This is a genomic window from Thalassobacillus sp. C254, assembly GCF_001310615.1.
The window spans coordinates 1-90,767 of sequence record NZ_BAXQ01000016.1; the positions used below are offsets into that span (position 1 = coordinate 1).

66 protein-coding genes, 1 other RNA gene and 29 pseudogenes are annotated in these 90,767 nt (G+C 43.7%); 88 read left to right on the plus strand and 8 right to left on the minus strand.

Annotated features, from left to right (window positions below):
- The 19 genes and pseudogenes from JCM19033_RS24335 to JCM19033_RS14505 form a co-directional block, all read left to right on the plus strand.
- A partial coding sequence (locus tag JCM19033_RS24335; RefSeq protein ID WP_054636804.1) for a hypothetical protein occupies nucleotides 1-205 on the plus strand: 205 nt, incomplete at its 5' end.
- Between the two features lie 190 nt (nucleotides 206-395).
- On the plus strand, nucleotides 396-959 hold the full coding sequence (gene hpf, locus JCM19033_RS14420) for a ribosome hibernation-promoting factor, HPF/YfiA family (protein WP_054636857.1): 564 nt from the start codon (nucleotides 396-398) through the stop codon (nucleotides 957-959).
- 349 nt (nucleotides 960-1,308) lie between these two features.
- Nucleotides 1,309-3,841: pseudogene (gene secA / locus JCM19033_RS14425) on the plus strand (preprotein translocase subunit SecA).
- Nucleotides 3,842-4,218: 377 nt separating this feature from the next.
- Nucleotides 4,219-5,284: pseudogene (prfB, locus tag JCM19033_RS14430) on the plus strand (peptide chain release factor 2).
- A gap of 148 nt (nucleotides 5,285-5,432) precedes the next feature.
- Nucleotides 5,433-6,254 carry a transporter substrate-binding domain-containing protein gene (locus JCM19033_RS14435; RefSeq protein WP_054636805.1) on the plus strand — a complete coding sequence of 274 codons (822 nt, stop codon included), beginning with the start codon at nucleotides 5,433-5,435 and terminating at the stop codon, nucleotides 6,252-6,254.
- On the plus strand, nucleotides 6,218-6,601 hold the full coding sequence (locus tag JCM19033_RS14440; RefSeq protein ID WP_198153525.1) for a PAS domain-containing protein: 384 nt from the start codon (nucleotides 6,218-6,220) through the stop codon (nucleotides 6,599-6,601). The genes JCM19033_RS14435 and JCM19033_RS14440 overlap by 37 nt, the downstream gene beginning before the upstream one ends.
- Before the next feature lie 56 nt (nucleotides 6,602-6,657).
- A complete protein-coding gene (locus tag JCM19033_RS14445; RefSeq protein ID WP_054636807.1) occupies nucleotides 6,658-6,978 on the plus strand; it encodes a histidine kinase dimerization/phospho-acceptor domain-containing protein in 321 nt (106 codons plus the stop codon).
- Between the two features lie 136 nt (nucleotides 6,979-7,114).
- Nucleotides 7,115-7,453 carry an ATP-binding protein gene (locus JCM19033_RS14450; RefSeq protein WP_198153526.1) on the plus strand — a complete coding sequence of 113 codons (339 nt, stop codon included), beginning with the start codon at nucleotides 7,115-7,117 and terminating at the stop codon, nucleotides 7,451-7,453.
- A 21-nt stretch (nucleotides 7,454-7,474) separates the two neighbouring features.
- Complete coding sequence (locus JCM19033_RS27580; RefSeq protein WP_306301362.1) at nucleotides 7,475-7,738, plus strand: response regulator; 264 nt, start codon at nucleotides 7,475-7,477, stop codon at nucleotides 7,736-7,738.
- Between the two features lie 176 nt (nucleotides 7,739-7,914).
- Complete coding sequence (locus tag JCM19033_RS14455; protein WP_306301363.1) at nucleotides 7,915-8,835, plus strand: sigma-54-dependent Fis family transcriptional regulator; 921 nt, start codon at nucleotides 7,915-7,917, stop codon at nucleotides 8,833-8,835.
- Between the two features lie 171 nt (nucleotides 8,836-9,006).
- Nucleotides 9,007-10,024, plus strand: a pseudogene (locus JCM19033_RS14460) (TAXI family TRAP transporter solute-binding subunit).
- A 229-nt stretch (nucleotides 10,025-10,253) separates the two neighbouring features.
- Entirely contained in the window at nucleotides 10,254-10,553 is a 300-nt protein-coding gene (locus JCM19033_RS14470; protein ID WP_269758252.1) for a DUF1850 domain-containing protein, read from the plus strand.
- Between the two features lie 5 nt (nucleotides 10,554-10,558).
- Nucleotides 10,559-12,530 (plus strand): annotated as a pseudogene (locus tag JCM19033_RS14475) (TRAP transporter permease).
- Nucleotides 12,531-12,566: 36 nt separating this feature from the next.
- Nucleotides 12,567-13,352: an SDR family oxidoreductase gene (locus tag JCM19033_RS14480; protein WP_054636811.1), complete on the plus strand. Its 786-nt coding sequence runs from the start codon at nucleotides 12,567-12,569 to the stop codon at nucleotides 13,350-13,352.
- A gap of 286 nt (nucleotides 13,353-13,638) precedes the next feature.
- Nucleotides 13,639-14,480: pseudogene (locus tag JCM19033_RS14485) on the plus strand (YitT family protein).
- A gap of 36 nt (nucleotides 14,481-14,516) precedes the next feature.
- Entirely contained in the window at nucleotides 14,517-14,852 is a 336-nt protein-coding gene (locus tag JCM19033_RS14490; protein ID WP_054636812.1) for a cytochrome c, read from the plus strand.
- Between the two features lie 608 nt (nucleotides 14,853-15,460).
- A pseudogene (gene ftsE, locus JCM19033_RS14495) lies at nucleotides 15,461-16,146 on the plus strand (cell division ATP-binding protein FtsE).
- On the plus strand, nucleotides 16,136-17,029 hold the full coding sequence (gene ftsX, locus JCM19033_RS14500) for a permease-like cell division protein FtsX (protein WP_054636813.1): 894 nt from the start codon (nucleotides 16,136-16,138) through the stop codon (nucleotides 17,027-17,029). Before ftsE ends, ftsX begins: the two are co-directional and overlap by 11 nt.
- Nucleotides 17,030-17,112: 83 nt before the next feature.
- The gene (locus JCM19033_RS14505) at nucleotides 17,113-18,639 is read left to right on the plus strand and encodes a murein hydrolase activator EnvC (RefSeq protein ID WP_054636814.1); all 1,527 of its coding nucleotides are present in this window, start codon (nucleotides 17,113-17,115) and stop codon (nucleotides 18,637-18,639) included.
- Between the two features lie 49 nt (nucleotides 18,640-18,688).
- Here the strand turns inward: JCM19033_RS14505 and JCM19033_RS14510 are convergent, their stop codons facing one another.
- The 3 genes from JCM19033_RS14510 to JCM19033_RS14520 form a co-directional block, all read right to left on the minus strand.
- Complete coding sequence (locus JCM19033_RS14510; protein ID WP_269758253.1) at nucleotides 18,689-19,324, minus strand: STAS domain-containing protein; 636 nt, start codon at nucleotides 19,322-19,324, stop codon at nucleotides 18,689-18,691.
- A 6-nt stretch (nucleotides 19,325-19,330) separates the two neighbouring features.
- The gene (locus tag JCM19033_RS14515) at nucleotides 19,331-19,525 is read right to left on the minus strand and encodes a hypothetical protein (RefSeq protein WP_054636816.1); all 195 of its coding nucleotides are present in this window, start codon (nucleotides 19,523-19,525) and stop codon (nucleotides 19,331-19,333) included.
- Between the two features lie 501 nt (nucleotides 19,526-20,026).
- Complete coding sequence (locus JCM19033_RS14520; RefSeq protein WP_269758241.1) at nucleotides 20,027-20,518, minus strand: hypothetical protein; 492 nt, start codon at nucleotides 20,516-20,518, stop codon at nucleotides 20,027-20,029.
- Between the two features lie 370 nt (nucleotides 20,519-20,888).
- Between JCM19033_RS14520 and JCM19033_RS14525 the strand changes: the two are divergent.
- From JCM19033_RS14525 to JCM19033_RS14690, 36 genes and pseudogenes are all read left to right on the plus strand, one after another.
- Nucleotides 20,889-21,725: pseudogene (locus tag JCM19033_RS14525) on the plus strand (manganese catalase family protein); the annotation flags it as partial.
- A 248-nt stretch (nucleotides 21,726-21,973) separates the two neighbouring features.
- Nucleotides 21,974-23,220, plus strand: a pseudogene (locus tag JCM19033_RS14530) (pyridoxal phosphate-dependent aminotransferase).
- 61 nt (nucleotides 23,221-23,281) lie between these two features.
- Nucleotides 23,282-23,733, plus strand: a pseudogene (locus tag JCM19033_RS26025) (ATP-binding cassette domain-containing protein); the annotation flags it as partial.
- Between the two features lie 312 nt (nucleotides 23,734-24,045).
- Nucleotides 24,046-24,312 carry an NIL domain-containing protein gene (locus JCM19033_RS26030; protein ID WP_269758254.1) on the plus strand — a complete coding sequence of 89 codons (267 nt, stop codon included), beginning with the start codon at nucleotides 24,046-24,048 and terminating at the stop codon, nucleotides 24,310-24,312.
- The gene (locus JCM19033_RS14545; RefSeq protein WP_054636820.1) at nucleotides 24,302-24,979 is read left to right on the plus strand and encodes an ABC transporter permease subunit; all 678 of its coding nucleotides are present in this window, start codon (nucleotides 24,302-24,304) and stop codon (nucleotides 24,977-24,979) included. Before JCM19033_RS26030 ends, JCM19033_RS14545 begins: the two co-directional genes overlap by 11 nt.
- Nucleotides 24,980-25,350: 371 nt before the next feature.
- Nucleotides 25,351-25,500, plus strand: a complete 150-nt coding sequence (locus JCM19033_RS26035; RefSeq protein ID WP_269758242.1) for a hypothetical protein — start codon at nucleotides 25,351-25,353, stop codon at nucleotides 25,498-25,500.
- 2 nt (nucleotides 25,501-25,502) lie between these two features.
- A complete protein-coding gene (locus JCM19033_RS14550; RefSeq protein ID WP_269758243.1) occupies nucleotides 25,503-26,855 on the plus strand; it encodes a S41 family peptidase in 1,353 nt (450 codons plus the stop codon).
- 410 nt (nucleotides 26,856-27,265) lie between these two features.
- Entirely contained in the window at nucleotides 27,266-28,456 is a 1,191-nt protein-coding gene (locus JCM19033_RS14555) for a PDZ domain-containing protein (RefSeq protein ID WP_054636821.1), read from the plus strand.
- A gap of 219 nt (nucleotides 28,457-28,675) precedes the next feature.
- Nucleotides 28,676-28,903, plus strand: coding sequence for a DUF2198 family protein (locus JCM19033_RS14560; protein WP_054636822.1), 228 nt, complete (start codon nucleotides 28,676-28,678; stop codon nucleotides 28,901-28,903).
- A gap of 161 nt (nucleotides 28,904-29,064) precedes the next feature.
- Nucleotides 29,065-31,040, plus strand: a pseudogene (uvrB, locus tag JCM19033_RS14565) (excinuclease ABC subunit UvrB).
- 7 nt (nucleotides 31,041-31,047) lie between these two features.
- A complete protein-coding gene (locus JCM19033_RS26040) occupies nucleotides 31,048-31,656 on the plus strand; it encodes a hypothetical protein (RefSeq protein WP_083465478.1) in 609 nt (202 codons plus the stop codon).
- Nucleotides 31,592-33,925, plus strand: coding sequence for an excinuclease ABC subunit UvrA (gene uvrA, locus JCM19033_RS14570; protein WP_083465479.1), 2,334 nt, complete (start codon nucleotides 31,592-31,594; stop codon nucleotides 33,923-33,925). The genes JCM19033_RS26040 and uvrA overlap by 65 nt, the downstream gene beginning before the upstream one ends.
- 342 nt (nucleotides 33,926-34,267) lie before the next feature.
- Nucleotides 34,268-35,446 (plus strand): DUF4097 domain-containing protein, encoded by a 1,179-nt coding sequence (locus JCM19033_RS14575; RefSeq protein ID WP_054636823.1) that lies wholly within the window; start codon nucleotides 34,268-34,270, stop codon nucleotides 35,444-35,446.
- 15 nt (nucleotides 35,447-35,461) lie between these two features.
- Nucleotides 35,462-35,662: a PspC domain-containing protein gene (locus JCM19033_RS14580; protein ID WP_054636824.1), complete on the plus strand. Its 201-nt coding sequence runs from the start codon at nucleotides 35,462-35,464 to the stop codon at nucleotides 35,660-35,662.
- Nucleotides 35,662-36,021 (plus strand): phage holin family protein, encoded by a 360-nt coding sequence (locus JCM19033_RS14585; RefSeq protein ID WP_054636825.1) that lies wholly within the window; start codon nucleotides 35,662-35,664, stop codon nucleotides 36,019-36,021. The genes JCM19033_RS14580 and JCM19033_RS14585 overlap by 1 nt, the downstream gene beginning before the upstream one ends.
- Before the next feature lie 256 nt (nucleotides 36,022-36,277).
- A pseudogene (gene hprK, locus JCM19033_RS14590) lies at nucleotides 36,278-37,209 on the plus strand (HPr(Ser) kinase/phosphatase).
- A 165-nt stretch (nucleotides 37,210-37,374) separates the two neighbouring features.
- Nucleotides 37,375-38,265: a prolipoprotein diacylglyceryl transferase gene (gene lgt, locus JCM19033_RS14595; protein ID WP_054636826.1), complete on the plus strand. Its 891-nt coding sequence runs from the start codon at nucleotides 37,375-37,377 to the stop codon at nucleotides 38,263-38,265.
- Between the two features lie 49 nt (nucleotides 38,266-38,314).
- Nucleotides 38,315-39,273: pseudogene (locus JCM19033_RS14600) on the plus strand (nucleoside recognition domain-containing protein).
- Nucleotides 39,263-39,908, plus strand: a pseudogene (gene ppaX, locus JCM19033_RS14605) (pyrophosphatase PpaX). The pseudogenes JCM19033_RS14600 and ppaX overlap by 11 nt, the downstream one beginning before the upstream one ends.
- Nucleotides 39,905-40,419: pseudogene (locus JCM19033_RS14610) on the plus strand (DapH/DapD/GlmU-related protein). Before ppaX ends, JCM19033_RS14610 begins: the two co-directional pseudogenes overlap by 4 nt.
- A 520-nt stretch (nucleotides 40,420-40,939) precedes the next feature.
- Nucleotides 40,940-41,980: an ATP phosphoribosyltransferase regulatory subunit gene (locus JCM19033_RS14615; protein WP_269758244.1), complete on the plus strand. Its 1,041-nt coding sequence runs from the start codon at nucleotides 40,940-40,942 to the stop codon at nucleotides 41,978-41,980.
- Nucleotides 41,899-42,126 carry a hypothetical protein gene (locus JCM19033_RS28305; RefSeq protein ID WP_374701252.1) on the plus strand — a complete coding sequence of 76 codons (228 nt, stop codon included), beginning with the start codon at nucleotides 41,899-41,901 and terminating at the stop codon, nucleotides 42,124-42,126. The genes JCM19033_RS14615 and JCM19033_RS28305 overlap by 82 nt, the downstream gene beginning before the upstream one ends.
- On the plus strand, nucleotides 42,119-42,757 hold the full coding sequence (hisG, locus tag JCM19033_RS14620; protein WP_054636827.1) for an ATP phosphoribosyltransferase: 639 nt from the start codon (nucleotides 42,119-42,121) through the stop codon (nucleotides 42,755-42,757). Before JCM19033_RS28305 ends, hisG begins: the two co-directional genes overlap by 8 nt.
- Nucleotides 42,754-44,033 (plus strand): annotated as a pseudogene (hisD, locus tag JCM19033_RS14625) (histidinol dehydrogenase). The gene hisG and the pseudogene hisD overlap by 4 nt, the downstream one beginning before the upstream one ends.
- A gap of 13 nt (nucleotides 44,034-44,046) precedes the next feature.
- Nucleotides 44,047-44,615, plus strand: a pseudogene (gene hisB, locus JCM19033_RS14630) (imidazoleglycerol-phosphate dehydratase HisB).
- 70 nt (nucleotides 44,616-44,685) lie between these two features.
- A pseudogene (hisH, locus tag JCM19033_RS14635) lies at nucleotides 44,686-45,329 on the plus strand (imidazole glycerol phosphate synthase subunit HisH).
- Nucleotides 45,322-46,055, plus strand: a pseudogene (hisA, locus tag JCM19033_RS14640) (1-(5-phosphoribosyl)-5-[(5-phosphoribosylamino)methylideneamino]imidazole-4-carboxamide isomerase). The pseudogenes hisH and hisA overlap by 8 nt, the downstream one beginning before the upstream one ends.
- Nucleotides 46,055-46,813, plus strand: coding sequence for an imidazole glycerol phosphate synthase subunit HisF (gene hisF / locus JCM19033_RS14645; RefSeq protein ID WP_054636828.1), 759 nt, complete (start codon nucleotides 46,055-46,057; stop codon nucleotides 46,811-46,813). The pseudogene hisA and the gene hisF overlap by 1 nt, the downstream one beginning before the upstream one ends.
- Nucleotides 46,810-47,436 (plus strand): bifunctional phosphoribosyl-AMP cyclohydrolase/phosphoribosyl-ATP diphosphatase HisIE, encoded by a 627-nt coding sequence (hisIE, locus tag JCM19033_RS14650; protein WP_054636829.1) that lies wholly within the window; start codon nucleotides 46,810-46,812, stop codon nucleotides 47,434-47,436. Before hisF ends, hisIE begins: the two co-directional genes overlap by 4 nt.
- A gap of 281 nt (nucleotides 47,437-47,717) precedes the next feature.
- A complete protein-coding gene (locus JCM19033_RS14655) occupies nucleotides 47,718-48,656 on the plus strand; it encodes a tetratricopeptide repeat protein (protein WP_198153528.1) in 939 nt (312 codons plus the stop codon).
- Between the two features lie 124 nt (nucleotides 48,657-48,780).
- Nucleotides 48,781-49,727: pseudogene (trxB, locus tag JCM19033_RS14660) on the plus strand (thioredoxin-disulfide reductase).
- A 640-nt stretch (nucleotides 49,728-50,367) separates the two neighbouring features.
- A pseudogene (locus JCM19033_RS14670) lies at nucleotides 50,368-50,849 on the plus strand (NUDIX domain-containing protein).
- A gap of 60 nt (nucleotides 50,850-50,909) precedes the next feature.
- Nucleotides 50,910-51,779, plus strand: a complete 870-nt coding sequence (rapZ, locus tag JCM19033_RS14675) for an RNase adapter RapZ (RefSeq protein WP_269758255.1) — start codon at nucleotides 50,910-50,912, stop codon at nucleotides 51,777-51,779.
- Nucleotides 51,776-52,720 (plus strand): YvcK family protein, encoded by a 945-nt coding sequence (yvcK, locus tag JCM19033_RS14680; protein ID WP_054636833.1) that lies wholly within the window; start codon nucleotides 51,776-51,778, stop codon nucleotides 52,718-52,720. The genes rapZ and yvcK overlap by 4 nt, the downstream gene beginning before the upstream one ends.
- A gap of 77 nt (nucleotides 52,721-52,797) precedes the next feature.
- The gene (whiA, locus tag JCM19033_RS14685) at nucleotides 52,798-53,754 is read left to right on the plus strand and encodes a DNA-binding protein WhiA (protein ID WP_054636834.1); all 957 of its coding nucleotides are present in this window, start codon (nucleotides 52,798-52,800) and stop codon (nucleotides 53,752-53,754) included.
- A gap of 81 nt (nucleotides 53,755-53,835) precedes the next feature.
- Nucleotides 53,836-54,093 (plus strand): HPr family phosphocarrier protein, encoded by a 258-nt coding sequence (locus JCM19033_RS14690; protein ID WP_054636835.1) that lies wholly within the window; start codon nucleotides 53,836-53,838, stop codon nucleotides 54,091-54,093.
- A gap of 326 nt (nucleotides 54,094-54,419) precedes the next feature.
- On the opposite strand, the gene clpP is transcribed toward JCM19033_RS14690, so the two are convergent.
- Complete coding sequence (gene clpP, locus JCM19033_RS14700) at nucleotides 54,420-55,007, minus strand: ATP-dependent Clp endopeptidase proteolytic subunit ClpP (RefSeq protein WP_054636837.1); 588 nt, start codon at nucleotides 55,005-55,007, stop codon at nucleotides 54,420-54,422.
- 400 nt (nucleotides 55,008-55,407) lie between these two features.
- Between clpP and JCM19033_RS14705 the strand changes: the two genes are divergently transcribed.
- The 25 genes and pseudogenes from JCM19033_RS14705 to JCM19033_RS14815 all read left to right on the plus strand — a co-directional run bounded on the left by JCM19033_RS14705 (nucleotide 55,408) and on the right by JCM19033_RS14815 (nucleotide 79,855).
- Nucleotides 55,408-55,689: an amphi-Trp domain-containing protein gene (locus JCM19033_RS14705; RefSeq protein WP_054636838.1), complete on the plus strand. Its 282-nt coding sequence runs from the start codon at nucleotides 55,408-55,410 to the stop codon at nucleotides 55,687-55,689.
- 310 nt (nucleotides 55,690-55,999) lie between these two features.
- On the plus strand, nucleotides 56,000-57,352 hold the full coding sequence (rpoN, locus tag JCM19033_RS14710) for an RNA polymerase factor sigma-54 (RefSeq protein ID WP_157049903.1): 1,353 nt from the start codon (nucleotides 56,000-56,002) through the stop codon (nucleotides 57,350-57,352).
- A gap of 299 nt (nucleotides 57,353-57,651) precedes the next feature.
- Complete coding sequence (locus tag JCM19033_RS14715) at nucleotides 57,652-58,716, plus strand: sugar-binding transcriptional regulator (RefSeq protein ID WP_054636839.1); 1,065 nt, start codon at nucleotides 57,652-57,654, stop codon at nucleotides 58,714-58,716.
- Between the two features lie 84 nt (nucleotides 58,717-58,800).
- A complete protein-coding gene (gene gap, locus JCM19033_RS14720) occupies nucleotides 58,801-59,805 on the plus strand; it encodes a type I glyceraldehyde-3-phosphate dehydrogenase (RefSeq protein ID WP_054636840.1) in 1,005 nt (334 codons plus the stop codon).
- A gap of 210 nt (nucleotides 59,806-60,015) precedes the next feature.
- Nucleotides 60,016-60,246: a hypothetical protein gene (locus JCM19033_RS14725; RefSeq protein WP_054636841.1), complete on the plus strand. Its 231-nt coding sequence runs from the start codon at nucleotides 60,016-60,018 to the stop codon at nucleotides 60,244-60,246.
- Nucleotides 60,243-61,426, plus strand: a pseudogene (gene pgk, locus JCM19033_RS14730) (phosphoglycerate kinase). The gene JCM19033_RS14725 and the pseudogene pgk overlap by 4 nt, the downstream one beginning before the upstream one ends.
- 151 nt (nucleotides 61,427-61,577) lie before the next feature.
- Nucleotides 61,578-62,334: pseudogene (tpiA, locus tag JCM19033_RS14735) on the plus strand (triose-phosphate isomerase).
- A pseudogene (gpmI, locus tag JCM19033_RS14740) lies at nucleotides 62,331-63,865 on the plus strand (2,3-bisphosphoglycerate-independent phosphoglycerate mutase). Before tpiA ends, gpmI begins: the two co-directional pseudogenes overlap by 4 nt.
- 215 nt (nucleotides 63,866-64,080) lie before the next feature.
- A complete protein-coding gene (gene eno, locus JCM19033_RS14745) occupies nucleotides 64,081-65,364 on the plus strand; it encodes a phosphopyruvate hydratase (protein ID WP_054636842.1) in 1,284 nt (427 codons plus the stop codon).
- A 145-nt stretch (nucleotides 65,365-65,509) separates the two neighbouring features.
- Nucleotides 65,510-65,740 (plus strand): preprotein translocase subunit SecG, encoded by a 231-nt coding sequence (gene secG / locus JCM19033_RS14750; RefSeq protein WP_054636843.1) that lies wholly within the window; start codon nucleotides 65,510-65,512, stop codon nucleotides 65,738-65,740.
- Nucleotides 65,741-65,967: 227 nt separating this feature from the next.
- Nucleotides 65,968-66,381: a carboxylesterase gene (locus tag JCM19033_RS26045; protein ID WP_269758245.1), complete on the plus strand. Its 414-nt coding sequence runs from the start codon at nucleotides 65,968-65,970 to the stop codon at nucleotides 66,379-66,381.
- 28 nt (nucleotides 66,382-66,409) lie between these two features.
- Entirely contained in the window at nucleotides 66,410-66,691 is a 282-nt protein-coding gene (locus tag JCM19033_RS26050; RefSeq protein ID WP_269758246.1) for a carboxylesterase, read from the plus strand.
- The gene (locus JCM19033_RS14760; RefSeq protein ID WP_054636844.1) at nucleotides 66,688-67,443 is read left to right on the plus strand and encodes a carboxylesterase; all 756 of its coding nucleotides are present in this window, start codon (nucleotides 66,688-66,690) and stop codon (nucleotides 67,441-67,443) included. Before JCM19033_RS26050 ends, JCM19033_RS14760 begins: the two co-directional genes overlap by 4 nt.
- A 59-nt stretch (nucleotides 67,444-67,502) precedes the next feature.
- Complete coding sequence (gene rnr / locus JCM19033_RS14765; protein ID WP_054636860.1) at nucleotides 67,503-69,794, plus strand: ribonuclease R; 2,292 nt, start codon at nucleotides 67,503-67,505, stop codon at nucleotides 69,792-69,794.
- A gap of 199 nt (nucleotides 69,795-69,993) precedes the next feature.
- Nucleotides 69,994-70,473: an SsrA-binding protein SmpB gene (smpB, locus tag JCM19033_RS14770; RefSeq protein WP_054636845.1), complete on the plus strand. Its 480-nt coding sequence runs from the start codon at nucleotides 69,994-69,996 to the stop codon at nucleotides 70,471-70,473.
- Nucleotides 70,474-70,851: 378 nt separating this feature from the next.
- Nucleotides 70,852-71,216: a transfer-messenger RNA gene (gene ssrA, locus JCM19033_RS22440) on the plus strand.
- Between the two features lie 356 nt (nucleotides 71,217-71,572).
- Nucleotides 71,573-72,532: a nuclease-related domain-containing protein gene (locus tag JCM19033_RS14780; RefSeq protein WP_054636847.1), complete on the plus strand. Its 960-nt coding sequence runs from the start codon at nucleotides 71,573-71,575 to the stop codon at nucleotides 72,530-72,532.
- Between the two features lie 66 nt (nucleotides 72,533-72,598).
- A complete protein-coding gene (locus JCM19033_RS24340) occupies nucleotides 72,599-72,808 on the plus strand; it encodes a hypothetical protein (protein ID WP_198153529.1) in 210 nt (69 codons plus the stop codon).
- 313 nt (nucleotides 72,809-73,121) lie between these two features.
- A pseudogene (locus tag JCM19033_RS14785) lies at nucleotides 73,122-73,500 on the plus strand (DUF2294 domain-containing protein).
- 223 nt (nucleotides 73,501-73,723) lie between these two features.
- Nucleotides 73,724-74,732 (plus strand): annotated as a pseudogene (locus tag JCM19033_RS14790) (sodium-dependent bicarbonate transport family permease).
- 178 nt (nucleotides 74,733-74,910) lie between these two features.
- Nucleotides 74,911-75,099, plus strand: coding sequence for a hypothetical protein (locus JCM19033_RS14795; RefSeq protein WP_054636848.1), 189 nt, complete (start codon nucleotides 74,911-74,913; stop codon nucleotides 75,097-75,099).
- A 151-nt stretch (nucleotides 75,100-75,250) separates the two neighbouring features.
- The gene (locus JCM19033_RS14800) at nucleotides 75,251-75,955 is read left to right on the plus strand and encodes a response regulator transcription factor (RefSeq protein ID WP_054636849.1); all 705 of its coding nucleotides are present in this window, start codon (nucleotides 75,251-75,253) and stop codon (nucleotides 75,953-75,955) included.
- Nucleotides 75,952-77,355 (plus strand): HAMP domain-containing sensor histidine kinase, encoded by a 1,404-nt coding sequence (locus tag JCM19033_RS14805; RefSeq protein ID WP_054636850.1) that lies wholly within the window; start codon nucleotides 75,952-75,954, stop codon nucleotides 77,353-77,355. Before JCM19033_RS14800 ends, JCM19033_RS14805 begins: the two co-directional genes overlap by 4 nt.
- 16 nt (nucleotides 77,356-77,371) lie before the next feature.
- Nucleotides 77,372-78,283, plus strand: coding sequence for a F510_1955 family glycosylhydrolase (locus JCM19033_RS14810; protein ID WP_054636851.1), 912 nt, complete (start codon nucleotides 77,372-77,374; stop codon nucleotides 78,281-78,283).
- 234 nt (nucleotides 78,284-78,517) lie between these two features.
- Complete coding sequence (locus JCM19033_RS14815; protein WP_083465482.1) at nucleotides 78,518-79,855, plus strand: hypothetical protein; 1,338 nt, start codon at nucleotides 78,518-78,520, stop codon at nucleotides 79,853-79,855.
- A gap of 165 nt (nucleotides 79,856-80,020) precedes the next feature.
- Here the strand turns inward: JCM19033_RS14815 and JCM19033_RS14820 are convergent.
- From JCM19033_RS14820 to purT, 3 pseudogenes are all read right to left on the minus strand, one after another.
- A pseudogene (locus JCM19033_RS14820) lies at nucleotides 80,021-81,221 on the minus strand (ornithine--oxo-acid transaminase).
- A gap of 52 nt (nucleotides 81,222-81,273) precedes the next feature.
- Nucleotides 81,274-82,184: pseudogene (gene rocF / locus JCM19033_RS14825) on the minus strand (arginase).
- Nucleotides 82,185-82,491: 307 nt separating this feature from the next.
- Nucleotides 82,492-83,664 (minus strand): annotated as a pseudogene (gene purT / locus JCM19033_RS14830) (formate-dependent phosphoribosylglycinamide formyltransferase).
- Nucleotides 83,665-84,079: 415 nt separating this feature from the next.
- On the opposite strand from purT, the gene JCM19033_RS26055 reads away from it, so the two are divergent.
- Genes JCM19033_RS26055 through JCM19033_RS26065 form a run of 3 tightly spaced genes read left to right on the plus strand, consistent with a single transcriptional unit; the run spans nucleotide 84,080 to nucleotide 86,129 of the window.
- On the plus strand, nucleotides 84,080-84,766 hold the full coding sequence (locus JCM19033_RS26055; protein ID WP_269758247.1) for a hypothetical protein: 687 nt from the start codon (nucleotides 84,080-84,082) through the stop codon (nucleotides 84,764-84,766).
- Entirely contained in the window at nucleotides 84,703-85,620 is a 918-nt protein-coding gene (locus tag JCM19033_RS26060; RefSeq protein WP_269758248.1) for a penicillin-binding transpeptidase domain-containing protein, read from the plus strand. Before JCM19033_RS26055 ends, JCM19033_RS26060 begins: the two co-directional genes overlap by 64 nt.
- Before the next feature lie 5 nt (nucleotides 85,621-85,625).
- A complete protein-coding gene (locus JCM19033_RS26065) occupies nucleotides 85,626-86,129 on the plus strand; it encodes a penicillin-binding transpeptidase domain-containing protein (RefSeq protein ID WP_269758256.1) in 504 nt (167 codons plus the stop codon).
- Between the two features lie 43 nt (nucleotides 86,130-86,172).
- Here JCM19033_RS26065 and JCM19033_RS14840 read toward each other — a convergent pair whose 3' ends face one another.
- Nucleotides 86,173-87,021 carry a hypothetical protein gene (locus tag JCM19033_RS14840; RefSeq protein WP_054636852.1) on the minus strand — a complete coding sequence of 283 codons (849 nt, stop codon included), beginning with the start codon at nucleotides 87,019-87,021 and terminating at the stop codon, nucleotides 86,173-86,175.
- A 274-nt stretch (nucleotides 87,022-87,295) separates the two neighbouring features.
- Here JCM19033_RS14840 and JCM19033_RS14850 point away from each other — a divergent pair, with 274 nt between their 5' ends.
- The 5 genes and pseudogenes from JCM19033_RS14850 to JCM19033_RS14865 form a co-directional block, all read left to right on the plus strand.
- Nucleotides 87,296-87,670 carry a Na-translocating system protein MpsC family protein gene (locus tag JCM19033_RS14850; RefSeq protein WP_054636854.1) on the plus strand — a complete coding sequence of 125 codons (375 nt, stop codon included), beginning with the start codon at nucleotides 87,296-87,298 and terminating at the stop codon, nucleotides 87,668-87,670.
- Between the two features lie 300 nt (nucleotides 87,671-87,970).
- A complete protein-coding gene (locus tag JCM19033_RS14855) occupies nucleotides 87,971-88,993 on the plus strand; it encodes a Nif3-like dinuclear metal center hexameric protein (RefSeq protein ID WP_054636855.1) in 1,023 nt (340 codons plus the stop codon).
- A gap of 11 nt (nucleotides 88,994-89,004) precedes the next feature.
- Nucleotides 89,005-89,826, plus strand: a complete 822-nt coding sequence (locus JCM19033_RS14860) for a hypothetical protein (RefSeq protein ID WP_269758249.1) — start codon at nucleotides 89,005-89,007, stop codon at nucleotides 89,824-89,826.
- Nucleotides 89,795-90,148 (plus strand): hypothetical protein, encoded by a 354-nt coding sequence (locus JCM19033_RS26070; RefSeq protein ID WP_269758250.1) that lies wholly within the window; start codon nucleotides 89,795-89,797, stop codon nucleotides 90,146-90,148. The genes JCM19033_RS14860 and JCM19033_RS26070 overlap by 32 nt, the downstream gene beginning before the upstream one ends.
- A gap of 289 nt (nucleotides 90,149-90,437) precedes the next feature.
- Nucleotides 90,438-90,743 (plus strand): annotated as a pseudogene (locus tag JCM19033_RS14865) (acyltransferase family protein); the annotation flags it as partial.
- Between the last annotated feature and the right edge of the window lie 24 nt (nucleotides 90,744-90,767).

The window sequence follows — 90,767 nt, forward strand, 5'->3', positions numbered from 1 at the left end:
ATGTGGTGCCAGGCACCCGAATGAGGTGCAGTGTGTAGAAAAGGGTGCGGTCCGCGTGAAGCAGTCGTTTGGCCGGCGAGTCATGTTACAGGGATGTGACAACTTGATGTGGTGCCAGGCACCCGAATGGGGCGCGGTGGGTAGAAAAGGGAGAGAGCCGCGTGAAGCAGTCGTTTGGCCGGCGAGTCGTGTTACAGGGATGTGACAACTTGATGTGGTGCCAGGCACCCCCAAAAGGCACCCCCAAAGGCACTCCCCGAAAAGCACCCAAAAAAAACCGAAAAAAGCACCTGAAATTGGGTGTCGAAAAGAAATCTTTGGTTATTTGTCGTTTTAGAAGGGAATGGATGAAGGAATATAGAATTAAAGAGGTACTGAAAGGAGGAGTTCATTTGATGAACTACAACATTCGTGGCGAAAACATTGATGTAACTCCAGCATTAAGAAAGTATGTAGAAAAGAAAGTCGGTAAGCTAGAAAGGTATTTTGACACTACCCCAGTAGCAGATGTCCACGTGAATATGCAGGTTCTAAACAGTCAAAACATCATTGAAATTACAATTCCAATGCCTCAACTCCTTTTAAGAGCAGAAGAACGACACACGGACATGTACGCTGCTATTGATCTTGTTACGGAAAAGCTGGAAAGGCAGATCCGTAAGCATAAAACGAAAGTAAACCGTAAGTTCCGCCAAGATGGAAGCGTAAAGTACATGTTCAAAAATGAACTGGAAGAACTCACAGAAGCTAACGGTGAAGCTGTTCTGGAAGATGATGACGAGTTGGAAATTGTCCGTAACAAACGGTTTAACTTAAAGCCGATGGATGCGGAGGAAGCCATCCTGCAAATGGATATGCTCGGTCATAACTTCTTTGTTTTTGCAGATGCAGTAAGTGGTTCCACGAATGTGGTGTACCGTCGCAAAGATGGACGCTACGGATTGATTGAGCCAGAATAAAAGCGACAAAGAGGTCATTTAAAAAAAACTACAGAATGAGAGGGCGCAACTGTCACTAGACGGTTGTGCCTTTTAACGCTTTAAAGCTATATTGGCGCAAACCCGTGAAAGGAACAGGCTGTCACTTGGAAGGTGGATATTCAAGATCAGTCCATTCGATTGTTACAATAACATTACATCTACAAAAGGTGCCAGGCACCCCTTAGAGGGGTCTTTCATATAATGACTTCTTCTTCCTTTCTTCACGGTTTCTCCCCCGTTGTAACGAATAAGACAAACTGATAAAATGAAGCATAAGTGCGAGACTTATTTTCATCTGCAGATGAAAGAGAGGACGATGATTTAAATTATGATGGGCTTGCTAAAAAAAGTCATTGGAGATACAAACCAGCGTCAAGTGAAGAAGTTGGAAAAAGCAGTGGTCCAGGTAGAATCACTGGCTGATGATATGAAGAAGCTGTCGGATGACGGTCTCCGCCAGAAGACAGAAGAGTTCAAAGAGCGTTACCAAAATGGTGAGTCTCTTGATAAGCTTCTTCCGGAAGCCTTTGCGGTTGTTCGTGAAGCAGCAGGACGAGTGCTGAACATGACTCCGTTTAGAGTCCAGATTATGGGTGCTCTTGTGCTTCATGACGGAGATATCGCTGAAATGAAGACAGGTGAAGGAAAAACGTTGGTTGCCACCATGCCGGTATATCTGAACGCGATTACTGGTAAAGGAGTGCACGTGATTACGGTCAACGATTATCTTGCCCGTCGTGACAGTGAACAAATGGGTGATTTATATAGATTTTTAGGATTAACTGTAGGTTTGAACGAAAAAGGAATGACAAAAGACGAAAAGCGTGAAGCGTATAGCTGCGATATCACGTACGGGACCAATAATGAGTATGGTTTTGATTATTTGCGTGACAACATGGTTCTCTACAAGGAGCAAATGGTGCAGCGGCCACTCAATTTTGCGGTAGTCGATGAAGTCGACTCTATTTTAATTGATGAAGCTCGTACACCTTTGATCATTTCCGGTTCAGTAGAACAGACAACCCAAATGTATGCCGAAGCGGATGCATTTGTACGCTTTTTAAATAAAGAAGAAGATTTTACTTTTGATGAAAAAACAAAGAATGTACAGCTGACCGAAGAGGGCGTTAATAAAGCAGAGCGTCACTTTAACATTGAGAACCTTTTTGACGCGAAAAATGTTTCCATTACCCACCATATTAATCAGGCTCTTAAAGCCCATGTTGCCATGGTAAAAGACTCGGATTACGTGGTTGATGACGGTGAGGCGGTCATTGTTGACCAATTTACAGGTCGTTTAATGAAGGGACGCCGTTACAGTGACGGCCTTCATCAAGCCATTGAAGTAAAAGAAGGCCTTCAAGTTCAAAAAGAAAGCATGACTTTGGCGTCCATTACGTTCCAGAACTATTTCCGTATGTACCAAAAGCTTGCAGGGATGACGGGAACGGCAAAGACCGAGGAAGAAGAATTCCAAAATATTTATGGGATGAATGTAACTTCTATTCCTACGAATAAGCCGATTGCCCGTGAGGACAACGCCGATTTAATTTACAAGTCTAAAGACGGAAAGTTTAAAGCGGTGGTTGAAAAGATAGAAGAGCTTTATAAAACAGGACAGCCGGTGCTTGTTGGTACTGTAAGTGTAGAAACCTCTGAACACGTTTCGAAGCTATTGAAAAAGCGTCGTGTTCCACATAATGTCCTTAACGCAAAAAATCAATGAAAATGAAGCCAAAATTATTGAAAATGCCGGCCAGAAAGGTGCGGTTACAATTGCAACGAACATGGCAGGACGAGGAACAGATATTAAGCTTGGCGAGGGTGTAAGAGAGCTTGGAGGCCTGTATGTGATAGGTACAGAGCGTCACGAAAGCCGTCGTATTGATAACCAGCTCCGGGGACGTTCCGGTCGTCAAGGAGATCCTGGTGTATCTCAGTTTTATCTTTCTATGGATGATGAATTAATGCGCCGTTTCGGCTCGGACAACATGCGTGGCATGATGGAAAAGCTGGGCATGGAAGAAGATCAGCCTATTGAAAGCAGACTAGTCAGCCGTGCAGTAGAAACAGCTCAAAAACGAGTAGAAGGCTCCAACTTTGATACTCGTAAGCAAATCCTTCAATATGACGATGTGATGCGTGAACAGCGTGATATTGTATACGCTCAGCGAATGGAAGTTCTCGAGTCAGAGAATCTGAGTGAAATTGTCATGAAAATGATCAATTCTACCGTTGAACGAGGGGTTAGGGCGCATACACCTGAAGAGGAAGTTCCTGAGGATTGGGATCTTGATGCTATTGTGAACTACCTGAATGGCGTGGCCTTTTCAGAGTACGAAATGACTACAAAAGAAATCTGGGGCAAGGAGCCTGAAGAAATCATTGACCTTGTCATGGAAAAGGTGAAAGAAGAGTACAAGCAAAAAGAAGACGAGGTCGGCGAAGAGCATATGCGTGAGTTTGAGAAAGTCGTCATGCTCCGCGCTGTGGATCGCAAATGGATGAATCACATCGATCAGATGGATCAGCTTCGTCAGGGTATTCACTTGCGTGCATACGGGCAGAATGACCCTCTTCGTGAATATAAGTTTGAAGGCTTTAACATGTTTGAAGAGATGGTAGCCTCTATTGAAGAGGAAGTAACAACTCATGTGATGAAAACCAAGATTGAGTCTAATAATTTAGAGCGTGAGCCTGTTGCTCAGGGGAAAGCAGTTCATGGCAACAATACGGAACGAAATGAAAAGAAGCGCCAGCCAGTCCGGAAAGCACAGGAAATAGGTCGTAACGCGTCTTGCCCTTGCGGCAGCGGGAAAAAGTACAAAAACTGCTGCGGCGTGGCAAAGGCAAAGGCATAAATCAAGGTGCCAGGCACCGGCGATGGTGCGTAATATAAAAAGTGCCGCAATGCCTGGTGCAAAGGGATTTCCTGAAAAAGGAATGTTACAACCGGTCGTGGTGCCAGGCACCCCAAATGGGTTGTAATATAAAAAGTGCCGCAATGCCTGGTGCAAAGGGATTTCCTGAAAAAGGAATGTTACAACGAGTCGTGGTGCCAGGCACCCTAAATGGGTTGTAATATAAAAAGTCTCGCGGTGCCTGGTGCAAAGGGATTTCCTGAAAAAAGAATGTTACAACGGGTCGTGGTGCCAGGCACCCCAAAAGGCACCGCGGTCCAAAATAATATGAGGTGACAATTGTGGATTTTGCAGATATAAAGAATGAACTTTCAACTATGGCTAAACGTTTAGCGGACTTCCGGGGGTCTCTTTGACCTCGCTGAAAAGGAAGAACGAATCGCTGAATTAGAAGAAAAAATGACTGAGCCTGGCTTTTGGGACGATCCCGACAAATCTAAGAAAGTCATCGATGAATCTAACGTTCTCAAAGAAACGGCAAATGGCTTTAAGAGCCTTGCTGACAAGTACGAGAATCTTGAAGTAACATACGAGCTCGTCAAAGAGGAAGAGGATGAAGGGCTGTACGAAGAGCTTGAAGAAGGAGTAAAGGAGCTTAACAAAGAGCTGAATGACTTTGAACTCCAGCTTCTCTTAAGTGAGCCGTATGATAAGAAAAACGCCATCCTTGAGCTCCACCCAGGAGCAGGCGGCACGGAGTCCCAGGACTGCGTCCATGCTTTTGCGGATGTACACACGCTGGGCCGAAAAAAGAGGGTTCCAAGTGGAAACACTTGATTACCTTCCAGGCGATGAAGCAGGAGTGAAAAGCGTAACCTTATTGATCAAAGGCCATAACGCTTATGGCTACCTGAAGGCTGAAAAGGGAGTTCACCGTCTTGTCCGGATTTCTCCATTTGATTCCTCGGGACGCCGCCATACATCTTTTGTTTCCTGTGAGGTTATGCCGGAAATGGATGAGGATGTTGAAATTGAGGTGCGGACTGAGGACCTTAAAGTTGATACGTACCGGGCGAGCGGCGCAGGCGGGCAGCATGTCAACACGACAGATTCGGCTGTCCGGATTACACACCTGCCAACCAACACGGTGGTAACCTGCCAAAATGAGCGCTCTCAGCTGAAAAACCGCGAGCAGCTATGAAAATGCTAAAAGCGAAGCTGTATCAGCGCCAAATTGAAGAACAGCAAAAAGAACTCGATGAAATCCGCGGTGAACAAAAGGAAATTGGCTGGGGAAGCCAGATTCGATCCTATGTGTTCCATCCATACAACATGGTAAAGGATCATCGTACAAACCATGAGGTTGGAAACACAGCTTCAGTCATGGACGGCGGCCTTGATGCTTTTATTGATGAGTATTTACGTTCAACGATGAAAACTTGATCACGCTGAATCCTTATACCCTCTGAACTTCTGGAGACAGAAGAGCAGGGGGTTTCTTCTTTTTCATTTCTATTTCCTTCTGCTTCCTATGGTTTCTCTTACTTAAAACGATTACACTGAATATAGGAAAAAAGGAGGTGGGTGAGCGATGTGGAAAGCTGTGTCTATGCTATTGCTGGCGTTAGGTTTAGCGTTCAGCTTTTCGTATGTAAAAGCAGAAGAAGATCTCCATCATATACCGGTAACAGAACAGGAATTCATCGTGGCTTATGACCCTGACCTGCCCCCTCTCCATTTGGAAAACGAAAACCTCGATGGGTTTTCTATTGAAATATTTAATGAAGTGGCTGAAAGAACTGGCTTACGTATTCAATACATCCCTATGTCAAAGGAGGAATCTCTAGAGGCCATCCGGGAAAGGGAAATTGATATGATTCTCAGTATTAATTTTTCAGAACAGGATGCGGAGTTTATGGAGTTCAGTGAATCCATTCTATCAAGCTCTGTCGGGCTGGTGGTGCCTGCCGAGGAGGAAAACATAGAAGGCATTACAAGTCTTAGCGGGCAGGTCACGGCTTTGCAGAGGGAAACCATTGAATACGGCTTTTTACGAAATGTTCAAGGAATCAGATATCAAGCCACAAGTAATCAGGTGACAGGGCTGGAGCTTCTTGTCAGCGGAAGAGCAGACGCTTTTGTTGGAAACGTTCTCACAGCAGAACACTTTTTTGAGGAACGGGACCTGATTGAAAATTACCAGGTGGTGAATAACTATGTTCTTCCCGTTGAATTTTCTGTTGGAGTCCAGGGAGAGCACTATCAGCTGCTACATACAATTAACAGGGGCATCCGTGAGGTGAAAAGCGACGGAACCTATACTCAAATTTATGAAAACTGGTTTGTGGATGAAGAAGAACAATTAATAAGTCAGCTTTGGCGGGCTCTGCAAATCACAGGGGTGCTTTTTTAGCCATTATTATTTTGCTGCTTCTTGGTGTCCGCTGGAACAGGCAGTTAAAGCGAGAGGTTGATAAAAAAACAAGGGTGCTGAACCGGTTGAATCAGTCTCTTCAATACCAGGTTGAGCAGACAAAAAACAGTACCGAGTTTCAAAGGCAGATCTTAAACTCAAGCCCCCGGGGCATCATTACGATTAATGACAACAGAGAAGTAACTACGATTAACCCGAAAGCGATACACCTTTTAGAAGCAGAGGAGGACATAAAGGGAAAAAGATTCGAAGAGCATCCTCTTCTTAAGAAGCTGCTGGAAGGAAAGTATGCACAGGTCATGAAAGGGAGGGAAGACAGTTTCTAGGGCAGGAAACGATATGGACAAACTCTCAAAATGAAAGCTTATACCTTCGCTATTATGTGTATCCTCTTTATAATTTTGCAAGTGAGATTACTGGAATTATATTTGCCATCGAGGACAATACTGCTGAACAGATGGTGAGGCAGCAAATGTTTGAACAGGAAAAAAATCAGGCTTTAAGCCGGGTTGTGGCAGGGATTGCTCATGAAATCAGAAACCCCCTTTCATCCATTAAAACCTTTGTTGAGCTGATTCCGAAAAAATTTCAGAGTGAACGGTTCCAAAAACAAATAACTACCCACGTCCCCCGGGAAATAGACAGGCTCAATCAATTAATAGAAGCTGATAGATTATGCACGGCCGAAAACTCAAAGTGTTGAAGTAGTTAATCTTATTTCCATAGTAAAAGATTGTGCAATACTATTTGAAAGAACTGTAAACAATAAAGGTTTTATTCTGGAAACAGATTGGCCGGAACAGGTTTGTGTAAAAGCAGATCCTGACCAGCTCAAACAGGTGATCATCAACTTAATGATAAATGGACTGGATGCTATGGAAGAAAGAAAAGACGACAATTCCCTTTCTTTACAGCTTACAGTAAAAAAAGGACCTTCATCCGTGTTTGTTATTGTGAAAGACGAAGGACCGGGAATTACTGAGGAGGCAAAGAAAAAGGTATTCGAACCTTTTTACACCACAAAAGCAAAGGGCACAGGCCTTGGCTTGTCTATTGCTCAGCAATACGTGAAAGAAAACCATGGAAAATTAAGAATTGATGGAGTAAAGGATAAAGGAACGAAAGTTGAGCTCGAATTTCCGATTGTTCCTTGCAGAGGAGAAGCTTCAAAGGAATAAGACAGGAGGGAGAGATAAGGCATGAAAAGAATACTGATAATAGATGATGAACCGTCTATATGTGCTTCATTGGAATTTGCACTGGAGGACGAATACGAGGTTGAAAGCACAACTGACCCGGATCAGGGAGTTCAATTAATCAAGGAAAGTCATTATCACCTCTGTCTTCTTGACCTGAAAATAGGAAACAGGGACGGTCTGGACGTTTTGCAGGAAATAAAACAAGAAAAGCCTGGCATGATCGTAATTATGATTACGCCTACGGCACGATTGAATCGTCAGTAAATGCCCTGCACCTGGGCGCTTATTCATACCTTACCAAACCTGTTAACACAGAAGAGCTTACCTCGGTCATACGCCGAGCTCTCCACTACAATGAACTAAATCATCAGGTTGAGTACTTAACTCAAGAGCTTGAAAAGAAATACAGCAAAGATGGGATGATCGGAAGCAGCCAATCCATGGCCAAGGTTTACCAAATGATTGACAAAGTAAAAGAGGTAGATACCAACGTGCTCATTACGGGGGAAAGCGGAACGGGCAAAGAGCTTGTGGCCCGGGCCGTTCATTTTTCCGGAAAGCGGAAGAGGGAGCATTTTGAGGTTGTCAATTGTGCAGCCATCCCGGAGCACCTCCTTGAAAGTGAATTATTTGGCTATGAAAAAGGAGCATTTACAGGAGCAACAGCCAGTAAGCAAGGGAAATTTCAGCTGGCTAATAAGGGGACGATGTTTTTAGATGAAATTGGTGATATGTCACTGGCTTTGCAGGCAAAGTTACTGCGGGTTTTACAATTGAAGGAAGTCACTCCCCTCGGTTCAAATCGGACGGAAAAATTGGATGTCAGAGTGATTGCTGCGACCAATAAGGATTTAAGCAAAGCGGTAGCTAACGGTGAATTTAGAGAGGACCTCTATTTTCGGATGAATGTTATTCAAATCGAACTCCCGCCTCTAAGAGAAAGAAAAGAAGATTTACCCTATTTGATCCGGCATTTTTTAAATATTTACAATGAAGAATTAGGGAAGGGCATCAAAGGCCTGACAAAGCCTGCTGAGACTAGCCTGCTTCAGCACAGCTATCCGGGAAATATCAGGGAACTGGCAAACATTGTCGAAGCTTCAATGGTTATTGCGGAAGGGGATATGATTGAGATTGATGACCTTCCCCCTTATTTGAACGAAGGAAAAACGTTGGAAGTTTCACGGGAACAAGCGGCTGAAGCTTTTGTCGGGTTAACAATGAAAGAGGTAGAAAAAGAGGTAATCCAGGCAACCTTGAAGAAAATGAAAGGGAGCAGAAAAAATACGGCTTCCATGCTTGGGATCAGTGAGCGGGGTCTTCGAGATAAGATAAAACAGTACAATCTTTCCGGTTCATAACCGGCAAAATATGCAGGACCGGCAGAAAATGCCGGTTTTTTTGTCGTATATGTGTAAGCGTTTCCTTGTTTTGAAAGCGTTTTAAAGAGTTTAAAAACTTGGCACGCTTTTTGCAATATATAATAAGCAGAAATGATTTTAATTTACTATTTTTATAAGGGAGAGATTTATATGAAAAAGAGATGGATATTTGCCTTTTCTACACTGCTGGTTCTTTCTGCATGTGGAGATAATGGAGACGAAGAAACGGCTGCGGATGAAAACGGTGGAAACGGAGGAGACGATGGGGAAGTAGAAACAGGAGACATGGACGCTGATTTCATTACTATTGCCACCGGGGGAACCTCAGGGGTGTACTATCCAATTGGAGGAGCGATTTCTAATCTTCTAGAAGGAGAGCTTGGTGCAGACAGCTCTGTGCAATCCACGGGAGCGTCTGTTGAAAATATTAATCTATTGGATACTGATCGTGCCGAATTAGCTATCGTTATGGGAGATGCAGTGTCTCAGGCCACTGAAGGAACAGGTCCGTTTGAGGAGGAAGGTGCAAAGGACGACTTAACAGCTATTGCTTCCTTATACCTAACTTTGTACAGGTGGTAACAACAGAGGGTTCCGGAATTGAATCTATTGATGATCTAGCTGGTCATGATGTTGGTGTTGGGGACGCGAACTCAGGTGTGGAGCTAAATGCACGCATGATTTTGGAAGCTCATGATATGTCCTATGACGATATAAATGAAGACTACCTTTCTTACAGTGAAGCTATCGACCAGATCCAAAACGGCATGATTGACGCTGCCTTTGTTACAAGCGGACTTCCGAACGCAACTGTAATTGATCTCTCCACCACAAACGACGCGAAAATCATTCCGATTGAAGGTGAAGGACTTGAGAACTTACAGGAACTGTATCCGTTCTTCTCTGAAGGAACCATTCCTGCAGGTACCTATGACAATGAAGAAGATATTACAACAGCGACAATTGAGAACCTTCTTATTGTAAATAACGAGCTTTCTGAAGATGCAGTGTACGACATTACAAGCACAATTTTGAAAACATTGAAACGATTCAAGGCTCTCACAATGCTGCAGAAGAAATTACCCTGGATACAGTAGAAGAAGGGCTGCCGATTCCATTCCACCCTGGAGCGGAAAGGTACTTTGAAGAGCAGGGTGTTCTTGACTAATTTTGCAAGGGAGGCAGGAGAGAGGCATCCGTCGTGATGCTTTCTCTCTGCTCTATATGAAAAAAGGCTTTCTATTTACCATGATGATCCTGCTGTCAGCTGCTGTAATGTTTCCTGTTTCAGCTTATTATTCGTCCTCCGGATGGGAGCTTATTATAAGCAGTCAGGAGACAGATAAAGTGACAAAAGTCAGGAAGCAGAGCCAGGGGATGAGCTTGTCCTGTCGTGGATTCATTCTGTGGAGAAGTCTCCATGGTCTGAGCTGTACAAAGTAACAGAGGAAGGAAGCTTGCTGTTGGACGAAACAGTATTTCAATCCTTCGGGGCAGGTGTTCCGCATCAAAAAGGAGACATGTCGGTAGAAAACGGTGAAGTGGTCATAAGGAATATAAATGAAGAGCATGAGGCCCTGAGGTGGATTCATTCACAAAATGTGGAGTTCACACTGTATTTAAACGGCAAAGAGGTTTTTGATGCCGAAGAACTGCCCCATCATGAAAAAATGGAAATGAAGATTGAAAAGAGGTGAAGGAGATGGAAACCAGACAGCAATTGGACCATCAGCAAAACTTAGATGAGAATCAAAGAGAAACCCTGGAAAAGTACGATAATGAATCGAGGTTCCGTGTCTTTGACAACCGGAAAATTGCTCTCGTTGTCGCTGGTATTGCTATTATTTTATCTATCTATCATTTATATACATCATACTTTGGCACTCCTCCAACGCTGGTGCACAGATCATTTCACGTCGCTATCGTGCTGGCCTTAATCTTTATGCTTTATCCGCCGCTGAAAAAGGCAAAACGAAACACCCTTCCGTGGTATGACGCTATATTAGCGTTGCTTGCTCTTTCCACGTCTGTTTATATTTTTATGGAATATGATTCGATTGTTAACCGAGGCGGGCTTCCCAATACATGGGATCTTGTTTTCGGAGCCATTCTTGTACTCCTTGTATTAGAGGGAGCCAGACGGGTAACAGGCTGGGGGCTGCCGACCCTTGCGATATTATTCCTCCTTTACGGGCTGTTTGGCCGGGAAATGGCCGGAATCTTCCGCCACAGGGGCTATGAATGGCAGGATATTGTAAACTTCATGTATGTAACAAATGAAGGGGTTTACGGAACAGCAATTGGTGTTTCTGCCACCTACATTTTCTTGTTCATTCTCTTTGGAGCTTTTCTCCAGAAATCAGGCATGGGTCAGTTTTTTAATGATATGGCTCTTGCGATTGCAGGACAGACAAGAGGCGGGCCGGCAAAGGTATCTGTTATTGCGTCCGGATTTTTAGGAAGCATTAACGGGGCTGCCGTAGCCAATGTTGTCACCACTGGTTCATTTACCATACCTTTGATGAAAAAAATAGGCTATAAGAAAAAACTTTGCTGGAGCCGTTGAAGCCTCAGCTTCCGTAGGTGGACAGATTCTGCCGCCAATCATGGGTGCTGCCGCTTTTATTATGGCTGAAATTCTTGGAATTCCGTACAGCCAGATCGCGCTTGCGGCCCTTCTTCCGGCACTCCTTTTCTATCTGGGAGTTATCGTTCAGATTCACCTGCGTGCTTCCAAGGAAGGGTTAAAAGGGATCTCCAAAGATAATCTTCCTGCGGTAAAGCAGGTTATGAAAGAACGGGGCCACCTGCTGATTCCACTGTTATTTTTAATGTATATGCTTTTCTTCAGCGGCCGGACCATCATCTATTCTGCCCTGTTGACTATTATCGTGACAGTTATTATTGCCATGATTCGCAAGACAACGAGAATGTCTTTGCGTGACATTTTAGAAGCACTGGAAAATGGTGCGCGTACAGCTCTTGGAGTGGCGATTGCGTGTGCCGCAGTTGGTCTGATTGTAGGTGTGGCAACGCTGACTGGCTTTGGTCTTAGCCTTGCCAATGCAATTGTTACCCTTGGCGGGGAAAGCCTGCTCCTTACCTTAATGTTTACGATGGTGGCATGTATTGTTCTGGGAATGGGGCTTCCGAGTATCCCAACCTACATCATTACTGCCACGATGGCGGCTCCGGCTCTTGTACAGCTAGGCATTGAGCCGCTTGTGGCCCACTTGTTCGTCTTTTACTTCGGTATTTTTGCAAATATTACACCGCCGGTTGCCCTGGCATCCTTTGCTGCTGCGGGGATTTCGGGAGGAAACGCAATGAGGACAGGGTTTGTTTCTATGAAGCTTGCCATTGCAGGGTTTATCGTTCCTTACTTGTTTGTATATAACGATTCTCTCCTCCTGACAAATACAACCTTCGGTGAAGGGGTACTCGTTGTATTTACCTCTGTGCTCGGAGTAATGATGCTGGGTACTGCAGCAGAAGGATATTTCATGACTCATATCAACCCTGTGCTGAGGATCCTGCTGTTCGGTGGAGCTTTACTCTTTATGAATCCAAATCTAATGCAGGATGTGATCGGGTTCTCCATCATCGCTGTCGTTATTTTCTTCCAATGGATTCGTGCGAAAAAAGAGGGTGTGGCATCTTTACGTGCAATATAAATAAAGAGACTTTTTTTGAAAGGGAGAGAAAAGAGTATGGATTTAGGACTTAAAGACAAGGGAGTCGTGGTTCTTGCTTCAAGCAAAGGTTTGGGCAAGGCCTCGGCCAGGCAATTTTCCTTAGAGGGTGCTTCTGTCATGCTGTCTGGAAGACATGAAGAAACACTTCAGAAAGCAGCAGAAGAAATAAGCAGTGAAACAGGAAACAAGGTGTATTGGAAAGTGTGCGATCTTCATAAGGAAGATGACATCCACAGTTTAATTTCTGAAGCGAAAGAAAAGCTGGGCCGTCTCGATGTTCTTGTAAATAACAGCGGAGGACCGACAGCTGGAACCTTTGAATCACTTTCGGATGAAGATTGGAAGAGTGCTTTTGAGCTCACGCTGTTAAGCTTTACTAGAGCGATTCGCAGTGCTCTTCCTCATCTGAAAGAAAACGGCGGACGCATAGTAAATATTGCTTCTTCCTCTGTTAAACAGCCGATTGAAAACTTGATGCTTTCCAATACGTACCGGCTGGGTGTGATGGGAATGGCCAAAACCCTATCAAAGGAGCTGGCCGGTGATGGTATTTTAATAAATACTGTCGGACCTGGGAGAATTGCAACAGACCGGACGGAAGAACTGGACAAGAAAAAGGCTGAGAAAAGGGGCCTGGACGTCAGTGAGGTACGATCGGAAAGTGAAGGAAACATTCCACTCGGCCGCTATGGTGATCCCGAAGAGTTTGCGAAAGTCATCGCCTTTCTTGGTTCGGGAGCAAACAGCTATGTAACGGGCCAGACAATCGTAGTAGATGGCGGCATGACGCAAGCCTTCTAAGAAAAAGAGCTTCTGCTTGAATAAAGCAGAAGCTCTTTTTTTGATAGGGGGTGCCTGGCACCAAAAAGACCGAATTGGAGAAATCGGAGCAGTGACGGGGTTTAGCATTACATTTATGTTACATTTCTTTTGGTGCCAGGCACCGTAATCGGGAGCGCGTTTACACCAGGGTTTTCCAGTGCTATACTACTGTGAATACAAGGAAGAACGTTAGTAGGAAGGTGTGGCCTGGATGGCTGTAACAAAGAAAGGAAACAGAAAGCGTCAGCCTGTAAACCCCAAAGCTATGTTTGCGTTGAATATGACGATGATTTTCGCTGGTTCTGCTATTGTAGCGATCGCGTATAACCTTTTTCTTCTCCCTAATCGTATTGCTTCAGGAGGAGTCAGCGGATTTGCCACTATCGTTTATGATGTGTTTGGCATCGAGCCCGCTATTACTCTCTGGGCTTTTAATATCCCTCTGTTTTTGGCAGGTGTCCTCCTTCTTGGAGCTTTAAATATGGTGCCAAAACAATTATTGGAACAGCCTTTCTGCCATTGGTTGTGTTACTGACCAGTGAACTGCCGCCAGCAACACAGGATCCCTTGCTCGGCGCTTTATTTGGAGGCATCGGGGTAGGTCTTGGTCTTGGCCTTGTGTTTCGGGCTCAAGCTTCAACTGGCGGAACAGATCTTGCTGCCCAAATACTCAATAAATACACTGGTGTTTCACTAGGCGCGAGTGTGGTCTTTTTTGACGGCCTAATTGTCTTTACTTCAGCGCTTGTATTTAACCTGGAGCTTGCCCTTTATGCATTGATCGGCCTGTATATTACAGGAAAAACGATTGATATTGTCCAAACTGGGGTAGGCTATGCAAAGGTAGCATTAATTATCACTAATGATGAAACACAAGTCCGCCAGGATATTCTTCAGAAGGTGGACAGAGGGGTAACCAGGCTTGAAGGATACGGCGGGTATACTGACAAAAAGCGACCTGTTTTAATGTGTGTCGTTAATAGAAACGAAGTCACAAAATTGAAACAAGTTGTTCAAGCTGCTGACCCGCACGCATTTGTAATTGTGACAAATGCCACAGAAGTACTTGGAGAGGGTTTCAAAAAGAAAGAAGTAGGGTATAATTGAGCCGTACTGTTTCTATTAAAGGAGGTTGGAAATATTATGAAGAAGTATTTAATGGCAATTGGCGGAAGCCTTGTACTTATTCTTGGTGCCTGTGGGGCTGAGGAAGAAGAACCGGTAGACGAAGAAGCACCACAAGAAGCTCCAGAGGAGGAAGAGCAAGCTGGAGAAACTCATGAGGGTGCCGGAGAAGATATTTATCAAGGAAACTGTGCCAGCTGTCATGGCGGCGACCTTGAAGGCGGATCTGGACCTGCACTAGCAGGTGAAGGATTTAGCGAGGACGAAGTTCTTGACGCCATTGAAAATGGCCGACCTGGTATGCCTGCTGACATCGTTGAAGGTGAAGAAGCAGAGCAGGTATCAGCTGGGTAGCTCAGCAGTAATAGATCACCAGTAAGGATGCTCTTTATGCCTTACATGATTGCAAAGGAAAAGGCATCTGCCAAAAAAGACCGGACAAGTTCCGGTCTGCTTACCTCTTAAACATCCCCCTTTGAAACCACGTCATCCTTCTATGAACACCTCTTCTTACTCATTTAAATTACCTCCTGTATGAATTACACCTGTCAGACCTCCCTCACCGTTTGTACATTTTCACTGTGTTACATCCTCGCTGAACCCATGATTTCACTCTTGTTTCCCTATGTACGTGAAATAAAAATGTAATACAAAGGTAAGCCTATTGCCACGATGAAGGTGATATAATGTGGAAGGATATCGAATTATGTTGAAAATATAGATAAGAGAATGAAGCGTGGTTTGTAATGACAAAATGGGCTTAATGCCGTTTCTCAAGGAAATCATTCCTTGGACAAGTGTATTTTCCGCTGAACTGTCTCATGGCAGAATAGATCAGGGAAAAACAAGAACGGTCAGCTTGTGCAATCTGTAAAAGAAAGACCTTCCCCGGTACAATTACTCTCCATAGCTGTTTTGACCTGTCCGAAATTCCATCCATTCAGATTCAGGAAGTGATCATTTTGATTGAAATGAAAGATGTTGAAAAAAGGTACCCTAATGGTGTCCGTGCGTTGAACGGGATTGATATCACCATTAAGAAAGGCGAGTTTGTCTATGTCGTAGGTCCCAGTGGTGCAGGAAAATCTACTTTTATTAAGATGATGTACAGAGAAGAAAAGCCATCCAGCGGGACAATCACGATTAATGGAACAAGGTTAGCTGACTTAAAAGAGAAACACGTCCCTCATTTAAGAAGAAATATTGGGGTGGTTTTCCAGGACTTTAAGCTTCTCCCTACGCTGACGGTTTTTGAAAATGTTGCATTTGCCTTAGAAGTTCTTGAGGAAAAAAGAACAGTTATAAAAAAAGAGTCATGGAAACCCTGGGTTTTGTCGGCCTGAAAAATAAGGCAAGATTCCTTCCGGATGAGCTTTCCGGCGGTGAACAACAAAGGATATCCATTGCCCGGGCGATTATTAATAATCCCAGCGTGCTGATTGCTGATGAACCCACGGGGAATTTAGATCCTGACACAGCGTGGGAGATCATGGACATACTTGAAGAGATCAACAGTCAAGGAACCACAATTGTGATGGCAACTCACAATAAAGACATTGTGAACACTATCAAAAAAAGAGTGATAGCTGTGGAGAATGGCCGAATTGCCAGGGATGAACGCAGAGGGGGATATGGATATGAAAGGTAGCACCCTCTTAAGGCACGGCAGAGAAGGCTTGAAAAATCTGGGACGTAATGGCTGGATGACATTCGCTTCAATCAGCTCTGTGACGATCATGCTTTTTGTCGTTGGTGTCTTTTTGCTTTTACTATTAAATATTAATGAATTTATGAGTTCTGTAGAAGATGATGTAGAAATCAGGGCTTATGTAGAATTGACTGCCTCTGCAGAAGAGCAGGAGGAGCTCTACGAAGAACTGCAGGATATTCACCATGTAGAAGGTGTTACATATTTGGATCGTGACCAGGGGCTGGAGGATTTAATCGAAAGCCTCGGGGATCAAGGAGAAAGCTTTGAAAGTCTCCGGGACGAAAACCCCCTGAATGATTTGTTTGTTATCTCTGCTGAAGAACCTCAACAGACAGGAGCAGTGGCAGAGGAAGTGGAGGGGCTTCAGAATGTTGAAAGAGTAGATTACGGGCAGCAGGTAGTGGACCAGCTGTTTACATTTACAAATATACTGCGTATTGCTGGTTTGGTTCTTGTTCTCGGACTCATGTTTACCGCGATGTTCTTAATCTCCAATACTATTAAATTAACGATTATTGCTAGAAGAAAAGAAATACAGATTATGAAGCTGGTAGGAGCAACCAACGGTTTTATCCGCTGGCCGTTTTTCGTAGAAGGGATCCTTCATGGAATGATTGGGGCCATTTTGCCTATTGTTGTATTGGTTACAGGCTATACTTATTTTTATGACTTTTTTAATGATAGATTTCAGCTGGCGTTTATTGAGTTACTCAGTGTTTATCCATTGACCATCATCGTTGCGGTCATACTGGCGGGGATTGGTGTCTTCGTAGGCATGTGGGGAAGCATGATGTCTATGAGAAAGTTTTTAAAAGTTTAGCAGGATGGCTGGCAAAAAGGCTCCATGCCCTTACTTGTCAGTACTGAAAATAGCAATATCCAAAACAAGGAGGAGACGGAATTGTGAAACAAACACTGGCTCTAAGCATTCTGGCTTTTATGCTCATTTTTTCCGGCTTCTTTCCATCTCCACATTCCAAGGCTGTTTATGCTAATGAAGAGTTAGAAGGGAAAATAGAAGAAATAGAGGGACAGCGCGAGGAAAATCAAGCAGAAGCAGAGAAAACGGAAGAAGAGATAGAGGAAGTTAAAGAAAATATTACCGAGGTAGAGATTGAGATTCGAGAGCTTGACGAGGGTATTGTCGAAGCTAACCAAAAGGTGGAAGAAAAGAAAGCTAGCATTGAAGCTACTAGTAATAGAATTGATGAGTTGAACGAAGAAATTAATAAGCTGCAAGTACGGATCGAGGAAAGGGACGATATTTTAAAAGAACGTGTCCGGGCTATGTACCAAAACGGCGGCTCTGTGAATTACCTGGAGGTGCTTCTTGGAGCGCAAGGCTTTGGAGATCTCCTCGATCGTATAACGGCTCTCACAACCATTGCAGATCAAGACCGATCCATTCTTGAAGCACATAAAGAGGATCATGATCAGCTTGAGGCGGCCCAAAGTGAAGTTGAGGGCCAGCTTTCTTCACTTGAATCCCAGCTTGAAGAGTTAGAGCGTTTAATGGTGGAGCTTGAAAACAAGCGTGGGGAAAAAGACGAGCTGATTAATAATTTAGAGGATGAAGAAATAGAGCTTCTTGAACAGCTTGAGGGAATTGAAAATGAAGAGGAAGTATTAGCAAGGCAAAAGGCAGCGGCGGAACAGGAATTAGCCGAGTGGCAACGTCAGGAAGAGCTTCGTGAGAAAAGAGAAGAGGAAGAACGAGCTGAGCGTGAGGAGGCAGAAAGAAAACGAGAAGAAGAGCAAACCCGGCAGAGTGAACAAGAGCAGCAGGAAAGAAGTGAGAATGCAGTGGCAGCCTCTGCTTCTGCTGCAGAAGCCAATACAGAAGCCAGTGCAGAAGAAAGTGAAGATGGCAGCTCTTCTGAGGAAGAGTCCTCAGGTAATAATGCTGAAAGCTCCGCGAGTGCTTCAGAAACGAGCGCCGCACCGGCAGACAGCGGAACCCGCTTGCACAATCCGGCAACGGGAAGAAGAACGTCGGAATACGGCCCGCGCTGGGGACGAATGCACCACGGTCTTGATATTGGCCAGGGTGGAAGATCTAATGTACCTATCATGGCAGCAGAGTCAGGGACAGTTATTGAGGCTCGTTATATGAACGGGTATGGAAACACGATAATGATTACTCACAATGTAAACGGTCAGACCTTGACGACTCTTTATGCCCATCTCGATTCCATAGGGGTCTCCTCAGGAGAGCGTGTGAGTCGTGGCCAGCAAATAGGCATTATGGGTAACACCGGCCGCTCCACAGGGCCTCACCTTCATTTTGAAGTACATGAAGCGGCTGGAACAGCGCCAAGTCTAATTCGGTTAACCCAAGAAAATATATTGATTAAAAAAGCATGGTTGAAGGGGCTAAGAGGCTGCCTTCATCCATGCTTTTTTATGATTCCATTTCCATCAACTGAATAGGTGAATCACGCCTTACTGGGTGGCTCTGCTTTCAAGACTTTGAGAAGGGTTATTTATTTTTTTGCAGAGTAAAGCCCAGAGCTTTCAAAGCGTCGGCAAGGTTCGATTTTACTGTCACCTCTTTAAAATCCGTATCCTGTTTGATGGCTTCCATCGCAAGGTCAGGGCGTACACCTGTTAGGACAGGTTCGGAGCCGATAAGCCGTAACGATTGTATAATTTTAAATAAATATACAGCAGATGAACTGTCAAATTGATGTAAGCCAGACAGATCAAGGATAAAATAATCCAGAGAGGAGTCGTGAGCTTCTGCCAGCGCCACTTCTAAAATTCTTTCAGCGCGGAGCTGGTCAAATTCTCCTATGATTGGCAGAACCACTACTCCTGGAAATATGGGGACAATAGGAACGGAAAGGGATTGGACTCGCTCGTTTGCGCTGTCTAAATCAATCACATATCCAAGAAGATCAGCCATGGTTGTGAGCAGTTCAATGTCCTTGTCCGTAAAGGTAACAGGTCTGGTGTCCAGGGCACAAAGCGTGCCATAATTCTCCCCGTTGTTTCGCATGATAGGGACGCCGGCCAGGGACCCTCCCCCAAGGTTTTTTGTTACTGCCATATCCTTTGTTACCTCGTCCAGTTCTAAGTGTGAAATGATAAACGGTTCCCGACCGTTTTGAACAATAAATTGTCAGTAGGACTCTTCATATTCTGTTTCGAATCCAGCTTCGATAATGACCCGGTCCCGGTTAAAAGATTTTACGATTTCTACATCTTGTTCATCGTTTTTAGCAATAAACAAAGTGTTTACTTCCATTAGACCGCTAACCATCTTTAGTACATTTTCGGCTGCATGGTCGAATGACGTGAAGGAATAAGGAGTCATGTACTCCCTCCTTTCGATTAAGTATAAGAATGTATTTTAAAATGTTCTGTTTACCTAAAGAAATACGACTAGCGTCCTGTGTCACATCTACTAGGGTAACATTAATACATTCGTTTTATAAACTACTTTTCCCATAAAACAAAAATAGAAAAGAAGAGAGAGGCTCAGGGAAGCAAGAAGAGGAAAGGCTAAAAAGAGTGCTGCAACGGAAGGGGAAAACGGGGGTGGAAGTCTTACCATCCCGTAAACTACAGCTTTTTGCCCTGGTAAGTTTGATAAAATTCTTGTCTTTGTTCGGGGGTCAGTCGTGGGCATTTATAACAGTAAGGTTGTTTTGTCCGCTTGTAATTTAAACAGCAGACAGGCTTCGTGTATGTTGTGGAGTTGTCCACAGGATTGAGTATAGGGCGGATATGAAAGTGGAGAGGAGATTGCTTTTCTAAAAAAACTCTCCTGGAGCATCGTTTTTTATGTAATTCCAATCCTTCTCCAAAAGGTGTTTCACTTCGTCAGATTCACGAGCGGAAGCGAGCTCCAGAAAGTGAGGCACCTGATAGTATAATTGCCCCCAAAGCTCTCGGCTTGGCAATCCAGCAATAGCGGACCATTGTTGAAAGACAGGCGAAAGAACCTTTTGATAAAAATATTGGATATGAGACAGACGTGCCTGGTGAGAAGAGTCGTGAAAGGTCTCAAAGTCAGGAACGTGATAGGTGAAAATTGGCTCTCTTTTTCGGTAGCTGGCAGCGGAGAGAAAACGCTTTGAAAGTCACAGGAATGTCCTGAAGCTGCGGCCCAGTGGACAAAAGCAGCAAAGCGGCTGATACGGCTGGCTAAAAAGACAGCTGTTACGTCATTTCCGGGTGCGTATATTAATGGCTTGTACCATTCAAATAAGGCGGAAGAATCCTCTTTCCGTGTTAATTCCAGCAGCTTATGGCGATACGTACCAATCGCATGTTTGCTTTTGGTGACGGAAAAGACCTTTAACATGTTTTCATTCATACAACCAGACCTTTATGTAGTATTGTGGTGCAATTTTTCTTCTAGGGTGCCTGGCACCCTGAGGAAATGTAATTCAATTGTAATAGAAAATAAAGCAGAAACAGTGGTATATAGGGAAACCCTGCATTTCCATGTTCTAGGGTGCCAGGCACCAGCCAAACGGTGATAATGATTATCATTTAAAAGTGTAAAGGATTCAGAATAAATGGTCAATACAAATCACTGGCTGAAAAACTAGAAAAGAGAGTAAGCAGATAAATCCCTGCTCCGCTTGTGCCTCTCTAAGAATGAAATAGAAGGAATAAGACGGGCTGACTTATATATATAGTGAAGAGGAGGAATGAAAGGAGGGGGCAAGTTGTTTTATCACGTAAAGGAATTGCAGTACCACGCTAAGCCCGACAGGCCGGACCCTATTTTTGCTAAAAAACTGCAGGAAGTCTTAGGCGGTCAGTTTGGAGAAATCTCAGTAGCACTTCAATATTTGTTTCAGGGCTGGAATACAAGAGGAGATGGAAAATACCGGGACTTATTAATGGATACAGGAACAGAAGAGCTGGCACATGTGGAAATGCTTTGTACAATGATTGCCCGTTTGCTTGATGGTGCCCCTGTTGGAGATTTGGAGGAAGCGGCCAAGGACCCGGTGCTCGGCGCTATTCTTGGCGGAATGAATCCTCAGCATGCGATTGTCTCCGGGCTTGGAGCTATGCCTGCGGACAGTGTGGGAAATCCTTGGACGGCAGCCTATATTAACGCAAGCGGAAATCTTCTTGCTGACTTTCGTATGAATTTAACCTATGAATCTCAAGGCCGTTTGCAAGTATGCCGGTTATATGAAATGACAAATGACAGGGGAGTAAAAGATATGCTTTCCTGGCTCATTGCCCGTGATACGATGCATCAAAATATGTGGTATGCTGCAATTTGTGAATTAGAAGAGCAGGAAAATATTGTTGTGCCTTCCACATTCCCCAGGAAGCTGGAAAAACAAGAGGTGGCTTATACCTATTTTGACCTGTCGAGAGGGACAGAGAGCAGTAAAGGAAGGTGGGCCTCAGGGCCGAGCATGGATAGCTTAGGGGAGTTCACCTATGTTGAAAATCCTCCGCCGTTTGGAGAGAAGCCATTCATTCGCCCAGCTCCCCCGTACATGTTTAATACGCCACCCCACGTATTGAAACATATCCCTCCCCATCGGGCTGAGGCAAGCAAGAAAGCTTTGAAAAGTGATGAATCTCTTATACAAGTAAAACAGGTGACGGTAATCATTCACATAAATATTTTTCCTGTTGAGGTTCAGAGATAGAGGAGACCAGCTATTGACCAGATAAGGGTCAATAGCTTTTTTTACTGGGAAAAAAGAGATAGAATTGACTATTACCAGGATATCTATGAAGATAAAATTAAGAAAACAGCCATTTAAGTGAAAGGTGATTACATATGGACTTTAAGCGCTCAGAAATTATGGATCAACTGCCTAAGCAATACTTCGCACATTTAGTGAAAACCGTTAACGAATTAAAGAATACTGGAGCCGACATTATAAATTTAGGACAAGGCAATCCGGACCAGCCTACGCCTTCTCACATTGTCGATAGTATGAAAAGTGCTGTGGAAAAATACGAGAATCATAGATATCCTCCGTTTCGAGGACATTCCTATGTAAAAGAAGCAGCCGCCTCTTTTTATCAACAGCAGTTTGGAGTAGAACTCGACCCTGAAAAAGAAGTGTGTGTGCTGTTTGGAGGGAAAGGAGGCCTGGTGGAAGTAAGCCAGTGCCTGCTGAATAAAGGAGACACGGCCCTCGTGCCAGACCCTGGATATCCTGACTACTGGTCGGGGGTGGCTTTGGCCGGCGGAAAGATGGAGATGATGCCGCTGATAAAAGAAAATCATTTCTTGCCGGATTTCACTGAGGTTTCTGCAGAATCCTTGAAAAAAGGAAAACTGATGTTTTTAAACTACCCGAACAATCCTACAGGGGCGGCAGCAATAAAGAGTTTTTTGAAGAAACAGTCAAGGTTGCCAGGGAGCATGACCTGTGTGTGGTACATGATTTTGCCTATGGAAGTATAGGTTTTGATAACAAAAAGCCACTCAGCTTTTTAGAGACAGAAGGAGCAAAGGAAACGGGAATTGAGATTTTTACTTTGTCAAAGACCTATAATATGGCTGGCTGGAGAATTGCTTTTGCTGTAGGGAACGCCTCTGTGATTGAAATGCTTAATTTATACCAGGATCATATGTATGTCAGTATTTTTGGAGCGGTTCAGGAAGCAGCTGCGACTGCATTGACTGGCTCCCAAGATTGTGTGGAGGAGCTTGTGCAGATGTATGAGGAACGCAGGAACACATTGATCAAAGGGCTTCATTCTATCGGGTGGCAAGTGGAAGCACCGGCAGGATCATTTTTTGCCTGGCTTCCGTGTCCTGATGGGATGACATCCGATGAAACCGCGGAATTGCTGCTTCACGAGGCCCATGTGGCCGTTGCCCCTGGACGAGGGTTTGGTGAGCACGGAGAAGGGTATGTCAGGGTAGCGTTGACTGAGGAGAAAGAGCGATTAGAAGAAGCGGTGGAACGAATCAAACGCTGCTTGGTGATCACGGTGCCCACAGCAGTGCCTGGCACCATTCTCAACCGTAACCTAATTGTAATCTATAATCATGGAAACCCTTATCGGTAAAGGGTTTTCCAGTTATCTACCATTTTGGTGCCAGGCACCCTATGTAAAAAGGAATGATCTGATGATTAGTCTTAATGAAGTTGTGAAGAATTTTCCGGGGCGAGATAAAAGAGGAAAGTCTGTTTCTGCTTTGCGGGACGTCACGCTTAACGTGGAAAAAGGAGAGATCTTTGGAGTAACCGGCGCGAGAGGATCTGGAAAGAGCACGTTGCTTCGTTCTGTGAATGTACTGGATCGGCCGACAAAGGGAGGGTCGTTGTACAAGACAATAATATGGTGAAGCTCTCTGCCGAAAGCCTGAGGAAAGCCAGGCAAAATATTGGCATGGTGACCAGGGAAGCTCATTTGCTTGAATGCTCATCAGTCTATGAAAATATTGCCCTTCCGTTAAAGCTCACAGGAGTTTCATCCTCTGAAATAAAAAGGAGAACGGAGACATACCTTGCGTTTACCGGCCTGGAGACTAAACAATCTGCTTATCCGCAGGAACTTACTGAATTGGAAAAACAGAAGACGGCTTTAACAAGGACTCTTGCCCTGGAACCGGAAATTCTATTGTGTGACGAAGTGACAGACCTTCTTGATAGGGAAGGGGCAGCTTCACTCATTTCTCTTTTGTTAAACGTAAATAAAGAGTTTCATACAACGATGCTTGTGAGCACTAGAAACATAGAAATCATTTGCAAGCTTTGCGACAGGGCTGCAGTTATGGCTTCTGGAAAAATAGTTGAACAAGCTCCGGTTATTGATTTACTCTCAAACCCGCAAAGTGAAGAAGCTAAGGCTCTTATATCCCGTTTGTTTCCTGTCTGGGCCCCGGAGGAAATGAAGCCTGTGGTTACCCAGGCTGGACAGGCCGTCACTCTGACCTATGCCGGAAGAGCCACGATAAAGCCTGCGTACGCCCTTGCAGCAAAAAAATATAATGTATTTATGAATATATTGACTGCCACCGTTTTACAGTTGAAGAATGAACCCTTTAGTAGAATGGTTGTCCATATCCAGGGAAGTGATAAAGATATATCCTCCTCCTTAGAATTTTTAAAAGGGGAAGGGATAGGTATCGAAAGGTTGGATCCTGATGATTTTTAATATGAACGGACCATTAAACGAATGGGAAGCCAATCTATCGGAAGCTGCCCTGCAGACACTTGCTGCGATAGGAGTCATCTTTTTAACTTCCTTGCTTCTAGGAATCGTGCTGGGGCTGTTCCTTGTAACCATGCGTTCAGGGGAGGGCAGCGGAAAAAAAGCAGTCTATCACGGAGTCAAAGTCTTACTTGCTGTGTTTTATACCATTCCATTTATTTTGCTGCTGCTTGTTATCCTGCCTGGTGTGCAATTTATACCAACTCCTTTTGGCTGGTGGGAAGTCAATCTGTTACTTATTCTTATTTTCACTTCTTACATAGGAAGAGCACTAGAGTCGTGTTACGCCGCTGATAACGGAATTACAGAAGCCTATGAGGCATTGGGAGTTTCCAAAAAAGATATTCTGCTAAAGGTGCTGTGGAGAGAAAAGCGGCCTATGATCATTCGCAGCGTCACAACAGCTGCCATAGCTGTGACAGGAGCAGTGGTTATTGCTGAAATCATTGGAGGCGGGGGACTTGGCGGCCTATCCTATCATGTCGGATACGCAGAAGAGGAATTGGGCCTCTTATATACGATTGTCAGCCTGCTTATTTTACTGGTGCTGCTTCTTAAAGTCGTTGGTCTTGGGCTGGCTGCGACTGGTCCTGGCCGCCGGCGCAGATAAAGGTGCCTGGCACCACTTCAGAATGTCATGGATTTGTAACAGAAAATGGGTCTAGTCCTGATTTTAAAGGGATATTTAGGATAAAATGAAATATGGTGCCAGGCACCAATTGTTTTCGCTTCTTTTGTGTGATTTAATGAGTAGAGACAAGTTCATAACATAATGATTGATTGTTTTCATATATATGGTGGCAAGCACTTCGTTGCAAAGCTTACTGCTGAGAGCTCTTCCTCCGCGTTATGTGAAGGTAGGAATTGAGAGTAGAAACGATAGATAAGACAATGGGATTCTAAATAATTAAATGGCAGTGATAAAGCATTACACAGCGAAGTGTGTAATGCTTTTTCTTCCAGTGTAATGAGGTGAAAGGGATGGACATAAGCAGCAAAGCAATGGGACTCATTGCTGCAGTAGCAATTGTGGCTGGAGGGGGAGGCTTATACGCAGGTCCAACTTTTTGGGCGACAACGAGGATAGGGGCCAGGAGCCTGCTGATGAAGCCGCGACTGAGGCTTCTGTAAATTTGGCAGAGGAACTTAATCCCGGTGGACAAACATCTGACGGGGATTTTGAAAAGGTACATCATGCCTTTGAAATTATCAGTCAGCAATATGTAGAAGAAGTAGATGAAGACCTGTTAATTGAAGGTGCCATTGAGGGAATGGTTGAAAAACTGGAGGATCCCCATTCTGTATACATGGACCAGGAAACGGCAACCCAGTTTACCGAGTCTCTCGATTCTCATTTTGAAGGGATCGGGGCGGAAGTCAGCATGACCGATGGATACGTTACGATTGTAGCACCTTTCAGGGATTCACCGGCAGAAGAAGCGGGACTTCAGCCGAATGACCAGGTAGTGGAAATTGATGGAGAAAGCACTGAAGGGTTATCGCTGTATGAAGCAGTACTGGAGATCCGCGGTGAAAAAGGGACAGTAGTCAACCTTACAATAAGCCGCCCAGGGAATTCAGATTCATTTACTGTTGAGGTGGAACGGGATGAAATCCCTGTAGAAACCGTTCGCAGTGAAACATATGAGCATAAAGGACAAACAGTAGGAGTTCTTGAAATTACATCTTTTTCAGAGAACACCTCTCACGAATTTACAGAACATCTTGAAAACCTGGAGAGCGAAGATATTGATGGTCTTATCGTTGATGTGCGCGGAAATCCTGGAGGATATTTAAACAGCGTAGAGGAAATAGGCGACCAGATTATTCCTCAAGGAGAGTCCATTGTACAAATCGAATCTCGTGAGGGTGAGGTGGCCAGTTACGTTTCATCCCTTGAAGAAGAAAAAGACTATCCTGTAGTCGGTGTGATTGACCGGGGAAGCGTTTCTGCTTCTGAAATTCTTGCGGGTGCGTTAAAGGAAGCAGGAGACTACGACCTTGTTGGAGAGACAACCTATGGAAAAGGGACGGTTCAGCAGCCAATTCAGCTCGGCGACGGAAGTGAATTGAAATTGTCTCTCTTTAAATGGCTGACTTCTGATGGAAATGACATCAATGAAGTCGGGGTTGAGCCGACAGTGGAAGTCCAGCAGCCCGAGTATTTTTACCTGGCAGCCCTTGCTGTCGACGATGAAGAACCTCTTGAAAAGGATTCAATGGGGGATCAGATCCGGGCAGCCCAGGAAATGCTGACAGGCCTGGGGTATGAAACAGGTCGGACAGATGGCTATTTTGATGCACAGACAGAGCGAGCAGTGCAGGCTTTTCAAAATTCCAGCGATATAGAGGCTACAGGAATCATTGATGAAGAGACAGCAAACGCGATGCACCAGGAATTAGTTGAGCTGGTCCGCGACCCTGATAATGATGAACAGTTAAAAACAGCCATCGAATTGGTTGTAGAACAGAGTGGTGCTGAATAACAGCAGACAGGCTGGGATGTATTCCCTGCCTGTTTTTTATCGGCATGGAGGAAAGGAGAGAAGGAGTGTCGAAATATAAGGAGAATTGTATGAAAAAGATGATATCATGAAAGGGACCGAACGGATTTTCTATATTGATAAATGCATGGTTCTCATGGCTAAATAAGGGTAGGGCATGTCACATACATGCGTAAGAAAAGTGATTTTTTAAGAAACCTACATAATAAACACACAAAAATGTATCATCCATGTAAAAAACAGCTGGATGAGGGGGCCTGCAGCTCACGGGTAAGCAGAGAGGTACACTGGATACTAATGGGGCAGGCAAGTTTATTTTAATAGACACTACAACTACACCGTTGCAACCAACTTACACCTAAGCTGCACGGCATAGAAAAGGGGCATCTTTTATGGGAGCGATCGGATGGGAACTACTCATAGCAATTGGACGTTTTTTTGCACATCCATTAACCTACATTTTTTTAATAGCAATGATCCTTCTAGGATACAGACGGGTAAAAAAAGAAAGAGCTGATTTTCATACGAGAGTACAGGATACCCTCGATGACTTGCTTACACCAATGGTTCCGGGGCTCCTGGCAGGGGCTGCTGTTTCTATAGCTATTCTCTTAGCAGGGGCTTCTGTTCCGTGGTCATTTTTATTGCTGGTCGGCCTGCTGTACGTTGTATTTCTTCTGACAGGAAGAGCATGGCTGTTATCTCCTTCCTATGTCCTCGGTCTGGCTGTTCTCATTGCATATTTTATCCCTTCACAGCTTGAAACAGGCAATATGACTGTGGATGGGTGGCTGCAGACGTTAGCAGAAGCGAATTTAATGCCTGCTGTTCTTCTTCTTGCTTTGTTCATGCTGGCAGAAGGAATATTAATACTGAAAAATGGTCAGAAGCATACATCTCCACTCCTGAAGAAGAGTACAAGAGGAAAATGGATTGGCGCCCATAAGCTGCAAAGACTATGGTTTGTTCCACTGTTTGTATTTGTCCCTGGAGGAGAAATCGAAGGGATGGGATGGTGGCCGGTCCTGCCAATAGGTGACGGCGGCCTCGCTCTCTGGCTGGTGCCGATGGCGATTGGAACTTCCTTTACCATTTATCACACGCTCCCATGGAAAGCAGCCAGTCTTCATGGCCAGAGAGTCATTGGGGCAGGAATTCTTGCTCTGGGAGGAGCTGTTGCTGCCTATTTCTATCCGGTATTTGTGCTCGTTACAGCAATCATGGCTATTGTCCTTAGAATTGCTGCTTCTATTGTTGGAAAAATACAGGAAGACTCTAATCCTCCATTTTTTACAATGCAGACCAAAGGGGTAAAGGTACTGGGAGTGATCCCTGGTTCACCGGCTGAGAAAATGGAGCTCAAGCCAGGTGAGATCATTATGAGAGTAAACGGCATCCCTGTAAACGGGGAAAAGGATTTCTATAAAGCGCTGCAGAGAAATTCGGCGTACTGTAAGCTTGATATAGCTGATTTAAACGGAGAAATCCGTTTTGCTCAGTCAACTGTTTTTCATGGTGCTCATCATCATGTTGGTGTATTATTAGTGAAGAGAAAAGAAGCGCCTGAGGAAGAAACCGGATAACATGGGAGGGCCAGATAGGCCCTCCTTTTTTACGAAGGCTTTGAATCGTGTGATGGATGACACCAGACACTAAGGATAAGAAAGTTTGACTGTAGCAGAAAAGTACCGTTGGCAGGTCTTGCTCTGCTGTGGCAGCATCCTTGAATACTGTTTTCCCAGGAGTCAGCCTGCTGTACCAAGCAGGATGGAAGTGCTTTGAAAGTGAGAGGAGTATGGTAGTTGTTTATAGAATTACTTGCAGCTTTGGCTTTGCCTTTTTTTCTATTGTTTTTTATGGCCCGTGTCACACATAGTTTTATAGGAACAGTCGCGGTCACTCTCATGGTCCTTCTTGCTTTAGAGCCGTGGTCCCGGTCGATTTGGGTGATGCTCTTAGGTCTGGCCTCATTTCTTGCAGGGACGTACCTTGTGTACAGAAAAATACAAAGTCAAAAAACCGGCCCTTAAGCCGGTTTTTTGGTGCCTGGCACCTGGAAGAAATGTAATCATAATGTAATGAACGAATGTATGTTCGTTTATTCGTTTGATTTTCACTTTTTTGTGGTATAATGTTAGATATTAGTGTGTGTTAAGGTCCGTGTAATTGTCTAATAAAGTGAGGGATAAATATGAACGAAACTTTTGACCTCGTTTCTAAATACGAGCCCGGCGGTGACCAGCCGAAGGCCATTGAAGAGCTTGTAAAAGGGGTACATGAAGGAAAAGAGCATCAGACTCTTCTCGGGGCGACAGGAACAGGGAAAACATTTACCATATCCAATGTTGTAAAAGAGGTAAATAAGCCGACTCTTGTTATGGCTCACAATAAAACACTTGCTGGCCAGCTCTACAGCGAGTTTAAGGATTTTTTTCCAAACAATGCAGTAGAGTACTTTGTCAGCTACTATGATTATTACCAGCCTGAGGCGTATGTCCCTCAATCTGATACATTTATCGAGAAAGATGCAAGCATAAATGAAGAAATAGATAAACTCAGACACTCAGCTACCAGTGCTCTTTTTGAGCGGAATGATGTAATCATTGTGGCGAGTGTTTCTTGTATTTACGGCTTAGGTTCTCCAGAAGAATACCGTGAAATGGTCGTTTCTCTCCGCACAGGAATGGAAAAAGAAAGAGACCAGCTGTTACGGGATCTGGTGGATATTCAATATGAAAGAAATGATATCAATTTTGTTCGCGGTACGTTTCGGGTTCGCGGTGATGTTGTTGAAATTTTCCCCGCATCACGGGATGAGCAATGCATCCGGGTTGAGTTTTTCGGGGATGAAATAGACCGGATGACTGAAGTTGACGCGTTAACAGGAGAGATAAAAGGGGAAAGAAACCATGTAGCCATCTTTCCGGCCTCTCACTTTGTGACCCGTGAAAATAAACTGCTCAGAGCGATCAAAAATATTGAAAAAGAATTAGAAGAGCGCTTAAAGGAGCTCAGGGACAATGGAAAAGAGCTTGAGGCTCAGCGCCTGGAACAGCGAACCAACTATGATATTGAAATGATGAAGGAAATGGGTTTTTGCTCAGGAATCGAAAACTATTCCCGCCATTTAACATTCCGTCAGCCGGGAGACACACCGTACACTCTTATCGATTTCTTCCCGGATGACTTTCTGTTAGTGGTAGATGAGTCCCATGTGACGCTTCCTCAGGTCAATGGGATGTACAAAGGCGACCGGGCCAGAAAGCAGACCCTGGTGGACCATGGTTTCAGGCTTCCGTCTGCGATGGATAACCGGCCGCTGAAGTTTGAGGAGTTTGAAAAGAAAACACCTCAATCCATTTTCGTGTCCGCTACTCCAGGACCTTATGAAATTGAAAAAACTCCTGAAATGATTGAACAGATTATCCGTCCCACCGGCTCCTTGACCCGACAATTGATGTCCGGCCGATTGAAGGACAGATTGATGACTTAATTGGTGAGATCAATGAAAGAAAAGAAGTAAACGAACGAGTGCTCGTTACGACCTTAACAAAGAAAATGGCTGAGGATTTAACGGATTACTTAAAGGAAGTAGGGATCCGGGTAAAGTATCTTCACTCTGATATAAAAACGTTAGAGAGAATTGAAATCGTCCGCCAGCTCAGGATGGGACAATTCGATGTTCTCGTAGGGATTAACCTTTTAAGAGAAGGGCTGGATATTCCTGAGGTTTCCCTGGTCGCTATCTTAGATGCTGACAAAGAAGGATTTCTCCGTGCAGAGCGTTCGCTGATCCAGACGATGGGGCGGGCAGCCCGTCACGCAAATGGCCATGTCATTATGTATGCTGATAAAATTACAAAATCCATGGACATTGCGATTAGTGAGACGAAACGGCGCCGTTCCCTGCAGGAAGAGTTTAATGAAAAACACAATATTACGCCGCAGACGATCCAAAAAGAAATCCCTCAGCTCATCCAGGCAACAGTGGTGAATGAGGAAGATGATGGTCTTGATAAGCCGGCACTTGCAAAAATGAGCAAGAAAGAAAAAGAAAAAGTGATTGCAGAAATGGAAAGTGAAATGAAGCAGGCAGCAAGAGATCTTCACTTTGAACGAGCTGCTGAGCTGAGAGATATGATTTTAGAGCTTAAAGCGGAAGGATGACGAAGGCATGGCACTTGAAAAACTGCAAGTCAAAGGTGCGCGTTCTCATAATTTAAAAGATATAGATGTGACGATTCCGCGAGATAAACTGGTTGTATTTACAGGTATCTCGGGATCGGGTAAATCTTCTCTCGCCTTTGACACCATATATGCGGAAGGGCAGAGAAGGTATGTAGAGTCTTTGTCTGCCTATGCCCGCCAGTTTCTCGGACAAATGGATAAGCCCGATGTTGATGCCATTGAAGGTCTGTCGCCGGCTATTTCCATTGACCAGAAAACGACAAGCCGCAATCCCCGCTCGACGGTGGGGACGGTAACAGAAATCTATGATTACCTCCGTTTGCTTTTTGCCCGTATTGGCAAGCCGGTCTGCCCAAAGCATGGAACTGAAATTTCCTCCCAGACGGTTCAGCAAATGGTAGACCAGGTTTTGGAGTTTGAAGAGCGAACCAAGCTGCAGATTCTGGCTCCTCTTGTTTCCGGACGAAAAGGTGAGCACGTAAAGGTACTTGAAGACCTCAAGAAAAGAGGGTTTGTCCGCGTGCGTGTGGATGGGGAAATTCGTGAGGTTTCCGAAGACATTACACTTGAAAAAAATAAAAAAGCACAATATTGAAGCAGTAGTGGACCGTATTGTAGTAAAAGAAGGTATAGAAACAAGGCTGACGGATTCCATGGAAACGGCGTTAGAGCTGGGAGAAGGGCGCGTTCTCATTGATATTATCGATGGGGATGAACTTCTCTTCAGCCAGCACCATGCCTGTCCCATTTGCGGATTTTCCATTGAAGAGCTTGAGCCCAGAATATTCTCCTTTAACAGTCCATATGGTGCTTGCCCGACGTGTGACGGACTGGGCAGCCAGCTTGAAGTCGATAAAGACCTTGTTGTCCCTGACTGGGACCGGACGTTAAAGGGTCATGCCATTGCGGCGTGGGAGCCTACAAGCTCACAGTACTACCCCCAGCTTCTGGAATCTGTCTGTCATCATTACGGGATTGACATGGAAACCCCCGTCAAAAACCTTCCAGAGGATCAAATGAATGTCATTCTTTATGGAAGCAATAAGGAGCGTGTAAAGTTCCGATATGAAAATGACCGGGGCCAGGTGAGGGAAAGAAATATTTATTTTGAGGGTGTCCTTAAGAATATTTCCCGCCGTTATCATGAGACCTCCTCTGATTATATCCGTGATCAGATGGAGCAATATATGATTCACAAAGCATGCGGCACATGCAAAGGCCACCGTCTGCGCAAGGAGAGCTTGTCTGTCCTTGTAAATGAGAAGCATATCGGCCATGTAACAGATATGTCGGTAAAAGACGCCAAGAGTTTCTTTGAGGGCCTTTCTTTAAATGAAAAAGAACTGGCAATTGCCCGGATGATCCTAAGAGAAATTGAGGAACGCCTTGGCTTTCTGGTCAATGTCGGACTTGATTATTTAAACCTCAGCCGCTCAGCCGGAACCCTTTCTGGTGGAGAGGCTCAGCGGATCCGGCTGGCCACCCAGATCGGTTCGTCTCTTATGGGAGTATTGTACATTCTTGATGAGCCATCAATTGGCCTTCACCAGCGAGACAACGATAGACTGATCAGCACCCTTGAGCATATGCGTGACCTGGGCAATACGCTGATTGTTGTAGAGCACGATGAAGATACAATGCTTGCAGCTGATCACATAGTGGACATTGGGCCCGGAGCCGGCATGCACGGGGGCTACATTACCTCTCAGGGAAGCCCTGATGAAATAATGGAAGACCCTGAATCCTTGACCGGACAATATTTATCGGGGAAAAAGTTTATTCCTCTCCCCCCTGAACGAAGAAAAGCAGGAGACCGAAAGCTGACCATTAAAGGAGCAAAGGAAAACAACCTTAAAAATACAACGGTGGATATCCCCCTTGGTCTCTTTACAGCAGTAACAGGGGTGTCCGGTTCAGGGAAAAGTACACTTATTAACGATATTTTGCATAAGTCGCTGGCTCTTAAGCTCCACCGGGCTAAGGACAAGCCGGGGGCCCATAAAGGAATCGAAGGAATTGATCATATTGATAAAGTGATCGATATTGATCAGTCACCTATCGGACGGACGCCCCGTTCCAACCCCGCAACGTATACCGGCGTTTTTGACGATATCCGTGATGTCTTTGCCATGACAAATGAAGCAAAAATGCGCGGGTACAAAAAGGGGCGCTTCAGTTTTAATGTCCGTGGCGGCCGCTGCGAAGCCTGTAAGGGTGATGGGATTATAAAAATTGAAATGCACTTTCTTCCTGACGTTTACGTTCCATGTGAACAATGTAAAGGAAAACGTTATAACCGGGACACCTTAGAAATCCGGTACAAAGGGAAAAACATTGCAGATGTACTGGCTATGACTGTGGAAGAAGGTTTGGATTTCTTTGAAAATATTCCAAAGATCAAGCGCAAGATTCAGACCTTATATGACGTGGGGCTTGGTTACATTAAATTAGGACAGCCTGCGACCACACTCTCTGGCGGGGAAGCACAGCGGGTAAAATTAGCTTCCCAGCTTCACCGCCGGCCAACAGGCCGATCCTTCTATATTCTCGATGAACCAACGACAGGGCTTCACGTAGATGACATTGACCGTTTGTTAAAGGTGCTTCAACGGTTAGTTGATAACGGGGACAGCGTGCTTGTGATTGAGCATAACCTTGATGTTATCAAGACGGTAGACCATATCATCGACCTTGGCCCTGAAGGCGGTGACGGTGGAGGGAAATTGGTAGCTTGCGGGACACCTGAGAAGGTGGCAGAAGCAAAGGAATCATATACAGGAAGATATTTAAAACCTATATTAGAAAGAGAGCAGAAAAGGATGAAGGAACGGCTGGCGTATGCAGAGAAAGTAGCCGAATCATAAAGAAGCCTCCCTGCTCCGCGAAGGATCAAAAAGGGAGAAGGAGAGTGTGCTTCTCCCTCTTTTTTGATATACGATCCGGTTTTATGTACCTGCTTGGATGCTGAGACCGGTTTGTTTTCAGGAAAGTAATTGACTGGCTGGCAGAGCTTGAAAGATATTGCTCAGGAACTTCAGCGAAGGTATCATGAAAAAGAGAAAATTATTATATTCTATTTTGAAAACTGAAACATTCTTGGGCGATGATGCGTATGAATGGGTAGACTACTGCATAAAAGAAAAACAGGTTGAAGAAGGATCTGTTGTCGGCTTGGCCTAAATAGCAAGGAAGGGCAGGGATCAATCATGGAAGAAGAACGCAAGATGATATTGAAGATGGTTGAAAGCGGAAAGATTTCCGCGGAAGAAGGGGCAAAACTACTGCAAGCCTTAAATCAGGAAGAGAAGAAGCCGGAAAGCAGCACAACTAATGAAGAAAACGTAACTTCTGCTACCGAAAAGGAGAAAGTAAAATCTATTACTGATCACCTGTCAGACCTCTCGACGAAAGTAGATTGGGGAGAGGGCAATAAAAGGTATAATCAGTGGCAGAAGGATAAGGATAAAGATAAGACAGAACCAGGCATGAAAAAGTTCTCGGATTTTATTGAGAACACACTGCAAAAAATAAAAGAGCTGGATCTTGATTTCAATTTTGGTTCTTATATAGAGGTTAATCATATTTTCCAGCATCAAAATATGTTTCAGTCAAAAATAGACGTTTCCCTGGAAAATGGGTCCTTAAATATTGAATCATGGGATGAACCTCATGTACGGCTTGAGACAAAGGCAAAGGTTTATAAAGCAAAAAATCCTGACGAGGCAAGAGAAGAGTTTTTGAAGGAAACAGACTTTGAAGTAGCCGGAGAGGAGCTTCATTTTCATACGAAAACAAAAGCTATTAAAGTAAACGGGACTTTGTATTTGCCGAAAAAGGACTACGCCAGCCTGCAGTTTTACACGTTTAACGGCCATTTTAAAGGGGAAAAATTGAAGGCGCAGTCGCTGACAGCAAAGGTCGTTAACGGCAGCATGATTTTTAATGATGTCCACGCTCAAGCGTTTAAAGGGGAAACCGTCAGCGGCCCGGTTACCATTTCAGGAGGCACAATTGACCAGTGTGATGTCCAGACCATGCATGGGACCATTGAGCTTGAAGCGTTGATGAAGGACGTTGAAGCCGAGTCACTTAATGGGACGATTAGTGCACGCTTGAATATTGCTGAAGATACGAGAGCTAATTTGGCGGCTACAACGGGAAGTGTCTTTGTGACTGTCCCATCCACGATCCGCACCGACGGCATTTTAAAAACAAACATCGGGAATTATAATTGGACGATGCCAAACGTAGAGGTCATTGAGGAGAAGAAGGATTTTGTTCAAAAATCCATTACCTTTGTATCCAATCAAAGCGGATCACCTCGGTTAAGGCTTGAGGCAAGTACAAAAACAGGGTCGATCTCCCTTAAAAACATGGAAGGGTAAAAGGAGGGCATTCCTATGAAAAAGTTGTACCGAACGAGAGAAGATCGGAAAATTGCAGGGGTCTGCGGGGGGCTGGCTGCTTACTTTGGTATTGACGCCACGATTGTCCGTGTACTTACTGTCGTTTTAGCTATTGTGACTTCAGGGGTACCGTTTCTTCTAGGTTACTTGCTGCTTGTATTTCTTATGCCAAATGAAGAGGATGCCACCTTTTAATGGGGTGTCTTGTATACCTGCTTGTCAATACGGTTGTCCTGATGACGGTAGCCGGGTTCTTTGGCGAGTATTTTCATCTCTCTGGAATAGGGGCAGCTATTGTTGCCAGCTTGATCCTGTCGATAATTAACACATTCATCAGGCCGCTGTTAGTCATCCTGACACTTCCAATTACCTTTATTACGTTAGGGATTTTCTTGTTTATCATTAACGCTGGGTTGTTAATGCTGACAGCCGCAATAATGGGAGAGGCTTTTGTCATTTCAAGCTTTTGGATGGCGCTTTTAGCAGCAATTATTATTGCCATATTAAATGCTCTGATTAATTCCTTTGTGGTAGATCCTCTGCGAAAAAAATAGCAGCAAAGCGTGAAGGCCGGGTAAAGCTTTCACGCTTTTTTGATAGAAAGCCGATGCTGGGACATGTGATCCACTTGTGGAGGAGGTAGCAGATGAAGCCTCCGGTCCTTCTATGAAAGGCGGCTTGAACGTTTCAAACAAACGTTCAATTAAAACGGGGCGCCCTTTTCGTTCTTATTACATTTTCAATATTTCATGCTACAATGGAAAAAGTGAAAAATCCTATATTGCAAGATACAGCTTGGAGGGATGGGAAATGCCTAAGGTAACAGCCAATGACTTGATCGAGCATTTCAATTTAACGTTATTAAGTGGCGAAGACGGGCTATACAGGCTATTACGACGAGTGATATATCAAGGCCGGGAATGGAGATGGCCGGTTACTTTACATACTATCCGGCGAAAAGGCTTCAGCTGATTGGGCGGACCGAGCTCTCATTTTTCCAGCAGCTGACGCAGCAGGAGAAGCAGGAACGAATGGAAAAGCTTTGTACATATGACACACCAGGGATCGTTATTTCCCGAGGGATTGAAGCACCTGATGAATTACTTGCAGCTTCACAAAGGACGGGAGTTCCGATAATGAGCTCCGCAACCACTACGACAAGGCTGAGCAGTCAGATTACCAACTTCCTCGAAGCGAGGCTTGCCAAGTCTACTGCTATTCATGGGGTCCTTGTGGATATATACGGGATCGGGGTATTACTAACAGGAGCAAGTGGAGTAGGTAAAAGTGAAACGGCTCTTGACCTTGTCCGCAGAGGACACCGCCTGGTAGCTGATGATTCAGTGGAAATTCGTCAGGAGCATGGAACAACCTTAATAGGAAGAGCACCTGAATTAATTCAGCATTTACTTGAAATTCGAGGACTGGGCATTATTGATGTAATGACTCTGTTTGGCGCGGGGGCCGTTCGGCCATTTAAGCGTGTAGCGTTGGTGATTAACCTGGAGCTCTGGGATCAGACCAAGGCTTATGACCGGCTAGGGATAGAAGAAAACACCATGAAAATTATTGATACTGAAGTACCTATCTATACCATTCCTGTGCGGCCAGGACGAAACCTTGCTGTTATCGTTGAAGTGGCTGCCATGAACTTCCGTTTGAAGCGGATGGGGATAAATACAGCCGAGAAATTTTCTGAAAGACTGACGGACGTCATTGAGGAAGGCGAGCAGGACTATTAAACCCGAATCTTCCTCGTTTTTTATGTTAAGAAGAAACCGGTGTTCCCTTTGATAATGCAGGGTGCAGACTCTGACTCTTGTAAGCATCGTATGGAAGCATAAGGAAAGTAGGAAACCGGTAAAAACAAGTACGTAAAGTGATTGTAGAACAGAGGTGTCACGAATATGATTTTTACAGCGCAGCCTTATGACCGCGTAGCATTTGAAATTGGTCCCCTTACCGTGCATTGGTATGGACTTCTTATAGGAATTGGTGCCTTTTTAGGATACCTCCTTGTTTCACGGGAATTTGAAAAAAGAGGATTGCCAAAGGATATGTTTGCAGACTTGCTCCTTTGGGCGTTTCCGATAGCAATCGTTTCAGCACGAATTTATTATGTGATATTTGAATGGCAAAGCTACATTCATGAACCCCTTCGCGCATTTGCGATCTGGGAAGGGGGGCTTGCCATTCATGGTGGTTTGATTGGTGCCTTTATTACCGTCTATGTTTTTGCGAAAAAGAGAGGCGTGTCCTTCTGGAGGCTCACTGACCTGGTTGTGCCGGGGATTATCCTTGCACAGGCTGTTGGGCGATGGGGTAACTTCATGAACCAGGAGGCCCATGGCGGTCCGGTGACAAGAGAGTTTCTGGAAGGCTTAATGATTCCTGATTTTATTATTAATCAGATGTATATAGACGGTACGTATTACCATCCAACTTTTTTATATGAATCCTTATGGAATCTGCTTGTCCTGGCGATTCTTCTCTGGCTCCGCCGGGTAAATCTGCGACAAGGTGAGATGTTCTTTTCCTATCTCATCCTGTATTCAGTAGGACGCTTCTTTATTGAAGGTCTGCGTACAGACAGTCTGATGATTTTTGATCTCCTGCGTACGGCACAGGTAGTTTCTCTCGTATTGATCGCAGGTTCTATTTTCCTGATCTGGTACAGAAGGAAAAAGGGATATGCAGATACACGGTATTTAGATGATGAAGCGGAAGCCCCTAAGAAAATGAATAACGGTAAAAAGAAAAACGACCAAAAAGAAAAAGAAAAAATAAGCAGCCCTTGATCAGGCTGGATGAGTGAATTTCGAAAGGCAAAAGGCAGGTGATAGAACTTTGTGGCAAACATTGAAAAAAGGGTTACTGGTTGGTCTGCAGACCTCCTGGACGTTAGGGAAAATTATTTTTCCCATTACGCTGATCGTAACCATTTTAAGCTATACACCTGTTCTTGATTGGATCGCACGTATACTTGCTCCTATGATGGGGTGGATTGGGCTTCCTGGTGAAGCTGCCATTCCCCTTGTTTTAGGAAATGTACTGAATTTATATGCTGCGATTGGTGCCATTCTAACCATGGATCTCACAGTGAAGGAGGTCTTTATCCTTGCTGTGATGCTGTCTTTTTCTCATAATCTTTTTGTCGAATCGGCCGTAGCGGTAAAAATAGGCATACGGATGTCTGTCGTTCTGGCGGTTCGCCTTGGGCTTGCTTTTTTCTCTGCTTTAATGATTCACTGGCTCTGGCAGGGGGGAGGAGAACAGGCTCAATATGGGTTTGTATCAGGAACGGGCCAGCCTGAGGTTGATGGCTGGATGGGAGTCATCTGGCAGGGGGTTTCCAGCGCTACATTGGGAATTATACAAATTGCTTTGATTGTTATCCCTATCATGATTTTTGTACAGATTATGAAAGACCTTAACTGGCTGCAAGTCTTTTCACGGTGGATGTCTCCCTTTACCAGGATGCTTGGAATTCGGGAAAATACGTCCACCACATTGGCTTCAGGGCTGTTGTTTGGTCTCGCTTTTGGGGCAGGGTGATGATCCAGGCTGCAAAAGAGGATAAAGTAAAGAAAAAGGATTTATATCTGGTCTTTATATTTCTTGTGGCCTGTCATGCGGTCATAGAGGATACACTAATTTTTATCCCTCTTGGCATACCCGTTCTTCCTCTTCTTATTATCAGGCTGGTTACTGCAATTATTCTGACCATGATCATTGCTTACATTTGGAACCGGGTGGAGAAAAAACAAGAATTTGCCGGAAAGGAAACCACATCCTATGAATATTAATACGATTTTATTTGACTTGGACGGAACGTTGGTTAATACAAACGAGTTAATTATTTCTTCCTTTAAACATACACTCGATCATTACAAGCCAGGAACATACGGACGAGAGGATATTATTCAGTTTATCGGACCACCTTTAACGGAAAGCTTTCGGAAGGTCGATCCTGAGCGAGCAGAAGAATGATAGAAATGTACCGACAGCATAACCTGTCTTTTCACGACGAACTGATTGAAGAGTATGAAGGAGTGCAGGAAACTGTGGATACTCTTCACAAGGAAGGGTTTAAATTGGCTGTTGTGACTACAAAACGAAAGCAGACAGCTTTAATGGGTATTGAGGTGATGGGGCTCAGCCTTATTTTTCCAGCATTGTGACGTTTGACGATGTGGAGGAAGTGAAACCAAACCCGGAACCTTTAAATCAAGCGATGGAGGCTCTTGGCTCCAGGCCGGAGAACACTCTGATGGTAGGCGACAGTCATTATGACATTCTTGGCGGCCAGAATGCAGGGACGTACACGGCAGGAGTGGCCTGGTCTATTAAAGGAAAGGAGCATCTCAGCTCTTTTAAGCCGGATCTTATGCTTGAAAAGATGCCTGATCTGCTGAAGTATGTAGGAGTTCGAGTACGATGAGGAAAACGGACCGTTATTCTGTAAAAGAGGCAAATTCACTCTGGCAAGTTTATAAGACGGTCCCGTTTTGGAAAGTATCCAAGAATTTTATCGTCATTCAGATGGCGAGGTACACTCCTTTTCTGCCTATGAAGAACTGGCTTTACAAAAGGTTTCTTGGCATGGAGGTAGGAAAAGAAACGTCCTTTGCCTGATGGTCATGCTTGATGTGATGTTCCCTGAGAAAATTTCAGTGGGGCGAAACTCAGTTATCGGCTACAATACAACAATTTTGGCTCATGAGTATTTGATTAAAGAATATCGTCTGGGCGATGTGAAAATTGGTGATGAGGTATTGATCGGGGCAAACACAACCATTCTGCCGGGTGTGACTATTGGTGATGGTGCTATCGTTTCGGCAGCCACCCTCGTGCATAAGGATGTCCCGGCGGGAAGCTTTGTCGGGGGAAACCCGATGAAAGTGATATACACAAAAGAACAAATGGAAGAACGAAGCGAAGGACTTGACTAGACAAGCCTTCGCTTTTTTTGTGGGGAGGGAGGTGCCTGGCACCGCAGAGGATTGTAATATTAAATTAAGAAGAACGCTGATATAAGAGGGAAACTGGGATTAAAATATTACGGCATGTAACGGTGCCAGGCACCCCAAGCAGGTTGTAATAAAGAAAACGTGAGAAAGGCCGAAGAGATAGGAAAAACCAAATTAAAAATATTACAGTAAGCCGGGGTGCCAGGCACCCCGGTCGGCACCCCGATCTCTTGACGATGCAACAAAAGGTGTGTACACTACACCTATGTTCTTTATCTCGATAGTACATTAGCGAACTAAAGCGACAAACAATAAGAACCAAGTGAACATTTGATTATATGGGAAATCCTATCTATGATTTATCTAGATGGAAAACAGTGCACGGAAAAATATGCTGAAACTGCGTATGCAGCGGTTCTTGGCATTTTAATAAAGATTTGACTACATACAGGCTCACACAGCCTGCTGACCAATATCTTCAGCCCAAAGGAGCGACACACAAATGAGCAAACCCTTTATGTTTGAAAAACCTCTTGGAATGCGAGATACCCTTCCGGCCTTCTATGAAACGAAACGGAACATAAGCAAAAAGGTGGAAGCAGAAACTGAGCGCTGGGGTTACCGCCCGATAGAGACACCGACGTTAGAATACTACGATACCGTAGGCGATGCCTCAGCCATTTTAGACCAGCATCTGTTTAAGCTTCTTGATCAGCAAGGGAACACTCTGGTCCTTAGACCTGATATGACCGCTCCGATTGCAAGAGTAGCGGGCTCCAGCTTGAAGGATCAGCCTTTCCCTTTGCGTCTTTCCTATCAAACTCATCTGTTTCGCGCCCAGCAGCGTGAAGGAGGACGCCCGGCAGAGTTTGAACAAATGGGTGTAGAGCTTGTTGGAGATGGCACGGCAAGTGCAGATGGTGAAGTTATTGCATTAATGATTGCCGCTCTAAAAGAAGCGGGATTGGAAAACTTTCAAGTAGCCGTCGGCCACATTGGCTATGTGAATGCCCTCCTGCTTGATGTTGTCGGCAGCGAGGAGCGGGCAGGCGTTCTTCGTCGTTACTTATATGAAAAGAACTACGTAGGATACCGCCACCACGTCAAGAGTCTTCCTCTTTCCTCTATTGATGAAAAGCGGCTTCTGGGTCTTCTTAAGCTCCGAGGCGGCTACAGTAAAATAGAAGAAGCGAAAGAAATCGTTTATAACGGAGAGGCCTCAAAGGCACTTGAAGACCTGGAGCAGCTGTGGGAAGTTCTCGAAGGGTACGGCGTGACCGAGCATTTAAAGTTTGACTTAAATTTAGTGATGCATATGAGCTACTATACCGGTGTCGTTTTTGAAGGCTATGGAAGCAAGCTTGGTTTTCCCCTTTCAAGCGGCGGCCGATATGATGAATTAGTACAGAAATTTAACCGTCCAGCCAGGCAACAGGCTTTGGCATTCGTCTCGACCTTCTTGTGGAGGCACTTGGGAAAACAGAAGAAGAGCCTAAACAAACATGCATTATTTTTAGCAAAGAACGAAGAAGAGAAGCCATAGAAAAGGCAAGGCACCTCCGTAATGAAGGAAAGCAGGTTGTTCTTCAAGACCTTCAAGGAGTAGAAAGTGTAGATCAATTAAGTGAAACCTTTGAGGACGTCATTTATTTTATCGGCAAGAAAAAAGGAGAGGGAGTCAATGAGTGAGCAACTGACCGTCGCAATGCCAAAAGGCAGGATATTTGAAGAAGCGGCCGACTTGCTTCGTAAGGCAGGTTACGCCCTTCCCCCTGAGTTTGATGATTCCAGAAAGCTGATTGTTGAAGCGCCTGAAGCAAATATGAGCTTTATCCTTGCCAAGCCTATGGATGTTCCAACATATGTGGAGCACGGGGTCGCCGATGTAGGGGTGGCAGGAAAAGATGTGATGATTGAAGAGGAACGGGATGTATATGAAGTCCTTGATCTTAAAATTAGTGAGTGTTACATGGCTGTAGCAGGGCTTCCTGGCTATAAGAAATCCGACATCAATCCGAAGGTGGCGTCTAAGTATCCTAATTTAGCCACACAGTATTTTAAGGAGCAAGGTGAACAAGTGGAAATTATTAAGTTAAACGGCTCAATTGAGCTCGCTCCGTTAGTGGGCCTAGCTGACCGGATTGTTGATATCGTTTCAACGGGCCGGACCCTCAAGGAAAACGGTCTTGTAGAATTAGAAACGATGATTCCTATTACCTCCCGTTTGATTGTAAACCCAGTCAGCTACCGGATGAAGGATGAACAAATTGATGACCTCGTGGAACGACTCGCGGATGTGATGGGAGGAGAGCAGCGGTGAGAATCATTAAAGTTACAGAAAAAGTAAGCCTGGCACGTGATGTGGATACAGGAAATGAAACGCAGCAGGCTTCAGTAGACAACATTCTCGCCCAGGTGCGCGAAGAGGGGGATCAAGCACTAAAAAAACTGACAGAGCAGTTTGATGGGGCAGCCCTGGAAAATCTTCTTGTAACCAAGGAAGAAATGGGTGATGCCTATAATGAGGTTGACGATGAGGTTCTCGAGGCGCTGAGACAGGCAGCTCTTAACATTCGTGAATTTCATGAAAGGCAGACGCGTCAGTCCTGGATGGTGACCAAGGAGGACGGAACGATGCTCGGTCAGAAAATCATTCCTCTTGATTCTGTGGGCGTGTATGTTCCGGGAGGAAAAGCCTCTTATCCTTCCACGATTATGATGAACGTGATTCCCGCCCAGGTCGCTGGTGTGGAAAACATCGTTATGACGTCTCCTCCTGATAAAAACGGAAACCTTAACCCCGCGGTCCTTGTCACTGCTGCAGAACTTGGGGTCAAAACCATTGTGAAAGCCGGCGGGGCTCAGGCTGTCGCTGCTCTGGCCTATGGAACGGAAACCGTGCCGAAGGTTGATAAAATAGTAGGACCTGGCAATATCTTTGTGGCACTTGCGAAGCGTGCGGTATTTGGACAGGTTGATATAGATATGATTGCAGGTCCCAGTGAAGTCGTCGTTCTTGCTGATGAAAGAGCACGCCCTGAGTATATAGCTGCCGATCTCCTTTCTCAGGCAGAACATGATGAAATGGCGTCAGCTGTTTTAGTCACACCTTCGGAAACACTTGCTCAAATGACAGCTTCAGAAATTGAGCGCCAGGTCAAGGAGCTGCCGAGAAAAGATATTGCGGAAGCCTCTATTAAAGATTACGGGGCTATCTATTTGACAGAGACCATGGAAGAAGCGATAGCTGCAGTCAATAAGCTTGCTCCGGAGCATCTCGAAATTTTAACGTTAAACCTCATGATCAGCTTGGAAAAATCAAGCATGCGGGTGCCATCTTTTTAGGACCGTACAGTCCTGAGCCAGTGGGCGATTATTTTGCCGGTCCGAACCACGTGCTTCCTACGAACGGGACAGCACGATTCTCAAGCCCATTAAATGTCGATGATTTCACCAAGAAATCGAGCATTATTTCATACAGTAAAGAAGCATTCCATAGAGATGCTGCCCATATTACGGCACTTGCTCGCCTGGAAGGGCTTGAAGCTCATGCAAGATCCATAGATATTCGAACGGAGGGGAAGAAAAGTGAGTGAACGCAGAGGTTCTATTGAACGCAACACCTATGAAACACAAATCAAATTAGATTTTGAAGTGGATGGGGAAGGAAAAAGTGATATTGATACAGGCGTTCCTTTCATGACTCACATGCTGGAGCTTTTCACAAAGCACGGCCACTTTGATTTGACGGTAAAAGCAACAGGGGATACCGATGTTGATGATCATCATACAACTGAAGACATTGGAATTTGCCTCGGGCAGGTATTCAAGGAGGCCCTGGGTGATAAAAAAGGAATCCGCCGGTATGGAAACTCCTTTGTTCCAATGGATGAAACGCTTGCTCAAGTTGTGGTCGATTTAAGCAACAGACCTCATCTTGAATTTCGCGCTGATTTTCCCCAGGCAAAGGTAGGGACCTTTGATACGGAGCTCGTCCATGAATTTCTATGGAAGTTCGCTCTTGAAGCCAGAATGAACCTTCATGTAATCGTCCATTATGGTCATAATACTCATCATATGATTGAGGCAATTTTTAAGGCGATGGCAAGGGCCTTGATGAGGCAACCATGATTGACCCGCGGGTAAAGGGTGTTCCTTCCACAAAAGGCATGCTGTAAAACAGTCAGGTGCGCTATAATTAGAAAATCAGGTCTGGAAAAAAGGTTTCCATAGAAAGGATGAAACAGCATGATCGGTGTGATTGACTATGGAATGGGTAACTTGCACAGTGTGACAAAGGCAATGGAACGGCTCGAGCTTGAGTATTTTTTATCAGAGGATATTCAGGAGTTGAAAAAAGCTGATGGCCTGATTCTTCCTGGGGTTGGGTCCTTTAAAGACGCTATGACCATTCTGGAGCGAAAGGCCAGGCAGATTTTGTGAAGGAATGGGCAGAAGATGGGAAGCCTTTGCTGGGCATTTGTCTCGGCATGCAGTTATTATTTGAAGGAAGTGAAGAAAATGGGGAAACTGAAGGGCTTAATCTGCTGCCAGGCTATGTCCGTCGTTTTTCTGGTGTGATGGAGGATGGAACGAAGTATAAAGTGCCTCACATGGGCTGGAATAACGTTTCCTTTCAGCAGCCGGATCACCCCCTTCTTCAATCGCTGAATACGGGCCATGTCTATTTTGTCCATTCTTATGTAGTAAGAACGGACGATGAATCGGTGTTAATTGCAACGAGTGAATATGATGGACCGGTTCCTGCAGTAGTAGGCCGTGATAATGTCATGGGGACACAATTCCATCCTGAAAAAAGCAGTCAAATGGGGATGACTATTTTAAAAAATTTCGGGGCTTTAGTGGCTGGAAAGGTGAGCGCAAATGAGTAAGTTTATAATCTATCCAGCAATTGATATGCGCGGCGGCAAATGCGTGCGCCTGTTACAGGGAGATTATGAGAAAGAAACGGTATACGGAGATTCACCCTTTGATATGGCGAAGCGTTTTGCTGATTCAGGCGCTTCCTGGATACATATGGTAGACCTTGACGGGGCAAAAGAGAAGAAAAGAGTAAACAATAATCACGTGCTGGAGGTGGCCAAAAACCTTGATGTTAAGGTGCAGATCGGCGGCGGTATCCGCACAGAGGAAGACGTGGCGTACTATCTTGAACATGGTGTGGACCGGGTGATTCTTGGAAGTGTAGCGGTAAATAATCCTGAGTTTGCTCAGAAGATGCTGGCATTATACGGGGAAAGAGTAGCGTTCGGACTCGATGCAAGAGATGGATATGTAGCCGTAAACGGCTGGCTGGAAACCTCGGAAGTAAAAGCGGTAGACCTGGGAAAAGAGCTTGCTTCCCAGGCGCCGAAACGTTTATATTTACAGATATTTCAAAAGACGGAATGCTCTCCGGGCCCAATGTTAAGGCGATAGCTGAGCTTGCTGAAGCAACAGGAAAAGAAGTAATCGCATCTGGAGGAGTCAGCAGCCTGGATGATATTAAAGAGCTTGCTGAGTATAAAGAAAAGGGAATCGGCGGAGCCATTGTTGGAAAAGCATTGTATACAGGAAAGGTAGAGCTTGAAGATGCGGTTAGAGAGGTGGAGAAATAATGCTCACAAAACGAATCGTTCCCTGCCTTGATGTGAAGGAAGGACGGGTTGTAAAGGGTGTGCAGTTTGTTGACCTCCGTGATGCCGGGGACCCGGTAGAGCTGGCTGCCTTTTATGATGAGCAGGGCGCCGATGAACTTGTTTTCCTTGATATATCAGCCTCTCATGAAGGTAGAAAAACAATGGTAGAAGTAGTAAAAGAAGTGGCCGGGAAATTAGCCATTCCTTTTACAGTCGGCGGCGGCATTAACTCTCTTGAGGATATGAAAATCATTTTGCGTGCAGGAGCAGATAAAGTTTCTCTGAACACAGCAGCTGTCAACCGTCCTGAGCTGATCACAGAGGGAGCAGCTTACTTTGGTTCTCAGTGTATTGTAGTGGCTATCGATGCGAAATACGATGAGAAACTTGGATCATGGCGCATATATACTCACGGCGGCCGCACCCCGACACACTGGGAAGTAAAAGACTGGGCTCGGGAAGTAGTGAAACGAGGAGCGGGAGAAATTCTTTTAACGAGTATGGATGAAGATGGTTCGAAAGCAGGGTTTGACCTTCCTCTGACGGAAGCTGTTAATGAGGTGGTTTCCGTGCCAGTTATTGCTTCTGGGGGAGCCGGTGCAAAGGAACACTTTGTCGATGTGTTCGAAAAAGCAAAAGCGGATGCTGCTTTGGCTGCTTCTATTTTTCATTATAAAGAAACTTCAGTAGAAGAAGTGAAACATCATTTGCGTGAAAAAGGAGTGGAAGTCCGTTGAACCTGGAAGAACTATCATTTGATGAAAAGGGCCTTATCCCTGCCATTGTTCAAGACGCTGTCTCAAAAGAGGTTTTGACGCTGGCTTATATGAATAAAGAGTCTCTTGAAAAGTCCATTGATACAAAAGAAACATGGTTTTACAGCCGCTCCCGCCAGGAGCTGTGGCATAAAGGGGAAACGTCAGGGAACACACAAACGATAGAGGACATCAGGTTTGACTGTGATCAGGATGCCCTGGTGGTTCTCGTCCATCCTAAGGGGCCGGCCTGCCATAAAGGCAGCTACAGCTGTTTTGCAGATTCCCTGCTGGATAAGGAAGTACCAGAGAAGGCCTCGGAACGCTTTGCAATCATCAACCAGCTTGAAGAAACCATTGCCAGGCGTGAAGCCGAAATGCCGGAGGGTGCCTACACCACCTATTTGTTTACTGAAGGTGTGGATAAAATCCTCAAAAAGGTTGGTGAAGAAGCAAGTGAAGTCATCATTGCTTCAAAAAACCGAGATGCCGAAGAACTTAGCATGGAAGCAGCAGATCTTTTGTATCATACGCTCGTGCTGTTCCGTGAACAGAAGCTTCCTATAGACAGTGTTCTCGATGTGCTTAAAAACCGCCATGGCTAAAGTATTCATCAATGAAAGAAGCCATGGAAAAGAATCATGGACATAAATAAATAACTGTTAAAAAAAGGGGTGGACCAATCGTCTATCCCTCTTTTTTGGGTTGACAGAAAATGCTATACTTGATACATTGCATTTTTTGTGGACGGAGGTCATAAAAGTCGCATGAAATTATCATCAGAGACGAAGGGACAAGTAATCCCTTTTATACAAAACGGGGAATACTTCTTTAAAAAAGGAGTAGGAGCCTATCAAAAGAAAGAGCTTAACCGGCTGTGAAATATTTGCGCCGTGCAATAGATATAAATCCCAAAGAAGCTGTTTTTCAATGTCAGCTTGCTGCTATTTTAGCAGATCTAGGAAGGTACGAAGAGTCAAATGACCTTCTTTTACACGTTCTTGACCATGTGGATTCAACGATGTATGACAGCTACTTCTTTTTGGCAAACAATTATGCATACCAGGGATTGTTTGAGAAAGCCAGGGAAGCAGCAACGAGTTATCTTCAATTTTGCTCCGAGGGAGATTTTGCAGAGGATGCAAGAGATCTTTTAGAGCTTCTTAAGCTTGACCATGATCAAGGAGAATCCCAGGAACGGGACGGAATTGAAGATGAATTGATTTTAAGTTACGAAAAAGCGTGCCGTTATATGAAGGATGGGCATTATAATAAAGCAGAGGAGCTGCTGGAAAATATTATCACGGATTACCCTTCCTTTCGCTCCGCCTATAGTCAGCTGGCCTATGTTCTTCATTTAAAAGGTTATTCCGAAGAGGCACTTGCTTTCACAAAGGACCTGTTGGAAGAAGAGCAGTATCTTCCCGCAATCTGCCAGCTTGCCCTTCTTTATTATGATATGGGACGTAAAGAAGAATCCAAGGAAGTAGCTGATTTGTTAAAGCAGGTTGTACCTATGGACAGAGATCATATTTATCGCCTGGGGGCCACTTTTTGTCACCTTGCTGAGTATGAAGAAGGGTATCGCTGGTTTAAGCATCTGGGAAAAAGGTTTGCTCCCGATCATGAGGATTACTTCTTTAAGTATGGGGTGACGGCGTATCAAATAGGGAAAGAATCCTTAGCAAAAAAAATGTGGGAACAGGCTGACCATATGGGGCATCAGGCTGCTGCAGACCTTTTGGAAAAGATGAAGGACGGGATTTTGTCCAAAGGGGACGCCCGTTGTGATTTATATATGGATCCAGGAATTTCTCTTCGCTAACAAAGCGTGAGCAGATTAATGGACTTCCTTTTAACCTTTTCGTAGGATAGGATTTGTAACCAGCAGATAAAATAATGAGAGATCATCGAGTTATAAATGTACGGATGAAAAGGAGAGAATCGGTATGACGGAAGAAAAGATTTATGATGTAATTATTGCAGGTGCCGGCCCCGCAGGATGACAGCAGCTGTCTATACGTCACGTGCCGAGATGAGTACGTTAATGCTTGAGCGCGGCGTCCCTGGAGGCCAGATGGCTAATACGGAGGACGTAGAAAATTATCCTGGGTTTGGTCATATTCTAGGTCCGGACCTTTCAAATAAGATGTTTGAGCATGCCAGAAAATTTGGGGCTGAATATGCTTATGGCGATGTCAAAGAAATCATTGACGGCAAAGAATATAAGATCGTAAAAGCAGGAAATAAAGAATATAAAGCCCGCTCTGTCATTGTGGGAACCGGGGCTGAATATAAACAGCTTGGAGTGCCCGGAGAGAAAGAACTGGGAGGCCGCGGCGTTTCTTACTGTGCTGTCTGTGACGGAGCATTTTTCCGAGGGAAAGAAATCGTTGTAGTCGGCGGAGGAGACTCTGCTGTAGAGGAAGCCGTGTATTTAACACGTTTTGCTTCAAAAGTAACAGTTGTTCACCGCCGTGACCAGCTTCGTGCCCAGAAGATTCTTCAGCAGCGTGCCTTTATTAACGAAAAGATAGATTTTAAATGGAATCACATTGTGAAAGAGATCAATGATAATAACGGCAAGGTAGGCAGTGTAACGCTCACAAACCTTGAATCCGGTGAGGATTACGAATTTAAAACGGATGGTGCGTTCATTTATATCGGTATGCTGCCACTGAACAACGCGGTAAAAGAGCTTGGTATAACCAATGAAGAAGGGTATATTGAGACAAATGAGGAAATGGAAACAAAAATCCCTGGTATCTTTGCTGCCGGAGATATTCGTGAAAAGTCTCTTCGCCAAATTGTAACCGCGACAGGTGACGGCTCTATAGCTGCACAAACTGCCCAGCATTATGTAGAGCAGCTAAAAGAAACCGTCAAAGCGAACTAAAAGGCTAAAGAAGAAACTTTACCTTTTCGTAAGCCTGTCTTAACGATTTTGTAACAAATTTGAAACATTAAAAGGGTAAGATAAGAATAAGTAATTGACCCCCTTTTATAAATCTTTGTGAGTACAGGTTTTCAGCCTGTGCTCTTTTTTTGTCCAAATGACAGAAAAGAGGAGCGGTTGTGATTGGTAAATGTACGGACAGAGGAGTACCAAGGTGGTTAGACATTTCTGGAATGCTAATACGTGTTGTCCACTACGTTTATCGTCGATTTTGACTTTCATTCCAACTGGAATTCTCAGAGGGACCAGACGGGAAAGCAAGAGCCGAAGCGTGGTCTTCTTTTAGAATCCGCCCGACTTGTCACTTTGTTGCTGAACATGTTCTTTCACGTAATGAAATATGTAGTTCAAATTGGGAAAGCTTTTGAGACAGGGCTCCTCTTTTTCATTCTTATAAGCTTATTTCTGGAACGTATGAATTCCTTTCACCGTGAAAGGTTGAGAGGAACGATGAATAGAATGAAAAGAGAGAGGAATTAACAAGGGTGTTAAAAATGCTCACTTAATTGTTGGTTTCTTTGCATTGTGGGGAACCTGGAATAATTGTATACTTGAAGGGTAGTTACGTGAGGTGATGAGCATGCAACGGGTTACAAACTGTGTGTTAAAAGACGGCAGCCAAGTGCTGATGCTTCAAAAGCCGAGAAGGGCTGGTGGGTAGTCCCTGGCGGCAAGATGGAAACCGGAGAGTCAACAAGAGAAACGGCAATAAGAGAATTTAGAGAAGAGACAGGGCTACATATCAAAAACCCTGCAATCAAAGGGATTTTTACGATCCTTATAATAGATGAAGATGATGAGTTACTATCCGAATGGATGATGTTTACTTTCCTGGCAACAGAATTTGAGGGAGAGATGCTGGGGAAATCGCCAGAAGGGAAGCTCGCATGGAAGGAAAAAGATGAGATTCTAACACTCCCTATGGCTCCCGGCGATCGGTATATTTTTGAACATATACTCAATAATGAAGATGTTTTATATGGCACCTTTCGGTACACGCCTCAGTTTAAGCTGCTTTCTTATCGCTTGCAAAGTGATACGAACCCAAAAGAGAGCAGCTAGCAGGAGTGTTGGTAAGGAGCAGGAGAGGGGGAGAAGCATAGTGAAGGAAAAAAAGAAGATATTCAAGTAGTGATTATTACAGGAATGTCTGGCGCGGGAAAGACTGTGGCGGTGCAGAGCTTTGAAGATCTTGGCTACTTCTGTATTGATAATCTGCCTCCCGCGTTAATCCCAAAATTTATCGATCTGATTGAAAGCTCAGGAGGAACCATGAACAAGGTTGCGCTGGTCATTGATCTAAGAGCTCGGGATTTCTTTGATCATTTGCTTGACGCTATTGATAAGTTGAACGAAAAGCCTAACTTGAATCCCCATATTTTATTCCTCGATGCTAAAGATAATACTCTTGTCCAGCGCTATAAGGAAACGAGAAGATCGCATCCTCTGGCTCCAAAAGGACTGCCCCTTGAAGGCATTAAAAATGAAAGACAAATGCTTGAAGAATTAAAAGGCCGGGCACGCCAGATTATTGATACGAATGATTTAAAGCCCAGAGAGCTGCGGGAAAAGATCATTGACTCTTTTTCAACTCCTGAGAACCACCCTTTTACTGTAAACTTTATGTCTTTTGGGTTTAAGTACGGAGTCCCTATAGACGCAGACCTGGTATTTGATGTGAGATTTTTGCCCAATCCTCACTATATTGATCAACTGCGTCCCAAAACGGGACTTCAGGAGGAAGTATCTTCCTATGTGTTAAAATGGAAAGAAACAAAGGATTTTCTCCAAAAGCTGACAGATCTCTTAGAATATATGATTCCCCAATATAAGCGGGAAGGGAAAAGCCAGGTTGTCATCAGTATCGGCTGTACAGGAGGCAAACACCGTTCAGTCACACTTGCTGAGCATTTGGCGGCACACTTTGGGAATGACTATGTGGTGCGAAGCAGCCATAGGGATATAGAGAAAAGAAAGGAAAGTACGTTGTGAAGAAAGCAAACGTGGTTGTCATCGGAGGAGGGACCGGGTTGTCTGTTCTTCTTCGAGGCTTAAAAACCTTTCCTGTTGACATAACCGCTATTGTTACTGTTGCTGATGATGGAGGAAGTTCCGGCAGGCTCCGTAAAGAGTTAAACATTCCACCCCCAGGTGATGTAAGAAATGTTCTGGGGGCTCTGGCGGAGGTCGAACCTATGATTGAAAAGTTGTTTCAGCACCGCTTCAATCATGGAAAGGGGCTTTCCGGCCATTCTTTAGGAAATCTGTTACTGGCGGGAATGACTTCCATTACTGGCGATTTTGCCAAAGGAATCAGTGAGCTGAGCACTGTGCTTAACGTGAGAGGAAAGGTTCTTCCCGCCTCGAACCAAAGCATCGTTTTACATGCTGAACTAATGGATGGTTCAATTGTCAGTGGGGAATCACAGATTCCAAAGGCAGGGAAAAAGATCAGACGTGTGTATTTGACGCCTGAAACCATTTATCCCCTGTCTGAGAGTATTAAAGCGATTGAAGAAGCAGACTTAATTGTAATCGGTCCAGGGAGCTTATATACGAGCATATTGCCAAATCTACTCGTTCCAGGGATCACTGATTCTATCAAAAAGTCCAAGGCAAGAAAGATTTATATATGTAATGTTATGACCCAAGCAGGGGAAACTGATAATTTCAGCGCAGGAGACCATGTTGAAACAATAGAGGCTCATACAGGCAAAGGTGTGATAGATACCGTTTTAATGAACGAGGGTGAAATCCCGCCTTCTATCACTTCCGTTTACAAGAAAGAAGGAGCTTTTCCTGTCATTAGTGATGAAGAACGAATTGAAAAGATGGGTTTATCCCTTATTAAGGATGAATTTTTACAGTTTGAAGGACATCTTCTTCGCCATGACGCGTTAAAAGTTTCCCGCTCCTTGTTAACCCAGCTTTAAGCCTGGCAGCATAAAAGACAGTTCCGGCATAAGGTCAGACGTGACAAAGGAAAAGGGATCGAGAAGGTGGTGAAAACATGTCATCCTTTGCGGCTATGACAAAGAAGGAATTAACACAGCTAGAGACAGATGGCTGCTGTGCGAAAGCAGAGCTTGCTGCTTTAGTACGGATGAATGGATCGATTTCATTGGGAAGCGGAAGAAAAGTCACCCTTGATATTTCTACTGAAAATGCTGCGATCGCCCGCAGAATTTATAAGCTGATCCGTCGTGTATATGGAAACATTGAAGTCGAACTTCTAGTCAGGAAGAAAATGAGGCTTAAGAAAAATAATGTCTATCTTGTAAGGATTATAGAGGACAGCCAGTCCATGTTAACAAGCTTAGGCATTATGAAAGAAGGTTTCCATTTTACCAGGATTATTGATTCTGACCTTGTGAAGGAACCATGCTGTAAAAGAGCTTATTTGCGAGGCGCTTTTTTGGCGGGGGGATCCATTAACCACCCTGAAACATCCTCTTATCACTTAGAAGTGTTTTCATTTTATGAAGAACATAACCACTCCCTTCAAAAGCTCTTGAAGGAATTTTACCTGGATGCAAAGAGTTTAGAAAGAAAAAAAGGATTTATCCTCTACATTAAGGAAAGTGAAAAGATTACAGAGTTTTTAAATGTAATCGGGGCCCACCAAGCATTATTATATTTTGAGGACATTCGGATTGTAAAAGACATGAGAAATTCAGTAAATCGACTGGTGAATTGTGAAACAGCCAACCTTAACAAAACGGTTGGGGCTGCTTTGCGGCAAGTGGAAAATATCAGGCTTATTGATGACCAGATCGGTTTAGATAACCTTCCTGAAAAGCTGAGGGAAATAGCCGAACTCCGAGTAGCTCATCAGGATGTAACCTTAAAAGAGTTAGGGGAAATGGTTCAAAGCGGAAAAGTCAGCAAATCGGGTATTAACCACCGCTTAAGAAAAATTGACCAAATCGCAGAAAAACTAAGAAATGGCGAGTCAGTTAAAGTATAAGCAGCTTACAAAGCAGTTTTTCTGCTGGATAATAATGAAAACGATAGCAAAAAAGATAATAAAATAATGGAGGAGATGGCGGTGCTAGAGAAAACAGTAAATGTCAATTTAAAAACAGGATTGCAAGCTAGGCCGGCCGCCTTATTTGTTCAAGAGGCAAATCGCTTTCAATGTGATATTTTTGTGGAAAAAGCAGAAAAGAAAGTGAATGCGAAAAGTATTATGGGGATCATGAGCCTGGCGGTCAGAACAGGAGCAACCGTGAAGCTTATAACAAGCGGCAGCGATGAAGAAGAAGCGATGGAATCCCTTGAGAAATTTATCTTGAAAGAAGAATAAGGAAGAGTCATTTAAAGGCATAGCTGGTGAAAAGGGGAGTTTCCTGTTTTGAGGAGGCTGCTCTTTTTGTTTTCACAAAGAATGAGGTGGGAGGATACATAATAAGGACATTTTTCACCTACAATCGCTACAAAAGCAAGCGATTGTTCCCCGCGTTTCACTTCGAGGGCTTGAGAAGTTGCTTCTCTCAAGTTGTGCTGAGTCATTGCCCCATAATTCCCAGAAAGAGAAGTGAGCCGCCTGTTTCAGGAAACATAGAAAAACCCAGGATACTCCCTATCCTGGGTTTTTCTTGGCCTATATGCCCTTTTCGACAGTCAAAGAACTTATTTCTTTTCTTTGTTCAAAACTTCATCAATCAGGCCGTACTGCTTGGCATCGTCAGCAGTCATAAAGTTATCGCGATCTGTATCGCGCTCAATAACGTCTAAAGGTTGCCCAGTGCGCTCAGAGAGAATCTGGTTTAGTTTCTCACGCATTTGCAGAATACGCTTCGCATGGATTTCAATATCAGACGCCTGTCCTTGAGTTCCGCCAAGAGGCTGGTGAATCATGACTTCACTATTAGGAAGGGCAAAGCGCTTACCAGGTTCACCGGCAGCCAGAAGGAATGCACCCATGGAAGCTGCCATACCTACACAAATAGTAGAAACCTTTGGATTGATGTGCTGCATGGTGTCATAAATAGCCATGCCGGCAGTGATGGAACCGCCCGGGCTGTTAATGTAAATCGAAATATCTTTGTCTGGATCTTCAGCTGCAAGAAATAGAAGCTGAGCAACGATGGAATTTGAGACATTATCATCGATCCCAGAGCCTAGCATAATAATACGGTCTTTTAGGAGACGGGAATAAATATCGTAGGCGCGCTCTCCACGGTTTGTTTGTTCAATTACTGTTGGAATGAGATTCATAACTATTCCTCCTCTTCTCTTTTACAAACATTATAAATTGAGTTCTGACATAGGCTGGTCAAAAGTGCTGTGCTGACCCTTTGTAACTTAAGTAAACCAAGCCTTTACCCATGTATGCTGTACACTTATTATCATCTTACCTTAATAGGTCAGCTATGGTCAAATCATTCCCCTTGTTCTAGCCTGACAGAGAAGCGATTTTTTTAGAAGCTTACAAATAAGCCTCTCAATAGGTTCTCTTTCTTTCATCAAATCCCTTCCACCATCATAACCGTTTTTTTTACCCTTCAAACTACCTCGTGCTCTCGCCTTTCCCGTGCAAATCCTTTATAATATAATTGAAAGCGCTTTAATTTTGATTTTAATATTCTTTTACTAGTTCTATGGGGGGGGTTGCATCATGTTCGGACAAGAACGGCTGGAGAAACAATTGTTGTTTAAGCACAAGGAAAAACAAAGCCTGGAGGAAGCTGCTCGTTTTTTTGAGAATGTGGCAGCGAAGCTTCGGGAAAATGGAGAATGTTCCTTTATTCAAGACGATGAAGAAGTTTCCTTACGCCCGGCTAAAAATGTGACCTACGAAATAGAATATACTCAAAAAGGGAAAAAGCATTCCTTTGAGTTTGAACTAGAGTGGATAGAAGGAGATGACAGCGAGGATCCGAAACTCCGCATCCGTTAGCAGCTGAAAGTAATAGGAATAAGCCGGCAGGGAAAAAGGCGCGTACTTTTTCCCTGTTCTTCTTTGTTTAAAGAGTAAAGGTTGAAAGGTTGTAAAGGGAAGCGGCTCTTTTTAAAAAAGATTGTCAGAAACAGAAGAAAAAAGATATTATTTAAAAGCTATTTCAATTCATAACATAATAAAGTATTATAGAAGAGGAATTAATTTTAATTTTTCGACAATTATCCAGGAAATACAGACAAACTCGTTCACATAGTATTAATTTAGGAAAGCGCTTTCATTTAAGTGCTTAGAAGGGAGGAGCTATTCTATGAACTTAGAAATGGGCTTGTTCCAACAGCAGACAATGAAGCTTATGATGACGCAGGAATTAAGGCAGGCTATATCACTGCTGCAATACTCTACGATGGAGCTGTCTGAGTATTTAGAAGAACAGGCATTAGATAACCCCCTCATCGATTTGATGGAAGCAAAAGAGAAAGAACAGCCCAATTTGGAAATGCCTGTCCTCTGGCAGGATGACCATGAAGAGTACCATGAGAAAGAAGAGCGGGAATACACTTCCCCCTTTGATAGAATTCCCGAATCAGCAAATAAGCTGTCTGATTATGTGCAGGAAGAAATCAGATTGATGCCGTTGAGCGGTCAAAAGGAGAAACTGCTGAATTACTTAGCCAGAAACATAGGAGAAGACGGCTATCTAAAAGCAACCTTTGAAGAGGCAGCTGAAGCGTTTTCTGTTACCGAAGAAGAATATGAAGAAGGTGTAATGCTCCTGCAATCACTGGAACCGGCAGGAATAGGTGCGAGGTCACTAAAAGAATGTCTCTTAATACAGCTTCAAAGGCTGGAGCCAAGACATAAACTGGCTGAAACCCTTGTTGAGCACTATCTCGAAAAGTTAGCTGAAAGGAAATGGAAGGATATTTCTAAGGAAACGCTCGTTTCCCTTGAGGAAATCCAGGAGGTTTATGATTTTATTCAAAAGCTGGAGCCGCGTCCAGGAGCTAATTTCGGAGGGGAGCACCCCGGCCATATCGTCCCTGATGTATTCATTGAAAAAAGAAGCGGCGGAGAATATATGGTTATTTTAAATGATGACGGGCTTCCTCGTATCAGATTAAATAAGCATTACCGTCACCTTCTTGAAGGCAAAAGCAAGGACGAAGCTTCAGACTATGCCATGAGAAAATATAAACAGCTGATGTGGCTTTTAAAAAGCATTGATCAGCGTCAGCAGTCGCTGCGCAGTATAAGTGAAGCAATCCTTTCTTATCAACAGGACTTTTTTGAAAAAGGGCCTTCCTATCTAAAGCCGATGACGCTGCGTGATGTCGCAGAAATGGCTGAAGTCCATGAATCTACAGTATCACGGACAACCACTAATAAGTACATGCAGACTCCTCACGGACTGTTTGAGTTAAAATACTTTTTCACTTCTAAAATTGAAAATGGGAGTGGGGAAGAGACGTCTGCTTTTGTGATTAAATCATTTATCCGTGAAATGGTCGAAAGGGAAGACAAGAAAAAGCCTCTATCTGACCAGAAAATGGTCGATGCCCTTAAGAGTGAGAAGGGAATTACCATATCAAGAAGAGCAGTGGCGAAATATAGAGATGAACTTAACATCCTGTCTTCCTCCAAAAGGAAACGATATGCATAGAGCTGGCTGAGAAAAGGCCGGCTTTTTTTGTTTGTTGAATTGTTGAACAGGCTGGACGTTTGCTCCTGCGGAGCTGGATAACTCTTCACATTATCTTCAGGAAAACATATGATATAATACCTTTTTATACCCATCTATGTTTATTATTTTTATATAGGGGCATAATAAGCTTGAAAGTTTTTTTAAAAAGCCGAGTTTGTTTTGTTGCACATGGCTGGGAATATTGATAGGGTGAAATGGAAGGAAAGTCCTTTTTTTATTAACTAAGTGGGACTAAATTTGTCTATGTGGGACTTTAAATGACCCATAGGCCATCAGGTGATAAAAATGAGAGAACTTGTGGAGCTGCAAAAAAGCTGCAGCCTGACGTGTTAGACGTAATGGGACAGCGTTTCCGCATCCTTCAGTATGTGCGTTTAATGCAGCCCGTCGGACGGAGGACGCTTGCTGCCAGCCTGGAGCTGTCTGAACGTGTACTTCGCGGCGAGGTTACTTTCTTAAAGGAACAGGGCCTGCTTTCTGTGACAGCCGCGGGCATGACGCTGACAGAAGAAGGGCACACTCTTTTAGAAGGTTTAGAAGAGATGATAAAAGAGGCCTTTGGACTGGCTTCTTTAGAAGAGCAGGTATCTACGATCCTCTCCGTGCCTAAAGTAATTGTAGTGTCAGGGAATAGTGACCGGCATTCCTGGGTAAAGAAGGAAATGGGCAGAGCATGCATTCAACAAATGAAGGCTCATCTTACACCAGATGATGTCGTAGCCGTAGCAGGAGGAACGACTTTGGCTTCGGTGGCAGAAATGATGACGCCTGATCCCCGTCTTACATCTGTTACATTTGTTCCAGCGAGAGGCGGATTAGGTGAAAAGGTCGAGATTCAGTCAAGCACAATAAGCTCAGTCATGGGCATGAAAGCCGAAGCAAATTACCGACTTCTTCATGTGCCTGACCAATTGAGTGAGGAAGCGCATGACAGCCTGGCTCATGAACCAGAGATTAAAGAGTTACTGGCTCTTATTCGTTCAGCTCGTGTCGTGTTACATGGTATCGGGGAAGGAAAAACGATGGCCCAAAGAAGAAAGGCCAAGCCTGGTATCATGAAGGAATTAGAAAAGAAAGAAGCAGTGGCTGAGGCATTTGGCTATTATTTCGATCGAAATGGCAATATTGTTCATAAGGAAAGAACGATTGGACTTCAGCTCGATGATTTAAATACTAACCAGAAAGTCATTAGTATTGCAGGCGGGGCTTCTAAAGGTGAAGCAATTTGGGCATATATGAGATATAGGCCAAGCGACATTTTGATTACAGATGAAAGTGCCGCCCAGCTGTCATTGATCATGAGCCGCCAAAGTAATTGGTAAAAACACTGTGTTTTCTTACATTTGCAGAGAGAGAAAACCAGGTTATATATTAAAGCTTTACTTTATTAAGGGAGGAATTTACAAATGGCAACTAAAGTAGGAATTAATGGTTTTGGACGAATTGGACGTCTAGTATTTCGTGCATCTTTAAATAACGACGAGATCGAAGTGGTAGCAATTAATGACCTTACAGATGCAAATATGCTTGCCCATCTTCTTAAATACGACTCTGTACATGGCAGACTCGAAGAAAAAGTAGAAGTGAACGGAGATAACCTGGTTGTTGGCGGGAAAGAAATCCGTGTTACGGCAGAAAGAGATCCTGCACAAATCGGCTGGGGAGACCTTGGTGTTGAGTACGTTGTAGAATCCACTGGGCGTTTTGTTGCTCGTGACGACGCTGCCAAGCACTTGGAAGCAGGAGCGAAAAAGGTTGTTATCTCTGCACCAGGTAAAGATGTGGACGGAACATTTGTTATGGGAGTTAACGAACAAGATTATGACGCTTCTACTCACGATGTTATCTCAAATGCTTCTTGCACAACAAACTGCATTGCGCCTTTCGTAAAAGTACTAAACGACAAGTTTGGCATTAAGCGGGGAATGATGACAACCGTTCACTCCTATACAAATGATCAGCAAATCCTTGATCTTCCCCATAAGGATTATCGCCGCGCCCGTGCAGCAGCAGAAAACATCATTCCAACTTCTACTGGTGCAGCAAAAGCGGTTGCTCTTGTTCTTCCTGAGCTTGAAGGTAAGCTAAATGGCGGAGCGATGCGCGTGCCAACGCCAAACGTTTCCCTTGTTGACCTTGTAGCTGAGCTGGACAAGAACGTAACAGCAGATGAACTAAACGAAGCATTTAAAGAAGCTGCAGAAGGAAACTTAAATGGAATCCTTGGATACAGTGAAGAGCCTCTTGTATCCAGCGATTACAACGGTGACAGCCACTCTTCCACAGTAGATGCTCTTTCTACCATGGTAATGGAAGATAACATGGTAAAAGTTATTTCCTGGTACGACAATGAGTATGGCTATTCAAACCGTGTAGTTGACCTTGTTGCTTACATGGCTAAACAACAATAATAAATTGCAGGTAGCGAAAGAGGGGGAGAAGAATTAGGTTTCTGCTTCCCCTTTTCCCTGCGTAAAAGAAAGCTTTATATGCCTTCTTATAGAGAAAAGCAGCAGGCCGGGAACATCTTTTCCTGCACTACTGGAAAAGAAGAGGTTAGGCAGGTACAAGCCTTGTGAACCCAGACAGGCGATCCTTTTGCCGAAAGGAAGGGAAAAAGCTTGAGAACAGCCGCCGCTCCCGGTCTGCAAAAAACTGATCAAAAGCTCAAAACGCGCCTTTTACAGAGCAAAAAAGAAGAAATTTGGGAACCTTTGACGATAAGGGCAAAGGTAAGTTTTGTTTCTGGCATTTATGTGGTATCTTCAATCATGTGGCAATATGCAATAACAGGAAAAAAAGAATGCCCGATTTATTATTTACTTCTGCCGGAAGAGGAGGATGAGCGATGAACAAAAAGTCAATTCGTGATATTGATGTAAAAGGAAAAACAGTATTTTGCCGTGTTGATTTAAATGTGCCGATGAATGAGGGACTCGTCACTGATGACACTCGGATCCGTGCTGTCTTGCCTACCTTGAATACTTAACAGAAAGAGGGGCAAAAGTGATCCTGGGAAGCCATTTGGGCCGCCCGAAAGGCGAAGTGGTCGAAGAACTCCGCCTGGGACCTGTTGCTGCCCGTCTTTCCGAGCTCACTCAAAGAAATGTCCAGAAGGTCGATGAAGTGTATGGAGACCGAGTAAAACAAGCTGTATCCCAAATGATTGACGGTGAAGTGCTGCTCCTTGAAAATCTTCGTTTTGAACCAGGGGAAGAAAAAAACGATGAGGAGCTGGCGAAAAAGTTAGCCGAGCCTGCAGATGTGTATGTAAACGACGCCTTTGGAGCTGCTCATAGAGCACATGCTTCTACAGAAGGGGTCGCTCATCACCTTCCAGCAGTAGCGGGACTCCTTATGGAAAAAGAGCTTCAGGTGCTTGGTCAGGCTCTTTCAGAGCCAGACCGTCCGTTTACTGCCATTATCGGCGGAGCTAAAGTAAAAGATAAAATAGGTGTAATTGACAATCTTCTTGATAAAGTAGATAACCTGATTATTGGCGGTGGTCTTGCTTATACGTTTGTGAAAGCCCAGGGCCATGAAATCGGAAATTCCCTTCTTGAAGAAGATAAAATTGACCTTGCCAGGGACTTTATGAAAAAAGCAGAAGACAAAGGTGTTAATTTTTACATGCCTGAAGATGTTGTTGTAGCCGATGACTTTGCAGAAGACGCGAATACCGAGGTTGTCAGTATCGACAGTATCCCATCTGACTGGGAAGCTCTGGATATCGGGTCAAAGACGATTGAAAAGTACAAAGGTGTTATTCAGGACTCCAAGCTAGCCATCTGGAATGGCCCTATGGGAGTGTTTGAGTTTGCGGCGTTTGCAAGTGGGACAAGGAGTGTAGCTGAAGCTCTCGCTGAGTCCTCTGAAACGTATTCTGTAATCGGCGGCGGCGATTCTGCGGCAGCTGTAGAAAAGTTTGAACTGGCAGATAGAATGAGCCACATCTCAACGGGTGGTGGCGCATCCCTGGAGTTTATGGAAGGCAAAGATCTTCCTGGCGTTGTAGCGTTAAATGATAAGTAGACAGCACTCCTGAGGGGTCAGGTGTCCTGAAGGCGGAACAGGAAAAGGAGAATGTTTCTGGGTGCTTACCGTTTTTTCTTCTGATCCGCACCTTTAGGAAGGGATCTCAGCCAAAGGAAGCTGTAAACGATAATTTTTGCGGGGTGAAATCGTGAGAAAACCGATTATTGCAGGAAACTGGAAAATGAATAAGACTCACGGAGAAGCGGTCTCTTTTATTGAAGAGGTAAAGAACCAGGTTCCTTCTAAAGAAGAAGTAGAATCTGTCGTGTGTGCTCCTGCGTTGTTTCTTAAAGACATGAATGATAAAGCCAAAGGCAGCGAAGTAGCTGTAGGTGCTCAAAACATGCACTTTGAAGAGAATGGTGCTTTTACAGGGGAAATCAGCCCGGCAGCTCTTGCTGACTGGAAATACCTTATGTTATTATCGGCCATTCTGAACGCGTGATATGTTCAATGAAACAGACGAATCCGTAAATAAAAAGCTTCATGCTGCATTTGCTCATGGTATCACACCAATTATGTGCTGCGGTGAAACAGATGAAGAACGTGAAGCGGGGAAGACAGAAGAGGTTGTAACGGCTCAGGTTGAAAAAGGATTTGAAGGGCTTTCTGAAGACCAGGCAATGAAAGTAGTCATTGCATACGAGCCGATCTGGGCGATTGGAACAGGGAAATCCTCCTCAGCAGAGGATGCAAATGAAACGTGCGGAATTATCCGCCGCTATCTTTTGGATATGTACGGTCAAGAAGTAGCTGAAGCTGTCCGTATTCAGTATGGCGGAAGCGTGAAGCCTGAAAACATTGAAGGTTATATGGCTCAAGAACACATTGACGGAGCCCTTGTCGGCGGTGGAAGCCTGAAAACAGATTCCTTTGTGAAGCTGGTGGAGGCTGGAAAGCAATGAGCAAGTCACCAGTAGCATTAATTATTCTAGATGGATACGGCATGCGTGAAGAGAGCTTCGGTAATGCTGTTGCCCAAGCCGACACTCCTAATTTTGACCGCTACTGGAGCCAATTTCCCCATACAACATTAGAGGCAAAAGGGGAAGCTGTCGGGCTCCCTGAAGGACAAATGGGGAATTCAGAGGTAGGACACCTGAATATTGGGGCCGGCCGCCCTGTCTACCAAAGCTTGTCTCTTATTAACAGAGGAATTAAGGATCGCAGCTTTTACGAAAATGAAACATTTCTCGGTGCGATTGAGAATGCAAAAAAGAATAACAGCCAGCTTCATATTTTTGGGCTGCTTTCTGATGGAGGAGTGCATGGCCATTACGACCATTTAATTGCTCTTCTTGATCTTGCCAAGGAGCATAATGTAGATAAGGTGTTTGTTCACGCCTTTCTTGATGGCCGGGATGTGGAACAAAAAGCGCGAAAACCTACCTCATCCAGCTTCAGGCGAAGATGAATGAGAGAAGCTCGGGACGCCTGGCTTCTCTTCACGGGCGCTATTATGCGATGGATCGGGACCGCCGCTGGGAGCGGGTTGAAAAAACATACCGTGCCCTTGTCTACGGAGAAGGCCCGACCCATGGTGATGCTCTAAAGGTCGTTGATGATTCCTATGAAAACGAAGTATGGGATGAGTTTCTTATTCCAACGGTACTCACTGAAGAAGACGGTTCGCCGATTGCGACGGTAAAGGATAAGGACAGTGTGATTTTTATGAATTTCCGTCCGGACCGCGCAACTCAGCTCTCACAGGTCTTTACCAGCGAGGAGTTTGAAGGGTTTGATCGTGGTGAAAAATTCCCAGAAGACATTCACTTTGTAACGATGACCCAATATAGTGATTCTCTTAAAAACTGCAAAGTGGCTTATCCTCCTCAGGAGCTTAAGAATACTCTTGGTGAAGTAGTTTCAAAAGCAGGGCTGAAACAGCTTCGCATTGCAGAAACAGAGAAATACCCTCACGTCACTTTTTTCTTCAGCGGAGGACAAGAGGATGAATTTGAAAATGAAAAACGTATTTTAATTGATTCACCAAAGGTTCCAACATATGACTTGCAGCCGGAAATGAGCGCCTACGAAGTCACCGATGCCCTTCTTGAGGAAATTAAGAATGACAAGCATGACGTGATCATCCTGAACTTTGCCAATCCTGATATGGTTGGCCATTCAGGGATGCTGGAGCCTACAATTAAAGCAGTTGAGGCAGTGGACGAATGTCTGGGGAAAATCGTTGATCTGATTATTGAAAAGGGCGGGTCTGCGGTAATTACGGCTGACCATGGGAATGCTGATGAAGTGCTGACAAAGACTGGAGAAGCAATGACAGCCCATACCACACGTCCTGTGCCTGTTATTGTGACGAAGGAAGGTCTTGAGCTTCGTGACGGAGGGATTCTTGCCGATCTCTCACCGACGATTCTCAAGTTGTTAAATATAGAACAGCCTTCAGACATGACAGGGAAATCACTGATTAAATAAACGTTTGTTTACCTCAGGTGTGCGCAGCCTAAGAGAAAATAACTGGTATCACAGCAGGAAAAAGAGCTCCTGGCAGCAAACTAGAATAGAAAGCTTCATTAAGCTTGAATGAAAACAAATGAATGAAAAGCAGGAGAAGAAAGAGTCTTTCAAGGGCCCGAAGGATTTTACTCTTCCTTTGCTAAAAATGGAAACAGATAAAGGAGTGTTTAATGATGAGTATGATAACTGATATTTATGCACGTGAAGTACTGGATTCCCGAGGAAACCCAACTGTTGAAGTTGAAGTTTACACAGAAAACGGAGCCATGGGGCGCGCTCTTGTACCAAGTGGAGCTTCCACTGGAGAGCATGAAGCGGTAGAACTTCGCGATGGCGGAGAGCGTTATATGGGTAAAGGTGTTACGCAAGCTGTAGACAATGTAAATGAGCAAATTGCTCCAGAATTGCTTGGTGCTGAAGTAACAGATCAAACAGGTATTGATGAGCTTTTAATCGAACTTGATGGCACAGAAAACAAAGGGAACCTCGGTGCGAATGCAATCCTCGGTGTTTCCATGGCTGCAGCTCATGCTGCTGCTAATGATCTTGGTGTGCCGTTATATGAGTACCTTGGAGGCTTTAACTCTAAAACACTCCCTGTCCCAATGATGAACATCCTCAATGGAGGAGAGCACGCTGATAACAATGTTGATATTCAAGAGTTTATGGTTATGCCTGTAGGGGCGCAAGACTTCCCTGAAGCCGTTCGGATCGGTGCAGAAATTTTCCATAACCTTAAGAAAGTCCTACAAGGCAAAGGATTAAACACGGCAGTAGGTGATGAAGGCGGATTTGCTCCTAACCTTGGGTCAAATGAAGAAGCACTTCAAACGATTGTGGAAGCCATTGAAAAAGCAGGCTACAAACCAGGTGAAGAGGTTGCTCTTGCTATGGATGCTGCAGCATCTGAAATGTACGAAGACGGCAAGTATAACCTTAAAGGTGAGGGTGTCGTTAAATCAGTAGATGAAATGATTGACTTCTACAAAGACCTTGTAGAAAAATACCCTATCATCTCCATTGAGGACGGCCTTGATGAAAACGACTGGGAAGGCTGGAAGAAGCTTACGGATGCACTAGGTGATAAAGTACAATTAGTTGGTGATGATTTATTTGTGACCAACACATCCAAGCTTTCACAAGGAATTGAGCAAGGTGTAGGGAACTCTATCCTTATTAAAGTGAATCAGATTGGAACACTTACCGAGACTTTTGATGCCATTGAAATGGCTAAGAGAGCAGGCTACACAGCAGTCATTTCCCACCGCTCCGGTGAAACAGAAGATGCAACCATTGCAGACATCGCTGTTGCTACCAATGCGGGACAAATTAAAACAGGAGCCCCATCACGCAGCGACCGTGTTGCGAAATACAACCAGCTCCTTCGTATTGATGACGAGCTTGGCCCCACAGCTGTTTACCCAGCGCAAAAAGCGTTCTATAACTTGAGCAAGTAAGACTTTAAAAAAATGCAAGCCTTCCTTAGGACGGGGGAGGGCTTGTTTTTTTGTCGGTTTAGAGAAAGAAAGCGAGGCTGCATTGTCATATGGGACGTGTTGTGATAAATTTATAGAAGCGTAATCCTATGTGGAGGTGTCCTGTTTGGAAACATTACTTTTTGTTCTTTTGGCCATTGTTTCCATCGCTCTCATAACTGTCGTATTGCTTCAATCCGGACGAAGTGCCGGTTTATCAGGAGCGATTTCCGGTGGTGCCGAACAGTTGATGGGGAAACAAAAAGCTCGCGGTGTAGAGGCTTTCTTAAGCAAAATGACCGTTGTGCTTGCCGTGCTGTTTTTCATATTGACCATATTACTGGCTTACTTCCTGTAAGAAAGGTATAATGACAAAATAGAAGATGAAATTGAGCAGCAGGATGTGCCTGGCTGCTTTTTTTGTGTTTGATTAGAAACCGTAATATTGGGAACCTTTGTAGAGAACCCCAATGTATTCTTATGCTCGGTGCCAGGGAAATATGAAAGAAGGAGACTTGTCTGAATGTGACGTCTTTTTTTCGTAATGACTGGTATTAAAATAGAAAGTGAAGGTAGATGGAGAACATGATTGGGTGTTTATGCCTGCACGGATTTACTGGAGCGCCATGGGAAGTGGAGCCTGTTGTCAAAAAGCTGAAAAAGAATAAAGACTGGCTTATTTATTCTCCTACGCTTCCAGGACACGGTCCTGGAGACGACTTAAAAGGAGCTACATACAAAGCTTGGATTTACGCAGCTGATAAAGCGTGCGCTGAATTATTTAAATACTGTGAAAAAGTCTATGTGATTGGGTTTTCAATGGGGGGGATGCTGGCATGTTATTTGTCCGCCAGGTATCCTGTCGAAAAGGTAGTCTTATTAGGTGCAGCCGCTTATTACGTGAATCCGCCTCAGCTGTTAAAGGACTTTAAAATTGCAGCAGAAGCCAGGCTGAAGGAGCATTCGATAATGAAGACCCTGGTACCAGTTTTACAGTAAGAAAATTCAAGAGACCCCTTTAACAGCGGTGTATGAATTTACAAAAGCTGTAAAAACAGTTCGTCCGTTTGTGAAAGAAATTACGATTCCCTCCTTAATTATGCAGGGGGAGCTTGATGGATTAGTGCCTGTGAAAAGTGCAGAATACTTATTTGAAAACATGGGGTCCCGGGAAAAGCGCCTCTATTTATACAAAGATTCAAGGCATTATTTATGCCATGGTCCTGATAAAAAGCGAGTCTTAGATGACTTAGAACGTTTTTTGAAAAACGAGAACAAACCAAGAATTCAAGGAGGAAATGAGACATGAAAATAGTACCGCCAAAGCCATTTACACTTGAAGGAGGAAAGCGGGCCGTTCTTTTGTTACATGCCTTTACTGGTTCACCAGCAGATGTAAGAATGCTTGCACGCTTTTTGAATAAAAAGGGGTATACATGCCATGCTCCCATGTATAAGGGACATGGTGTTCCACCAGAGGAACTGATGGAAACGTCCTGGGAAGACTGGTGGCAGGATGTTGAAAAAGCTTATGACCATTTGAAAAATGAAGGCTACGAAGAGATTGCTGTCTGCGGCCTGTCGCTGGGCGGGTTGTTTTCCTTAAAAGTAGGGTATACCTTTGATGTGAAAGGGATTGTACCGATGTGTGCTCCGATGACTGTACATGGAAATGTTGACCGCCTGCATGCAGGAGTTCTTCAATACGCCAAAGAGCAGAAAAAACTGGAAAAGAAAAGTGCGGAGCAGGTAGAGCAGGAGATAAAAGAATTTAAAGAGCTTCCATTGGATACACTAGAATCTATAAATGAACTCATTGAGGAGATTAAAGATTCTTTGGATATGGTTTTTGATCCCATGATGGTGGTGCAGGCAAAAAACGATGAAATGGTTGAGCTTAAGAGCGCTGAGATTATTCATGATGAAGCGTCATCTGATCGTAAAGAGTTAAAGTGGTACGAAAACTCTACTCACGTGATTACCTTAGGGCCTGAAAAAGACCAGCTTCACGAGGAAATCTACCAGTTTTTAGAGAACTTAGATTGGGAAGTGGATAAATAAAGAAAGAAAGGAGAGATGACACCTTGGCCCACGAGCAAAAACAGGAAATACTCACATTTATGAAAGAAGATGCAGAAAAGCCGATGTCAGTGGAAGAGATTAAAGAAGCCTTTGACTCGGAAAGCTCCAGTAAGCTTAAGGACATGATGAAATCCTTAAATGAGCTGGAAGAAGAGGGCCTCATCGTCCGGACAAGAAGCAATAGATACGGTGTGCCGGAAAAAATGAATTTAATGCGAGGGAAGGTACAAAGTCACCAAAAAGGGTTTGCTTTTATTCTTCCTGAAGAAAAAGACAGAGATGATGTCTTTGTGCCGCCAAATGAATTAAACGGGGCAATGAACAAGGACCTTGTACTCGTTCGCGTAAATTCCTCCTCCTCGGGTTCCCGGGCGGAAGGAACAGTCGTGCGAATATTAGAAAGAGGAACAACAAAGGTTGTCGGAACCTTTATTGATTCTAAATCTTATGGATTTGTAGAGGTAGACGACAAACATATTACAAATGATATTTTCATTCCAAAAGGCAAGGAGCATGGGGCAGTAGATGGCCACAAAGTTGTGGTGGAAATCACGAAATACCCTGAAGGCAGAATGAGTGCTGAAGGCAGCGTAGTAAATATTCTTGGCCATAAAAATGATCCAGGGATCGATATTCTATCTGTCATTCACAAACATGGCCTTCCTGGTGAATTTCCAGAAGAGGTTACAGACCATGCGAACAGCATTTCCGATCAAATTGACCCGCAGGAGATCGAAGGCCGCCGTGACTTGCGGGATGAAACAATAGTGACCATTGACGGCGCCGATGCAAAGGATCTTGATGATGCTGTTCATGTGAAGAAACTGGACAACGGAAATTACATCCTTGGTGTTCACATCGCTGACGTCAGCTATTATGTGGAGGAAGGCTCTCCGATAGACGAGGAGGCCTTTGAACGAGGCACAAGTGTCTACTTGGTTGACCGGGTGATTCCAATGATTCCCCACCGACTGTCTAATGGGATCTGTAGTTTGAATCCTAAGGTAGACCGTCTTACGTTGTCCTGTGAAATGGAGATCACTCCCCAAGGAGAGGTTGTAAACCATGACATCTTCGAAAGTGTGATCCGTACAAATGAACGGATGACTTATACAGATGTCCGCCTGATTCTTGAGGAAAAGGATGAAGAAACAAGAGAGAAGTATAAGGATCTTGTTCCTTTCTTTGAAAGAATGGAGGATCTTGCAGCCATCCTCCGAAAAAAACGCTTTGACCGAGGAGCAATTGATTTTGATTTCAAAGAGGCAAAAGTGCTTGTGGATGAAGAAGGAAAACCAACAGATGTGGTGCTTCGTGACCGTTCGGTCGCAGAAAAGCTCATCGAAGAATTTATGCTTGCAGCAAACGAGACCATAGCTGAGCATTTCCACTGGATGAAGGTTCCTTTTATGTACCGGATTCACGAAGATCCAGACGAAGAAAAGCTTCAGCACTTTCTCGAGTTTGTCACGAATTTCGGGTACGTGGTAAAAGGAAGTGCAAACTCTGTCCATCCTCGCTCCCTGCAACAGGTGCTTGAGGAAGTTGCCGGTGAACCGGAACAGGCTGTAATCAGCACGGTCATGCTCCGTTCCATGAAGCAGGCAAGATATGATTCTTCTAACGAAGGGCACTTTGGCCTTGCTTCCGATTTCTATACTCATTTTACATCGCCAATCCGGCGGTACCCGGACCTTATCGTGCACAGGCTGATACGCGAGTATCTGGTTAAGAACAAGAATGATCAGACCACCCAGGAAAGCTGGAAGGAAAAGCTTTCAAATATCGCTCAGCACGCCTCTGATATGGAGCGGCGGGCAGTGGATGCTGAACGTGAAGTTGATGACCTGAAAAAGGCTCAGTATATGGAAGATAAAGTCGGCGAAGAATTTAGCGGCATAGTAAGCGGTGCTGCCAACTTCGGACTGTTTGTAGAGCTTGAAAATACAATCGAAGGTATGGTTCATGTCAGCTATATGACTGATGATTATTATCATTTCGATGAAAAACAATATGCAATGATCGGGGAACGGACAGGCAACATTTTCCGGATCGGTGATCAGGTCGAAGTGAGAGTCGTCAAGGTTAATGTAGATGAAGCAGATATTGACTTTGAGATTGTCGGCATGAAGGACAATAAGAAAAGAACCCGCAAGGAACGCCCAAAAGTGATTGAAGGCGGAAAGAGAAACGGAAAACCTTCAGATAAGACAGGTTCTTCAGCGGACAAGCCGAAAAAGGGCCGTTCCAAAGTGAAAATGAAGCAAAAAGGAAACAAGAAATTTTATGAAAATGCTCCGAAAAATAAGCGGAAAAAGAAGAGAAAGTAAATCCGAGTAAAAAGGAAGCAGGCTTGATAGGGGCCTTCTTCCTTTTCGGCTTTTACCCGCTGAATGTTTTTATGGGGAAAGGTTTCACACGGCTAAAGACCGGTTCAGCAGGGAGGAAAGGTGTTTTTCCCGTTTATTGACGCTTTGAATCGGCCTTTGGTAAGATTAGATGATAACAGGAGAGAAGGGTGCATTCGTTATGGCAAAGAAAACAGAAGGACAAACCATTGCTCAAAATCGAAAAGCCCGCCATGATTATACGATTGAAGAAACATATGAAGCGGGAATGGTTCTTCAAGGTACGGAAATTAAGTCAATCAGGGCAGGGAAAGCAAACATTAAAGACAGTTTCGCAAGGGTGGACCGGAACGGCGAGGTGTTCCTGCACAACGCTCACATCAGTCCATACGAGCAGGGAAACCGGTATAACCATGATCCTTTGCGGACAAGAAAGCTTCTTTTGCATAAGAAAGAAATCTCAAAGCTGATCGGTCAGACTCAGCAGCAAGGCTATTCCCTTATTCCTTTGAAGATGTATATAAAAAATGGTGTAGCCAAAGTTTTAATTGGACTGGCAAAAGGGAAAAAGAAATACGACAAACGCCAGAGCTTAAAAGAAAAAGATGCAAAGCGTGAAATGGATAAAGCGATCGGCCGCAAGATGAAAGGGATGGAATAAGGTTTCCTGTTGAGGCAAGGTACTGCCTGGTAATGGGTGTCTGCTCGATAAGAGAAAATTGCGTTGTAAGAGGTAACCGACTGGGAAAGGGTAAGTGCGTGAAAAGATGTAAGTGTCCGATAATGGGCAATTGCCCAGAACCCTCTTGAAGGTTGAGAGAAAATGTGTTATCTTACTTGAGTGGCTGTCGGATCAAATGGACAGCACAGCTTTAGACAATATTTTTTATAAAAAGGGGTTGTATTTCTCTGGGGATTTGCTATAATAGTATATCCAAAGGGAAAACAACAATACAATTTCATAGATTGTTCATATGTTACTCTGTATTCCCCCTTTGAAGTGATGGTCTTGTTTAAGTACAGACATCCTTTCTAAATATGGGACGATACGGATTCGACAGGGATAGGTCGAGCTTGAGTAGCGAGCCGAGTCGGCAACCTCGTTAAACTGCCACGCCAATAATAACTGGCAAATCAGAACAAAACCTCGCAGTAGCTGCGTAAGTAGCTTCATGCGGATCCTCCATTCCATCTCCCGTGTGGAATGCTTAGAGGGTCTCACTCATTAGCGGGATACGCTGTCTGGCCACCGTCTGAGGTCAGCAGAAGAGACTAATCAGACTAGCCTCACGGAAGCCGGTTACTGGGCTGAAGTGCGGGCGAATGATAATACAGTAACTACGCTCGTAGAAGCTGAAGTGCCGATATCTCTGGACGTGGGTTCGACTCCCACCGTCTCCACCATACATAATGTAGGGTGGTTTTTTTATTTTGTCGTCCTTTTTCTGAGTCTTTACCTGCTCGGGGCGGGCGAATTTACAGAGAGCCGGAACCGGAAGGGGGGAGGGCGAAAATTGACGAAAGTTGTCGTTTGGCCCAATTATTCTTAATTTTGACCCAATTATTCTTAATTTTGACCCAATTATTCTTAATTTTGACCTAAATATCTTGAAACATGACCTAAATATCTTGAAACATGACCTAAATAACCAAAAAAGTGACCCAAAAAATTAAATTTTACCCAGATTCACAAATCTACTGCAGGAAATCTCACCGTATAGGTAGAAACAAGTGAACACCACTCGGCAAGGAGGCAAGAAATGATCGTAAAACCCCGTTTGATCCCCCGTTACTTACAGCAATTAGAAGCTCTTCTAAGACGGCTGCCTGAAAATCACCCAAAAAGAGAAGCAATATCCGAAGACCTGGCAAAAAGAAGGGCAGGATACCAAGGTGAAAAAAATATTGACTATCCTTTAAGTTTTTTACCGGAAAAAGAGTACCATATTTTTCATGACCTTAGGCTTTTTGACGGCTCCCACCATTTTCAAATAGATACGTTAATAGTGTCTCCTCGATTTATCCTTATTTTAGAAGTGAAAAACATTACCGGTACCCTCTTTTTTGATTCAGCATTTAACCAACTTATACGTACCAGGGATGGAAAGGAAGAAGCATTTCCCGACCCGCTAATTCAGGTCGAACGCCAAAGTCTTCAATTAAAAAAATGGCTGAAGAACAATAACTATGTGAATATGCCGGTAAGTGAACTGGTTGTTATTGGCTCCCCGCGAACCCTTCTGAAAACTGCCCCCGGTAATCAGTATATTTACAATAAAGTGATTCTCGCTCCCAAACTTCCTCAAGAAATTACGAAACTAGAGAAAACATTCCCCACTAAAGTAATACATTCTAAACGCTTTCTCAAACTTTCTTCCCTCCTCATTGATCACCATTGTCCCTTACATGTAAATGTGCTAAAACGTTATGAAATCACAGACAAAGAGGTCCTTAAAGGAGTGTGCTGCCCACAGTGCAACTATGTTCCAATGACAAGAGCAAGAGGAAAGTGGATGTGCTTTCAATGTTTGCATACCTCCAAGGACTGTTACAAAGAGACATTACACGATTACAGTCTGTTGATAAATTCCACGATTACTAATAAAAAGGCTCGGGAATTTTTGTTAGTTTCTTCCCAGACAGTAATGAAAAGCCTGTTAGCTAATGCAAACCTCTCCCATAGCGGAGCGACGAAAGGAACGCTTTATCATCTGGAATAACATCTTTTCCAACTTGACTTCTTTACTGTCCCTCTGAAACCTTTTTTAAACTTTATCAACGCACGAATGGCCGGGCATATTAGGGTTGAAGCTCACCAGCTCACTGATTTTGGGACTGTGCAAGTGCTTGAAGAAGTACTGACCGGCAGGGAGGACCTGGGTTATTATTTATACAGCACATTAGAAGGTGATACGCTCGTAAGAGGCATAACGCCTATGAGGAGCGGTAATAACGATAGGACCGGGTTTATTATTATACAGTACATTAGAAGGTGATACGTCCGTAAGAGGCATAACACATAAGAGGAGCGGTAATAACGATAGGACCGGGGACGGACCAATGGACATATGTAAACGGGGGCCTGCACTTCCATCTTTTGGTAAAAGTGAAGTGTGCGGAACAGCCCTTTTTTAAAAAGGTATAAAATTTAAATTGACAGATACATATAATTAATAATATAATTCTTTTAACCTCTGATGTTAAAGGGGCTCCATCTTGCTAAGGGGCAAATGAGCAGTCTGTTATAAAAGTATTTATGGCATACTGAAAATTTGTTATCTAAGCTATATTACACGAGTGGAGGAAGCAATGACTTCTCAGCAGCTTCGTAAAAAAGGTATGCTGGAATCCGAAATTAGTAAGGCTTTTACCCAGTGGGAAAAGATACCTAGGACGGGGATCAGTAAAAGTAAAAACGGATATTGTACGAAATATGATTATCGTAGTTGTTAACGGGATTTTAACGCCTGCGGAACAAGAGCTTGCCAAAGACAGACAGGGCATGCTTTCGATTAAGAAGATCAGAGCTGACTTGATTGAAACGGGCAACGCTCAACTGAAACAAATCATCTATGATATAACGGGTGAAAACGTGAAAAGCTTTCATACTGACATCAGCATTCCTCAAGGGGAGCGTGTCATTATCTTTATGCTACATTCAGATCTTCAAGCGAAGGTCCCTTCATAAAATGGGAGATCATTTAAACGCGGAGAATGCGAGTGAATGATAAACCGACATTCATCTAAAAAGGAAGTGGGCAGCCACCCATGCACCCTTTTTACATGGTGTCGGTTTTTTATTGCCTTTATCTGCACCACACTGCTCGAGACACACCGCTTTGAATCGAAAACAATGCGGCTAAAAATTAACGAATAAAAAAATGTAATACATGGAAAGGGTGAAGAAACCGATGGAAATTATCTTACAAAACCTGCTTTCGCCAATTATCTTATTTTTTATCCTGGGCATTGTGGCTTCCTTATTCAAGTCTGATCTTTCGTTTCCCAGCGGGTTAAGTGAAGCACTAAGTATTTATCTATTAATTGCCATTGGGATTAAGGGAGGAATTGAGCTTTCTAATTACTCCTTTCAAACAGTCATCACCCCGCTTGCAGGAACCTTTTTCTAGGGATTTTAACTCCTGTGTTAACCCTTGTGATTCTAAAAGTTTTCTTTAAAATGGATCTTCATAATGCGATTGGTCTTGCAGCCACTTACGGCTCTGTCAGTATTGTAACCTACGGTGCGGCGATTGCTTTCTTAGGAGATTTCGGTGTCAGCTACGAAAGCTTTATGAGTGCTATGGTTGTTGTCATGGAAATTCCCGCGATATTAGTCGCTCTTATCCTATTCGGGATGGCTCAGAGTAAAAAGAAACAGCAGGATATGCCTGTACAAGGTGTTGGAATTGTAGCTCAGTCGCCAATTCCTCTCATTGATAAAAGTATTTTGCGGGAAAGCTTCTTTGGAAAAAGTGTTTTGCTTCTTTTAGGAAGCCTGCTGGTCGGGCTCGTAACTGGAGAAGAGGCTATCCCGATTGTCCAACCGTTATTTATGGATATGTACTACAGCATACTGATTCTTTTCTTGCTTAACATGGGGCTCATTGCCGGAAAGCGATTAAGTGTCATCAAAGAACACGGCATTAAGCTTATCTCACTGGGAATCGTTATTCCTGTAGTATACGGTGTTCTAGGTATTGTTACAGGATACGTGGTTGGTCTGTCTCAAGGAGGAGCAACCTGATGGGAGTGTTAGCCGCTTCTGCTTCCTATATCGCAGCACCGGCGGCTCTTCGGGCGTCTGTGCCGAAGGCTAACCCATCTATTTATTTAGGGCTGGCTCTCGGAATAACCTTCCCCTTTAATTTAATTGTCGGCATACCGCTAATGTACGCTATTTCTCAGTGGTTTTACTAAAAAACTTTCGTACAGCAGTCCGTCCGGCTCCTTTGATGAGCCGGATTTTTTTATTCCATCTTGATGTCTTCATTTTAATTTACTACAATAAAAGCGACCCTTGCAGAATATGTAAGAAACATTTGCAGCTGCATGAACAGGACTGTTTAGGATCAATAAGTATGAAAAGGAGTATAGTATGCAGCTTATCCAAATCATCTTTCCCTTACTAGTCTGTATTGCCGCCCTTGTTGTGACCTTAGGGCTGACAAGAAAAAAAGAGGAAAAATACGATCACCATGAAAGCATGTTTAATATGTCACTCATTTATTTAGCTATTATGCCCGCAGTTATTATTATTGTGGCAGGTGTCTTGATATTTTCGTAAGGAATCCTGATAGGAGCTCACTCGTAACGAGTGAGCTTTCATTATTTCTACAAAAATATCACGCTTCTAAAAATGACAAATACATATTTTCTTCATAACTGGGCTTTATACTATACATAACCGAGAGACCTAACATAGAGGAGAAAATGAAATGAAGGACAAAATATTAATTGTAGATGACGAAAGCGAGATGAGAAAGCTTCTTCACGTTTGTATGTCACAGTCAACCTCCTTCAAGGCAGACAGCGTGGAATCTGGAGAGAAGGCTTTGGAAAAGATTGACGCAAACCATTATGATTTACTCCTTCTTGATATTATGATGCCGGGAATGAGCGGCCTTGAGGTAATTACATATATAAAAGAAAGAAGAAAGAAAGACATTCCTATTATACTCATTTCAGCCTTAGGAGAGACTGATGACGTCGTTAAAGGTCTTAATCTTGGTGCTGACGATTACATTGTGAAACCCTTTGAGCCAAAGGAGCTTCTGGCCCGTGTCTCTTCTGTAATCAGACGAACGGGAAAAAGACTTCAAGAAAACGGTGTTTTTACCATACATGGGTTGGCTATTAACGTGGAAAAAATGAGGGTGGCCTATAAAAATGAAATTATCTCTTTTACTTCAAAAGAGTTCAGCATCCTCAAAAGAATGGCAATGCATCCGGGAAGGGTGTATACGAGAGAGCAGCTGGTAGAGCTGGAGTGGCAGGATTTTTATGAAGGTGAGCCTAGAAATATTGATACACATGTTAAAAATATTCGAGAAAAGCTTAAAAAAGCCGGCTGCTCCACACCGGTCATAAAAACAGTGTGGGGCGTTGGATACCAGGTAGCTGAAGAGGATCGAACAAAATGAAGCTTTCCTATAAGATTGTTTTTATTTTTATGAGTGTGCTCCTTGTAACCATCATAGCTATGGCTGTTCCTTTTTATTACATATCAGAATCCTTTTATAAAAATCACGTCATACAAGAGGTGGAGAACAGGCTTTCAGCGCACAGCAATGTATTTTTGGATCATCCAAGTGAAACCACGGTTCACCACATAGTAGAAATGGAAAATCAGGAAAAGGTTAATTTTATTTTGTATGATGAACAGCTCGAGCCTGTGGCTCAGACAGATAACATTACCCCTCAGCTGAGAGAAGAGTACAGCCGATGGGTAACTGAACATGTGCTGGAAATGGAGGCGGGAACCTTCGAAGGAAGGACAGGTCTCGTAGAAATGGAGGGGCAGGCACATATTGCCCATATTTGGTCTATGTACCCTGTCACGGATGATGAAGGGGTTCTTGGCTATATGTTCATTGACCAAGACACAGGGGAGTTTAATGAGCCAAGAGTAAATTTGTTGATTCTCTTACTTGTTATGTGCTTCTTTGTGTTTATTCTTGGTTTTCTCGCTTTTTTGTTCCTATCCAAGCGTTTGACTCAGCCACTGGTGGAAATGGGAGAAATGACACATCAAATTGCTTCTGGAAAATATAATGTGATTTTGGATACAAAAGGTGAGGGAGAAGTAAAAGATCTGGAAAATGATATTCAGAGCATGGCTGATCAGCTTCAGCGCTACAGCCAGAGCAGACGGGAGTTTTTGTCACATATTTCTCACGATTTGCGAACGCCTATCACGTATATTAAAGCCTATTCATCTATTATGAAAGATGAGACGGGGATTTCAGAGGAATGGAGAGAGTACCTCGAAGTCATTTCTCAGCAGTCTAACCGGCTGGAAGGCCTGGTTCAGGACCTTTTTCAGTTATCGCGCCTGGAAGAAGGAAAGGTTGAGATTGAAAAAGAGATGACCGAGATAAAACCTTGGCTCAGTGAACTATTGATTCAATATAAGAGGACCTTCAATGAAAAGGATATCACGTGTTCATTGAAGGCAGACCATCAAAACATAAAGGTTTCTATTGACCCAAAAAAGTTCCACCAGATCGTTGTTAACTTGCTGGAAAACAGTCTTAGATATACAGAAGCCGGCGGGAAGATTTCTTTTTTACTTTTTGAGAAAGACAAAGGGGTATCACTCGTTATAAGTGATACAGGGAAAGGCATACCTGAAGAAGATCTTCCTTATGTTTGGGATCGTTTTTACCGAGTGGATAAATCCAGGTCTTCAGAAAATGGTGGAAGCGGCCTTGGGCTTGCCATAGTAAAGAAACTTGTTGATCTGCACGGTGGGGAAATTTTGCTAAGCAGCACAAAAGGAAAAGGAACAACATTTACAATTACGTTACCAAAAAAAGGGTAGAATTTTGGAGGAAGCAATGAAGAACTTTAGCTTACCTATCGTAGTAATCTTGTTATTAGCTTTACCAGCATGTGGGTCAGCAGAGGAAACAAAAGGTGAGTCTTTGACACATATCCATGGGTTATCATACAGCTTGAGTCAGCCGGGTGATCTTTATATCAGTACACATCATGGTCTTCTTCATATGTCTGGTGAACGTGAATGGACGTGGATAGGAGAAGAACAAGAGCGCCATGATTTCATGGGGTTTTCCATTATTAATAAAGAAACGATGATTTCAAGCGGCCATCCTGCCCCTTCTTCACCTTTACAAGACCCTCTTGGGATCATTAAAAGCAACGATGGCGGGCAAACCTGGGAGCCTGTAGCTCTTCATGGAGAAGCAGACTTTCATCTTTTAGAAGCGAACAGTTTAAATCACCGCATGTATGGAATTGATGCGGCAAACTCAGAATTTTTTAGAACAGATAACAGTGGAGAGAGCTGGGAGGCCATTCAAACAGAGGGTTTCCCTGAAGATCTGCACGAGGTAAACGCTCTTGTTTCTCACTATCTTCAGCCAGAACATCTTTTAGCTGGGACAAAGAAAGGGATTTATAAGTCTATTGATGGGGGGAAATCGTGGAAAAAACTTCACCAGCATAAGACGTTTTCCGGTGCGGTCAACGACCGCCATAATTCCGAGCAAGTGTATGCCTACATGCCGGGTAATGGCTTGGGCTTAATGAAGAGTAAGGATTTTGGTCACACGTGGGAAAGTATGGACTTTAGACTGAACGACGACGATTTTGTTACATTTATTGATGTGCATCCAGAAAACCCGGAAGAAATCTCAATAGCAACGTCAAATGAATCCATCTACCAAACACAGGATGGAGGTGAAACCTGGGAAGCCCTTGTCATAGAGGGGACTACTCAGGATAAATAAAATAGACATCCTGACAGGGGCAGTTTCTCAAAATGAGAACTGTCTCTTTTGATTTACCTTCACTTCTCCAAAGCTTGTTCTTCTTCATACTAAAACCATAATTTAATCTTATGATGATACAAATGCAGTCATTCTAAAATGCAGATAGGAGCGGGAATGGCAATTCTCGCATTCCTGCTCAAGACCAGGGTTGTAGGAAGAAGTAACAAAGCTGAAAAAAGGAGAGTTGGAAAAATGAAAAAAAGGCTGCTTTACATAAGTGCGCTATCAGGTGTTTTGCTACTGAGTGGATGTAATAGCGAAGAAGAACCACAAACTGGTAACGAAACTTCTGGTGGTCATGAAGACCATATGGAAGAAATGGAAGAACTCCATGAAGATCATATGGGAGATGGTCACGGCAGTCATGAGGACCATGGTGAAGGACATGGAGAGCACCACAGTGAAAGCACGGCAGAGGAAATTAAAGCAGAGGCAGGGGAAGAGACTGGTACATTTAACGAAAGAGCCGAGGATGGTTTGCTTGTAAGTCAGACAAAAAATATAACAAGAATAGAAGAAAATGAATTAGAGGATTTATCTATTGCGGTTTCACAGACAATTTGGCCATCTACTCATGAAGAAAACCAGCCTGGAACAGTAATAATGGTTCCAGAAGATCATTGGCAAGTTGCCTTAGCGGGATTAAATCTAGTTCATCACCCTAATGACGGGCCTGCTTTATTTACTGGTTCAGACAGCATTTCGGACAGTGTGTTGGCTGAGATAGAACGACTTCAGCTAAAAGGAAATGAGGATGGGACGGAAGTAATTGTCATGGGAGACGTGGATGAAAATGTTCTAGATCAGCTTAATGGATATGAAACTGAACATATCACAGCGGAAACTCCCGCAGCTTTTGCAGCGAAAATAGATGAAGCATATGCAGAAGTGACAGGGAACATAACAGAAAACATTATTATTGGGTCATTGGAAAATGAGCACCAGACCCTTACTTCTATTGCTGGACACTGGATTGCCCATATGGAAGAAGGCCTGTTGTATGTAGCTGAGAATGAGATTCCGTCAGAAACCATAGAAGCGTTGGAAAAAAGAGAAGGGGAAGCTAACATATATGTATTAGGCTCTGAAACCATTATCTCTGAAGAGGTTGCTGACCAGCTTGGTGAATATGGAAACGTAGAAAGAATGGAAGGGGAGTCTCCCGCAGAGCTATCTGTAGAATTTGCTCAGTTTAGAGATGAAGAGAATGAATTCGGCTGGGGGATTGATGAACCAGGACACGGGCTTACCTTTGTTTCAACAAACACACCAGAGCTTGCAATACCTGGAGCGGCATTTGCCCACCTGGGGAAACATACTCCTCTGATTTGGCTCGAAGAAGGGGAATTAGGTGAGGAGATGTATGAGTATTTTTCTCTCTTAAAGCCTGTGTTTGAAAACGATCCTATGGAAGGGCCTTATAACCACGGTTATGTGCTAGGGACTTTTGAAGATATATCCTTTCAGACGCAGGGTATTATTGATGAAAAACTGGAAATCGAAGGACTGCATGGCCACGGCGGGCATTAATCTATAGGATACACTTGGTGGGACGGAGTAACAAGACGTTTCAAAGGATCCTGTAGTAAAAGGGATCACGAAGGCTTCTGCACCACTTGTGCAACCAAAATTATGTAAACCAAAAGGCTGCTATAAAGTCATACTCTAGCAGCCTTTTTGTCTCTTTGTTGTGTTTTATTTTTTATCAAGAACCTTATAAATCTTTTCAATCGCCCAGTCCAGATCCTTTTTTTCAATGGTAAGAGGGGGAGCAAAACGAATCACTTTTTCGTGAGTTTCTTTACAAAGGAGCCCTTCGTCTTTCAATTCCTCGCAATATTTTCTTGCAGGCTCTGTCAATTCAAGGCCGATAAACAGGCCCCTCCCCCTTATTTCCTTAATTTTCGGGTTAGAAATTTTTCTTAGCTTCTCTTTTACATATTCACCAAGCTCAAAAGAGCGCTGAATGAGGTTTTCCTCTTCAATTACTTCTAAGGCTGCTATGGACACAGCGCAGGCAAGAGGGTTGCCTCCAAATGTAGAACCGTGGGAGCCGGGTTCAAAGACGCCTAAAATGTCTCTGTCAGCTGCAACCACCGAAATTGGAAACACACCGCCACCTAGCGCTTTTCCTAAGATGTACATATCGGGTGTTACGTTTTCCCAATCACAGGCAAATCGTTTACCGGAACGGCCGAGACCAGACTGAATTTCATCGGCAATAAAAAGTACGTTTTGCTTCTTGCAAAATTCAAGGGCCTTTGACAAATATCCTTCAGAAGGGATCTGGATGCCTGCTTCTCCTTGTATAGGTTCGATCAAAAAAGCGGCCGTGTTTGCAGTGACAGCTTCTTGCAAAGCCGTAAGGTCTCCAAATGGAACCACCTTAATACCTGGCAGCATAGGCCCAAAATTTCGTTTATATTCTTCATTGGAGGAGAGGGACACAGCAGTCATTGTCCTCCCGTGAAAGTTCTCCTCCGCCACAATGATTTCTGCCTGGTTATCAGGTACACCTTTCACCTCATAGGCAGCGACGTGCGGCTTTAACCGCCGTTTCTACAGCCTCTGCACCCGTGTTCATAGGAAGAACCATATTTTTGCCGGTCAGCTCTGCAACCTTTTCGTAGAAAGGAGCGAGCTGGTCGTTATGGAAAGCACGAGAGGTTAAGGTAATCTTATCGGCCTGGGTTTTGAGAGCGTTGATAATTTTTGGATGACAGTGACCCTGATTAACGGCTGAATAAGCACTTAGCATATCAAGATACCGGTTTCCTTCCGGGTCTTTCACCCAGGCACCCTTCCCTTCGGCTATGACAATAGGAAGGGGGTGGTAGTTTTTGGCGCCAATTTTTTCTGTTGTTTCGATGATTCTCTTTGAGGTGGTCACATAGATTCCTCCTTATCGCAGGAGCAGCAGGCTGCTTTTTCTTTTTATAATCGCTATATCACGTGAGAACCAGCTTTTTTCCCAGCAGGGAAGCAACGAGTTCAGACGCTACATCAGCTGTCCTGTTTTTATCATCAAGAATAGGGTTAACCTCTACAAACTCTGCTGAAGTGATGATTTTTGCCTCGGAAAGCATTTCAAGAGCCAGATGACTTTCCCGGTAGGTCAGCCCTCCCATGACCGGTGTACCAACACCGGGAGCATCCAATGGATCAAGGCATCCAGGTCAAGGCTTAGGTGAACACCGTCTGTTCTTTGGGATAAATAGTGAATGGTTTCCTCGATAACTTTGGGCATCCCAAGTCTGTCCACTTCGTGCATTGTAAATACTTTAATACCTTTTTCTTTGATTAATAGTTTCTCCCCCTCATCGATTGACCTTGCCCCTATAATCACGATGTTTTCTGCTTTTACTTTTGGCGAGTAATCCCCGATGTTACGTAAAGAGGAATCGCCAAGGCCCAGATTGACTGCAAGGGGCATCCCGTGAATGTTTCCTGATGGAGAGGTCTCACCTGTATTTAAATCAGCGTGGGCATCATACCAGATCAGACCAAGGTTCTCATAATGCCTGCTAATCCCTGCAATGGAACCAATGCTTATACTATGGTCGCCTCCTAGAATAAGAGGGAATTTTCCTTCCTGCACAATAAGATCTACTTCTTTTTCAAGCTTTTCACTGGCTGCAAACACTTCTTTTAAGTTTCTCAGATTCTTTTCAGGATCTTTCTCCTTTTCTGGACGGTCGATTCGAATATCTCCACAGTCCTTCACGTTATATCCGAGACTTGTAATTTGCTCTAGTAAGCCTGCGTATCTCATGGCACTTGGACCCATATCCACTCCCCGGCGTCTTTGTCCCAGGTCCATTGGCACCCCAATGACTGAAATATCTTTATGTATAAACATCTTTTCATCCCCTTTATAAAGGTTTTCCTAATGAATATGTGAGAAAAGTAAAAACAATCCGACTACTTATATTATGCAGGAGAACTATTTGAATGGACAATAAAAAAAAGTTTACTAGTTTTAGGGGGAAATGGGAGAAAGCGTTTCTTATTCATTGTATTTTTATCAGTCAAAAGATATGAAAGAGATTGGTGAGAATCAAAGGGGAAGTGTAAGAGCAGTTTTGCCTGTTCATAAAAAAAGAATCCTGAAAAACGGAGCTATGTCCTTAGAAAGACTCCGTTATTCCAGGTTCTTTTTAAACAATTTATTTTGTTATGTTAATTTTCCTGGCTGCTTGGTTCGATCTGTCTCTCGCCTGATCGACTGTTTCGCCAGTACTTAATATGACACCCATTCGTCTGCCTGGCTTTGTCATTGGTTTGCCGAACAGTCTTACTTGGGTGTGAGGGACAGATAAAGCTTCCTCCAATCCTTCAACCTGATAATCTTCTGACTGATGATCAGCCTTTAACGCATAAGTGGTGCCAGCAGTTAAGGTTGAAATCGATGGAACAGGGAATCCAAGAATTGCTCTTACATGCAAAGCGAACTCTGATAAGTCCTGAGTAACGAGAGTCACCATTCCTGTGTCATGGGGGCGGGGAGAGACTTCACTGAAATATACTTTATCTCGTGTAATGAAAGCTCTACGCCAAATAATCCGTAACCTCCCAGAGCATCAGTTACTTTTTTGGCCATGGCCTGTGCTTCCTTTAACTGTGCTTCACTCAAATAGGCAGGCTGCAGGATTCAATATAATCACCGTCCTGTTGAATATGGCCGATTGGTGAACAATAGGAGGTGCCTGATACCGACCGTACAGTCAGTAGAGTGATTTCAGAGTCAAAGTGAATCATTTCCTCGACAATGACCCGGGTATTACGTCCTCTTCCTCCTTCAATTGCTTCATTCCAGGAGCTTCGGTTTCATCCATACTTCTGCAGACACTTTGTCCTTTCCCGGAGGAGCTCATAACCGGCTTAATGACACAAGGTGTGCCAATGTCTTTCACGGCTTCTTTGAGTTCTTCCAGGTTGTTCGCAAAGCTGTACTTTGCCGTCAAAATTCCAAGTTCTTCACTGGCTAACCGTCTGATTCCTTCCCGGTCCATTGTAAGCTTCGTAGCATTAGCTGTAGGTACGACATGATACCCTTCCTTCTCAAGTTCTACAAGGGTATCTGTAGCAATCGCTTCAACTTCAGGAACAATACAATCCGGTTTAACCTCCTCAATAAGGTGGCGGAGATCTTCTTTATGTAACATATCAACCGTATAGGCATGATGTGCAACCTGCATAGCCGGCGCATCAGCGTAATGATCAACAGCAATGGTTTCTGCTCCCAGTCGTTGTGCTTCAATTACAACTTCTTTTCCAAGCTCCCCTGAACCTAGAACCATGACCTTTTTGGCATGTTTTTTTAGCGGTGCCCCATACATACTGCTTCCTCCTTGAATGTTAAGAAAATTAAAAGACTATGTAAATCATACCTTTAAAATCATTGGTGTTCAAGGTCTAAAAGCGAACAAATATATAATAAATTTTAGTTTTGTTCGTTTATAGTGCAGGTGAGTGTCTAAGGGAAGCTTGAAATTGGTCAAGTTTCAGTTAATACGGCTTGACTCACCTGAAACATGAACTTCAGCTTTTGATAGGGATTTTAAGCGATTTTCATAGAGTACAGTCCTTTTTTCTTGACTGGTTCTTATGTTAGACCTACCCTTTCTAATAGATAAAACATGATAAAGGTTTTTTATTTTAAGTACTAATGAGCAATAAAACAGGGTAAAAGAATATTCGGAGAGATTTACATTATGGCGCTTGCATGTTAAGACAGCTTAGGAGGACAGGAAATTGGCCAGGCAAAAACACCAAAAGAATAAGCTTTATTTAAATCTATTATTTGTTTTTGTCTTCTTACTTTTCTCCGCTCTCATTCTTCGTCTGGGCTTTCTGCAAATTGTAGAAGGGGATGACTATGTGAGAGAAGTGGAGGATGAAGGAGAGACAACCGGCATTGATTCTCCTCGAGGATTAATGTATGACAGGCATGGCAACAAGGTAGTAGATAATGAATTGGTGCTTTCTCTTACTTATACGAATAGATCAGGTGTCTCGGATGAAGAAAGAATTGAGATTGCTCGACAATTGAACGAGGTCATTGAAATAGACTTAGAGGAAGAAGAAATAACAGAAAGAGATTTACAGGATTTTTGGATTGTGACAAATGAAGAAGAGGCTCAGGAGCTTGTAAGTGAAGAAGAGATCCAAGAGCTTACTGATGATGAATACTATGAGGTATTGCTGGATCGAATCCCTGAAGAGGAAGTTGAAGGATTCAGTGAACAGGAGACACAAGTTGCGGCCATCTGGAGAGAAATGAATCAAGGTTTTTATGATGAGCCTCACCGGATAAAGAAGGACATTGATGAAGAATCTGCCATGTTATTGGTGAGCATCTTGATGAGTTGCCAGGAGTGGACTTGCTTCGGGATTCTCAAAGAAAATATATGTATGAAGACAGCTTTTCTCGATTTTTAGGCCGTACAGGTGCTATTCCAAGCGAAAGTCTTGATGATTATTTAGCGAGGGGATATGAACGGTCAGATGAGGTGGGCAGAAGCTTTCTCGAACTTGAATATGAGGAAGAACTGCGCGGGGAGAAAAGACTGTTAGAAGAGAATGTGGACGGCACACAAGAAGAAGAGGCAGGACAGCGTGGCAGAGACCTTGTCTTATCTGTTGATATGGATCTGCAGCAAGAGGTAGAAAACATTATTGAAGAAGAAATCAGCGGCTCTGAATCAGGCTTTATCAATGAGGCGGAAGCGTATGTAGTAATGATGGATCCCAATACGGGTGAACTTCTTTCCGTAGCGGGCTATGACGATCACTTAGGAGCAATTTCAAGCAGCTATGAAATGGGATCTACTGTAAAAGCAGCGTCTGTGATGATCGGACTCGAAGAAGAAATTATCGAGCCAAATACCATATTTGAAGACCGGGAAATTTCTCTTCCGGGTACTCCTGATATGAGCTCTGTCACAGACATGGGAGCCATCAATGACCTGACAGCTCTTGAGCGGTCATCCAATATTTACATGGCAGAGATTGCAATGAGAATGGCGGGCTATGACTATGAGGAAGAGTGCTGCTGGGATAACATAGGAGGTTCCTACCAAACCTTCAGAAATTACTACAGCCAGTTTGGACTGGGAGAGGAAACCGGGATAGACCTGCCAGCGGAATCTGCAGGAATTACCGGGGACAGCGAATCAGGTGGTAACCTGCTGTATTTAAGCTTCGGACAGTATGACACGTACACGCCCCTTCAGCTGACGCAATATATTTCAACTATTGCCAACGGAGGTCCAGGCTTCAGCCTAACCTTGTAAATGAGATTAGGGAGCCGAGTCGCGATACTGATGAATTAGGAGCCGTCCGTCAGCAGCACACTCCTAATGTTCTTAACCAGATTGATGTCAGCCCTAGTCATTTAGATAGAGTGCAAGAAGGACTTTGGCGTGTTATGAATGGAGAGGACGGAACGGCCAGAGACGAATTTGAAGATGCAGACTATGTAGCAGCTGGAAAAACAGGAACCGCGGAAGTACGTATCATTGAAGAAAGTACGGGTGATGCCGTAGACGGGAATAACCAGGCTTTGGTTGCCTATGCCCCATATGATGAGCCGGAAGTGGCAGTTAGCGTTGTTGTCCCATATGTATACACTGATGAGGATGGAGGAAGCCCAGGAACTGCTAACAGAATTGCTCGAGAAGCAATGGACGCCTTTTTTGAACTTCAGGAAGAGCGTCAGGAAGATACGGAGGAAGAAGATCAAGAAGAAGATCAAGAAGGAATATCAGAAGAAGAGTTGGATGAATTACTAGAAGAAGAATAAAAGAAAGGCCAGAGTGCTCCTGGCCTTTCTTTTTATTTATGAATCAATAAATCTCTTCCTTTTGAAACAGGAAATGGGAAAAGGAAGGGGCTCTTAATTTTCCGCTGTTTGTTTTCGGACGATGAAGTACACGGCACTGTATAATGCCAGGTTCCAGATAGACCACGTCTTCTGTTTCTTTTTGCGTAATTTGATTGGCCGCATAATAAAAGGCTGCTTTTTCCTTTGGACTCATGCCTGTCTCTACTATTCCCGCTGGCGATCCATCCTCATGAGCAAGTTGTAGTCCGAATCCATTTTTTTGATAGCCGTTAACCCACACATCAGTCTGTTCAAGGTTAATGACTTTTAACCAAAAACAGCTTCGGTGACCAAGGGTATATTTGGAATATTTTTCTTTCAGGACAATGCCTTCCAGCATTCTTTCTTTTACTGCTTCAAACAATGCAGGACCATCCCCTGCTGTGTACTTTACTTTTGTGAGAGAGGTTGAGTCCTGAGGAATAACATCTATTAGAATCATTTTTCTTTCAATCAAAGTTAAATTCGTCACGTCTCTTCCTTTATAATGAAGCACATCAAAGGCTGCAAACGTAACAGGAAAGCAAATCCCGGAGTGGAACCTCTCCATGAGACGGTCATAATCCGGTCGTCCTTTCTCATCAGCCGCAATTAATTCACCGTCTATGGTGGTACCGGGCGGGAGGACAAGGGACTGCAATTCTGGAAATTGCTCAGTCACTTCTAATTGATTTCGTGTATAGAGACGAATTCTATGGTCAATGTTTGTTATGATCATACGAATGCCGTCTAATTTAAGTTCGGCCAGATAATCAGTAGAATCAAATGGTGCATTATTCATCGCTTTATGTAAAAGCATGGGTTGTATCATGTTCGGTCACTCTCCCCAAGACCATTATAAGGAGAGAAAGGGCAAAAGTATGCATGAAATGGCTGGTAATATAATAATTTGTCAGAATATTTAACAAATTGTATTGACCTTCTGCTGGTTTTAAAGTAAGCTTGTCTTAATAAAGAATTTACTTTTAAAGCAACGTATTTCTTTGCTGTTGTTTTCTCAACGAGCTGGATCATACTTGCCAGGCAGAAGTAAAGCAAGGGTGATGACCTTCCTGAGGCTAATGTAGATAAGAGGGAGGAAATCTATGAATCATTTAGGAGATTTTAAACAAGAATTAATAAAAGATTATAATGATATTAACCGTCAATTGTTTGATATTGGCGTTAAGCATCAGAAAGTAGAAATTATTGGGGACAAAGTCATTATACTCGCCAATCATAAGAGAATTCCTTCTCTTAAATGTCTTGATGAGTCTAATCGTCTTGTTACAAGGTTAACAGACCTATCCATCATTGAAAATTTTAAAGTTCAGCTAAAGAAGACGATTGAAGAAAAATATAATATGAAAATAAATGCGATACTTAAAGATTATGATCCTGCTACCGAATATTCAGGCACCATTATCATTCTCGAAAGGGAAGTAAGTTATTATCTAACAGAGCAATTTATGAAGGCATAAGACAAATGCATAGACTGTTGACTGGTCAAATGAACTCAAAGGAGTGCAGGAAAGCCGTCAACATTAAGCACACAGCAAGACTGTGGGTTTAATGTTGGCGGCTTTTTATATGGAAAAAAGATCCAGCCGCTTTCCATTGTGAGTGTCAAAACAAAACACCTATCTAAAACAAGAGAGTTTTCTGGCAGCCTTGGCGTGGATTCTTTAAGAGAAAGGAAGGGATAAATTCTTAATTTCCAAAAAGCAGTGAAAAACCGTACAGGACCAAAAAATATTAACATTTTGGGGAGGAGAAAAATTATGACAAAAAATAAAGATGTGATTCAGGCGTTGGATACACTCACCGGAGGAAGAGTGGTGAAGTCCCTCCACGATATTACAGGGGGAGATCATCCCTTTGTAATCATGAAAAGTTCTAATATTCCAGGGAAGGAAGTCATCGAAATTCCAGGGTTAATTTACGGCAATCCAGAAAAGGAAATTAACAAACTGGCTGTAACCATGACACTGACGGAAGGGTCTATAGAGCTGGCGGGTGCGACAGGTGTTGATGCAATTGTGGCCCACCACCCTATTGCAGAAGCTGCAAATTCAGGGGGAGTCCCATTAAAAAATTATTTAGATCTTTACGGTCTTTCAGTGTTTGAGCTTCATGAATCCTTTCATGGTCTTCACCCTGGTATTCCTTTTCTCCATGGTCATAAGGTGTACAGGTCTGAGATCTGTTTTGGCGGTCTCCACGGAAATGTTTTATTTGTCGGACAAGCCTATCCAAAAGTAAATACATTAGGAGATATGCTGTCGAGACTGGATACCTTCATGGATTTCAAAGAAGAGGAAGAGGTCACAAACAGAGAAAAAGTGATTAAACAAGCAGATTCAACGATAGAAACGACTCTGGTTACCAGAGGGAGAATCCTAATCGGAGAAGAAGAGAGCCCAGTGGAACATATTCTTCATATTTTCCCTCATACAGGCTTTTCTCCGGATCATCTGCGACAGGCTGTCAAGGAGCACCCAGAAGCAGACACAGTCCTTGCTTCCATCAGCAGAGTGTATGAGGGCCATCCGTTAATAGAAACGGCAAGGGAGCTGGGTCTTAATTTCATAGTTGGGAACTGTCATGCTTTGGAAATATTAGAAAACGGTCTGCCATTAGCTTATGCCCTGGACAGCCTGCTTCCCAAAGTAGAAGTGGTCGTGTTCAGAGAAAGAATCACAAGCACCTCTCTTCATGAGATGGGAAATCAGTATATGAAGGACTACGGTGAAAGTATGGCATCAAAGTATTTAGTTAATAAAGCCACACAGGTTATTTTATAGGAGGGATAAGTATGGAAAATGCAAAGGTCAGATCCGAAGAACAACAGGCGCTTGAAGAAAAAACATTGGAAGAAGAAGTTGAGAACCTGTCTTTTCCCATAGAGAGAAAAAAGCTGACAGGCATTGAAGCCACAGGTTTAGCCTTAGTAATCGCCTCCATGCTTACTCTCTTATTTTCACCAGCTACGCTGGCCGGCCTGTTTGATTCTATCCTTGATAGTGTAGTTCCTGTTGTCGTGGACACGTTTTTAATCGGGACGGTCGGGGTTGCCATAATTATTAGTGTAATTATCGGGCGTACACTAGAACGGTTGGGATTTACTGATGCATTAATGAGAATCTTTGTGCCGTTAATGAAATTTTCAAAAGTGAACTCTTCAGTAGTCGTACCCAGTATTTATAATATTCTCGGAGACATTAATGCTGCTGGTAAAATCGCCGGTCCTATCCTCGTTAAAGCCGGCGCCACAAAAGCTGAACAAAAGATCGCTGTGGCAACGATGGTTCAATCACAACAGTCCTTTTCTACATTCATGCTTGGTATTGTAGCTTTAACAGCAGCCGGGGTGAATGCTTTTCTTGTAGTGGTTCTGGCAGTGATGGTACCTGTGCTTATCATGCCTTTTCTTTTATCAAAGACCGTATACCGGGACACCAAACCTGTGGAGCTTTCTCATATGCCTTCTTTTACCCCGAAAACAAGGCATTGCCGACACTTTTCAACGCGGCAAGAGAGGGGGCGGAACTATTATTTTTGCTTATCATCCAGCCGTAGCTGTAGTATTTATGTTTATAGGCATTTTGAATTACATTGGGATTTGGTCAGGCATTGAGGCAGGATTAACTATATTCTTATCTGCTTTATCCATTCATCCAGAAACAGGGATACTGTCTATTCTTGCAAGTCCAACATTAGGAATGGCTGAACTGACAGAGGTAGCGGCTTCTCTTGATCCAATACTGGTCATCGGATCTTTTATCCTGGCTTCCTCAGGCTTACCATTGTCTGCCGTATTCGGCCAAATTCCTGTCATTTGGGCTGCAAATTCTGACCTTAATGAGAGGGAAGCAATGAGTGCAGCATTGCTGGGTATTGGCTTGCGATTTGTAACAATCTTTCTAATTGTTGTTCTGCTGGGCCCGTTTCTATTGTAAATTGCTAACCATATAAAAATGATTGTATTTTAGGGATGTCCCAGAGACTTTGGGACATCCCGCTCTTTGTTAGGTAATAAATCTTCCAGAAACTCCTCTTCACAAGATCTTCATACTTAAGGTTTATAGTTTACTTACAGGAAATAAAGTGAAAGGAAATATTGTATTCTATTCACTTGATTCCAGGGCGGATGTAAGGTCGTAATAAGCAGGCTCGGCTTGTTTATTTTTTTTGAAAAAAAGACTAATTGATCTAAAAAGAAAAGTATAGGAGAAGACAAGGGGTTGCATGGGATTGAAAAATGGGTCAGTTATAAATGAAATATTCTGGATCAGAACACTGGCCTGTTTAGCGGTGGTTCTGGTTCACAGCGTGAACACAACTTTGGATAATTATGAACATTCTATAACACAAACAGAAGAGTATTTATTAATTGCTCTGCGGTTTGCTGCTTTTTTTGGCACGCCTGCTTTTATCTTTATTTCTGAGGTACTGCTTGCTCACGCTTATCCTAACCAGGTTCCAAAAGACTTTTTTAAAAAAAGAATAAAGTTTTTACTGGTTCCCTTTGCTTTTATGGCTGTAGTATTTGCGTAAGTTTTAAGTGATTCTTTCATG

What these genes read in the sequence shown, in the direction of transcription:
- hpf (WP_054636857.1), top strand. Translation starts at nt 396, where the DNA reads ATGAACTACAACATTCGTGGCGAAAACATTGATGTAACTCCAGCATTA.
- JCM19033_RS14435 (WP_054636805.1), top strand. Translation starts at nt 5,433, where the DNA reads ATGTGGAAAGCTGTGTCTATGCTATTGCTGGCGTTAGGTTTAGCGTTC.
- JCM19033_RS27580 (WP_306301362.1), top strand. Translation starts at nt 7,475, where the DNA reads ATGAAAAGAATACTGATAATAGATGATGAACCGTCTATATGTGCTTCA.
- JCM19033_RS14455 (WP_306301363.1), top strand. Translation starts at nt 7,915, where the DNA reads ATGGCCAAGGTTTACCAAATGATTGACAAAGTAAAAGAGGTAGATACC.
- JCM19033_RS14480 (WP_054636811.1), top strand. Translation starts at nt 12,567, where the DNA reads ATGGATTTAGGACTTAAAGACAAGGGAGTCGTGGTTCTTGCTTCAAGC.
- JCM19033_RS14490 (WP_054636812.1), top strand. Translation starts at nt 14,517, where the DNA reads ATGAAGAAGTATTTAATGGCAATTGGCGGAAGCCTTGTACTTATTCTT.
- ftsX (WP_054636813.1), top strand. Translation starts at nt 16,136, where the DNA reads ATGAAAGGTAGCACCCTCTTAAGGCACGGCAGAGAAGGCTTGAAAAAT.
- JCM19033_RS14515 (WP_054636816.1), bottom strand. Translation starts at nt 19,525, where the DNA reads ATGACTCCTTATTCCTTCACGTCATTCGACCATGCAGCCGAAAATGTA.
- JCM19033_RS14520 (WP_269758241.1), bottom strand. Translation starts at nt 20,518, where the DNA reads ATGTTAAAGGTCTTTTCCGTCACCAAAAGCAAACATGCGATTGGTACG.
- JCM19033_RS26030 (WP_269758254.1), top strand. Translation starts at nt 24,046, where the DNA reads ATGAAGCCTGTGGTTACCCAGGCTGGACAGGCCGTCACTCTGACCTAT.
- JCM19033_RS14545 (WP_054636820.1), top strand. Translation starts at nt 24,302, where the DNA reads ATGATTTTTAATATGAACGGACCATTAAACGAATGGGAAGCCAATCTA.
- JCM19033_RS26035 (WP_269758242.1), top strand. Translation starts at nt 25,351, where the DNA reads ATGGACATAAGCAGCAAAGCAATGGGACTCATTGCTGCAGTAGCAATT.
- JCM19033_RS14555 (WP_054636821.1), top strand. Translation starts at nt 27,266, where the DNA reads ATGGGAGCGATCGGATGGGAACTACTCATAGCAATTGGACGTTTTTTT.
- JCM19033_RS26040 (WP_083465478.1), top strand. Translation starts at nt 31,048, where the DNA reads ATGGCACTTGAAAAACTGCAAGTCAAAGGTGCGCGTTCTCATAATTTA.
- uvrA (WP_083465479.1), top strand. Translation starts at nt 31,592, where the DNA reads ATGGGGAAATTCGTGAGGTTTCCGAAGACATTACACTTGAAAAAAATA.
- JCM19033_RS14575 (WP_054636823.1), top strand. Translation starts at nt 34,268, where the DNA reads ATGGAAGAAGAACGCAAGATGATATTGAAGATGGTTGAAAGCGGAAAG.
- JCM19033_RS14580 (WP_054636824.1), top strand. Translation starts at nt 35,462, where the DNA reads ATGAAAAAGTTGTACCGAACGAGAGAAGATCGGAAAATTGCAGGGGTC.
- JCM19033_RS14585 (WP_054636825.1), top strand. Translation starts at nt 35,662, where the DNA reads ATGGGGTGTCTTGTATACCTGCTTGTCAATACGGTTGTCCTGATGACG.
- lgt (WP_054636826.1), top strand. Translation starts at nt 37,375, where the DNA reads ATGATTTTTACAGCGCAGCCTTATGACCGCGTAGCATTTGAAATTGGT.
- JCM19033_RS14615 (WP_269758244.1), top strand. Translation starts at nt 40,940, where the DNA reads ATGAGCAAACCCTTTATGTTTGAAAAACCTCTTGGAATGCGAGATACC.
- hisG (WP_054636827.1), top strand. Translation starts at nt 42,119, where the DNA reads ATGAGTGAGCAACTGACCGTCGCAATGCCAAAAGGCAGGATATTTGAA.
- hisF (WP_054636828.1), top strand. Translation starts at nt 46,055, where the DNA reads ATGCTCACAAAACGAATCGTTCCCTGCCTTGATGTGAAGGAAGGACGG.
- whiA (WP_054636834.1), top strand. Translation starts at nt 52,798, where the DNA reads ATGTCATCCTTTGCGGCTATGACAAAGAAGGAATTAACACAGCTAGAG.
- clpP (WP_054636837.1), bottom strand. Translation starts at nt 55,007, where the DNA reads ATGAATCTCATTCCAACAGTAATTGAACAAACAAACCGTGGAGAGCGC.
- JCM19033_RS14705 (WP_054636838.1), top strand. Translation starts at nt 55,408, where the DNA reads ATGTTCGGACAAGAACGGCTGGAGAAACAATTGTTGTTTAAGCACAAG.
- rpoN (WP_157049903.1), top strand. Translation starts at nt 56,000, where the DNA reads ATGAACTTAGAAATGGGCTTGTTCCAACAGCAGACAATGAAGCTTATG.
- JCM19033_RS14715 (WP_054636839.1), top strand. Translation starts at nt 57,652, where the DNA reads ATGACCCATAGGCCATCAGGTGATAAAAATGAGAGAACTTGTGGAGCT.
- gap (WP_054636840.1), top strand. Translation starts at nt 58,801, where the DNA reads ATGGCAACTAAAGTAGGAATTAATGGTTTTGGACGAATTGGACGTCTA.
- eno (WP_054636842.1), top strand. Translation starts at nt 64,081, where the DNA reads ATGAGTATGATAACTGATATTTATGCACGTGAAGTACTGGATTCCCGA.
- JCM19033_RS26045 (WP_269758245.1), top strand. Translation starts at nt 65,968, where the DNA reads ATGATTGGGTGTTTATGCCTGCACGGATTTACTGGAGCGCCATGGGAA.
- JCM19033_RS14760 (WP_054636844.1), top strand. Translation starts at nt 66,688, where the DNA reads ATGAAAATAGTACCGCCAAAGCCATTTACACTTGAAGGAGGAAAGCGG.
- rnr (WP_054636860.1), top strand. Translation starts at nt 67,503, where the DNA reads ATGAAAGAAGATGCAGAAAAGCCGATGTCAGTGGAAGAGATTAAAGAA.
- smpB (WP_054636845.1), top strand. Translation starts at nt 69,994, where the DNA reads ATGGCAAAGAAAACAGAAGGACAAACCATTGCTCAAAATCGAAAAGCC.
- JCM19033_RS14780 (WP_054636847.1), top strand. Translation starts at nt 71,573, where the DNA reads ATGATCGTAAAACCCCGTTTGATCCCCCGTTACTTACAGCAATTAGAA.
- JCM19033_RS24340 (WP_198153529.1), top strand. Translation starts at nt 72,599, where the DNA reads ATGGCCGGGCATATTAGGGTTGAAGCTCACCAGCTCACTGATTTTGGG.
- JCM19033_RS14795 (WP_054636848.1), top strand. Translation starts at nt 74,911, where the DNA reads ATGCAGCTTATCCAAATCATCTTTCCCTTACTAGTCTGTATTGCCGCC.
- JCM19033_RS14800 (WP_054636849.1), top strand. Translation starts at nt 75,251, where the DNA reads ATGAAGGACAAAATATTAATTGTAGATGACGAAAGCGAGATGAGAAAG.
- JCM19033_RS14805 (WP_054636850.1), top strand. Translation starts at nt 75,952, where the DNA reads ATGAAGCTTTCCTATAAGATTGTTTTTATTTTTATGAGTGTGCTCCTT.
- JCM19033_RS14810 (WP_054636851.1), top strand. Translation starts at nt 77,372, where the DNA reads ATGAAGAACTTTAGCTTACCTATCGTAGTAATCTTGTTATTAGCTTTA.
- JCM19033_RS14815 (WP_083465482.1), top strand. Translation starts at nt 78,518, where the DNA reads ATGAAAAAAAGGCTGCTTTACATAAGTGCGCTATCAGGTGTTTTGCTA.
- JCM19033_RS14840 (WP_054636852.1), bottom strand. Translation starts at nt 87,021, where the DNA reads ATGATACAACCCATGCTTTTACATAAAGCGATGAATAATGCACCATTT.
- JCM19033_RS14850 (WP_054636854.1), top strand. Translation starts at nt 87,296, where the DNA reads ATGAATCATTTAGGAGATTTTAAACAAGAATTAATAAAAGATTATAAT.
- JCM19033_RS14855 (WP_054636855.1), top strand. Translation starts at nt 87,971, where the DNA reads ATGACAAAAAATAAAGATGTGATTCAGGCGTTGGATACACTCACCGGA.
- JCM19033_RS14860 (WP_269758249.1), top strand. Translation starts at nt 89,005, where the DNA reads ATGGAAAATGCAAAGGTCAGATCCGAAGAACAACAGGCGCTTGAAGAA.